At 68.6% G+C, this 115343-nt stretch carries 97 protein-coding genes (1 of these 97 running past the window's edge); 44 read left to right on the forward strand and 53 right to left on the reverse strand.

Translation table 11 applies throughout. From position 1 onward, the window contains the following. A protein-coding gene (gene lpdA / locus R2APBS1_RS16775) for a dihydrolipoyl dehydrogenase (RefSeq protein ID WP_015448830.1) crosses the window boundary here: on the reverse strand, positions 1-1348 show its 5' portion. 503 nt of this gene lie to the left of the window's left edge; 1348 of the gene's 1851 nt are visible here — the first part of the coding sequence; its start codon is at positions 1346-1348; its stop codon lies beyond the left edge, outside the window. Positions 1349-1362: 14 nt separating this feature from the next. Then, positions 1363-2745: a dihydrolipoyllysine-residue acetyltransferase gene (gene aceF / locus R2APBS1_RS16780; protein ID WP_015448831.1), complete on the reverse strand. Its 1383-nt coding sequence runs from the start codon at positions 2743-2745 to the stop codon at positions 1363-1365. 227 nt (positions 2746-2972) lie between these two features. On the opposite strand from aceF, the gene R2APBS1_RS16785 reads away from it, so the two are divergent. Both R2APBS1_RS16785 and R2APBS1_RS16790 read left to right on the forward strand, forming a co-directional pair. Further along, positions 2973-3857: an ABC transporter ATP-binding protein gene (locus R2APBS1_RS16785; RefSeq protein WP_007509711.1), complete on the forward strand. Its 885-nt coding sequence runs from the start codon at positions 2973-2975 to the stop codon at positions 3855-3857. A 32-nt stretch (positions 3858-3889) separates the two neighbouring features. Further along, on the forward strand, positions 3890-7492 hold the full coding sequence (locus R2APBS1_RS16790) for an ABC transporter permease/M1 family aminopeptidase (RefSeq protein ID WP_007509713.1): 3603 nt from the start codon (positions 3890-3892) through the stop codon (positions 7490-7492). A gap of 316 nt (positions 7493-7808) precedes the next feature. Here the strand turns inward: R2APBS1_RS16790 and R2APBS1_RS20310 are convergent, their stop codons facing one another. The 4 genes from R2APBS1_RS20310 to R2APBS1_RS20315 form a co-directional block, all read right to left on the reverse strand. Further along, on the reverse strand, positions 7809-8594 hold the full coding sequence (locus R2APBS1_RS20310) for a hypothetical protein (RefSeq protein ID WP_015448832.1): 786 nt from the start codon (positions 8592-8594) through the stop codon (positions 7809-7811). Positions 8595-8641: 47 nt separating this feature from the next. Beyond that, positions 8642-9184, reverse strand: a complete 543-nt coding sequence (locus R2APBS1_RS16795; protein WP_015448833.1) for a hypothetical protein — start codon at positions 9182-9184, stop codon at positions 8642-8644. A 40-nt stretch (positions 9185-9224) separates the two neighbouring features. After that, positions 9225-10280, reverse strand: a complete 1056-nt coding sequence (locus R2APBS1_RS16800) for a patatin-like phospholipase family protein (RefSeq protein WP_235644146.1) — start codon at positions 10278-10280, stop codon at positions 9225-9227. Positions 10281-10421: 141 nt separating this feature from the next. Then, positions 10422-11525 (reverse strand): hypothetical protein, encoded by a 1104-nt coding sequence (locus R2APBS1_RS20315; RefSeq protein ID WP_015448834.1) that lies wholly within the window; start codon positions 11523-11525, stop codon positions 10422-10424. Positions 11526-11681: 156 nt separating this feature from the next. Here R2APBS1_RS20315 and R2APBS1_RS16810 point away from each other — a divergent pair, with 156 nt between their 5' ends. After that, positions 11682-12797, forward strand: coding sequence for a helix-turn-helix transcriptional regulator (locus R2APBS1_RS16810; RefSeq protein ID WP_015448835.1), 1116 nt, complete (start codon positions 11682-11684; stop codon positions 12795-12797). On the opposite strand, the gene R2APBS1_RS16815 is transcribed toward R2APBS1_RS16810, so the two are convergent. From R2APBS1_RS16815 to R2APBS1_RS16855, 9 genes are all read right to left on the reverse strand, one after another. Beyond that, on the reverse strand, positions 12788-13672 hold the full coding sequence (locus R2APBS1_RS16815; protein WP_007509723.1) for a mechanosensitive ion channel family protein: 885 nt from the start codon (positions 13670-13672) through the stop codon (positions 12788-12790). The two genes, R2APBS1_RS16810 and R2APBS1_RS16815, sit on opposite strands and share 10 nt — an antisense overlap. An 89-nt stretch (positions 13673-13761) precedes the next feature. Next, positions 13762-14070, reverse strand: a complete 309-nt coding sequence (locus tag R2APBS1_RS16820; RefSeq protein WP_007509725.1) for a DUF2845 domain-containing protein — start codon at positions 14068-14070, stop codon at positions 13762-13764. Positions 14071-14132: 62 nt separating this feature from the next. Then, positions 14133-14405, reverse strand: a complete 273-nt coding sequence (locus tag R2APBS1_RS16825; protein ID WP_015448836.1) for a DUF2845 domain-containing protein — start codon at positions 14403-14405, stop codon at positions 14133-14135. 26 nt (positions 14406-14431) lie between these two features. Then, on the reverse strand, positions 14432-15007 hold the full coding sequence (locus R2APBS1_RS16830; RefSeq protein WP_015448837.1) for a DUF924 family protein: 576 nt from the start codon (positions 15005-15007) through the stop codon (positions 14432-14434). 11 nt (positions 15008-15018) lie between these two features. Further along, positions 15019-15459, reverse strand: a complete 441-nt coding sequence (locus R2APBS1_RS16835) for a DUF2383 domain-containing protein (RefSeq protein WP_015448838.1) — start codon at positions 15457-15459, stop codon at positions 15019-15021. Between the two features lie 108 nt (positions 15460-15567). Then, complete coding sequence (locus R2APBS1_RS16840) at positions 15568-16320, reverse strand: DUF2884 family protein (RefSeq protein ID WP_015448839.1); 753 nt, start codon at positions 16318-16320, stop codon at positions 15568-15570. A gap of 127 nt (positions 16321-16447) precedes the next feature. Continuing rightward, positions 16448-17302 (reverse strand): energy transducer TonB, encoded by an 855-nt coding sequence (locus R2APBS1_RS16845; RefSeq protein WP_015448840.1) that lies wholly within the window; start codon positions 17300-17302, stop codon positions 16448-16450. Positions 17303-17348: 46 nt separating this feature from the next. Further along, positions 17349-17831, reverse strand: a complete 483-nt coding sequence (locus tag R2APBS1_RS16850; protein WP_007509737.1) for a hypothetical protein — start codon at positions 17829-17831, stop codon at positions 17349-17351. A 177-nt stretch (positions 17832-18008) separates the two neighbouring features. Beyond that, positions 18009-18467 (reverse strand): hypothetical protein, encoded by a 459-nt coding sequence (locus R2APBS1_RS16855; RefSeq protein WP_007509739.1) that lies wholly within the window; start codon positions 18465-18467, stop codon positions 18009-18011. 279 nt (positions 18468-18746) lie between these two features. Between R2APBS1_RS16855 and R2APBS1_RS16860 the strand changes: the two genes are divergently transcribed. Further along, entirely contained in the window at positions 18747-19163 is a 417-nt protein-coding gene (locus R2APBS1_RS16860; RefSeq protein ID WP_007509741.1) for a universal stress protein, read from the forward strand. 112 nt (positions 19164-19275) lie between these two features. Beyond that, positions 19276-20097 (forward strand): ferritin-like domain-containing protein, encoded by an 822-nt coding sequence (locus R2APBS1_RS16865; protein WP_007509744.1) that lies wholly within the window; start codon positions 19276-19278, stop codon positions 20095-20097. A gap of 33 nt (positions 20098-20130) precedes the next feature. Here the strand turns inward: R2APBS1_RS16865 and R2APBS1_RS16870 are convergent, their stop codons facing one another. The 3 genes from R2APBS1_RS16870 to R2APBS1_RS16880 all read right to left on the reverse strand — a co-directional run bounded on the left by R2APBS1_RS16870 (position 20131) and on the right by R2APBS1_RS16880 (position 22335). Then, positions 20131-20589 carry a DUF6491 family protein gene (locus tag R2APBS1_RS16870; RefSeq protein ID WP_007509746.1) on the reverse strand — a complete coding sequence of 153 codons (459 nt, stop codon included), beginning with the start codon at positions 20587-20589 and terminating at the stop codon, positions 20131-20133. A 77-nt stretch (positions 20590-20666) separates the two neighbouring features. Then, positions 20667-21401 carry a hypothetical protein gene (locus R2APBS1_RS16875; RefSeq protein WP_007509747.1) on the reverse strand — a complete coding sequence of 245 codons (735 nt, stop codon included), beginning with the start codon at positions 21399-21401 and terminating at the stop codon, positions 20667-20669. 70 nt (positions 21402-21471) lie between these two features. Then, positions 21472-22335 (reverse strand): LytTR family DNA-binding domain-containing protein, encoded by an 864-nt coding sequence (locus R2APBS1_RS16880; protein WP_015448842.1) that lies wholly within the window; start codon positions 22333-22335, stop codon positions 21472-21474. A gap of 148 nt (positions 22336-22483) precedes the next feature. Here R2APBS1_RS16880 and R2APBS1_RS16885 point away from each other — a divergent pair, with 148 nt between their 5' ends. Continuing rightward, positions 22484-23683, forward strand: coding sequence for an acyltransferase family protein (locus R2APBS1_RS16885; protein WP_007509753.1), 1200 nt, complete (start codon positions 22484-22486; stop codon positions 23681-23683). A gap of 88 nt (positions 23684-23771) precedes the next feature. Here the strand turns inward: R2APBS1_RS16885 and R2APBS1_RS16890 are convergent, their stop codons facing one another. Continuing rightward, positions 23772-24074 carry a DUF3247 family protein gene (locus R2APBS1_RS16890; protein ID WP_015448843.1) on the reverse strand — a complete coding sequence of 101 codons (303 nt, stop codon included), beginning with the start codon at positions 24072-24074 and terminating at the stop codon, positions 23772-23774. 224 nt (positions 24075-24298) lie between these two features. Here R2APBS1_RS16890 and R2APBS1_RS16895 point away from each other — a divergent pair, with 224 nt between their 5' ends. From R2APBS1_RS16895 to R2APBS1_RS16910, 4 genes are all read left to right on the forward strand, one after another. Then, positions 24299-25216 carry an arginine deiminase-related protein gene (locus R2APBS1_RS16895; protein ID WP_041676819.1) on the forward strand — a complete coding sequence of 306 codons (918 nt, stop codon included), beginning with the start codon at positions 24299-24301 and terminating at the stop codon, positions 25214-25216. Between the two features lie 89 nt (positions 25217-25305). Beyond that, a complete protein-coding gene (locus R2APBS1_RS16900; RefSeq protein ID WP_007509760.1) occupies positions 25306-25974 on the forward strand; it encodes a glutathione S-transferase family protein in 669 nt (222 codons plus the stop codon). Between the two features lie 88 nt (positions 25975-26062). Further along, entirely contained in the window at positions 26063-26395 is a 333-nt protein-coding gene (locus tag R2APBS1_RS16905) for a hypothetical protein (RefSeq protein ID WP_015448845.1), read from the forward strand. Between the two features lie 140 nt (positions 26396-26535). Next, positions 26536-28140 carry an MFS transporter gene (locus R2APBS1_RS16910; RefSeq protein WP_007509765.1) on the forward strand — a complete coding sequence of 535 codons (1605 nt, stop codon included), beginning with the start codon at positions 26536-26538 and terminating at the stop codon, positions 28138-28140. Between the two features lie 61 nt (positions 28141-28201). On the opposite strand, the gene aceE is transcribed toward R2APBS1_RS16910, so the two are convergent. The 4 genes from aceE to rsgA form a co-directional block, all read right to left on the reverse strand. Continuing rightward, positions 28202-30916, reverse strand: a complete 2715-nt coding sequence (gene aceE, locus R2APBS1_RS16915) for a pyruvate dehydrogenase (acetyl-transferring), homodimeric type (protein WP_007509767.1) — start codon at positions 30914-30916, stop codon at positions 28202-28204. Between the two features lie 178 nt (positions 30917-31094). Next, a complete protein-coding gene (locus R2APBS1_RS16920; protein WP_015448846.1) occupies positions 31095-33386 on the reverse strand; it encodes an NADP-dependent malic enzyme in 2292 nt (763 codons plus the stop codon). A gap of 99 nt (positions 33387-33485) precedes the next feature. Beyond that, the gene (locus R2APBS1_RS16925; protein ID WP_015448847.1) at positions 33486-34769 is read right to left on the reverse strand and encodes a peptidase MATCAP family protein; all 1284 of its coding nucleotides are present in this window, start codon (positions 34767-34769) and stop codon (positions 33486-33488) included. A 143-nt stretch (positions 34770-34912) separates the two neighbouring features. Next, positions 34913-35968, reverse strand: coding sequence for a ribosome small subunit-dependent GTPase A (gene rsgA, locus R2APBS1_RS16930; RefSeq protein ID WP_015448848.1), 1056 nt, complete (start codon positions 35966-35968; stop codon positions 34913-34915). Between the two features lie 166 nt (positions 35969-36134). Between rsgA and R2APBS1_RS16935 the strand changes: the two genes are divergently transcribed. From R2APBS1_RS16935 to grxD, 4 genes are all read left to right on the forward strand, one after another. Continuing rightward, positions 36135-37382 carry an aminotransferase class I/II-fold pyridoxal phosphate-dependent enzyme gene (locus tag R2APBS1_RS16935; RefSeq protein WP_007509775.1) on the forward strand — a complete coding sequence of 416 codons (1248 nt, stop codon included), beginning with the start codon at positions 36135-36137 and terminating at the stop codon, positions 37380-37382. Between the two features lie 4 nt (positions 37383-37386). Beyond that, positions 37387-37986, forward strand: coding sequence for an SGNH/GDSL hydrolase family protein (locus tag R2APBS1_RS16940; protein ID WP_015448849.1), 600 nt, complete (start codon positions 37387-37389; stop codon positions 37984-37986). A gap of 87 nt (positions 37987-38073) precedes the next feature. Next, positions 38074-38931: a UDP-2,3-diacylglucosamine diphosphatase gene (locus tag R2APBS1_RS16945; RefSeq protein WP_015448850.1), complete on the forward strand. Its 858-nt coding sequence runs from the start codon at positions 38074-38076 to the stop codon at positions 38929-38931. A gap of 82 nt (positions 38932-39013) precedes the next feature. Continuing rightward, positions 39014-39937 (forward strand): Grx4 family monothiol glutaredoxin, encoded by a 924-nt coding sequence (gene grxD / locus R2APBS1_RS16950; protein ID WP_015448851.1) that lies wholly within the window; start codon positions 39014-39016, stop codon positions 39935-39937. A 74-nt stretch (positions 39938-40011) separates the two neighbouring features. Here the strand turns inward: grxD and R2APBS1_RS16955 are convergent, their stop codons facing one another. Continuing rightward, a complete protein-coding gene (locus R2APBS1_RS16955; protein ID WP_015448852.1) occupies positions 40012-41337 on the reverse strand; it encodes an aspartyl/asparaginyl beta-hydroxylase domain-containing protein in 1326 nt (441 codons plus the stop codon). Positions 41338-41455: 118 nt separating this feature from the next. Here R2APBS1_RS16955 and R2APBS1_RS16960 point away from each other — a divergent pair, with 118 nt between their 5' ends. Next, complete coding sequence (locus tag R2APBS1_RS16960; protein ID WP_015448853.1) at positions 41456-43033, forward strand: tetratricopeptide repeat-containing sulfotransferase family protein; 1578 nt, start codon at positions 41456-41458, stop codon at positions 43031-43033. 31 nt (positions 43034-43064) lie between these two features. After that, positions 43065-44600 (forward strand): tetratricopeptide repeat-containing sulfotransferase family protein, encoded by a 1536-nt coding sequence (locus R2APBS1_RS16965; protein ID WP_236126970.1) that lies wholly within the window; start codon positions 43065-43067, stop codon positions 44598-44600. A 3-nt stretch (positions 44601-44603) separates the two neighbouring features. Here the strand turns inward: R2APBS1_RS16965 and R2APBS1_RS16970 are convergent, their stop codons facing one another. From R2APBS1_RS16970 to R2APBS1_RS16980, 3 genes are all read right to left on the reverse strand, one after another. Next, positions 44604-46433 carry a tetratricopeptide repeat-containing sulfotransferase family protein gene (locus tag R2APBS1_RS16970; protein ID WP_015448855.1) on the reverse strand — a complete coding sequence of 610 codons (1830 nt, stop codon included), beginning with the start codon at positions 46431-46433 and terminating at the stop codon, positions 44604-44606. Between the two features lie 85 nt (positions 46434-46518). Further along, on the reverse strand, positions 46519-49461 hold the full coding sequence (locus R2APBS1_RS16975) for a TonB-dependent receptor plug domain-containing protein (RefSeq protein ID WP_007509791.1): 2943 nt from the start codon (positions 49459-49461) through the stop codon (positions 46519-46521). 522 nt (positions 49462-49983) lie between these two features. Beyond that, positions 49984-50775, reverse strand: a complete 792-nt coding sequence (locus R2APBS1_RS16980) for an AMP nucleosidase (protein WP_007509793.1) — start codon at positions 50773-50775, stop codon at positions 49984-49986. A gap of 240 nt (positions 50776-51015) precedes the next feature. On the opposite strand from R2APBS1_RS16980, the gene R2APBS1_RS16985 reads away from it, so the two are divergent. Continuing rightward, positions 51016-51960 (forward strand): DegV family protein, encoded by a 945-nt coding sequence (locus R2APBS1_RS16985; RefSeq protein ID WP_015448856.1) that lies wholly within the window; start codon positions 51016-51018, stop codon positions 51958-51960. Between the two features lie 9 nt (positions 51961-51969). Here the strand turns inward: R2APBS1_RS16985 and R2APBS1_RS16990 are convergent, their stop codons facing one another. Next, positions 51970-52752, reverse strand: a complete 783-nt coding sequence (locus R2APBS1_RS16990) for an SDR family oxidoreductase (protein ID WP_007509797.1) — start codon at positions 52750-52752, stop codon at positions 51970-51972. A gap of 88 nt (positions 52753-52840) precedes the next feature. Here R2APBS1_RS16990 and R2APBS1_RS16995 point away from each other — a divergent pair, with 88 nt between their 5' ends. Then, positions 52841-53050 (forward strand): hypothetical protein, encoded by a 210-nt coding sequence (locus R2APBS1_RS16995; protein WP_007509799.1) that lies wholly within the window; start codon positions 52841-52843, stop codon positions 53048-53050. An 11-nt stretch (positions 53051-53061) separates the two neighbouring features. Here the strand turns inward: R2APBS1_RS16995 and sppA are convergent, their stop codons facing one another. Next, on the reverse strand, positions 53062-54942 hold the full coding sequence (gene sppA / locus R2APBS1_RS17000) for a signal peptide peptidase SppA (RefSeq protein ID WP_015448857.1): 1881 nt from the start codon (positions 54940-54942) through the stop codon (positions 53062-53064). A gap of 37 nt (positions 54943-54979) precedes the next feature. Further along, the gene (locus R2APBS1_RS17005; RefSeq protein ID WP_015448858.1) at positions 54980-56365 is read right to left on the reverse strand and encodes an MATE family efflux transporter; all 1386 of its coding nucleotides are present in this window, start codon (positions 56363-56365) and stop codon (positions 54980-54982) included. A gap of 106 nt (positions 56366-56471) precedes the next feature. Here R2APBS1_RS17005 and R2APBS1_RS17010 point away from each other — a divergent pair, with 106 nt between their 5' ends. After that, on the forward strand, positions 56472-57674 hold the full coding sequence (locus R2APBS1_RS17010; RefSeq protein WP_015448859.1) for a DUF3667 domain-containing protein: 1203 nt from the start codon (positions 56472-56474) through the stop codon (positions 57672-57674). A 401-nt stretch (positions 57675-58075) separates the two neighbouring features. Beyond that, positions 58076-60250 carry a primosomal protein N' gene (locus R2APBS1_RS17015; protein ID WP_007509807.1) on the forward strand — a complete coding sequence of 725 codons (2175 nt, stop codon included), beginning with the start codon at positions 58076-58078 and terminating at the stop codon, positions 60248-60250. Between the two features lie 21 nt (positions 60251-60271). Here R2APBS1_RS17015 and tatC read toward each other — a convergent pair whose 3' ends face one another. From tatC to R2APBS1_RS17035, 4 genes are all read right to left on the reverse strand, one after another. Beyond that, on the reverse strand, positions 60272-61030 hold the full coding sequence (gene tatC / locus R2APBS1_RS17020; protein WP_015448860.1) for a twin-arginine translocase subunit TatC: 759 nt from the start codon (positions 61028-61030) through the stop codon (positions 60272-60274). Then, entirely contained in the window at positions 61017-61460 is a 444-nt protein-coding gene (tatB, locus tag R2APBS1_RS17025) for a Sec-independent protein translocase protein TatB (RefSeq protein WP_015448861.1), read from the reverse strand. The genes tatC and tatB overlap by 14 nt, the downstream gene beginning before the upstream one ends. Before the next feature lie 27 nt (positions 61461-61487). Next, the gene (tatA, locus tag R2APBS1_RS17030; RefSeq protein WP_015448862.1) at positions 61488-61724 is read right to left on the reverse strand and encodes a twin-arginine translocase TatA/TatE family subunit; all 237 of its coding nucleotides are present in this window, start codon (positions 61722-61724) and stop codon (positions 61488-61490) included. Positions 61725-61787: 63 nt separating this feature from the next. Continuing rightward, positions 61788-62477 carry a lipid-binding SYLF domain-containing protein gene (locus tag R2APBS1_RS17035; RefSeq protein ID WP_015448863.1) on the reverse strand — a complete coding sequence of 230 codons (690 nt, stop codon included), beginning with the start codon at positions 62475-62477 and terminating at the stop codon, positions 61788-61790. 97 nt (positions 62478-62574) lie between these two features. On the opposite strand from R2APBS1_RS17035, the gene hemH reads away from it, so the two are divergent. Next, positions 62575-63630 (forward strand): ferrochelatase, encoded by a 1056-nt coding sequence (gene hemH / locus R2APBS1_RS17040; RefSeq protein ID WP_015448864.1) that lies wholly within the window; start codon positions 62575-62577, stop codon positions 63628-63630. Further along, complete coding sequence (locus R2APBS1_RS17045; protein ID WP_015448865.1) at positions 63627-64472, forward strand: alpha/beta fold hydrolase; 846 nt, start codon at positions 63627-63629, stop codon at positions 64470-64472. Before hemH ends, R2APBS1_RS17045 begins: the two co-directional genes overlap by 4 nt. A gap of 10 nt (positions 64473-64482) precedes the next feature. Here R2APBS1_RS17045 and R2APBS1_RS17050 read toward each other — a convergent pair whose 3' ends face one another. After that, a complete protein-coding gene (locus R2APBS1_RS17050) occupies positions 64483-66213 on the reverse strand; it encodes a dipeptidyl-peptidase 3 family protein (RefSeq protein ID WP_015448866.1) in 1731 nt (576 codons plus the stop codon). A 183-nt stretch (positions 66214-66396) separates the two neighbouring features. Between R2APBS1_RS17050 and R2APBS1_RS17055 the strand changes: the two genes are divergently transcribed. The 5 genes from R2APBS1_RS17055 to R2APBS1_RS17075 all read left to right on the forward strand — a co-directional run bounded on the left by R2APBS1_RS17055 (position 66397) and on the right by R2APBS1_RS17075 (position 71122). Then, positions 66397-67683: a TCR/Tet family MFS transporter gene (locus tag R2APBS1_RS17055; protein WP_015448867.1), complete on the forward strand. Its 1287-nt coding sequence runs from the start codon at positions 66397-66399 to the stop codon at positions 67681-67683. Further along, positions 67680-68186 (forward strand): DUF1993 domain-containing protein, encoded by a 507-nt coding sequence (locus R2APBS1_RS17060; protein WP_015448868.1) that lies wholly within the window; start codon positions 67680-67682, stop codon positions 68184-68186. The genes R2APBS1_RS17055 and R2APBS1_RS17060 overlap by 4 nt, the downstream gene beginning before the upstream one ends. A gap of 155 nt (positions 68187-68341) precedes the next feature. Beyond that, positions 68342-68563 carry a hypothetical protein gene (locus tag R2APBS1_RS17065; RefSeq protein ID WP_007508709.1) on the forward strand — a complete coding sequence of 74 codons (222 nt, stop codon included), beginning with the start codon at positions 68342-68344 and terminating at the stop codon, positions 68561-68563. Positions 68564-68731: 168 nt separating this feature from the next. Continuing rightward, positions 68732-70378 (forward strand): NAD(P)/FAD-dependent oxidoreductase, encoded by a 1647-nt coding sequence (locus tag R2APBS1_RS17070; protein WP_015448869.1) that lies wholly within the window; start codon positions 68732-68734, stop codon positions 70376-70378. 90 nt (positions 70379-70468) lie between these two features. Then, a complete protein-coding gene (locus R2APBS1_RS17075; RefSeq protein WP_015448870.1) occupies positions 70469-71122 on the forward strand; it encodes a DsbA family oxidoreductase in 654 nt (217 codons plus the stop codon). 33 nt (positions 71123-71155) lie between these two features. Here the strand turns inward: R2APBS1_RS17075 and R2APBS1_RS17080 are convergent, their stop codons facing one another. Continuing rightward, a complete protein-coding gene (locus tag R2APBS1_RS17080; RefSeq protein ID WP_015448871.1) occupies positions 71156-74107 on the reverse strand; it encodes a bifunctional diguanylate cyclase/phosphodiesterase in 2952 nt (983 codons plus the stop codon). A gap of 205 nt (positions 74108-74312) precedes the next feature. On the opposite strand from R2APBS1_RS17080, the gene dinG reads away from it, so the two are divergent. The 6 genes from dinG to R2APBS1_RS17110 all read left to right on the forward strand — a co-directional run bounded on the left by dinG (position 74313) and on the right by R2APBS1_RS17110 (position 78985). Beyond that, on the forward strand, positions 74313-76430 hold the full coding sequence (dinG, locus tag R2APBS1_RS17085; protein ID WP_015448872.1) for an ATP-dependent DNA helicase DinG: 2118 nt from the start codon (positions 74313-74315) through the stop codon (positions 76428-76430). After that, on the forward strand, positions 76427-76978 hold the full coding sequence (locus R2APBS1_RS17090; RefSeq protein WP_015448873.1) for a HutD/Ves family protein: 552 nt from the start codon (positions 76427-76429) through the stop codon (positions 76976-76978). The genes dinG and R2APBS1_RS17090 overlap by 4 nt, the downstream gene beginning before the upstream one ends. Positions 76979-77047: 69 nt before the next feature. Then, positions 77048-77626: an NnrU family protein gene (locus R2APBS1_RS17095; protein ID WP_015448874.1), complete on the forward strand. Its 579-nt coding sequence runs from the start codon at positions 77048-77050 to the stop codon at positions 77624-77626. A 93-nt stretch (positions 77627-77719) separates the two neighbouring features. Continuing rightward, positions 77720-77917 (forward strand): hypothetical protein, encoded by a 198-nt coding sequence (locus R2APBS1_RS17100; protein ID WP_015448875.1) that lies wholly within the window; start codon positions 77720-77722, stop codon positions 77915-77917. A 13-nt stretch (positions 77918-77930) separates the two neighbouring features. Further along, complete coding sequence (locus R2APBS1_RS17105; RefSeq protein ID WP_015448876.1) at positions 77931-78527, forward strand: DUF938 domain-containing protein; 597 nt, start codon at positions 77931-77933, stop codon at positions 78525-78527. Positions 78528-78583: 56 nt separating this feature from the next. Continuing rightward, entirely contained in the window at positions 78584-78985 is a 402-nt protein-coding gene (locus R2APBS1_RS17110; RefSeq protein WP_007508729.1) for a YchJ family protein, read from the forward strand. A 3-nt stretch (positions 78986-78988) separates the two neighbouring features. Here the strand turns inward: R2APBS1_RS17110 and ligB are convergent, their stop codons facing one another. The 4 genes from ligB to gltB form a co-directional block, all read right to left on the reverse strand. Beyond that, on the reverse strand, positions 78989-80674 hold the full coding sequence (gene ligB / locus R2APBS1_RS17115) for an NAD-dependent DNA ligase LigB (RefSeq protein WP_015448877.1): 1686 nt from the start codon (positions 80672-80674) through the stop codon (positions 78989-78991). A gap of 97 nt (positions 80675-80771) precedes the next feature. Then, positions 80772-81551 carry an NRDE family protein gene (locus R2APBS1_RS17120; protein WP_007508732.1) on the reverse strand — a complete coding sequence of 260 codons (780 nt, stop codon included), beginning with the start codon at positions 81549-81551 and terminating at the stop codon, positions 80772-80774. Between the two features lie 9 nt (positions 81552-81560). Then, entirely contained in the window at positions 81561-83000 is a 1440-nt protein-coding gene (locus tag R2APBS1_RS17125; protein ID WP_015448878.1) for an FAD-dependent oxidoreductase, read from the reverse strand. Next, positions 82997-87451: a glutamate synthase large subunit gene (gene gltB / locus R2APBS1_RS17130; protein ID WP_015448879.1), complete on the reverse strand. Its 4455-nt coding sequence runs from the start codon at positions 87449-87451 to the stop codon at positions 82997-82999. Before gltB ends, R2APBS1_RS17125 begins: the two co-directional genes overlap by 4 nt. A gap of 301 nt (positions 87452-87752) precedes the next feature. On the opposite strand from gltB, the gene R2APBS1_RS17135 reads away from it, so the two are divergent. Together R2APBS1_RS17135 and R2APBS1_RS17140 are read left to right on the forward strand one after the other, a co-directional pair. Further along, positions 87753-88973, forward strand: a complete 1221-nt coding sequence (locus R2APBS1_RS17135) for a murein hydrolase activator EnvC family protein (RefSeq protein ID WP_015448880.1) — start codon at positions 87753-87755, stop codon at positions 88971-88973. A gap of 131 nt (positions 88974-89104) precedes the next feature. After that, positions 89105-90508, forward strand: a complete 1404-nt coding sequence (locus tag R2APBS1_RS17140; RefSeq protein ID WP_015448881.1) for a S41 family peptidase — start codon at positions 89105-89107, stop codon at positions 90506-90508. A gap of 75 nt (positions 90509-90583) precedes the next feature. Here the strand turns inward: R2APBS1_RS17140 and rpoH are convergent, their stop codons facing one another. From rpoH to R2APBS1_RS17170, 6 genes are all read right to left on the reverse strand, one after another. Beyond that, positions 90584-91450, reverse strand: coding sequence for an RNA polymerase sigma factor RpoH (rpoH, locus tag R2APBS1_RS17145; protein ID WP_007508743.1), 867 nt, complete (start codon positions 91448-91450; stop codon positions 90584-90586). Positions 91451-91606: 156 nt separating this feature from the next. Continuing rightward, positions 91607-92329 (reverse strand): uracil-DNA glycosylase, encoded by a 723-nt coding sequence (ung, locus tag R2APBS1_RS17150; protein ID WP_015448882.1) that lies wholly within the window; start codon positions 92327-92329, stop codon positions 91607-91609. Next, a complete protein-coding gene (locus R2APBS1_RS17155) occupies positions 92326-93168 on the reverse strand; it encodes a response regulator (protein WP_007508747.1) in 843 nt (280 codons plus the stop codon). The genes ung and R2APBS1_RS17155 overlap by 4 nt, the downstream gene beginning before the upstream one ends. A gap of 140 nt (positions 93169-93308) precedes the next feature. After that, entirely contained in the window at positions 93309-94289 is a 981-nt protein-coding gene (gene ftsX, locus R2APBS1_RS17160) for a permease-like cell division protein FtsX (RefSeq protein WP_015448883.1), read from the reverse strand. Then, the gene (gene ftsE, locus R2APBS1_RS17165; RefSeq protein ID WP_015448884.1) at positions 94286-94963 is read right to left on the reverse strand and encodes a cell division ATP-binding protein FtsE; all 678 of its coding nucleotides are present in this window, start codon (positions 94961-94963) and stop codon (positions 94286-94288) included. The genes ftsX and ftsE overlap by 4 nt, the downstream gene beginning before the upstream one ends. 111 nt (positions 94964-95074) lie before the next feature. Then, on the reverse strand, positions 95075-96823 hold the full coding sequence (locus tag R2APBS1_RS17170) for a DEAD/DEAH box helicase (protein ID WP_027485233.1): 1749 nt from the start codon (positions 96821-96823) through the stop codon (positions 95075-95077). A gap of 382 nt (positions 96824-97205) precedes the next feature. On the opposite strand from R2APBS1_RS17170, the gene trxA reads away from it, so the two are divergent. From trxA to R2APBS1_RS17185, 3 genes are all read left to right on the forward strand, one after another. Next, positions 97206-97532 (forward strand): thioredoxin TrxA, encoded by a 327-nt coding sequence (gene trxA / locus R2APBS1_RS17175; protein ID WP_007515050.1) that lies wholly within the window; start codon positions 97206-97208, stop codon positions 97530-97532. 187 nt (positions 97533-97719) lie between these two features. Continuing rightward, positions 97720-99519, forward strand: coding sequence for a transcription termination factor Rho (gene rho / locus R2APBS1_RS17180; RefSeq protein WP_015448886.1), 1800 nt, complete (start codon positions 97720-97722; stop codon positions 99517-99519). 218 nt (positions 99520-99737) lie between these two features. After that, positions 99738-101105, forward strand: coding sequence for a glutamate--cysteine ligase (locus R2APBS1_RS17185; protein WP_015448887.1), 1368 nt, complete (start codon positions 99738-99740; stop codon positions 101103-101105). Between the two features lie 6 nt (positions 101106-101111). On the opposite strand, the gene pyrC is transcribed toward R2APBS1_RS17185, so the two are convergent. The 3 genes from pyrC to hemB all read right to left on the reverse strand — a co-directional run bounded on the left by pyrC (position 101112) and on the right by hemB (position 104760). Continuing rightward, positions 101112-102164 (reverse strand): dihydroorotase, encoded by a 1053-nt coding sequence (pyrC, locus tag R2APBS1_RS17190; RefSeq protein WP_015448888.1) that lies wholly within the window; start codon positions 102162-102164, stop codon positions 101112-101114. Between the two features lie 749 nt (positions 102165-102913). Then, complete coding sequence (locus R2APBS1_RS20320) at positions 102914-103576, reverse strand: hypothetical protein (RefSeq protein ID WP_155950252.1); 663 nt, start codon at positions 103574-103576, stop codon at positions 102914-102916. A gap of 188 nt (positions 103577-103764) precedes the next feature. Then, positions 103765-104760, reverse strand: coding sequence for a porphobilinogen synthase (gene hemB / locus R2APBS1_RS17195; RefSeq protein WP_015448890.1), 996 nt, complete (start codon positions 104758-104760; stop codon positions 103765-103767). A gap of 114 nt (positions 104761-104874) precedes the next feature. Here hemB and glk point away from each other — a divergent pair, with 114 nt between their 5' ends. The 4 genes from glk (at position 104875) to R2APBS1_RS17215 (ending at position 108277) form a co-directional block, all read left to right on the forward strand. Then, positions 104875-105891, forward strand: a complete 1017-nt coding sequence (gene glk / locus R2APBS1_RS17200) for a glucokinase (RefSeq protein ID WP_015448891.1) — start codon at positions 104875-104877, stop codon at positions 105889-105891. 46 nt (positions 105892-105937) lie between these two features. Beyond that, entirely contained in the window at positions 105938-107164 is a 1227-nt protein-coding gene (locus R2APBS1_RS17205) for a hypothetical protein (protein WP_015448892.1), read from the forward strand. A 19-nt stretch (positions 107165-107183) separates the two neighbouring features. Further along, a complete protein-coding gene (locus R2APBS1_RS17210) occupies positions 107184-107867 on the forward strand; it encodes an HAD family hydrolase (protein ID WP_015448893.1) in 684 nt (227 codons plus the stop codon). 98 nt (positions 107868-107965) lie between these two features. Next, positions 107966-108277, forward strand: coding sequence for a hypothetical protein (locus R2APBS1_RS17215; RefSeq protein WP_015448894.1), 312 nt, complete (start codon positions 107966-107968; stop codon positions 108275-108277). A gap of 7 nt (positions 108278-108284) precedes the next feature. On the opposite strand, the gene R2APBS1_RS17220 is transcribed toward R2APBS1_RS17215, so the two are convergent. The 3 genes from R2APBS1_RS17220 to secB all read right to left on the reverse strand — a co-directional run bounded on the left by R2APBS1_RS17220 (position 108285) and on the right by secB (position 112934). Beyond that, entirely contained in the window at positions 108285-111302 is a 3018-nt protein-coding gene (locus R2APBS1_RS17220) for a DEAD/DEAH box helicase (protein WP_015448895.1), read from the reverse strand. A 93-nt stretch (positions 111303-111395) separates the two neighbouring features. Further along, the gene (locus tag R2APBS1_RS17225) at positions 111396-112421 is read right to left on the reverse strand and encodes an NAD(P)H-dependent glycerol-3-phosphate dehydrogenase (RefSeq protein WP_015448896.1); all 1026 of its coding nucleotides are present in this window, start codon (positions 112419-112421) and stop codon (positions 111396-111398) included. Positions 112422-112430: 9 nt separating this feature from the next. Beyond that, positions 112431-112934 (reverse strand): protein-export chaperone SecB, encoded by a 504-nt coding sequence (gene secB / locus R2APBS1_RS17230; protein WP_007513767.1) that lies wholly within the window; start codon positions 112932-112934, stop codon positions 112431-112433. Between the two features lie 296 nt (positions 112935-113230). Here secB and rpmB point away from each other — a divergent pair, with 296 nt between their 5' ends. Both rpmB and rpmG read left to right on the forward strand, forming a co-directional pair. Further along, positions 113231-113467, forward strand: a complete 237-nt coding sequence (rpmB, locus tag R2APBS1_RS17235) for a 50S ribosomal protein L28 (protein ID WP_007513766.1) — start codon at positions 113231-113233, stop codon at positions 113465-113467. 10 nt (positions 113468-113477) lie between these two features. Beyond that, positions 113478-113645, forward strand: a complete 168-nt coding sequence (rpmG, locus tag R2APBS1_RS17240; RefSeq protein ID WP_007513765.1) for a 50S ribosomal protein L33 — start codon at positions 113478-113480, stop codon at positions 113643-113645. 365 nt (positions 113646-114010) lie between these two features. Here the strand turns inward: rpmG and R2APBS1_RS17245 are convergent, their stop codons facing one another. Then, entirely contained in the window at positions 114011-115204 is a 1194-nt protein-coding gene (locus R2APBS1_RS17245) for a DesA family fatty acid desaturase (RefSeq protein ID WP_015448897.1), read from the reverse strand. Positions 115205-115343: the final 139 nt, after the last annotated feature.

Consider the following 115343-nt stretch of genomic DNA (forward strand, 5'->3'; position numbering starts at 1 on the left):
GCACGTTGGTGCGCATCTGCGTGTCGACGTTGATGAAGCCGCGCTCGGTCACCGCCACGCCGGCCTTGTCCGCGCCGATCTTGTTGCCGTTCGGCGAGCGGCCCACCGCGACCAGCACGCGGTCGAACAGCGTGGTCTCGGGGATGCTGTCGCCTTCGTAGCCGACCTCGATGCCCTTCTTGGTGGCCTTGGCGCTGACCACCTTGGTCTTCAGGTGCACGCCCTTGAGCTTGTTGCCCAGACGCTTGGCCAGTGGCCTGATCAGGTCGGTGTCGGCGCCGGGGATCAGCTGGTCCATGAACTCGACCACGGTCACCGCACTGCCCAGCGCCGAGTACACCGTGGCCATTTCCAGGCCGATGATGCCGCCACCGACGACCAGCAGGTTCTTCGGCACGTCCTTCAGTTCCAGCGCGCCGGTGGAATCCATCACGCGCTCGTCGTCCCAGGGGAACGCCGGCAGCTTCACCGACTGCGAACCGGCAGCAATGATCGCGTGCTCGAAGCGCAGCAGCTTCACGCCATCGGCCGTCTGGACTTCCATCTCATGCGGCGACACGAACATGCCGTTGCCCATCAGCGTGCGCACCTTGCGCTGCTTCGCCATCGTGGCGAGGCCGCCGGTGAGCTGGCCGACCACCTTGCTCTTGAAGCTGCGCAGCTTGTCGAGGTCGATTTTCGGTGCGCCGAATGCGACACCGTGCGCGGCCATCGCTGCGGCTTCGTCGATCACCGCAGCAGCATGCAGCAGCGCCTTGGACGGGATGCAGCCCACGTTGAGGCAGACGCCGCCGAGCGTGCCGTAGCGCTCCACCAGCACGGTGTCGACGCCGAGGTCGGCGGCGCGGAACGCGGCCGAGTAACCGCCGGGGCCGGAGCCGAGCACCACCAGCTGGCATTCGATGTCGGGCTTCTTCCCAGATGAAGCTGCCGCTTGCGGCACCTTCGCCTCCTCTCCCCCCCGGGGAGAGGATTGAGGTGAGGGGACGGGGCTTGCGGGGGGCTGGTTGCTCTTGGTCGCTTCTTCGTTGGAGCTGCCCGGTGACCCCGCACCCTCACCCCTGCCCTCTCCCGGAATGGGAGAGGGGGACGATGAGTCGGCTGTGCCGACGGTTTCCAATACGGCGATCACCGCGCCTTCGGACACTTCATCGCCCACCTTGAGCTTCAGCTCCCTGATCACGCCGGCGGCGCTGGAGGGAATCTCCATGGTCGCCTTGTCCGACTCCAGCGTGATCAGGCTTTGTTCCTTCGCCACCGTGTCGCCGGCTTTCACCAGCACTTCGATCACCGGCACGTTGTCGTGGCCGCCGATGTCGGGAACCTTGATCTCGATCGTGTTCGCCATGGTCATCGCCTCCGTCAGAGCAGCAGCCGGCGGATGTCGCCGAGCTGGTTGGCGAGGAAGCTGGCGAAGCGCGCGGCGAGCGCGCCGTCGATCACCCGATGGTCATAGCTGAGCGACAGGGGAAGCAGCAGCCGCGGCGCGAATTCCTTGCCGTTCCACACGGGCTTCATCACCGACTTGGAGACGCCGAGGATGGCGACTTCCGGCGCGTTGACGATCGGCGTGAAGTAGGTGCCGCCGATGCCGCCGAGCGAGCTGATCGAGAAGCAGCCGCCGGACATCTCGGCCGGGCCGAGCTTCTTGTCGCGCGCCTTCTTCGAGATCTCGGCCAGGTCGCGCGCCAGGTCGAGCAGGCCTTTCTTGTCGCAGTCGCGGATCACCGGCACCACCAGGCCATCGGGCGTGTCCACCGCGATGCCGATGTGGAAGTACTTCTTCAGGATCAGCTTCTCGCCCGACTCGTCGAGCGAGGCATTGAATTGCGGGAACTGCTTCAGCGCGGCCACCACCGCCTTGATCTGGAACACCAGCGGGCTGATCTTCAGGTCCCCGCCCTTATCGGACTTTTGCTCGGCGCCGAGCTGCTTGCGGAACGCCTCCATCTCGGTGATGTCGGCGTCCTCGTGCTGGGTGACGTGCGGGATCATCGCCCAGTTGCGCGCCAGGTTCGCGCCGGAGATCTTCTGGATGCGCGACAGCGGCCTCTCCTCGATCTCGCCGAACTTGGCGAAGTCGACCTTCGGCCACGGCAGCAGGTTCAGGCCGCCCACCGAGGCGGCGGCGCCGACCACCGGGCGCGCGCCGGAAGCGAGCGCGTGCTTGACGTAGGCACTGACGTCCTCGCGCTGGATGCGACCGCCGCGGCCGCTGCCCTTCACCTGCTGGATGTCTACGCCCAGCTCGCGCGCGAAGGCGCGCACCGCCGGACTCGCGTACGGCGCGTCGCCGGGCATCACGATGTTGGCGTCGAACGGCGGGCGCGCCTGCGGCGGCACGTCGCCCTCGGGTGCGTTGTGCACGCCCTGGCCGGCGATCGGCGCGGGCTTCGGCTCGGCCGACGCGGGCGCCGTTGCGGGAGGCGCGGGTACAGGCGCCGGGGCGGGAGCTGCCGGCGCCGGCGCCGCCGCGGGCTTGGCCGCGGCCGGCTCGGCGGCGGCGCCGTCGGTTTCGATGATGGCGATCACCGCGCCCTCGGAAACCTCGTCACCCACCTTCAGCCTCACTTCCTTCACCGTGCCGGCGAACGGCGCGGGTACTTCCATGGTCGCCTTGTCCGACTCCAGCGTGATCAGGCTCTGCTCCTTCTCCACCCGGTCGCCGGCCTTGACCAGCACTTCGATGACGGGAACGTCCGCGTGGCCGATATCGGGAACGCGGGCTTCTTTGAGGTCGGCCATGGTGACTCCTGCTGGCGATGGCGTGCCGCTCGGGGATGGCGGTCGCATACAAGACCTCAATCATAACGAAGGCACGCCCATTCCGTATGCCCGGATCAAGCGATTCCGCCGATTTTCCGGCCACCATGCGCAAGCGTATGCATGACCTTGAGCGCACGCGCGCCCCCGGCCCTTACCGTAGTCTGAGCCGCATGACCATGCCGCGCGCGCGGCGCCGGAAGACACCCATGCTGACGATACGCGACCTGTCGAAAACCTATGCCAACGGCGTCAAGGCGCTGCGCAGCGTGTCGCTGGACATCCCCAACGGCATGTTCGGCCTGCTCGGCCCGAACGGCGCGGGCAAGTCATCGCTGATGCGCACCATCGCCACGCTGCAGGACCCGGACGAGGGCACGATCCGGCTGGACGGGATGGACCTGCTGGCCGACAAGCAGGCCACCCGCCGCCTGCTCGGCTACCTGCCGCAGGAGTTCGGCGTGTACCCGAAGGTGTCGGCCGAGGCGATGCTTGAGCACTTCGCGATCCTCAAGGGCGTCACCGTGAAAGGCGAGCGGCGCGAACTGGTCGAGTCGCTGCTGCGCCAGGTGAATCTGTGGGACGTGCGCAAGCGCAAGCTCGGCACCTATTCCGGCGGCATGCGCCAGCGTTTCGGCATTGCGCAGGCGCTGATCGGCGACCCGCGGCTGGTGATCGTCGACGAGCCCACCGCCGGGCTCGACCCGGAAGAGCGCAACCGCTTCCTCAACCTGCTGGCCGAAATCGGCGAACGCGTGGTGGTGATCCTGTCCACCCACATCGTGGCGGACGTCACCGACCTGTGCTCGCACATGGCGATCATCGGCCAGGGCCAGGTGCTGCTCAGCGGCGAGCCGGCCGAGGCGATCCGCTCGCTGGAAGGCCGCGTGTGGCGGCGCACGATCGACAAGGCCGCACTGGACGGCTACCGCGCCCGCATGAACATCCTGTCCACCCGACTCGCCGGCGGCCGCACCCTGCTGCACGTGCTGGCCGATGCGCAGCCAGAAGACGGCTTCGAACCCGTCGTGCCCGACCTGGAAGACGTCTACTTCGGCCGCCTGCGCGCGCAGGCCACCGCCCGCGCCGCCTGACACCAGCTGCCGACACCCGGACGGGAATACCGATGTTCTTCGAGATACTTCGCTTCGAACTGCGCCAGCAACTGAAGGCGCCGCTGTTCTGGATCGTCGCGGCGGTATTCGGCGCGCTGGCGTTCGCGCTGGCCAGCACCGACGCGGTGATCGTCGGCGGCGCCAGCGGCAACGTGTTGCGCAACGCGCCGCTGGTGATCGCGCGGCTGCTCGGCGTGCTCACCGTGCTCAGCATCTTCCTGGTGACGGTGTTCGTGGCCGGCGCGGCGCTGCGTGATTTCGACAATCGCACCGCGGAGCTGTTCTTCACCACGCCGCTGAGCCGCGGCGCCTACCTCGGCGGCCGCTTCGCCGCCGGCTATCTCGCCGCGCTGGCGGTCATGCTGGCCTGCGCGCTGGGCGTCGCCGTCGGCGGCCTGATGCCGTGGATCGATGCGACGCGGCTGGGTCCGGCCAGCTGGCATGGCTACGCATGGGCGTTCGGCGTGATGGTGGTGCCGGACCTGCTGTTCATCGCCGCGCTGCTGTTCCTGCTCGCCACCACCACGCGTTCGCTGCTGGCCACTTACATCGGCCTGATCGTCTACTTCGTGCTGAACTCCGTCGTCGGCCTGCTGACCCGCGACGTCAACAATCATTTCATCGCCGCCATGCTCGATCCGTTCGGCGGTCGCACCCTGGCCCTGGTTACCCGCTACTGGTCGGCGGACCAGGCCAACCACGAGCTGCCCGCGCTGACGGGCGTGCTGCTGTTCAACCGGGTGCTGTGGAGCGCGGTCGGCGCGGTCATGCTGGGCGCCGCCGTGGCGCTGTTCCGCCCGAATCGCGAAGGCCTGCAGCTGCCGCGGCGCAGGAAGCGGGCGGAGCCGCCGCTGCTGCGCCCGCAGGCCGGCGCCGCCACGCTGGCCCTGCCGAAGGTGCGCCTGGCCGACGACCTGCGCGCGCACCTGCTGCAACTGCGCACGCAGTTCGTGTTCGACGCCCTGGGCGTGCTGCGCGGCGTGCCGTTCCTGATCATGCTGGCGCTCGGGCTGTTCAACCTGATCTTCGCGCTCGCTCTGTCCAGCCAGATCTACGGCACCGCCACCTGGCCGGTGACGCACCAGGTGCTGGAAAACGTGCGCGGCGGCTTCCAGTGGCTGCTCTACATCATCGTCACGTTCTACGCCGGCGAGCTGGTGTGGCGCGAACGCAGCCAGCGCTCGGCCGAGGTCAGCGACGCGTTCCCGGTACCGGACTGGGTGCCGCTGACCGCCAAGCTGGGTGCCTTGCTGGCGGTGATCGCGAGCTTCCTGCTGATCGGCGCGATCGTGGGCCTCGGCTGGCAGCTGGGCCACGGCTATACGCACCTGGAGCCCGGGCTGTACCTGGCCACGCTGGCATTGAATGCGCTCCCGTTCGTGCTGCTGGCAGTGCTGGCGCTGTTCCTGCAGGTGCTGTCGAACAACAAGTTCCTCGGTTACCTGCTGACCATCGTGTGGCTGGTGCTGAGCACGATCGGCTTCGACCTGCTGCACTGGGAACAGAACCTGTACAACTATGGCAACGCGCCGGAGCTGCCGTATTCGGACATGAACGGCTTCGGGCATTTCCTCCGAGCCGTGCTGTGGTTCGACTTCTACTGGGCCTGCGCCGCGGTGGCGCTGCTGGTGCTGGCGGCGTTGTTCTGGGTACGCGGCACCGAGCCGTCATGGCGCGAGCGCCTGCGCGAGGCGCGCGCGCGGCTGCACGCGCCGGCGAAGCTCGCGTTGGCGGCGGCGCTGTTCGCGTTCGTCGGCAGCGGCGCGTGGATCTACTACAACACCAACGTGCTGAACCACTACCAGAGCAGCACCACGAAGACGATCCAGCGCGCCGACTACGAGAAGAAATACGCGAAGTACAAGAACCTGCCGCAGCCGCGCATCACCGCGGTGAAGGCTGACGTGGACATCTTCCCGTACCGGCGCCGGCTGGAGATCCGCGGCCACTACACCCTGGTGAACAAGCACACGGCGCCGATCAGCGAGCTGCACGTGAACTTCAACGACAAGTTCGCCGTGAAGTCGCTGGACTTCGCGCCGCACGATACGGTCAGCGCAGACAAGGAGCTCGGCTACACCATCTACCGGCTGAAGACGCCGCTGGCGCCGGGCGCGTCGATGGCATTCGATTTCGACCTGGCATACGCGCCGAAGGGTTTCGCCAACAGACCGGAAGGCGAGTTCCTCGTGCACAACGGCACGTTCTTCAACAACAGCGTGATGCCGCAGTTCGGCTACCAGACCCAGACGCAGCTCACCGACCGCAACGACCGGCGCAAGTACGGGCTTTCCGCCGAGGTGCCGCGGATGCCGAAGCTGGGCGACGAGAAAGCGCGCGCGAACACCTACATCAGCAACGACGCGGACTGGATCAGCTTCGACACCACCGTGTCCACCGCGCCCGACCAGATCGCCATCGCGCCGGGCACGCTGCAGAAGGAATGGACCGCCAATGGCAGGCGCTATTTCCACTACACCATGACGCAGGACGGGATGGAGCAGCCGATGCTGCCGTTCTTCTCGTACCTGTCGGCGCGCTACGCGGTGAAGCACGAGACCTGGAAGGGCGTGGACATCGCGGTGTACTACAACCCGGTGCATGCGTGGAACGTGGACCGCATGATCCAGGGCGCGAAGGATGCGCTGGACTACTACGACGCGAACTTCACGCCCTACCAGTTCAAGCAGCTGCGCATCCTGGAATTCCCGAACTACGCCAGCTTCGCGCAGTCGTTCGCCAACACCATCCCGTACTCCGAGTCGATCGGTTTCATCGCCGACCTGCGCGACAAGACAAAGATCGACTACGTCTACTACGTCACCGCGCACGAAGTGGCGCACCAGTGGTGGGCGCACCGGGTGATCGGCGCGAACATGCAGGGCTCGACCATGCTCAGCGAATCGCTGGCGCAGTACTCCGCGCTGATGGTGATGAAGCAGAAGTACGGCGCCGACCAGATGCACAAGTTCCTGAAGTACGAACTGGACGGCTATCTGGCGGGGCGTGCCACCGAGAAGCTGGCCGAGGAACCGCTGGCGAAGGTGGAGAACCAGCAATACATCCACTACAAGAAAGGCTCGCTGGTGTTCTACGCATTGCAGGACTACGTCGGCGAGGGCACGCTGAACGCGGTGCTGAAGCAGTTCCTGCTCGACAAGGGTTTCCAGCAGCCGCCGTACACCACCTCGCAGGAATTCATGGACGCGCTGGGCAAGGCGCTCGACCCGAAGTGGCAGCCGCTGCTGGACGACTTCTTCTGGAAGATCACCCTGTTCGACAACCGCCTCACCGACGCCACCGCGAAGAAGCTGCCGAACGGCAAGTACGAAGTGACCCTGCAGGTGCACGCCGGCAAGGTCCACGTCGACGGCACCGGCAAGGAAACCGCGGCGAAGCCGGACATCCCGATCGAGGTGGGCGTGTTTGCCGCATCAAAGGGCGACGGCATGGACGGCAAGCCGCTGTACCTGGAAAAGCGTCTGCTGCCCGACGGCGACAGCACGGTTACCGTGATCGTCGACGGCAAGCCCGCGCTGGCCGGCATCGACCCGTACAACGAGCTGATCGATCGCGTCTCCAGTGACAACCGGCGGCCGGTGACGCTGCAATGAACTTTGAATCCGCAGTCTTTCCAGACCTTTTTTAGCCCATATTTGGGCCAGTAAGAAGTTGTCGATGTGTATCCAACGGATATGTTATATCGGCCAATTCGGTGTAGCTCATATGCCTTTTGCAGTCATACAAAACGGCCATTTCGGCTGCATCGACCTGAGTATTCTGTGGATGTTCTGATTTAATGAGTCTTAATCGGACGCCTATACGGCTGCATGTAGACGCCGGTAGCTCCATAAAAATGGGATGGCTTGATAGCCAAGTAAAATTTGAATTTCCCTAACTCAACGACTATGTCAGCCGGTTATCCATCCGCTATGTGCACTTCACGTGCCACCCATTGGCAATAGCTGCACCAGACCCCACACACGCCGAAAAGTGCACCGTACCAACTGAATTGGAACTTTTTAGCGGTAGAGCAGCAATCGTTCCACCAGCTGGAATATCTGATTCCATGTCAAGACCGCGATCACAATCGCTGTAGTCGCCTTGCACGCACAAAACCACCGAAATGGTTTTCCCACAACTATTATGGATACCGTTACTACCTTCCTTTTGGACGTATTTTGTCGCGTCTTCTGGGTGAGATGCTGATGACGTCAAGTGAGTAACTGAGGGGCGATGCACGACACCAAGTTGACTTTTATTACCTTGGCTTATCGTATTCGAATGATCAACGACTCGACTTTTTTGGGTTTTCGATTCAATTTCACCGCCAACGCAGTGAACATTCCACCCTCTACCGGCGATCGAGTTATCACCCTTGCAAGCGATATATGTCAACAATTGGTGACTTACGTCGCCGAACGGAACCCACGCAAATGCTGCACCGGATGGTAGAACCCGTATCAGATTAACACCTTCCCCGCAGCTATTTTCGTCCGTTACATCATGAGCACACCATGCGACCGTATATGTGGTTCCGCAGTTGTTTTGAAAGCTGTTCTCCGACTCAACAAAACAATTGCCAAAAAGATCTTTAGGCAATGTACGCCCAGGTATTCCAGATGCTACTTGAGAGTGCGCAGCAATAGATATGCACATTGTCACCACGACAAATGCTAAAATGACCGCTGGTTTTGCATCGTCAAATCTATGCATTTCCGCCACCATTTTTCGTCAGCAAGTTAAGTCACGCGAAGAATTCATCACCCTACCTTGATACACCAAACATCAAAATTTTTCAAAAAATCCAAAACCAAAGGATAATCATACTCAACCATGAACCGATGAAATATCGAAACATTTCTTTCATGCGACAAGCATTTGACATAGAAAAGAAACCAACCGTGAACATCTTCAAGGCGAATGGCCTTTATTTTCATTGCTTGCTGCAATATGGAAATCTGACTGAACAATTCGTCAAAGACGTCACGTACAAAAATCTCATCCTCAGTGAAATCTTTTTCATCACCCTCAATCCGCAAAGCCTCATTCCTGAACTCGAAGCTTATGGACCCGGTAACCCTCTCGTCGCATCTGTAGGTCCGTCCATCCCAGTCAAGCATCTGTAATGCGGCATGAGCGCGAGGATTCCCCCATATGTCACTGATGGCTTTCTGCGCCGAGACAGCTTGCTGCCAGCGCACGCCAACCGTCAAATCGTGAAATTTCTGCCATATTTCAAAATAACTACTGATATGACTCGCCAATGCACCGACTGACGCGCTAAGAATTATTTCCAAGATCATTGCGGCACCATGAAAACAACGAAGCCTATACTGACGGGTATCACCAATTACGAATAAGCTCGATTGCGTTATCAATATTTACGCGTCCACCCTTTTTCAAAAGAGTTCCGATCATGGAAGGGTCATCCAAGGAAATCCCCTTTCCTAAGGGAACTGTCAGGCGGACGTATTTCTGACTGCCAAGAAGCTGCCTTACCTGGAAATCTGCAACTTCAAGCACTCCATCCGTCAGCAAATCCACGAGGTGCACAGACCATTCTGCTAACCCCCAATTGGCATCGTCATCAAAATGGGTTTGGGTATAGCCTGTGCCCAATGACAGCATTTTTATAGACGCAATGTCGTTTATATTGGCAAGGCGGTAATCCAGCGCCTGTGCCAGTGCGCACATGGCCGGATTGTTGGCAAAGACGCCACCATCCACAAAGCCGTCGTAGGAACAGAAATACGTCGGTGCGGCAGAGGTGCGCATGGCTACTCTGTGCGCGTATTCGGAGGCGTCATTTTCACCCATGGCCACGGGAATGTTGTGGAATATCTTGGCCTTCCAGTTCCGGATTTCTGGACTGACGTCTCCCTGATCCTTCAAGTCGAACGAGGTAATACACACATGGCCTTTTGTATTGTTCTCCCTGAGGTAATCTTTAAGCTGGTTATTACCCAGCACCTCAAGAAAAACCGCTTCGCGATTCGTGCTGTCATACTTGGGACCGACGAGATCGCCAAGATTGGCCACTTCGTGCCATAAGCTACGTTCGAAAATGGTTTTCCCTTTGTTGACGTAAACGTCCATCAACTGACGTGGCGACATTCCCTTGGCCAAACCCAGGGCGACGAGGCCGCCCGTCGAAGTGCCGGCAAACATGTTGATGTCGTCACGCCAACCCGGCTTGGCCTCGTCCAACCTGTCCAGAATGACCAGTGGGATCAAGCCACGCAAGCCACCACCATCGACGGAAAGGATTCGGTAGGGCTGTTCGGGGGGCGGCGCGACAGCACCTTCGAAAAGGACACCCTTTTGTTCACGCAGAGATCTTTTTTCATCAGACGAGATTGGCATAACACCCTCGCTTTCAAAATCCAGAGCAATCAGCAAAATGTCTTGCCACCAAGACGAAACAGGCTCGCCAGTGCGAAGGCGCTGGATTCGCGCCGACGCGAAAATGACGGATGGCTGGAATGCGAACGCGTGAACATTTCTATAGACGGCCCAAAGTGTTGGGCATCGCCAGGAACCTTATCTGCACCTTGCCTGCATGCCATACGCTACCGCCGTGAGCGAGCCGGCTTCCGGCGAGTCGGTGCAGGCAATCCAATGAACACTGACCTGCTTGCCTCGGGTCCCAAGAGGCTCTACAGGCGTCGAATTACCGGGAGCCAGCTTGGCCTCGCTGCTCAAGCCGCGATTGCAATTGTCGTAATCACCCTCGGAGCACCAGACCACCGAGACGTACTCGTTGCAGACATTGACCAACTTGGAACTTTGGGCGTCCGAGCCTTGCAAGCTGATGCACTGGGTCGCTTCCTGCGAATGAAATTGCTGAGAAGCCGACTGCGAATAGCTTGAATTCTGTCGAGTTTGTGCCGCTTGTTGCGCCTGCAAGGTTGTCTGTTGCTGTGCCAGCGCCAATGCGGCTGCACTGGCTCTCGCCTGCTGATTTGCGGCAGCTTGGTAGGTACGCTGCGACGAAGCCACGTCCTTCATGCCGCGGGCTTGGATGGCCGTGTTCAAAATGGCACCAAAAACCTGCAAACCAGCGTTTGAATCGGCTGTTGAATCATCGGACTCATCCGCCTGATCCGCGTCTGCACTTTGAACAGGTCGTCTCGGGGCACCTGAGCCCGTCTTCTGTACCGTCACGTTTCCACCCGCATTCGTGACTGAATAGGTCGATTCCAAGTGGCCGTTCTCATAGTCGATAATCGTCGATTCACCCACCGGTTTCCCCGCCTCTGCGTAACCAGTGGACTCGGTGCGATAGACAACGCCTCGGGATGTAAATGTGCTGATGCTGCTGATCGGACCGTTCTGTAGGCCGTTTGCCATCGTTGCAACGGTTTGTGCGGAGCCGGGTGATCCGCCGACGCTAAACGTTTGTGTAAGCGTACCGGGACCACTCGCATAGCCGTTTGCGTCGCAGCCACCGGTCCACGTGAGGCTAGTGATCGCGGCCTTGTGTTTCACAGGCCATCGGACCTTGCAACCAGATTGCGTAGCGATGTAGCTGTCAAAGGACAGATCTTCCTGAGGCATGGTGCTAGGTGCATAAGGGTCCAATGCACACGCAGAGAGGATGATCGCTGTAACGTTCAAAGCTACAAATTTCTGAATGCCAATCATGTTTTGTCCTCAAAACCTGTCAACTTTTCTCAGCAATGCGTAATCGCGAGTGACCTTGTACTCAAACGCTCTCACCTTGCATCATCCAAACGGATGAAACCCGCCCCGTTCCGCGCTAGAGTGCCGCCACCAGCTTGGGGCGTGCTCGGGGGAGCCATGCACCAGTCCGTGGTGGAACAGCTATTGGGCCGACTCTATGGGAGCGACCTGGGCGAACAAGGATTCGCACCCTTTTTCAACGAGATCGGGCGAGTCATGCGTTCGCATGTTGTCAGCCTGCAGGGGCATGACCTGGAGCATCAGTGTGGCCGCATTGATGTGGGGGTTGGCCTTACACCGGAATGGCTGGATCTCTTCGAACGGTCGGTGGCCGAGCACCCGTGGTTTCAGCGCGGCGGAGACCTGTTGCTCGCCCACGGCATCGCCGATGACGAGGGACTGACCACCGACAGAGAGCTGCGGGGGATGCGTTTTTACGCTGACCTCCTGCAGCCGGTCGACATCAGCCATGGCATGGCGCTCTGCCTCAACACCGGCCCACAGGGCCAGATCTCTGTATTGACGATCAACCGTAACCAACATCACGGCTATTTCAAGCCGGACGAACGGCGCTTGGCTCAGATGCTGCTACCACATCTGCGCAACGTCTACGCACTGCACCAGCGCCTGAGCTGGCTGCAGACGGAGGCGCAGAGCTTCCGCGCCGCGCTGGATCATCTGGATGAGGGCGTGCTGCTGCTGACTGGCAACGGCACCGTGCTGTTCGCCAACGAACAGGCGCAGACCATCGAAGCCGATGGCGTATTCATGCGATGCCGACATAATACGATCTTCGCCGTGTGGCGCGCCGACGAAGCTCCGTTGCATGAGGCACTGTCACGCGCACTGTCGCTGCCAGTCGCTGAAAAGGTATCGCTGGGCTTGCACGACCACCAAGGTCGGCTCGCTGGCTCGATCACACTGTGCCCTACACATCGAATGAGCAGCAATCTGTGGTCGGAATCTCGCATGGCGGTAATGGCCTTCGTGCGCCAGCTGGCACCGCGCGCCACGCCGGACATGGCAGCCTTGCGCACCATCCTGCATTTGACCGCGGCGGAGATACGGCTCACGTCCGCGCTGATGCAGGGAGCCTCGCTGGACGAAGCCGCCGCCCGGCTGGGCGTCACCCGCAACACGGTCCGCACCCAATTGCGCAGCCTGTTCGCCAAGACTGACACGCATCGCCAGAGCGAACTGCTGCGCGCATTGCTGTCACTGGCTCACGTATGATGCGCTGATTCGTCTTTATTTCCGACGATACCGCCGAGTGCCGAACCCGGCACCAGGGTAATCTCGGTCGGCCCCACCGGGACGCTGATCTGGCGCGCATCGATCCGCCGCTTGATCGCGTGCAGCAGATCGGTCTGCGCGTCCCAACCGTCGCTGACGAAGGTCCAGCCGCGCAGCACCAGGTTCACCGTCTGCACGCTCAGGCCCTCGATCCACACGCCGGGCGCCGGGTCCTTCAGGATGCGTGGATCCGCCGCCATCAGCTGCATGATGGTGGCCATCACCCGCTCGGCGTCATCACGGTAGGCGATGCCGAGCTTCAGCTCAAAGCGCCGCGTGCCACGGCGATTGAAATTGACGATGGCGTCGCCGCCGATCTTCGCGTTCGGCAGGATCGCCTCGCGGTTGTCCGGCAGGATCAGCTGGGTATGCATCAGGTTGATGCTCTGCACGGTGCCCTCGGTACCGCCGGCACTGACGTAGTCGCCGACCCGGAACGGCCGGAACAGCACCAGCAGCACACCCCACGCCAGGTTGCTGAGCGAGCCCTGCAGGGCCAGCCCGATCGCCAGCCCGGCGGTGCCGAGCGCGGCCACCAGCGGCGCCGACGGCACCCCCAGCACGCCCAGTGCGGTCACCACCAGCAGGACCACCAGCACGCCGTAGATCAGGTTGCGCAGGAAACCGCTGAGCGTGGAATCCAGATTGGCCCGGCCCAGCGCCGCCTGGGCGAAACCGGCCAGCCGGCGCGCCATCCACATGCCGAGCAGCAGCACCAGCAGCGCGCCAAGCAGGCGCAAACCGAGCTGCACCGCCTGGTCGGAGTAAGTGGACACCGCGCGGGCTGCCGCCGGCACAACCGAGACATCGAACATGGCCTGCCTTCCGCGAAAAACCGCAGGCAAGCCTAGCAGGAGAGTCGCGGCAACCGCGCCGCCGGCGGCGCGGGCGCCATCGCGAACGGCTAGAGCCGGCGGTCCTCGATCTCGCTGACCCGGCCGTCGACGATCGTCACCACGGTGACATGATCGCCGCGGCGGTAGCGCCACTGTTCGCCACCCTGATTCTTGTCCACCGCACGGGCGCCGCCGCGACGACTGCCGTGACTGTGCGGCTTGCGTGTGTGCGATTTCGAAGTGGGTTTGCCCAGCAGCTCGACTACCCGCTCGCGGCTGTCGCCGGCGGTGAGCACCTGGCTGCCCACGCGCAAGGTGCTGGACGCCTGCACGGCGGCACTGAACGCGAACAATGCAACGACGAGACGAATGCGCATGACCTGCTCCCTGGCCGGGTTGGAATTCCGGAATCTCTGGCTGCTTCGCGGCGGAAGCCGCCTCAATGCTGGCGGTCGTCGATGTCGGCGACCTTGCCGCCAATGATCGTCACGACGACGACATGGCCATTCTCGCGGGTGTATTGCCAGCGTTCGCCGAGATACGCGCCGAACGTGTTTTCCACCGGCTCCTTGAGGGCCGGCACGCCCAGCAGGGCGACCGCATGCGCCGCGGTATCGCCTACCGTCAGCACCTGCTGGCCGATGCGCAGGGTCTGCCCGGCCTGGGCGGTCAGGCTGAACGCCAGCAACGAAATCAACCATGGATGACGCATGACATGCTCCCTTGCGGCGAGTCGCCTCAGAAACCGGCACCGGGCTGCGCCAGGTAGAGTACTTCCTCCGGCGTGCTGGAACGTCCGAGTGCAGCGTTGCGGTGAGGGAAGCGGCCGAAGCGCGCGATCACCTCACGGTGGCGCCGAGCATAGTCCAGATAATTTTCGAACTGCCGGTGCTGTTCCGGTGCAGCATCCGCCAGCAAAGCCTCGAACAACGCCACCGAACGCTGCTGCAGCGCGATGTTCTCGGCATGTTCCAGCGGCAGGTAGGCAAACACGCGCTGCACGGCGGGCAGTTGCCGGTCATCACTGCGGGCAAGGCCCGACAAGGCCACACGCTGTGCGCTGGCGTCCGCCGCCCAGGCGCGCGGATCGTCGCGATACAGATTGCGCGGAAACTGGTCGAGCAGGATCAGCAACGCCAGCCAGCCCGGCGGGGTCGCCGCCCAGTCGTCCAGCCGACCGCCGGCGGCAGCCCTCGCGGCTTCGCCGAAACGCTCGCGGATCTGCGCATCGAACCCGATGTCGGCGGCAAACCAGTGTGCGGCGCTCGCCCCGGCGAACCAGAAGTCGAGGACATCCTGTGCAGTCGCGCGCATCGGCCCCCCGTTCAATAGCGTGCTGTACCGCCCAGACTGTGCATGTCCAGATGGATGCCGCGCAAGCGCGGCAATTGCCGGCGCAGGACCAGCACCGCCTCGGCGGGGGCCGCGGCAATGGCCTGCTCGAAGCGGTTCAGCAGCCCGCTCTCGTCGTGCGCCAGCACGTGGATCCAGGCGCTGTCGCGGCGTGCGGCGGTACGCACCAGCCAGCCGGCAAGATGGCGGCGCACGGTTCCGCGCCAGCTGCCGTGCCGGCACGGCCTGCCGCCGCGGTCGCGCAACTGCGCCTGCAGGTCGGCGATCAGCAGGTCCAGCGTGTGCACGTTGTCGTTCAGCACCATGCGCAAGCCCGGCTCGCACGCCGTCGCGGCATGCCGATACAGCTGGCGCAGGTCGATGCTGCGCCGGATCAGGGCATTGCAGGCGGAGACGGGCAGGTACTGCGGCATGCGGGATCGGCGATCGGGGGCGGTGCGCCATCCTCGCGCCAGCCCACTTAGCCGGAGATTAACCCCGCGCGACGCCCCACCCGGCGGTCAGCTGGCGGCCAGCCTCGTTCACGGCCCGACCTGCAACAGGTCCAGCGGCTGCCCACTGCCGCCGCGCACACCCTGCTGCAAGGCCGCCAGCCGCTGGATCGACGGGCACAGCGCCTCGACCTGCGGGCGCAGCACCTGCAGCCGCGACTGCAAGCGCGGACGCAACGCGGTGGTGAGGTCGGCGGCGCGGTCGCGCAGGCTGGCGGCGGCCTGCAGGTCGCCGGCCAGCGCGGCGTTGATCGCCTGCTGACCGAGGTCGGCCGCCAGCAGCGGCAGCAGGTCGCCGGCGATCTGGTTCATCGCCTGGTTGGCGGCGTCGCCCTGCCAGTCGTGCGTGCTCTGGCTGACCGAGATGCGCCGCTTCAGTTCGGCCGCATGCGCGTCCAGCCGGCGGTTGAATTCGGTACGTGTATCGGCGCCCAGGCCCATGCCGCCGGCCTCCGCGCGCAGCGCCTGCGCGGCGATGTCCACGCCGTTGCGTGCCACCGTGCGCACCCGCGGCGCCAGCGCGCGCAGGTCGCGCTCGAACAGGGCCAGTCGGTCCTCATCTTCCGCATTCAGCTTCACCGCGGCGCCGTCGGTGCGCAGCGTGCCCTGCTGCAGCTCGACGTGGAACGGCGCGGGCGCCGGCCGATCGAACAGCAGGCTGCCGGGTTTCAGGGTGACGTCATAGCTGCTGCTGGCGTGGCAGGTCGCCGCCAGATCCTGTGCATGCACCGACCACGCGGCGAACAGGGACAACAGCAGAACGGGCAAACGGAGCACGTGCATGGACAGGATTCCCGAAGACAGTGTGCCCAGCGATAACCGCCCACTGGCCAACCCATGCTGAACGTGGCTCTCGCTCCGAAACGCGAACGCGCAGCAAAACGGGGCGCTCGCGGCAACACGGGACGGCTCAGGCGCCGCCCGGTGGCGTGATCAGTCGCAGGCCACCCGTTTCGAGTGGATGGATGCCTCCGTCCGGAAGCGCATCCGCGCTGCCGGACAGCAGCCGTGAGTCGTCAATCCAGGGCACCAGTTGCCTTGGGCCGGGCACATAGGGCCGCCACTCGCCGTAATCGTCGCCCCGGATCTCGCCGAGCCTCCTCAGGTTGTACGTCACGGGCACCCGTGCCACCCAGTACTGGTCACCCACGTGCCTGCCGGACGTCGGCAAGTTGAAGGTCCACTCGCGCGCCGCCGCCAGGGCGGAGTTGGCGAGCACCTTGCGCCACCGCTCCATTTCGTGGTCGCTGGCCACCATCACCAGGTTGACCTGTTCGGCCTCGGCCTTTTGCACCCGCCCCTGCCGCCCCACGCGCAGCACCAGATAGACCGTGCCGGATACGTGGGCCCGCACCGCCTGGGGCGGATACGTCGGCCGCACCTGATCCTTGTAAGTGATGGATTCACCCGGCACCTGCTGCCCGAACTGGGTACCGCTGATGCCGACCGAGTAATCGTCGTCACCCACTGGCTTGGCGACGAGGCGCAGGCTCATCGTCGCCTTGGCCGCCACCGGCTTGCCGTCGAGCAGGGTGGGCTCGAACTTCCAGTTCGGAATGTTCTTGGCAAGCAGCCCGGTCACCACGGACGGCAGCTTCTCCACCTTGTCGATGACATAGCTGCGGACGCTGCCGTCCGGTGCCACCACGATCGTTCCGGTAAGCAGCATGCTTGCCTGTACTCGCTTGCGCACCGCGGCGGGCCCGGCAGCCAGCGCGGCGCCCGACAGCAATACGCAGAACAAACCGATCGGCCAATGCTTCATCCCTGTCCCCTCAGCGTGAGCCTCTCGCGCAGTCTAGCGCCAGCAGCTACAACCGTCCGCGACGCCGCGGACGGAATTGCGCGCGTACCGTCGACCGGCCCAGTTGCCAGGCTAGCCACAACAACAACGGGATCGCGGCGGCCTTGAGCGCCAGGCCGACCTGCCAGGTGCGTTCGGCCCGTGCGATCATCCACAGCGCGACCTCGCCCAGTTGCGGCTGCGCCAGCGCATGCTGCCTGGCGGTATCGAAATCGCCCGCTTGCTGCAGCATCAGCGCCGCCGTCACCAGCGCCCACGCGGCCAGCAGCACGGCCAGCAGCTGCAGCACCGGGCGCGCCCACGCCTGGCGCAGGATGCAGCCGGCGCAGGCCACGATGACCAGCAGGGCGGCCGCCAGGTAGAGGTATTCGGCATGCCGCAGGTACTGCACGAAGCCCAGCGCGGCAAACAGCAGCAGTACCCACGGGCCGACCGCCCACGCCGCGAAACGCCGCGCCGGCGCGGGATCGTTGCGCACCGCCGGCGACATCAGGCGGCCGCCTTCGGGCTGGCCGGAACGCGCGGCAGGGGCGGGGCAAACAAACGGCAAAGACGACGCATCGCGGATGCTCCACTCGGGCAAGAGGCACGGCTGCAGGCTGCGAAGTTTACGCGCGTCCATGAAGAAGAGCGCCGTGCGGCGCCCTTCTTCGTCACCCCGGTGCGATCAGCGTTTGCTGATGGTGAACTTGCCGATCGAGACGCCCAGGTTCACGCCTTCGCCGGTGCCGGACAACGCCAGCGAGGTGGTGCCCTTGGTCAGCACCTGCGCGCTGCCGCTCTTCACCACGCCGGCCTCGGCGCCGGCCTGCGCGTAGTCACCGTAGACGTCGGCGATGTCGTGCACCTTGCTGATCTCGCCCTTGCCGTTGTCGATGTGGTACTTGCCGGCGGTGAGGCCGCCACCGACCACGGCGATCTTCACGTTCGCGCGCTGGCCGTTGTCGCAGGTGATGGTGCCGCTGCCCTCGGCGTGCTTGTAGATCAGCGACCAACCGGACAGGTTGTACACCAGATCGCACTTCACCGAGGCCTCGGCGGCCCTTGCGCTGCCGGCCGGCAGGGCGGTTGCGGCGCCCGCGCAGGCGATTACCAGGGCAGCCATTCCAAACGTACGCTTGATCATCGTCGTCTCCTTCGCTTTCTGCGGGTGGGGTTCGTCATGCGCTGCGGCTGCGAGGTGGGGCGGCAGCCGCGGCGGGGTGAGCGCAGATTGTGCAGGGCGGCGTGACAGCCGCGTGCAGAAGCATGACTGTCCGTTCAGGCTTTCGCCGCTGAGGCGGCGGTAGCGGCGCGTCGCGCAGACCGGCACCCGGCGCACCGGGAGCGGCCCCGCGGTTGTGGCGCGGCGGACGCCCCGCATAGACTCGGCACGACGCTGCGGCCGACGAGGCGAGGGAGCACCATGGTCAAGTATTCGCTGGTCGGTTACGACGGCTCGGATGCCTCCCGCCGCGCGTTCGAGTTCGCGGTCGAGCTGGCCCGCTGCAGCCACGGCCGGGTGCGCGTGGTGTCGGTACTGCAGGTCACCGAAGGCGGCGCCGACGCCTGCGCCCTGATGATGGCCGACAACGGCACCGAACGCGCGCAGGAACTGCTTGAGGAGCTGACCGCGATCGTGCCGGAGGCGGCCGACCTGATCGACGTCGAACTGACCCTGGGCAGCCCCGGCGACGTGCTGCTGAGCCAGATCGAACAGCACGGCGTGGACCACATCGTGATCGGCCATACCGAGCGCGGCGCGCTGGCGCGCTGGCTGCTCGGCTCGGTGTCCGGCAACGTGCTGGCGCGCGCGCACGTGCCGGTGACGGTGGTGCGCTAAGTCGGCCGACGTTAATCCGCCACTGCGGCCAGGCCGTATCCTGTGTCATCTTGCCGTCATCTGCGGACAGGCCACCAGCCGCCGCAGCCATCGCCGCACGGGGACATTCGCCTTGAATCCATCCACCGCCCTGCCCTGGACCCTGGAAAGCATCGACCTCGAGCGCATCGAGCTCGCCCGCGTGCGCCACGACGAGGATCTGTTCTTCCTGCTGTGCAGCTCGTCCTTCGTCGAAAGCGGCTCGGACCTCTACGCGCGCAACCTGGTCGACCATTTCGCCGGCGACGAGGAACTGGGCGCCTGGCTCAGCCAGCACTGGGAGCACGAGGAGCTGCAGCATGGCCGCGCGCTGGCCGCCTACGTCAGGAAGGTCTGGCCGGAGTTCGACTGGGACAAGGGCTTCGCCGCGTTCTGGAACGCGTACGCCGCGGTGTGCACCGCCGAGCAGCTGGAACCCTGCCGCGGGCTGGAGCTGGCCGCGCGCTGCGTGGTGGAAACTGGCACCGCCAGCCTGTACCGCGCGCTCAACGACATCACCGACGAACCGGTACTGAAGCAGCTGACCAACCACATCAAGAGCGACGAGGTTCGCCACTTCAAATATTTCTACCAGCACTACCGACGCTACCGCGAGCGCGAAGGCTTCGGCCGCTACCAGGTGTTCCGCGCGCTGCTGCGCCGGGTCAACGAGATCAAGAGCGAGGACAGCGACATCGCGCTGCGCCACGTGTTCAACCAGTGCTACCCGCAGCACCAGGGCAACGAGGCCGAATTCCGCCGCCTCAGCGACCGCGCGCAGGGCCGGCTGCGCCGGAACATCCCGGCCGCGATGACGGTGAAGATGCTGCTCAAGCCACTGGACCTGCCGCCGCGCCTGCAGAGTGCGCTGGAAAAGCCGCTGGCGAAGATCACCGAGAAGCTGTTCCTGCACTGACCGACGCCGGCATGGCCAGCGTCGGCGCGTGACTCAGTGCGCCGCGGCGGGCGGCTGCCCTTCGCGCGCCGCGCTCTCGATCTGCCGCTGCTGCTGTTGCGCGAGCTTCAGGCTTTTCACCTCGACCGGGCGGATCTGCGTGATGGTGCAGGGAAAGTTGTGCCGCCCGGTGAGCACCTTGTCGAAGCCCACCATCACCTGGTTGAGGTTGGAGGTGAGCCCGATGCTGTTGACGAAGCGCAGCTCCTGGCAGCCGCCGAGGTCCAGCAACCAGGCCTTGTTCGGCTGCGTGTAGACGGCCAGTTGGGTGTCGCCGAGCGGCTCCCACGAGTACAGGCTGAAGAAGCGGAAGCTGCGCACCGGCGCGCCGGCCGCCGCCGCATAGGCGGCCTGGCGCTCGCTCATGCGCTGGGCGTAGGGCACGCTGGAGCAACCGGCGCACAACAGACCAAGCAGCAGTGCGCCGGCAGGGATCAGGGGTGACTGGGACATGAGGCGGCCCTCGATGGAGACTTTCCTGTCCAGACGCACGGACACCGTTTCGGTTGACGCCGCCCGGCGCGGACAGGCTACTTCTTGCTGCCCTTGCCCACGGCGACCCACTTTGCCGGGTCGAAACCGCCCACCTCGTAGACCAGGGTCTGCTTCTTCTCGCCGTCGACCAGGGTGACGCCCATGCCGATCTTCTTCGCCTTGCGCAGCATCGCGATGAACGCGTTGTCGTCGCGGATCATCAGCGCCGGCTCGCCGGTGGACGGCGCGAACGCCTTGATCCGCACCGGTTTGCCGTCGACCGTGGCGGCGAGGGTGCAGTTGCCGCGGCAGACGAAGCCGGGCTTGCTGCCGTACAGGAACACGCTCTGGCCCCACGCGGTGTGCCGGCGCAGCACCAGCCGCACGCGCTCGCCGTCGGCCGGCTGGCTGTTCTCGATGGTGGCGGTGGACTGCGTGCCGCCGGCCATCGGCGCCACCTGGTACAGCCACAATGCGGCCAGCCGGCTCTTCTCGCTGGCCGCGGTGTAGCGCTGCTCGATCGCCGGCAGGGTCTTGTGCACTTCCTTCGCGGCGTCGCTGTCGGGGTAGCGCTTGAGGATGTCCTTGCCCATCGACACCGCCATCTCGTCGTTGCCGATGCGCAGCAGCTGGCGGTAGGTGTCGAGGTTGCGCGCCGCGTCGGCCGCCTGCGCCTGAGCCTGCTGCTGCTCCGCGGTCGGCGCCGGCGCGCCGCCCTGCGGCGAGCAGCCGGCGAGCAACCAGGCGGCGCAGAGAGCCAGCGGGGCAAGGCGGGGAAAAGCGCGGTTCATCGGCGGCATACCTGACGGGAACAGGCCGCTAGCTTGGAACGATCCGCGGTCGCCACGCAACCGCACCAGCTCAATCCGCCTGGCCGAAACGCTCGCGCAGCGCGGCGCGGTAGCGCCGGCTGCAGGGGATCTTCGCGCCATCGCGCATCTGCAAGCGTGCGTCGCCGCTTTCCAGCGGTTCGATCTCGACGAGGTAATCGAGGTTGACGAAATGGCTGCGGTGCACCCGCACGAAGCGCGCCGGGTCCAGCCGCTCCTCGATCCCGGCCATGGTGGCGCGCAGCGGATAGTCGCGCCCGCGCACGTGCAGGTTCACGTAGTTGCCCGAGGCCTGCAGCCACTCGATCTCGCTGGCGTTGAGCAGGAACTCCTTGCCCAGCTTGCGCACCAGGAAACGCTCTGGCCGCTCCACCGGCTCCACCGGCGCGCCCTCGTCCGGCGCGGCCAGCAGTTTCGCCTCGCCCTGCTGGCGCAGCCACCACAGCCGGTACAGCACCAGTGTGCCGACGATCAGGAAGTAGGTGCGGATGTCCTTGAGGTATTCGTAGCCGAAGTTGAACCACCACGCGCCGAAATCGTAGTGCGCCCCGGCCATGGCATAGGCCAGCGTGCGCAACGCGATCATGCCGCCGACGTGGATCAGGCTGAACGGCAGGCTGGCCAGCAGGTGCAGCGGCAGGTGGCGCCGCCAGGTATCGAAGCGGATCGGCCAGCGCCGCTCCACGGCGATCACCGCCGGCAGCAGCGCCAGCAGCACCAGCGCACTGCTCCACTCCCACACCCACGGCTCCCAGCCGGCCACCCGGCCGGCGTGGTCGATGCGCGAGTCGATGCTGTTGAAGGTGGCGTTCAGCGCGACGAACAGCAGCCAGGCCGTCACTTCGAGCGGCCGCCGCCAGCGCTGGTAGAAGGTGTGGCCGCGGGTCGTGGTCATGCGGCGGATTCTACGCAACTCGTCCCCGCGGCTCGCCCCTGCCCGCCGCGATTCGTCACAGCGGCCCGGCCAACGGTCACTTGCGCCACGACGGGGGAGCGCTCGCCACGGCAGTCTGGCGGTCACTTTCCCCACCTGTGGAGTCGCCATGAACCGCCGCCACGACATCGACGCGCTGCGCGTGCTCGCCTTCGGCCTGCTGATCCTGTACCACGCCGCGATGCTGTACGTGGCCGGGGCCGGCTGGGATTTCCATCTCAAGAGCAGCCACACCACCGAATGGCTGCAATACCCGATGCTGTTCCTCAACCGCTGGCGGATGGAGCTGCTGTTCCTGGTCTCCGGGCTGGCGGTGAACTTCATGCGTCGGCGTGGCAGCCTCGGCCGGCTGGCCGGCAAGCGCAGCCTGCGCCTGCTGCTGCCGCTGGTCTTCGGCATGCTGGTGGTGATCCCGATCCAGCCGTACGTGCAGGGGCTGGCCAATCATCTGGTCGCGCCGGGCTTCGGCCATTTCCTGCTGCGCTACTGGAGCGGCGGCCCGTGGCCGGCCGGCGCGTTCACCGGCTGGCAGTACGGCTTCACCTGGAACCACCTGTGGTACCTGCCCTATCTGTGGGTCTACACGATGCTGTTGCTGGCCCTGCTGCCGCTGCTGGAATCGCGCCCGGGCCAGCGCCTGCGCGGGGCCTGCCTGAAGTTGCGCGGCGCGCGCCTGCTGCTGTTGCCCGCGCTGCCGTTGCTGCTGTGGGCTTCGTTGCTGGCCAGCCGCTATCCGGTGACCGGGGCGCTGTGGGGCGACTGGTACGCGCATGCGATCTACGCCACGGTGTTCCTGTACGGCTACCTGCTCGGCACCGACGCCGGCCTCTGGGCGGAACTGGCACGGCTGCGCCGGGCGTCGCTGCTGACGGCGCTCGGCTGTTTCGCGGGCTACCTGCTCGGCATCCAGACTCTGCCGGACGATGCCGCGCTGCCGCTGGTGCTGACGGTGCGTGCGCTGCACTACCTCTACCTGTGGAGCGCGATCGTCGCCGTGCTCGGCTGGGGTCATGCGTATCTGGATCGTCCGTTCCGCTGGTTGCCGTATGCGCGCGAGGCGGTCTACCCGTGGTACGTGCTGCACCAGAGCCTGCTGTTGCTGTTCGCCTGGCAGCTGATGCCGCTGCGGCTGGGGCCGGTGGCCGAGCCCGCGCTGATCCTGCTCGCCACCGTCGGCGGCTGCGCGCTGCTGCACGAGTTCGTGATACGCCGGGTGCGCTGGCTGCGGCCATGCTTCGGCCTCGATCCGGCACCGGCGCGGGCTCCTGCGCCGGCCATGCCGCCACGACTGGCCGACGACCTGGCCTGAACCCGGAGCCCGCGGAACAATCCGGCGGTTGTCCGCGGCCGCGAGTCCGGCGCATGCCGGACTCGCGGCCGCCGGACGTTTCGCCCGCTCAGTTTTCGCTCGCCATGATCGAATCGACGTGTTCGACCCGCGCGATCTGATCGAGCCAGACCTGCCGACTCCACGCCGGCACGTCGGGGCGTTCCAGTTTCACCGTGGCATTGATCCCTTCGCGCTCATCGGCATCACGAAAAAGCTGCACGTTCGGTCGCGTGACGACCACGCCGTCGCAGCTGCTGCCGTCCTTGAGCAGCAGCACGACGTGGCCATTGGCCGGCAATTCCCCGATCAGCGATTCGAGCCGCCGAATGCTGGCCGGGTCGGTATAGACACGTTCCGCCGCTCTGCCCATGGGGTTCGCCTCGCGTGATGGGAGCGGCCGCCAGCTTGGTCGACAAGGCGGCAAGCGCGCGTCAATTCACCCGTCCGCCAGCTGAACGGAGGCACCGGGCCGCCACGAGGTCCGCCGCCTGCCGCCATCGGCAACGTCACCGGGAAGCTGCTGCGCGGGCCGCACCGGCAGCGGCTATGCTGCGAGGGCGTCTTTCGATGTCCGCCAGCGCAGGGAGCCGCCGCGTGATCACCACCTCACCCACCGAATTCCTCGACGCCTGCGCCGCCCTGGCGCCGCTGCCGGAGGCCGCCGCGACCGCGCGGGCGGCGTTCCTGGTCGCGCCGGCCGGATTCGCGCTGGCGCAGGAATCGGCGCGCGACAACCGCTACATGGACCTGAGCCGCACGGTCGACCCGCTGCGGGCGCTGGCCCAGCACGGTGCGCTGGCGCAGGCGCTGCGCGCGGACGTGCCGGTGATCACCTTTCCCGGCGACCCGGCGACGCCCGACGCGGTGTTCCCGAACAACGTGTTCGCCACCGCGCCGGGGCGGCTGATCGTCGGCCGCATGCGCCACCCGGTGCGCCAGCGCGAAGCCGCGCGCGCCGACATCCGCGCATTCTTCGGCGACCTGCTCGGCTACGACGAGATCGACCTGTCCGGCTGCAGCGGCCTGGTCGCCGAGCTGACCGGTTCGCTGGTCATCGACCGCGTCCGCGGCATCGGCTACTGCGGCATCGGCGAACGCTGCAACCTGGCCGGTGCCGAGGCGATGCACCAGGCGTTCGGCCTGCGCCTCACCTACTGCTTCGAGCTGGCCGCGTCCGAGTACCACACCAACGTGGTGCTGGCGCTGCTGGCCAGTCGCGCCGCGATCATCGCCGCCGACGGCTTTCGCGACCCGGCCGCGGCGCAGGCGATCGCGCAGGCTTGCGGCGGTCGCGCGATCTGGCTGAGCCCGGCGCAGAAGCAGGCCTTCGCCGGCAACGCGATCACCCTGTCCGACGAACGCGTGTGGATGAGCGCCGGCGCCGCCGCCGCGTTGACCGACGCGCAGCGCGAGGCGCTGGCCGGCTACGGCTTCGCGCTCGATGCGGTGGCACTGGACGAGATCGAGAAAGCCGGCGGCAGCCTGCGCTGCTGCGTCGGCGAGATCTACTGAATCGCCGATCCCGGCGAGAGTCCGCGGGATTCGCCACGGCGCATCGCCGGCCGACATCCTTGTGCAAACGAAACCCGATGGAACAGCCCATGATCGTCGTCCACCACCTCGACAACTCGCGCTCGCAGCGCATCCTGTGGCTGCTGGAAGAGCTTGGCGTGCCGTACGAGCTCAAGCGTTACCGGCGCGACCCGAAAACCATGCTGGCGCCGACGGAATTGCGCGCCATGCATCCGCTGGGCAAGTCGCCGGTGATCACCGATGGCGAACTCACCCTGGCCGAATCCGGCGCGATCGTCGAATACCTCGCCGACCGCTACGGCGCCGACAGCCTGATCCCCGCGCACGGCACGCCCGAGCGGCTGCGCTGCAACTACTGGCTGCATTACGCCGAGGGCTCGGCGATGCCGCCACTGTTGCTGAAGCTGGTGTTCCGGCGGGTGGAAAGCGCACCCGCGCCGTTCTTCGTGAAGCCGGTCGCCAGAAGCATCGCGCGCAAGGTGCAACGCAGCTTCGTCGACCCGCAACTGAAGCTGCACCTGGACTACCTCGAAGGCGAGCTGGGCAAGCACGCGTGGTTCGGCGGCGACGCGTTCAGCGTCGCCGACATCCAGCTCAGTTTCCCGCTGGAGGCGTTCGCCGCGCGCGGCGGGCTGGACGAGCGCCACCCGCGGCTGTGCGCGTTCCTGCGGCAGATCCACGCCCGCCCGGCGTACCAGCGTGCGCTGCAGCAGGGCGGGGAATACCGGCTCGGCTGAACGGTTCGCGCCAGCGGGCGGCGCTGTTTACGCCTCGCTCACGACGGCGCTGGCACGCTGTGCCACCGGGCCGTCGAGGAGAACACCGATGCGCAAGCACGATATCGAACGCCAGCTTCGCGACGCCGGCGAACGCGCAGGCGAACAGGTGCACCGCTACGCCGACGGCGCCAGCGAGCGGGCGCACACCCTGTACGACCGCGCGCGCGACCTGCGCGCACGCTGGGGCCAGCGCGGCGATGCCTACGGCCGCCGGCTGTCGCATACCGCCGAGGATCTTGCCGACGAGGCGAACTACCACTATCGCCGGCTGCGCCGCCAGGTGAACCGCCACCCGCTGGCCACTGCGGCCATCGTCGCCGGCACCCTCGGCGCCTTCCTGCTGCTGCGCCGCGCCTTCCGCAGCGACGACGACGAGTGACCGCCGGCGCCGCGCGAAGCGCCGCGCGCGGCGCTTCGCCGGCAACCCGCAGGCACCCGCCGCCGACGGGTTGCCGCCTGGCCGTCTGCCGGGCGTGCCGCCGCTGCTAAGCTGGATCACCGCCCGCAGCCGGCCGATCCATGCGCTCGAAAGACCTCTCCTTCCACCACCCGGTGGCGTTCTGGCTCGGCTGCACCGCGGTGATCGCCGGCGTGCTGGCACACCTGCCGATGCTGGCGATGGCCGCGCCGATGCACTTCCGCCTCGCCGGCATGCCGATGGACAACCTGATGCTGGTCGGCATGGCGCTGGTGCCGCTCGGCGTGCTGCTCGCCGGCTATGGCCTGATGCCGCGGCTGCAGCAGATGCGGCGCACGCTGCACCCCGATCGCGAGCCATTGCCGTTCCACGCCGCCGACCACGTGCCGCTCAACCGCGAACACTGGAAGCTGGTCGGCGTGCTGACCGTCGCGCTGGCGGTGGACGTGATGAAGCCGGCCACGATCGGTTTCGTGATGCCGGGCCTGTCGGCCGAATACGGCATCAGCGGCGCGACCGCCGGCTGGCTGGCGCTGTCGGCGCTGACTGGCACCGTGGTCGGCTCGATCGTGTGGGGCCGGCTCGGCGACCTGTTCGGCCGCCGCGCGACGATCCTGCTGTCGGCGCTGATGTTCATGGGCACCGCGATCTGCGGCGCGATGCCGGCGTTCGGCTGGAATCTGGTGATGTGCTTCATGATGGGCGCCGCCGCCGGCGGCATGCTGCCGATCACCTTCACCCTGATGGCCGAGACCATCCCGACCCGCCATCGCGGCTGGCTGCTGGTGGCGCTGGGCGGCGTCGGCAGCTCGGTCGGCTACCTGCTGGCCTCCGGTGCCGCCGCGCTGTTCGAGCCGGCGTGGAGCTGGCGCGCGCTGTGGTTGCTCAACCTGCCCACCGGCGCGCTGATCATCCTGCTCAACCGCTACATCCCCGAGTCGCCGCGCTTCCTCGCCCTGGCCGGGCTGGAGGAGCAGGCGCGCGCGGTGCTGCAGCGCTTCTCCGGCGGCGCGGCGGCGGTGGCCGTCGCGTCTGCCGGCGACGCCGCCCGCGCGCGGTCGCCGGCGGCCGCGCGCATCGGCCTGCGCCAGTTGCTGCGCGGCCGGCATGCGGCGATCAGCTGGGGTCTGATGGTGTGCGCGGTGGCTTGGGGCCTGGCCAACTTCGGCTTCCTGCTGTGGCTGCCGGCGAACCTGGTGGCGCTGGGCATCGACGCACAGGCCAGCGCCGCGCTGCTGGCACGCTCGGCGATCATCGCCCTGCCCGGCATCGCCCTGGTGGTATGGGCCTACCAACGCTGGAGCAGCATCCGCAGCCTGGTGCTGTTCATCGCGCTGACCGCGCTGTCGCTGCTGTTCTTCTTCGCCATCGCGCTGGCCGACCTGCGCTCGACGACGCTGACCATCGTCGGCACGGTGGCGTTGCTGCTGAGCATCAGCGGGGTGATCGCCACGCTGATCCCGTACGCGGCGGAGATCTATCCGGTGCACCTGCGCAGCACCGGCGCAGGGCTGATCGCCGGGGGCTCGAAGTTCGGCGGCATCCTCGGCGCACTGGTCGGCGTGGCCGGCCTGTTCGAACACTTCATGCTGTCCGCGCTGATGCTCGCGCTGCCGATGATCGCCGCCGCCTGGCTGCTGGCGCGCAGCGGCATCGAGACGCGCGGCCATGGGCTGGAAGCGATCCAGCACGCGCTGTCGGAATAGCCGCAAAGGAAAGCCGCCTCGCGGCGGCTTTCCCTGACCTTGGCGCCGGGCACCCGATCGCTCACACCGTCAGCGGGTTCGGCTTGTCCGGGTCGAGCTTGTACTCGCGGATCGCGCGCGCCACGTCCTTGGCGTTGACCTTGCCTTCCTTCGCCAGCGCGGCCAGCGCGGCATGGGCGATCCAGTAGCGGCTCAGCTCGAAGAACTCGCGCAGGTGCTCGCGGGTGTCCGAGCGGCCGTAGCCGTCGGCGCCCAGCGCGGTGAAGGAGCGGCCCTCGGGCACGAACGCGCGCACCTGGTCCACCACGCCGCGCACGTACTCGCTGGCGGCGATCACCGGGCCGTCGCGGTCGGCCAGGCACTGCGTGACGTGCGGCACGCGCGGCGCCTTGGCTTCCGGGTGCAGGCGGTTCCAGCGCTCGCAGTCGAAGCCGTCACGCGACAGCTCGCTGAAGCTGGGGCAGGACCACACGTCGGCCTTGACGCCGAAGTCGGCCTCCAGCAGCTCGGCCGCGGCGACGGCCTCGCGCACGGAACCACCGGCCGCCATCAGCTGCACGCGCGGCGCACCGTTCTTGCCCTTGCCCTTGGCGGCGCCGGCTCCCGAATCCCGGAACAGGTACATGCCCTTGACGATGCCGTCGTAGCAGCCCTCGGGCATGTCCGGGTGGGTGTAGTTCTCGTTGGTGGTGGTGATGTAGTAGAAGACGTCCTGCTGCTCCTCGTACATCTCCTGCACGCCGCGATGCAGCAGCACCGCCACCTCGTAGGAGAAGGTCGGGTCGTAGGCGCGGCAGTTGGGCACGGTGCCGGCCATCAGCTGCGAGGCGCAGTCGGAGTGCTGCAGGCCCTCGCCGGGGAAGCTGGCGCCGGCGGTGGCGCCGATCAGGAAGCCGCGCGCGCGCTGGTCGCCGGCGGCCCAGATCAGGTCGCCGACGCGGCGGAAGCCGAAGAACGAGTAGTAGATGAAGAACGGCAGCATCGGCTGGTTGGACACCGAGTAGCTGGTGGCCGCGGCGATCCACGCCGACACGCCGCCGGCCTCGGAGATGCCCTCCTGCAGCACCTGGCCGTCCTGCGCCTCGCGGTAGTACAACAGCTGGTCGGCGTCCTGCGGGCGGTACTTCTGGCCGAACGGCGCGTAGATGCCGATCTGGCGGAACATGCCTTCCATGCCGAAGGTGCGCGCCTCGTCGGCCACGATCGGCACCACCCGCGGGCCGAGCTGCTTGTCGCGCAGCAACAGGTTCATGCCGCGCACCAGCGCCATGGTGTTGGAGATCTCGCGCTCGCCGGTGCCGGTGGTGATCTGCGCGTAGGCGGACAGCTCCGGCGCCTTGCACGGCACGTCGGTGCGGCGGCGGCGCTGCGGCAGGAAGCCGCCCAGCGCGCGGCGGCGCTCCAGCATGTATTCCACCTCGGCCGAGTTCGCGCCGGGGTGGTAGTAGGGCACGCTGTCGAGCTTGTCGTCGGCAATCGGGATCTGGAAGCGGTCGCGGAAGTGCCGCACCGCGTCGCCGGTCATCTTCTTCTGCTGGTGGGTGGGGTTCTCCGCCTCGCCCGAACCGATGCCCATGCCGTAGCCCTTCACCGTCTTGGCCAGGATCACCGTGGGCATGCCCTGGGTGTTCACCGCCGCGTGGTAGGCGGCGTAGACCTTGTGCGGGTCGTGGCCGCCGCGGTTGAGCCGCCAGATGTCGTCGTCGCTGAGGTTGGCGACCATCTCGCGGGTCTGCGGGTACTTGCCGAAGAAGTGCTCGCGCGTGTACGCACCGCCGAACGCCTTGCACGCCTGGTACTCGCCGTCGACGGTTTCCATCATCAGCTTGCGCAGGATGCCGTCGTTGTCGCGCGCCAGCAGCGGATCCCAGTAGGAACCCCAGATCACCTTGATCGCGTTCCAGCCGGCGCCGCGGAATACGCCTTCGAGTTCCTGGATGATCTTGCCGTTGCCGCGCACCGGGCCGTCCAGGCGCTGCAGGTTGCAGTTGATCACGAAGATCAGGTTGTCCAGCCCCTCGCGGCCGGCCAACGCGATGGCGCCGAGCGACTCGGGCTCGTCCACCTCGCCGTCGCCGAGGAAGCACCACACCTTGCGGTCGGACTTGGGCACCAGGCCGCGGTTTTCCAGGTAGCGGAAGAACTGCGCCTGGTAGATCGCCTGGATCGGGCCCAGCCCCATCGACACCGTGGGCATCTGCCAATAGTCGGGCATCAGCCACGGGTGCGGGTAGGAGGTCAGCGAGCGGCCATGGCCGACCACGTCGGCGCGGAACAGGTCGAGCTGATCCTCGCTGATGCGGCCTTCGATGAAGGAGCGCGCGTAGATGCCGGGGCTGATGTGGCCCTGGTAGCCGATCAGGTCGCCGGGATGCTCGGCGCCGGGTGCGCGCCAGAAATGGTTGAAGCCCACGTCGTACAGCGTGGCCGAGGAGGCGAAGCTGGCGATGTGGCCGCCCAGCGAGCCGGGCTTGCGGTTGGTGCGCACCACCATCGCCATCGCGTTCCAGCGGATCAGCGAGCGGATGCGCCATTCCATGGCCGCGTCGCCCGGGCTCTTCGCCTCGTTCGCCGGCGCGATGGTGTTGACGTAAGCGGTGGTCGGGTCGAACGGCAGGTGGCCACCCGAACGGCGGGTGGTGTCGACCATCTTCTCCAGCAGGAAATGCGCACGCTCGGTGCCGTCGTGATGGATCACCGCGTCGAGCGAGTCGATCCACTCGCGGGTTTCGGTGGGGTCGATGTCCTGGTTGAGGATATCGTCGAGCTGATCCATGAAGATTCTCCGCGGCACCGTTGCAGCGCCCATGCTTGAAGGGGGACATCCCGCCGCCGGGGACCTCGGCGGAATCGACGTCCAAGTCTAGCGGCTGGACCCGGGAGCCGCCAATTCGGCGTCCATGCGCTGACGGATGGCGATCGCGACCACGCCGGGCCGACCCGCGCCGGCCGGCTCAGCCGGTGTGGCGATTCGCCGCGCGGATCTGCGCCTCGACGCAGGCCACCGCGCTCATGTTCACCACCCGGCGCACGGTCGACTGCGGCATCAGGATGTGCGCCGGCTTGGCCACGCCCATCAGGATCGGCCCGATCACCACGCCGTCGGAGAGCATGCGGGTCATGTTGTAGGCGATGTTGGCCGCATCCAGGTTGGGGAACACGAACACGTTCGCCTTGCCTTCCAGCCGCGAGTGCGGGAACAGCTTCTCGCGCAGCGCGGGCACCAGCGCCGCGTCGGCCTGCATCTCGCCTTCCACCTCCAGCCGCGGCGCGCGGGCGCGGATCAGCTCCAGCGCCTTGCGCATCTTCTTCGCGCCGCAGGTGTCGCGGCTGCCGAAGTTGCCGCCGGACAGCAGCGCGATCTTCGGCACAATGCCGAACAGCTTCAGCCGGATCGACGCCTGCAGGGTTGCCTCGGCGATCTGCTCGGGACAGGGGTCGTCCTGCACGTGGGTGTCGAGGTAGAAGAAGGTGCCCTTGTCGGTGGACACCGCGGCCATCGCCGACGGTTCGACCACGCCGGCATCCAGGCCGATGATGTCGCGGATGTAGCGCAGCTTGCCCTGGTACTGGCCGACCAGGCCGCAGATCATCGCGTCGGCCTCGCCGCGCTCGACCATCAGCGCGGCGATCGCGGTGGGCCGCGAGCGCACCACCGCCTTGGCCATCGACGGGGTCACCCCGCGGCGCTCCATCAGCCGATGGTAGTGCCGCCAGTAGTCGTCGAAACGCGGATCGAAGTTGATGTTGCAGATCTCGATGTCCACGCCCGGGCGGATGCGCAGGCCGGCGCGATGGATGCGCTTCTCGATCACTTCCGGGCGGCCGATCAGAATGGGCCGCGCCAGGCCTTCGTCGACCACCACCTGCACCGCGCGCAGCACGGTCTCTTCCTCGCCCTCGGCGTAGACCAGCCGGCACGGCGCGGACTTGGCCCGCTCGAACACCGGCTTCATCAGCAACCCGGTGCGGAACACGAAACTGGTCAGCTGGTCGTTGTACGCGGCGAAATCCGCGATCGGCCGCGTCGCCACGCCCGACTCCATCGCCGCCCGCGCCACCGCCGGTGGCAGCTGGATCAGCAAGCGCGGGTCGAACGGCTGCGGGATCAGGTAGTCCGCGCCGAAGCTCGGCGGCTTGCCGCCGTAGGCGCGCGCGCTGACGTCCGACGACTCGCGCCGCGCCAGCGCCGCGATCGCCTTCACGCAGGCGATCTTCATCGCCTCGTTGATCACCGTGGCGCCCACGTCCAGCGCGCCGCGGAACAGGTAGGGGAAGCACAGCGCGTTGTTGACCTGGTTCGGGTAATCCGAACGGCCGGTGGCCATGATGCAGTCCGGCCGCACCGCCTTGGCGTCTTCCGGGGTGATCTCCGGGTTCGGGTTGGCCAGCGCGAAGATGACCGGCCGCGCAGCCATGGTGGCGACCATCTCCGGCTTCAGGATGCCGCCGGCCGACAGGCCGAGGAACACGTCTGCGCCCTCGACGATCTCGGCCAGCGTGCGCGCCCCGGTGTCGCGCGCGTAGCGCTGCTTGTCCGGGTCGAGGTCGGTGCGCTCGGTGTGGATCACGCCATGGCGATCGAACGCCAGGATGTGTTCGGGTTTCACGCCCAGCGCCACCAGCATGTCGAGACAGGCAATGCCCGCGGCGCCGGCGCCGGTGGTGGCCACGCGGATGTCCTCGATCTTCTTGCCGACCACCACCAGCGCATTGATCACCGCAGCACCGACGATGATCGAGGTGCCGTGCTGGTCGTCGTGGAACACCGGGATCTTCATCCGCTCGCGCAGCTTGCGCTCGACGATGAAGCATTCCGGCGCCTTGATGTCTTCCAGGTTGATGCCGCCGAAGGTGGGCTCCAGGCTGGCGATGATGTCGACCAGCTTGTCCGGGTCGTTCTCGTCGATCTCGATGTCGAACACGTCGATGCCGGCGAACTTCTGGAACAGCACGCCCTTGCCTTCCATCACCGGCTTGGCCGCCAGCGGCCCGATGTTGCCCAGGCCGAGCACGGCGGTGCCGTTGCTGATCACCGCCACCAGGTTCGAGCGCGCGGTGTACTCGGCCGCCGAGGTCGGATCCTCGACGATCGCATCGCAGGCCGCGGCCACGCCGGGCGAGTAGGCCAGCGACAGGTCGCGCTGGGTCAGCAGCGAGGTGGTCGGGGTGACCTTGATCTTGCCGGGGCGCGGCAGGCGATGGTATTCGAGGGCAGCAAGGCGCAGTTCTTCGGGGAGGCTCATGAGGTGCATTTGGTCGATGAAGGGAAGTCGCCGGCCGCGGCGGACGACTTTTCGTGATGTTAGCACCGGGGCGGCCTGCGCCGGCCCGGAACGGCGGTCCTAGACGCTCGCCAGCAGCTCGTCGCCATGCACCCGGTTCAGCTGGATGCCGTTGATGAAGACCGAGAACGCCAGCTTGCCGGCCAGCCCGTGCACGTGCTGCATCCACGGCGGCAGCCAGCGCGGCGGCAGGATCGCGCCGGATTCGAAGTGCGGCTGCAGCGCAATCACGTCGTGCAGGGTCAGCTTGCCGGCGAACAGGTGGCGCAGCAGGTCCATCCGCCGCTGTTTCAACGCCAGGCGGAAGAACGTGTGCACGGTGAGCAGGCCGGACAGGTAGACGTTGTCCTTGGCGAACGCCGCGCCGCCGCCCAGCGGCACGCCGCGGAACACGCGCTGGGCCGAATGGAAGCTGTCCGCCGCGCTCTGGCCGCAGGCGCTGAAATATTTGTAGACCTCGACGAAGTCGGCGCCGCCCAGCGCCATGTCGATCGCCAGGATGCGCAGGCTGATGCGCTTGAGCCGGGTGATGTCGATCGCGCCGGACATCAGCTCGGCGAACACGGCCAGCCCTTCCTGGGTGGCGGTGACCCGCGGCGAGGTGCGCGCCAGCGAGGCCAGCAGCGGTTGCCGGCGGCCGTTCAACGCGGTCAGCGAATGCACGAACGCCTCGTGCGCCAGCAGCTGGTGGCGGTCGTAGGCGCTGAAGCTGGCGCCGCCGCGCAGGCGGATGCGGGTGGCGCCGGCGGCCGCCTTGGCGGTCAGCTCGGGGTCGACCTCGACGTTGATCGTGCCGGCACCGAAGAACTCGTCCAGGGTGGCGGCCAGGTCGCCGCGCAGCACGTCGGCCGGCACGTTCACGCAACTGTCGTCGGCCAGCAGGTCCGCGCCCAGCTCGTCGGACAGCTCGACGAAGTAGCGCGCCGCGTCCAGGTTGCTGCGCTGGCTGCCGGGGATGACGTCGTCCGGCCGTCCATACAGCGCGATCGACGGCGCAGTGACGCCGGCCGTGCCGACCGACTCCAGCATCTCGGCGGCAATCCGCCAGGATTCGGCAGTGCGGCGCAGGTAATCGCCCAGCGGGTCGACCTGCGCGCCCTCGGCCGCGGCCAGCTCGATCGCCGCCAGCTCGGCGCGCGCCGCGGACAGGTCCGGCCGCGCGTAGCTCACCTGCGGCAGGGCGAAGCGGCCGCTGGCGTAGTCCGCGATCATGCGGTCCTCCAGCGACGCCGGCCACGCCACCGTGGGCAGGATGCGGATGCCGCGCACCGCCGCCAGCAGGCGCTGGTCGAGCGCGGCGTAACGCCGCAGCTCGGGTGCGACGGTGCCGTCCGCCGCGCTCATCGCGCGGCTCCATGCGACGCGCCGGAACGACCGCGCGACCCGGAACCTGACGACGACAACCGGCGCATGCCTGCCCTCCGCTGCAACGATGCCGCGATACTAGATGCTTTGGCGCGCGGCGTCCGCACGCGGGAGCGCCGCTCTTACTCCCGCTCGCGCTGCCCGCGATGGCCGTGCGGACGTTCGATCGGCCGGCCGCCGCGCTGGCGACGCAGGCGCGCCTCCAGGGTGGCCGCCTGCTCCTCGCGCTCGTCGTGCAGCTTGAGGAAATTGCGCCAGCGCCCGGGCGTCAACTCACCGCTGGCCAGCGCGGCCTGCACTGCGCAGCCCGGCTCGCTGCCGTGGCCGCAGTCGGCAAAGCGGCATTGCCCGGCCAGCGCCTCGATGTCGGCGAACAGGTCGAGGTTTTCCTCGCCGGTCAGCTTCAGCTCGCGCATCCCGGGCGTGTCGATCAGGCAGCCGCCTGAGGGCAGTTGCAGCAGGGCGCGGTGGGTGGTGGTGTGGCGGCCGCGGCTGTCGTGGCTGCGCACCGCGGCGGTGGCCATGCGCGCCGTGCCGAGCAGGGTGTTGGTGAGGGTCGACTTGCCGGCGCCGGAGGAACCCACCAGCACCGCGCTGTCGCCCGGCTGCAGGTACGCGGCCAGTTGCGCCACGCTGGCCGGGTCCTTGCTGTTCAGCGCATGCACCGGCGTGCCGGCGGGCAGCCGTGCGCGCAACGCGTCGATCTGCGCGGCGGCGTCCTCGCGCGTATCCAGCTTGCTCAGCAGCACCACCGGCTGCGCGCCGGAGCCCTCGGTCAGCGACAGGTAGCGCTCGATCCGCGCCGGGTTGAAGTCGCCGTCCAGTCCGGTCAGCACCAGCACGTAGTCGATGTTGGTGGCAATCAGCTGCCGTTCGTAGCGTTCGCCGGCCGCCGCGCGCGATAGCACGGTGCGCCGCGCCAGCACCTTGACGATGTGCGGCGGCCGACCGGGCGCAAGCTCGACGAAATCGCCGACCACCGGCCGCGCCGCCGGGTCGAGGCCACGCTTGAGGAAGTGCCCGTCCGGCTGCGCACTGAACAGGGTCTCGCCGTCATGCAGCTCGTAGCCGGCGCGATGCTGGGCCACCACCCGCGCCAGTCGCAGGCCGGCGCCGGGCAGCGCATCGCCGCGCCAGCCGATCCGGCGCAGGCGTTCGATCGGTTCGGGTTCGCTCATCGGGAGGGTCGGTCGGCACGGTCCGCCGATTATGCCTTGCCTGAAGATTGCCCGACGATGAACCGGGAACCGGCCCAAACGGCGCTCGCGCTGCACTGCACCACGCTGCTAGCATCAAGCTGCCTGTCGACACCGACCTCCCATCCTCATGCAAAGGACACCAGCGTTGGCCCCGATCACACCCAGCGCGCACCTGGCGGACGTGCGCTACGAAATCCGTGGCGCGCTGACCCGGCGCGCACGCGAGCTGGAGGCTGCCGGCCTCGACATCATCAAGCTCAACATCGGCAACCCCGGCCGCTATGGCTTCGCCACGCCCGCGCATCTGCGCGAGGCCATCGCCGGCCACCTGCACGACAGCGAGGCCTACGGCCACGAACAAGGCCTGGAGCCGGCCCGCGAGGCGATCGCCGCGCAGCAGCGTGCACGCGGCGCCCAGGGCGTCGAGCCCGAACGCATCTTCATCGGCAACGGCGTCAGCGAACTGATCGACCTCTCCCTGCGCGCGCTGCTGCAGGACGGCGACGAGGTGTTGCTACCCAGCCCCGATTACCCGCTGTGGAGCGCCGCCACCATCCTCAACGGCGGCCAGCCACGCTACTACCGCTGTCTCGCCCGCGACGGCCACCTGCCCGATCCGGACGAGATCGAGGCGCTGATCACCCCGCGCACCCGCGCGCTGGTGCTGATCAATCCGAACAACCCGACCGGCGCGGTCTATCCGCGCGCGCTGCTGCAACGGCTGGTGACGATCGCGGCGCGGCACCGCCTGCTGCTGCTGTCCGACGAGATCTACGACGAGATCCTGTACGACGACGCCGTATTCCAGCCGCTGGCTGCGGTGGCCGGCGAGGTGCCCTGCCTCAGCTTCGGCGGCCTGTCCAAGGTGCATCGCGCCTGCGGCTACCGGGTCGGCTGGATGAGCCTGTCCGGCGACTCCGCGGGCAGCGCGTCCTATCGCGATGCGCTGCAGTTGCTGGCCGCGCTGCGCCTGTGCGCGAACGTCACCGCGCAATGGGCGGTGCTGCCGGCGCTGCAGGACGCGCCGACGATCGGCGCGCTGACCACGCCCGGCGGGCGCCTGCACGAGGCTCGCCGGATCGTGCTGGAAGGCGTCGCCGCCAGCGACTACCTGGAACTGGTGGCCCCGGACGGTGCGCTGTACGCGTTCCCGCAGGTGCGCGCCGACCGCCTCGCCAGCTTCGACGACGAGGCCTTCGCGCTGCGCCTGCTGGAGGAGGAATCGGTGCTGGTGGTGCCCGGCAGCAGCTTCAACGTGCCGGGCAGCCGTCACTTCCGGCTGACCCTGCTGCCGCCGCCGGCGCAGTTGCGCGAGGTGTTCGTGCGCATCGAGCGGGTGCTCTCGCGGATGGCGCACGAGCAGTCGCCCAGCCCCGCCGTCGCGATGGCCTGATCGCATGCCGACCTGGCTCGCCCTCGGCGACTCCTACACCATCGGCGAGGCGGTGGCCGCGCACGAGCGCTGGCCGGCCGTGCTGGCGCAGCGCCTGCGCCAGGCCGGCGTGCCGCTCGACGCGCCGCAGCTCGTCGCCGTCACCGGCTGGACCACCGACGAGCTGGTGCAGGGCATGGACGCCGCCACGCTGGCACCGCGCTACGAGTTGGTGACGCTGCAGATCGGCGTGAACAACCAGTACCGCGGGCGCCCGGCCGAGGATTACCGCGGCGAGTTCGCCGGCCTGCTGGCGCGCGCGATCGCGCTGGCCGGCGGGCGCGCCGCACGCGTGGTGGTGGCGTCGATCCCCGACTGGGGCGTCACCCGCTTCGCCGCCGAGCAGGGCCGCGACCGCGCGCGCATCGCCGAGGAACTGGACGCCTACAACGCGATCGCCGGCGACACCTGCCGGCGCGCCGGGGTGCGGTTCGTCGACGTCACCGCCATCTCGCGCCGGCACCCCGAACTGCTCGCCGACGACGGCCTGCACCCTTCCGCCGCGCAGTACGCGCTGTGGGCGGCGGCGATCGAGCCGGCGGCGCGCGCGGCACTTCGTTCCTAGTCGCAACGGCGCTGCAACCTTTTAGCCATCGCACGGTGACGTGGCGATCGCACACTGGCGCCCCGGGCCACCACCGGGGACCGTGCCATGAACAGCTTCCATTGCCGCAGCGCCTTCATCTCCGATGTGCACCTGGGCACGCCGGACTGCAAGGCCGCCTACCTGCTCGACTTCCTGCGCCGGCTGCGTTGCGAGAAGCTCTACCTGGTCGGCGACATCATCGACCTGGAGGCGCTGTCCCGGCGCCACTGGTGGCATGCCGAGCACAGCGCGGTGATCGCCGAGGTATTGGTGCTGGCGCGTCGCGGGGTCGAGGTGGTCTACATCCCCGGCAACCACGACGCGCCCATGCGCGGCCTGCACGGACAGCACTTCGCAGGCGTGCGGATCGAGCTGGACGCCGTGCACGTCGGTGCCGACGGCCGCCGCTACCGGGTCAGCCACGGCGACGAGTTCGACCCCGAGCGGATCGGCCGCCGCTGGATGCTGCAGTTCGGCGAGGCGATGCACCGGCTGATCTGCTGGAGCAATCGCCTGCTGCATGCGCTGCGGCGGCGGCTGCAGCTGCCGTACCTGCCGCTGTCGATCATCGTCAAATCGCACGTGGGCAGGGCGCTGGCGTATATCCGCGCCTACGAGCAGCGCGTCGCCGCCGATGCGCGCGAGCGCGGTTTCGACGGCCACATCTGCGGGCACATCCACTTCGGCCACGTGCGCGAGCTGGGCGGCGTGCTCTATCTCAACGACGGCGACTGGGTCGAGCACTGCACGGCGCTGGTCGAGGACCATACCGGCGCGATGGAGCTGATCCACTGGAGCGAGCAGGCCACCGCGCTGGGCCGGGCCAGCCGCGAACTGGTCTGGCCCTCACCCGCCGCCGTGCTGGCGCTGGCGCCGCTGGCCGCCCGCCGGCACGACCTGGGCGAACTGCACCGGGCCGCTTGAACGGACCGCCTTGAAGGCCGGCGGGAACTCCGCCTGTCGGGGGCGGCGTATCATAGTCGCCTTCCCTGCCGGAGTTATTCCCATGTCCCTCGACAGCGCCACCCGCGAACGTATCGAAACCCTGCTCAAGGACCACCGCGTGGTGCTGTTCATGAAGGGCAACCGCAGCCAGCCGATGTGCGGTTTCTCCGCCGCGGCCACCAACACGCTGAACGAGCTGCTGCCCGAATACCACACGGTCAACGTGCTGGACGACCCGGAGATCCGCGAAGGCATCAAGGCCTACGGCGAGTGGCCAACCATCCCGCAGCTGTACGTGGAAGGCGAGCTGGTCGGCGGCGCCGACATCATCCGCCAGATGTACGGCAGCGGCGAGCTGCACCAGCTGTTCGGTCTGGCTGCGCCGGACCGCACCCCGCCGGACATCACCATCACCGATGCCGCCGCCGAAGCGATCCGCCAGGGCACCGCGAACGCGCCGGGCATGGCGCTGCATCTGGAGATCGGCCCCGACCACAGCGCCGGCTTCCAGCTGGCAGCGGCCGGCGAGCACGACATCGTGGCCACGGCGAATGGGCTGCAGATCCACTTCGATCCGGCCAGCGCCCAGCGCGCCAAGGGCATCGTGATCGACTGGGTCTCCACCGTGCAGGGCGAAGGCCTCAGCCTGAAGTTTCCCGGCGCCGTCGAGATCAAGCCGCTCAGCGTGCAGCAGCTCCAGCAGCGGCTGGCCGCCAACGACATCACCCTGATCGACGTGCGCCCCGCCGCCGGCCGCGCCATGGCCGCCCCGCTGGCGCAGGCCCGGGTGCTGGAAGAGGAAGGCTACGAGAGCTTGGCTGGCCTGCCGAAGGACACCGCGCTGGCCTTCATCTGCCACCACGGCATGTCCAGCCGCGACATGGCCGAACGCTTCGCCGCGCACGGTTTCAGCAACCTGCACAACGTGGAAGGCGGCATGGACGCGTGGGCCGGCGAGATCGACCCGGGCGTGCCGCGCTACTGAGCGCCATCGCACCCGGCTGACACAGGAAAACGGCGCCTTGGGGCGCCGTTTTCGTGGAGCGGATGCGGCGCCGATCAGGCAGGGTCGGCGGTCACCGCGCACGACGCGTTGAAGTCGCCGATGGCTTCGACCAGGTCGGTGACCGCGGCCTGCTCCGCCTCGCTCAGGTCGGGGTTCCAGCTGTCCAGGATCAGCACCACGCGGGTGAACTGGCTGCGGTTCCAGGCCTCGTGCTCGAAGGTGTCGTCGAACGTGACGCAGCTCCCCTCGCGCCAGGAATGGATCTGCCCGCCCACACGCAGCGCACAGTCGGACGGCACGATCAGCGGCAGGTGGGTAACCAGGCGGGTGTTGGTCACGCCGCGGTGCGGCAGGATATGCGTGCCCGGGCGCAGCACCGAAAACAGCGCTTCCGGCGCATGGTCGCGGATGCGCACCAGCGGCACCGCATCCAGCACGGCGCTGGTGCGCGGGCAGGCGGCGCAATGGTCCTCGTAGCGGTCGCCGTGGCGATGGAAGAAGTAGGCATCCCATGCGGCGGCGTGGCCATCCGACCCGCGCAGCATCGACTGCGCCTGCGTGGGGTCGTCCACGCCGAGGAAGGATTCCAGCACCTGCTCGCCGGCCAGCACGGCCAGCAGCTCTTCGCGCACCGCCGCGGCAGCCGCCTCCAGCGTCTCATGCCAGGGAAAGCGCTCGCGCGGGTAGAACGGCTGGCTGGGTATGTCGGGAAAATAGAGGAACAACGGACGCTGGCGCGGATCGATCGACGGCATCGGCTCCAGCCCGAGATGGATCGCCAGCGCGCGATCCACCCGGCGCAGCTCGGAGCGACCGTAGCGTTCGCGCAGCGGCTCCAGTGCCGCGTCGAACAGCCGCTGGCGCCCGGCGTTGGCATAGTTCATCGCATACTTCACCAGCTCGCGCAGGCCCGGCGCGGTGGTGGCGTCGCTGAGCCAGCGGCCCTGCTCCTGCGCACTGCGCACGGCCATGAAGTAGGCCGTCAGCGCCTGCTCCGCCCGCCCCAGCTGCTCCAGCGCGATGCCCAGTCGCAACCGCGCCAGGAACATGCTCGGCGCCGCCGCCAGCGCCCGCTGAAGGTGGCTGGCGGCGGCCTCGAAGTCGCCGCTGGCAAGATGCACGCTGCCCAGTTGGTGAGCCACGCCGGGATGATCGGGATGCGCCCGCTCGGCCCGGCTCAGCAGCAGTATCGCCTGCGGCGCGTTGCGCCGGGCCAGCTCGCGGTCGGCCAGGAAGACCAGCGCGTCGACGTCATCGGGCTCGTGCTCGAGCAATTGCCGATAAGAGGATTCCGCCGCCGCCATCTGTCCGCCCTGCAACTGCGCGCGAACGGTCTCCCGCAATGACGACACGGGGTCGGGCGTAGGGGAAACGCTCATCGATGGTGCTCCGCGGGTTGTGCCATGCCACTGCCGCCCGCACCAAGCGGACCGTGGTCGAACAGGCATAATAGCCGTTCGCGGCGCCGCCGCACCCACCATGCCTCACGGAGCCCGGATGTCGGCACGATTGCACGGCCTCACCCCTGACCTGACGCGGGCCGTGTCCGCCGTCGCGCGCGCGCTCGACGAAGGTCGTCTCGATGCCGCGATCGCACACATCGGCCCCTTGCTCGCCAGCCAGCCCGACCACTCCGAGGTACAGCGCCTGCATGCTGGCATCCTGGGCATGCGTGGGCACCATCAGGAAGCCATCGCCCTGATGCGGGCGGCGCTCGCCCAGCACCCGGACGACGCGACCTATCTGAACACGCTGGCCACCCTGCTCGGCCAGGCCGGCGAATACGACGGCGCCATCGATGCCCTGCAGACCGCCTGCCGCCTGCAGCCGGACATGGCACTGGCCTGGTACAACCTCGGCGTCATGCTGACCCGCAGCGTACGCAACGATGAAGCCGAGGCTGCCTTGCGCCGCGCCGTGGATCTCGATCCGGGCGCCACCGACGCGCGCGCCTTGCGGGCGGACCTGCTGCGCATGCGCGGGCAACCATCCGGGGCCGCCATCGAATACCGCCGCGTGCTGGCCGAACGGCCGTGGGCCGGCATGGCATGGTGGGGGCTGGCCGACCTCAAGACCATGCGCATGGACCAGGCCGACATTGCCGCCATGCGAGCTGCACTGCGGGAACCGCGCGCCTCCGAGGACGATCGTATCGCGATCGGCTTCGCGCTGGCGCGCGCGCTGGACGACCAGGGTCGATACGCCGAATCGCTGCAGGCGATCGCCGCGGCGAACGCCATCGCGCGGCGGCGCCAGCAGTGGAACGCCGCCGGCTACTCGGCCGCGATCGACGCCCTGGCGACGGCCTTCGATCCGCCGCCGGCCGGCGCGGACGAGCCCGGCCTGGGCCACGAGGTGATCTTCATCGTCGGCTTGCCGCGATCCGGCTCCACGCTTACCGAGCAGATCCTCGCCTCGCATCCGCAGGTGGAAGGCACCGGCGAGCTGCCGGACCTGCCGCAGGTACTGGCCGAGGAGTCGCGCCGGCGCGGGCAGCCGTTCCCGCGCTGGGTGCCGCAGATGCAGCCTGCCGACTGGTCGCGACTTGGCCACCGCTACCTCGAACGCACGGCCCACTGGCGCAAGCAGCGTCCGCGCTTCACCGACAAGCTGCCGAGCAACTGGATCTACGCCGACGCCATCCGCGCCATGCTGCCGGGGGCGCGCATCATCGGCTGCCGTCGCGACGCGCTGGAGACGTGTTTTTCCTGCTACCGCCAGCGCCTGGACAACAACGAATACAGCCGCGATTTCGGCGACCTGGCCAGCTTCTGGCGCGACTGCGACCGCAGCCTGCAACGGCTCGTCCAGCGCCATCCCCAGGCGATGCTGGTGCACGACCATGAAGCGCTGCTGGCCGAGCCGGAAGCCCGCATCCGCGCCCTGCTGGCCTTCTGCAACCTGCCGTTCGACCCCGCCTGCCTGCGTTTCCACGAGAACGCGCGCGAGGTGCGTTCGCCCAGCGCCGGCCAGGTACGCCAGCCACTGCGCAGCGACACCGCACACAGCACGCGCTACGGCGCCCTGCTCGATCCGTTGCGCACGGCGCTCGGGCTGCCGCCCTGGCAAGACTGAACGCACGCGCGGACGCAAGATGACGCCGACCATGCCTGCACTTCCGGATGAACAGCTGACGCTGCAAGCGGCGCAGGCGCAGGTCCTGCGCGGCGATGTGGCCGCCGCGGCGGGCACGCTGGAAGCGGCCATCGCTGCGCATCCCGCATCCGACGAGCTGGCGCTGGCGCTCGCCGGCCTGGCGATGCAGCGTGGCGATCGACCCGGCGCCGAGCGGCGTCTGCGGGGCATCCTGCAGCGCACGCCGGGCCACTTGCCCGCCGCTTTCATGCTGACGCGCCTGCTGCGCGAGCAGGGCCGGATGGTCGCCGCCGGCGAGGTCCTGACCGGTGCCTGCACGGCCGGCGCGACCGGCATGGAGCAGCGGATCGCCGCGGTGGAACTGCTCGACGACTGCGGCCGCCAGGCGGAAGCGCTGCGGCTGTGCACGGACGCGTTCGCCCACGGCCTCGACGATCCCCGCCTGCGCGCGCACGCCGGCGCGCTGGCCTCGCAACTGGGACGTTTCGACGAAGCCCGCCGGCACCAGCAGGCGGCGCTGGCCGGCAGCCCGCTGGCGCTGGAATGGCACGTCCCGCTCGGCCTGGCCGGGCTGCAGCGGTACCGCGATCGGCAACACCCGGACCTCGCGCTGTTCGAACGCGGCCTGGCCCGCGGCGACCTGAGCCCGCACGCGCGCAGCGGCCTGCTGTTCGCGTTGGGCAAGGCCTGCGACGACCTCGACGAGCATGCCCGTGCCGTTGCCGCCTGGGCCGAGGCCAACCGCATCGTGCGCCAGCATCACCCATGGAATCGCAAGTCATGGCGGCGCAGCGTGGAAATGCGGCTGGCGCGGCCAACGCCACCCGTCCAGTCCGGCGAAGATCGCGCCTGGACGCCTGTCTTCATCGTGGGCATGCCACGATCCGGCAGCACGCTGCTGGCCGAACGGCTCGCCTGCCACCCGGCGGTACGGCATCGCGGGGAGCTGCCCTGGCTGCCGACCCTGGCGGCGCGCCTGGACGCCATCGCTGCGGAGCGCGAGCGCGCCGCGCAGATGCCGCTGGCCGCCGCGGCCTACGCCGCCCAGTTGGTGCAGGACGATGCCCCCGCCCGCTGGTACATCGACAAGCAGCCGCACAACGACATGCACGTGGACCTGATCCTCGCGCTGTTTCCGCAGGCGCGGATCATCCACTGCCGCCGCAACGCCCGGGACACCGCGCTCTCGCTGTGGATGCAGTCGTTCCATCCCGGCACGCAGGACTTCGCCAGCGATTTCGCCGACATCGCGGCGGTCATCCATGGCTCGCGGCGGCTGATGGCGCACTGGCAGCGGCGCTACCCGGCCGCCGTGCGCGAAGTGCGCTACGAGGAACTGGTCGACGATCCGGATGGCTGCATCGGCGCATTGGCCGACTGGCTTGGACTGCCCGCTGCCATCGCGCCCGCGGCACCCGACCGGGAACGCGCCATCAGCACGGCCAGCCTGTGGCAGGCCCGGCAACCCGTGCACACCCGCTCGGTGCAGCGCTGGCGCGCCTACGCCACGCTGCTGCCGGAGCTTGCACGGATGGCAGGCGACTGAGGATCAGCCGGCGCCGGCTTCGTCGGCATCTGCGACCGAATAGCCCCAGTGCCGCAGCATCGGATCGAGGATCGGCAACGCCGGGGCCAGCGCCTCGCGGTAGCGTTTCCAGCGATCGAGCCCCTTGCGGTTCACCGGCTGGGTAACCTGCGCATAGCTCGGCGTGGCGATGAAGCCCTTGTCGCGCGCGTGGCGATCGAAATGCAGCAGCGGCGCGGCGTCCTCCAGGCCGAGGAAATCGGCGATGCGCCGCGTCTGCGCAACCGGGTCGGCCACCAGGTCCTCATAGCGGGAAACGAACACGTTCGGCTGGAACAGTGCCACGTCGTGCAGCCAGCATTCCATCGCGGTCACGTAGGCAGTGGCCAGTTTCTCCATCGAAGCGCACGCCACCGCCAGCACGGCGGCACGGAAGTTCTGCATGTAATTGCTGACCAGCACGTCGCACGGATGGCGCAAGGCGAGGATGAATTTCGCCTCGGGAAACAGGCGATAGATCAGCGGCAGCCACAGCATGTTCAGCGGATTCTTGTCGACCAGCTGCGCGCTCCAGCGCCGCCGGACCTTGGAGCAGACCAGGCTCACGTAGCCCTTGCGCAATTCATCGCACGCATGCTGGTCGAGCTTGTACAGATCCTGCGGCACCACGATGCCGTGGTCGGCCAGCTGGTCGGAAAGAATCGTGAAGAACGGCCGCTCGTCCATCGACTGCAGCGCCGGATGAGCGTCGAGCATCAACTCCAGCAGGGTCGTACCCGAGCGCGGGAAGCCCACGATGAACACGGGCGAGTTCGCGCTGTCGGGTCCCTGCAGCACCGGCCAGCGGCGGAACTCCTCGACGCCGATGCGTTCCACCGCGGCCGGAAGTACCGGCGCACCGGGATCGAAGCGACGCGGCGCGTTGTGCTTCAGCTCCTCGATCTGACGCGCATGCGCCTCGTGCAGCGCGACGATCGCGCCCGGGTAATCGCGCAGCTTGTCGCAGGCCTCGGCCAGGGAGAAGAAATGCGCGTAGTCGTCGGGCGTGCGCGGTCCGGCCTGCTGGAGCAGCCGCCGCGCCTGTTCGGTCTGTCCGCGTCGCAACGCAAGTTTCGCGCGCTGGTGGACGATCTCCAGCTGCGCCTCGGCATCCAGCGCCGGATGATCCCGCTCCAGCTGGTCGAGCAGGGCCGCGCTGCCGTCGAGGTCGTTGACGCGTTCGTAAACCGCGGCCAGCAACAGACGCGCCGGCAGATGGCCGGGCGTGCGCGCCAGCAGTTCCTCCAGCAGCACGCGGGCGATGTTCGCCTCGCCGAGTACCAGTTGCAGGTCGGCGAGTTCCAGTTGCAGCGGATCGTCCAGCGCGGTCCAGTCGCGCCAGGGACGCAGCAGCTCCTCCGCGCGCGAGTCGCGGCAGGCCGAACAGGCGCGCGCAGCATGAATGCGTACGGCTGGCGCTGCCGGGTCCAGCGCGTGGGCGCGCAGCAAGGTGTCGCGGGCAGCCTGGTAATCCTTCCGCTCGAGCTGCAACAGGCCCAGGTTGATCAGCTGCTCCCCGTTGTCCGGCGCCAGCGCGATCGAGCGCAGGTAAGCCTGCTCGGCCTCCTGCACGCGCCCCGCCTCACGCAGCGCGGTCGCGTAATTGCCCCAGTGCAGCGAGTCGTCGGGATGGTTTTGCGCCAGCGCCGCATAAACCTCCAGTGCCTCGGCCAGCCGGCCCTGCTGCTGCAGGCCGATCGCGAGGAACAGAGCGAGGTCGGGGTCGTCCGGACGCTCGCTCAGGGCGGCCCTGGAAAGGCGCTCCACTTCGGTCGGCCGGCCGCCTTGCAGGGCGCTGAGAATGTCGTTGATCACGTGAGAGGCAACTTTCCAAAAAAAAGAGCCGCGCGGGTTGCCCGCGCGGCTCGTCAGCTTCAGCTACTCAGTGCTGTCCAGTCAATCAGAACGACACCGTCACGCGAGCCCAGTAGTAGCGGCCCTGCAGGTCGAAGTCGCTCGGATCGGTGTTGGCGTTGAGCGTGTTGTTGGCGTACAGGAACGGCGGCTGCTTGTCGAACAGGTTGTTCACGCCGACGTCGATACGGGTGTTGAGCGGCTCGAAGTTGTAGCCGAGCGACACGTCGTTGTAGATCGTCGCACCGTACTTGAGCACCACGCCCGGCAGGCCCTGCACCGGGTTCGTGTCCTGCGACGGGCTCTTCGAGCCGTTGCGGAACGCGCCGATGTAGCGCATGCGCCAGGAAGCACTCCAGTCGCCCAGGTTCCAGTTCACGAAGCCGTTGCCGCGCCAGCGCGGGAACAGGCACACGCCGCCACCGCTGGGGCAGGTCGACGCCTGGCTGGAGCCGAACGGCATGAAGTGGCCGGCGTCGTGGAACACCGTGTTGGCATTGGTGCCCGGCGCGGTCTGCTGGTCATAACGCGACATGTAGGTCGCATCCAGGCCGACCACGAACTTGCCGAACGAGAACTCCGGCAGGCTGTAGCGACCGGAGAAGTCGACACCCGCCACGTCCGTGCGGCCCAGGTTGCCGGTCGGCTCGACGATCTGCGCGATCTGGCCGGGGTTGGCACTGCTGGCCGGGAAGCGGGTGATCAGCGGGCAGTACTGGGTGGCGCCGTTGTAGCAGAGGTCGAGCACGGTCTGCGCGCCGATCGAGGAGATCGTGTCGTTCAGGTACAGGTGCCACGCGTCGGCACTGAGCGACAGCCCAGGCACGTAGCTCGGCGAGTAGACGAAGCCGAGGTCGAACGACTTGCCCTTCTCCGGCCCGAGCGGGAAGCCGGCGTACTGCGAGCCGGAGGAAATGCCCTTGATCTGCTGGCCGAGCGCCACGTCCTGGTTGACGAAGCTGCCGTTGGTCGGCACGCCCACGCAGGCCGGATTGGCGGCGGTGATGCCGTCGCAGGGGTCGCTGCTGAGCTTCGGTGCGTCGCTGATCGGCGCGCCGAAGACGTTGCCGATGGTCGGCGCGCGGAACACCTCGGACATCGTGCCGCGCAGCAGCAGGTCGGTGATCGGGCGGTATTCCACCGCGAACTTGGTGTTGTTGGTGCTGCCGAAGGTGCTGTACTTCGAGTAGCGGTCACCGATGGTGACGTTCAGCATCTGCGCGAACGGCAGGTCCGACAGGATCGGCACGAATACCTCGGCGTAGGCCTCCTTCACGTTGTAGCCGCCACGCAGCGGCGAGCTGCACTGGCTGCCCAGGGTGCAGTTGCCGGTGGCCGGGTCGATCAGCAGCAGCGGATCGATTTCCGAACGGGTGTATTCCTTGCGGTAGGAAGCGCCCGCGGCCAGCTGCACGGTGCCGGCCGGCAGGTCGAACAGGCCGCCGTTGACGTCGGCCGAGTAGACGCGCTCGATCGCGAAGTTGTTGCTGATCGCCGGCACCGCGGCGGCCTGCAGGGCCGCCACCGAGTTCGGGTCGAACAGGTTGAACGGGTTGAACGGCATGCAGCCGGCCGCGCCCGAATCGCACACCACCTTGCCGGTAGCAGGATCCAGGTGCGACGGACCCAGGTCCGCGTTGATCTTCTCCTGGTTGGGCAGGCCGCGGGTGATGGTCTGCTGCGAGAAGTGGCCGTAGCTCATGCCCACGTCCCAGTTCCAGTCGTGGTTCAGCAGGTTGAAGTCACCCTTGAAACCGGTGTGGATCTGGTCGGTGGTGGTGCCGAAGTTGGCCGAGCGGTTGCCGGCGGAGACCAGGCGCGCGCGGTAGTCCAGACCGGCCCCCGAATACTCCTGGCCGAACGGGTTGTAGTACGCATCCTTGGAGATCACCGCACCGTAGATCGAGCCCAGCAGCGCCGGGGCCAGCTGGAAGCCGGAGCTGGTCTTGTTGTGGTACGCGTCCATGTAGGTCTGGACGTGGTCACCGAGGTTGTAGGTACCCTTCAGCCACAGACTGGTGCGCTCCTGCGGGGTCTGGATCAGGTTGACCGTCGCGTAGTTGTACTTGTCGGCGTTGGTGAAGCAGTGGTAGTCGGTGGCGATGTTCTGGCCGCTGGCACCCGGGTTCAGTGCCACGTTCTTGCAGTTGTACTGCCCCGGGCCGGTGCCCCGATACTGGCTCGGCAACTGGACGCGGCCGTAGGCCGGGAAGCTGGAACCGCCGACGTAGCTGTAGATCGGGGTCTGGCTGCTGCCGTAGATCGACACCGCGTTCTTGGAGAAGTCGCGGTTCTTGGCCAGCACGGCTTCGGTCTTGTTGTAGTCGACGCCGCCCATGATGCTGCCCTTGTCGGACGTCTGGCCGAACGTGAAGGTGTAACCCTTCGAGCGACCGTCCGCATGGCCGGACTGACCGTAGTTCACCGTGAACTGGGCGCCCTGGTAGTCCTTCTTCAGGATGAAGTTGACCACGCCGCCGATCGCGTCGGAGCCGTACACCGAGGAGGCGCCATCGGTCAGCACTTCGATGCGCTCGATCATGTCGGCCGGGATCGAGTTCGGATCGCCGTTGATGATGCGCTTGCCGTCGATCAGGATCAGGGTGCGCTGGGCGCCGAGGCCACGCAGGCCGATCGAGGAGCCGCCGGTGCCGCCGCTGTTGTTGACCTGCGGGTTGATGTTGCCGCCGGTCACCGCCGGCAGCTGCTGCACGATGTCGCCCAGCGTCAGTTTGCCGGTGGCCTTGATCTGCGCGGCATCGATGGTCACGACCGGGTTGGACGTTTCCAGGTCCACGCGGCGGATGTGCGAGCCGGTGACCACCACCGTCTGCAGTGTCTGCGCCTTCTCCTGGCTGGGTTTGGTGGTCGTGTCCTGACTGCCCGTGTCCTGGGCGAAGACCGTGCCCGAGGCACCGACCGCGATGACAGCACCCAGCGAAAGCGCGAGGCGGACTGCCGAAGAAAGTTTTGTGACCCCAAGTTTCATTTAAGACACCCTCCAGTTAATTATTGTCATGGGTCAGAACCCGACTTGAATTCTGCCCAGAAGCACAATCCAGCCTGTTGTCAGACCCGTGGACTTCAGACTCACGAACCCCAAACCGGGCCGATACTAACAGGCAGATAACACTTGTGTGAACCCATATCAAACGCACACCCTACCCGGGTGGCCCAATGACTGTTCTGCGCGTCCTGCGGTTTGGTCGATCATTCGCCCACGCTGCCGGCCCTCCGACGGCTACTTTATTACTTTGCGTTTACGTATTGTCAACATTCTCAATACGAAACTTTTTGCACTTCGGCACGCAACCACCCCTCCGACGCCCACCACCGCCAGCGACGGCTGTCCGTGGCAAGGGGCCGCCGAGGGTGGTGTCCGAAGCTGGTCGGTTGCCCTGACGGCAGAATCCGACACGGCAGCCCCCGACAACCGTCCCTGATGGCACAACAACCCCGCAGCGTGATGCCGAGTTCGGGCCGAGCGCCCCCGTTGCCGCACCTGCGAGGCTCAGTCCGTCTCGACATCCGCCTCGAAGCGCAGGTGTTTCACGCTGCGCCCGTTGCGGCGCACCAGCTTGAGCGCCTCGATGCCGATCTTGATGTGCGCCTCGACGAACCGCGAGGTGATGGTGCGGTCGCTCGCTTCGGTCTTCACGCCTTCCGGGATCATCGGCTGGTCGGACACCAGCAGCAGGGCGCCGCACGGGATCCGGTTGGCGAAGCCGGCGGCGAAGATGGTCGCGGTTTCCATGTCCACCGCCATGCAGCGGGTGCGCCGCAGGTAGGCCTTGAAGGTGTCGTCGTGTTCCCACACACGCCGGTTGGTGGTGTACACGGTGCCGGTCCAGTAGTCGTGGCCGAGGTCGCGGATCATGGTGGAAACCGCGCGCTGCAGCTGGAACGCCGGCAGCGCCGGCACTTCCGGCGGCAGGTAGTCGTTGCTGGTGCCCTCGCCGCGGATCGCGGCGATCGGCAGCACCAGGTCGCCCAGCTGGTTCTTCTTCTTCACGCCGCCGCACTTGCCCAGGAACAGCGCGGCCTTCGGCGCGATCGCGCCGAGCAGATCCATCATGGTGGCCGCGTTGGGGCTGCCCATGCCGAAGTTGATCAGGGTGATGCCGTCGGCGGTGGCGTTCGGCATCGGCCGGTCGCGGCCCTGCACGTCCACCCCGTGCCACTGCGCGAACAGCTCCACGTAATGACCGAAGTTGGTCAGCAGAATGTGTTCGCCGAATTGCTCCAGCGCCGTGCCGGTGTAGCGCGGCAGCCAGTTCGAGACGATTTCCTGTTTGCTTTTCATCAGAGCTCTTGCCCGAATCGCGTTGCCGGCGACGCCACGCCGGCGGGATGCCAGATCAGTGGCGCCATCTTAGGGCCTGTTCGTCCACGCCCGGCGATCATGCCGACGCGCCGGCTTGCCGCCGTGCGGATGCCTCGTCGCCCCCGGCTTGCGGCCGCCGCCGTGCGACCATCGGACAAATGCCCGATCACGGCCAGCATGCTATGTTCCTCCTGCCATTGATGATCGGGGGGTCACGTGATGAGGATGGGCCTGGCAATCGATGCATCCTGCGATCTGTCGCAGGAGTTTCTGCAGAAGCACCGTATCGCGATCATGCCGATCACCGTGCGGGTGGACAGCGAGGTCTTCATGGACGACCGCAAGCCGGCCGAGATCCAGCGCTTCATCGATCGCCGCCTGGGCAGCCGCAGCCACTCGGCGGAAACCGAGCCTTGCCCGGTGGAAGAGGTGCAGAAGCTGTTCCTCGAGAAGCTGGTACTGGAACAGGACTGCGTGTTCTGCCTGACCATCACCGCCACCCGCAGCCCGATCAACGAGCACGTCAACAAGGCCAGCTTCGCGATCCTGAAGAACTACCGCCAGGTGCGCGAGAAGGCCGGCGTACCCGGACCGTTCATGATGCGCGTGGTGGACACCGGCAACGTCTTCACCGGCGCCGCCCCGGCCGTTTACGAAGCGGCCCGACTGATCGCCGCCAACGAGTCGCCGTCGACGATCCGCGAACGCCTGGTGCACATCGCCAGCCACAGCTACGGCTACATGCTGCCGCGCGACCTGATCCACCTGCGCAACCGCATCAAGAAGCGCGGCGACCGCAGCGTCAGCCTGCTCAGCGCGGTGGTCGGCACCGCGCTGGACATCAAGCCCATCCTGCGCTGCTTCCGCGGCGAGACCAGCCCGGTCGGCAAGGTGCGCGGTTTCGACCAGGGCGCGGAGGCGCTGTTCGGCTACGTGACGCGGCGGGTGCGCGCCGGCCTGATGGTGCCGGTGGTCTGCGTCAGCTACGGCGGCGACCTGGAGGTGCTGCCCCACTTGCCGGGCTACATCGAGCTGCGCCAGGCCTGTGCGGAATGCGGCGTCGAGCTGATGGAGGCGCCGATGAGCATCACCGGCATGGTCAACGTGGGCGAAGGCGCGGTGACCGTCGGCTTCGCCGCCGAGGAACACGAGGCGGAGTTCTGAGGCCGCCGCTCAGAAGCCGTAGTTCAGGAACCCGCCGTCCACCGCCAGCACCTGGCCGGTGACGTAGCTGGCCGCCGGCAGGCACAGGAAGGCGATCGCGGCGGCCACCTCCTCCGGCTCGCCGATGCGCTTCAGCGGCGTGCGCTCGAGCACCTCGTCCAGATAGTCGGCGTCGGCCAGCGCCGGGTCGGTGCGCTGGGTGCGGATGTACCACGGCGCCACCGCGTTGACGCGGATGCCGTCCACCGCCCACTCGGCGGCCAGGTTGCGGGTGAGCTGGTGCAGCGCCGCCTTGCTCATGCCGTAGGGCGCACCGGTGCGCACGTGGGTGATGCCGGAGACCGAGCCCACGTTGACGATCGCCGCATTCGCGTGCTGCACCAGCTGAGGGTGCGCCAACCGGCACATCTCGAAGGCGGAGAACAGGTTCTGCTCGAAGATCGCGCGGTAGTCGTCCTCGCGATAGTCCAGCGTGGCGCCGGGCTGGTTGCCGCCGGCGTTGTTGACCAGCAGCGACACCGGCGCGCCGAGGTCGGCGATCCAGTCGAACACCGCCAGGCGTTCCTCCGCCTCGGCCAGGTCCGCGCCGAACGCCAGCACCTCGACGTCGGCGAATTCGTCGGCCAGCTCCACCCGCACCTGCTCGAGGTAATCCTCGTCGCGCGCCACCAGCAGCAAGTCGGCACCAAGCCCGGCCAGCTCGCGCGCGGTGGCGTAGCCGATGCCCTTGCTGGCGCCGGTGACCAGGGCGGTGTGGCCGTGCAGTTGCCAGGCGTCGAGGCGGCTGTTCATGGCCACAGCTTAAAGCGCCCGGGCAATGCCTTGCCAGCGGCCGGGCGCGGCGGGACACTCGGCGCATCGACCACGCGCGAGAACCGCCATGAAGCCGCTGCCGCTCCTGCTCTGCGTCCTTGCCCTCGGCGCCTGTTCCAGCAAGCCGCCGGAACCCCAGGCCAAGCCGGCGGCGGCCGACACCGCCACGCCGTTCGACGCGCTGAAGGCGGACGAGCAGCGCGCCAAGGACGTGCAGAAGACGGTCGACAAGCAGGCCGAGGAACAGCGCAAGCAGATCGAGGCGCAGGAGCAGTAGGGGCTACCGCCTCAGCGCGGGCTGCACAGGCAGTCCGCGTAGATGTTAGGCGTGCCGGCCTTCGCGTTGCGCAACAGCTGCAGCTCCGGCGCCAGCGCGGGCAGCTGGGCGAACCAGGCCGGCAGGCGCACGCCCCACGACTGCAGCAGGTGCACGCCGGCGCCCTGGTTGAGGCCGATCAGGAAACGCTCGAAGCCGCCCAGCGGCGCCTCCACGTAACGCACCGGATAGCCCTTGCCCAGTCTGGCCACGCTGGCCGCCTCGGCGACGGCAGCCTGCAGCCCGCCGAGCTGGTCGACCAGGCCGCGCTCGAGCGCCTGCTGGCCGGTCCACACGCGGCCCTGCGCGATCGCGTCGATCGCCTCGTAGCTCTTGCCGCGCGCCTTCGCCACGTTGCCGACGAAGTCGCGATAACCCTTGTCGATGATCGCCTGGATCACCGTGCCGACCTTCGGATCGAGCGGACGGCTGATGTCGAACGCGCCGGCCATCGGCCCGGTGCCGACGCCGTCGCTCTGAACTCCGAGCTTGGCCAGCGTGTTCGGCACCGTGTAGTACATGCCGAAGATGCCGATCGAGCCGGTGATGGTGTTCGGTTCGGCGTAGATGCGGTTCGCATTCATCGCGATCCAGTAGCCGCCGCTGGCCGCCACGTCGCCCATCGACACCACTACCGGGATGCCCGCGCTGCGGGTCAGCTCGATCTCGCGGCGGATCTGCTCGGCCGCATACACTTCGCCGCCGGGCGAGTTCACCCGCAGCACCAGCGCCTTGGTCTTGCGGTCCTCGCGTGCGCTGCGGATCAGCGCCGCGGTGGATTCGCCGCCGACCGAACCGGCCGCGCGCTTGCCGCCGGCGATCTCGCCCTCGGCCACCACGATCGCCACGCCGGGCGCGAACGCATTGACGGCATGCGGCACGCCGGCCGCGTAACGGGCGAACTCGACCTGGCGGAAACTGTGGCCTTTGCGGTCGGCCGGGATGCCTTCCTTGCGCATCATCGCGATCAGCTCGGCGCGGGTGGCCAGGCCGTCGACCAGGTGCTGGTCCAGTGCCAGCCGGGCCAGGTTGCCCTGGGTGCTGGCGATGTGCTGCGGCAGGTTGTCGATGTCGTCGCGCAGCGTCGCCGGGTCCAGCTTGCGCATGGCCGCCACCTCGACGAGGTAGCCGTCCCACAGGCCGCCCATCCAGTAGCTGTCGGCCTGCTTGGCCTCGGCCGAGGCGTGATCGAGGATGTACGGCTCGGCCGCGCTCTTGAACTCGCCGACGCGGAACAGGTGCACGTCGACGCCGAGCTTGTCCAGCAGATCCTTGTAGAACAGCCGGTAGTTGGCCAGCCCGGTGATCATCACGCCACCCTGCGGATCGACCAGCAAGCGGTCGGCATGCGCGGCCAGGTAGTACTGGCCCTGGTCCAGGTTCACCGCCCACGCCACCACCGGCTTGCCCGCCGCGCGGAAGCGGTCCAGCGCCGCGCCGACCTCGCGCAGCGCGGCAAAGCCGCCGCCCTGCAGCTCGTCCGGCAGCAGCAGGATGCGGCTGATCCGGTGGTCCGTCGCCGCCGCGTCGATCGCGCCGACCAGGTCGCGCAGCTGCACCTGCTTGGGCTGCTCGCCGGACAGGCCGGCCAGCGCGCGCTGCAGCGGATCGATGCTGTACTGCTCGACCAGCTGCCCCTGCGGCCGGATCACCAGCACGCTGTCGTCCTGCACCGCGCGTTCCATCCGGCTGCCGGCCACGCCGGCGGTCACCAGCAACAGCAACACGAACAGCACGCCGAAGAACACCAGGTTGATGATCACCAGCCGCAGCAGGTTGATGCCGCGCCCGAGCGTGCGCAGGAAGGCCCAGAAACCGTGGCGGCGGGGCGGTGGCGGCGGTGGCAGCGTCATGTGGGTATCCGGATATCGTCGGGGCAAGCGTAGCCGGTCAGGCCGGCGCGGTCATTGGCAGGTGACGGCGCCAGCGCTGTTTCCACGCGCTGCGCCAGAAGCGGGTGAACAGCATCGCGGCGGCCACCGACAGGCCGGCGATCAGGCCGATCCACATGCCGCGCGCACCCATGCCGTGGTGGAAGGCCAGCCACCAGCCCGTCGGCATGCCAACGATCCAGTACGCGAACAGGGTAATCGCCATCGGCACGCGGGTGTCCTTGAGGCCGCGCAACGCCCCGTTGGCGGCGACCTGGACGCCGTCGGAAAACTGGAACAGCCCGGCCAGCATGATCAGCTGCGCGGCCAGCGCGATCACCTTCGGCTCGTGCGTGTACAACGACGCGATGAAGTGCGGCAGGCCCAGCATCAGGCCGGCCGAGAAGATTTGCGTGACCAGGGTCAGGCCGATCCCGCAGAAGCCGGCGTAGCGCACGCCGCGCTCGTCGCCGCGGCCCACCGCGTTGCCCACGCGCACGGTGATCGCCATCGCCAGGCCGAGCGGGATCATGAAGAACAGCGAGGCGATGTTGATCGCCACCTGGTGGCTGGCGATCACGTCCTCGCCCAGCGTGGCGATGATCAGTGCGGTGGCCACGAACAGCCCGGCCTCGGCCAGCAGGGTCACTGCCATCGGCAGGCCGATATGCACCAGCTGGCCGATCCGGCGCAGGTCCGGCCACTGGAAACGATCGAACAGGCCCAGCCCGCGATAGTTGCGCCGCAAGATCACGTAGACGCCGAACGCCAGCAGCTCCAGCCACAGCACGATCGCGGTGGCCACGCCGCAGCCGTGCGCGCCCTGCGGCGGGATGCCCAGCTTGCCGAACATCAGCACGTAGCCCAGCGGCACCAGCAAGACCAGCCCGCCGAGGCTGAAGTACATCGACGGCCGGGTCAGCGACAGGCCTTCGGACAGGCCGCGCAGCGCGAAGTAGCAGGTCAGTGCCGGCGCCCCCCAGCTGATCGCCAGCAGGAAGCGCTGCACGTCGTGGCGCAGGCTCGCGGTCACCCCGATCAGCTCGATCAGCGGCCCGGCGTGGCGCACCGCGAACCACAGCAGCGCGCCCATGCCCAGCGCCAGCCACAGCGCCTGCTGGAACACCGTGCCGACCTCGCCGCGGCGCCCGGCGCCGTCCAGCTGCGCCACCGACGGCGGCACCGCCATCATCATGCCGATGCCGCAGACGATCGCCAGCGACCAGATGCTGGCGCCCACCGCCACCGCGCCGAGCACGTGCGCGCTGACGTGGCCGGCCAGCACCGCGTCGATCACGTTGCTGCCGACCGCGGCCAGCTGCGCGGCGATCAGCGGCAGCGCGAGGCGCACGGTGGCGCGCACCTCGTGCAGCAGATGGGCGCGTTCGGGACGCAAAGATTTCATGGGCACAGCGGACTCCAGGGCCGGCCATTCTACCTGAGCCATTCGTCACGCCCGCCGAGCCGCCGCCGTGTGCGAAGATCGCCCGCTGCACCGGACGGGAACCGCGATGAAGCAGCTGACCAGCTACGAAGGCCTGCACTGCGCCAACTGCGGCGCGACCATGCAAGGCGAGTTCTGCCACCAGTGCGGCCAGTCGATCCACAGCGTGCTAAAGCCGATGCACCACATGGTCGAGGAAACCGTCGAGACGGTGCTGCACATCGATGGCCGCATCGTGCACACGCTGCCGCCGCTGCTGCTGAAGCCCGGCTTCCTCACCCTGGAATACTTCGCCGGCCGGCGGGTGCGCTACATCGCGCCGTTCCGGCTGATGTTCGTGCTGTGCCTGCTGTCGTTTTTCGTATTCCACCTGGCGATCGACCAGGTCGCCGACAAGATCCCCGCGAACGGCCATCCCCTGGTGAGCGTGGACAGCCGGGCGATCGAGACCGCGGCCAGCCCCGCCGAGGTGCGCAAGGCGCTGCAGGACGAACTGGATGGTCTGCAGCGCGCCCGGGACACCGGCGTGCTGCCGCCGAACGTGCTGGAGCAGGCGCGCGTCGGCGAGCAGGAACTGCGTCAGGCAGCCAATCGGCGCCTTGCCGCACTCGGCGCGGCGCCCATGCCGGTAGCCTCGCTTGCCTCGCCGCCAGCATCCACGGTGGTGAAGGCCAGCAGCGACACCAAGCCGCGCGACGCTGCACGCAAGGCGTTCGAGAATGAATCGAAATCGGTCCGGATCGCCTGGCTGCCGGACGTGGCCAACGCGCGCCTGACCGCGCTGGGCCGCCAGTTCCAAAAGAACTGGCACGCCTTCAAGCATGGCGATCCGGCGGCCAGCGCCGAAGCGAAGCAGCGCATGATCAACGGCGTCTTCGGCGCACTGCCGCCGACCATGTTCGTGCTGATCCCGGCCTTTGCCATCCTGCTGAAACTGTTCTACGTATTCCGCCGGCGGCTGTACATGGAGCACCTGATCGTGGCCCTGCACAGCCACGCTTTCATGTTCCTCAGCCTGTTGCTGATCACTCTCGTCGGCATGCTGTCGACCTGGCTGCGACCGCATGCGGCGTGGACCGGCTACGCGCTGGGCTGGCTGCAGGCCGCGCTGATCCTGTGGATTCCCGCTTATCTGCTGATCATGCAGAAGCGGATCTACCGCCAGGGCTGGCCGATGACCTTGCTGAAATTCTGGTTCGTCGGCTGGTGCTACGTCTGGCTGCTGATGTTTGCCCTATTGGTCGCTTTAGTGCTTGGTGTGGCCCACTGAGGCCGTTTCGCGGCTCCTGGCGCAGCGGGTTTTGCACAGCGTCACGGGCCTGTCAAGGCAGCCGGGGACGGTGCGTCAATTGTGTGAACCGTGACTGATCGGCATTTGCAGACCATTGACTGACAAGGACATTTTTACGTGACCAAAACCTCGTCAGAGTGTCAGAAAAGGCTTCACGGTGCGCTTTGAAGCACCCCTTCCCCGCTGCATCCACAGACTTATCCACAGCTATTGTGGATAAGCACAAAAACTCCCCGGGGATAGTCACTTACCCATGACTCCTCGATAACCGGGCAGCAAGTTCGCGCAACTTGGCCGATCTGATCCACCTGCCATCGCAGCCATCAAAAACGCGGCCCGCGTGGAGGCGGCCGTTACACTGGCCTGCCACGAGGTAACCCATGCCTGCCGTTCTTCGCGTCGCCCTGCCGGTCCCTCTGCCAGGCCTGTTCGACTACCTGCCGCCGACGGTGGGCGCGGCCTGCGTGGGCAGCCGGGTGCTGGTGCCGTTCGGTCGCCACAAGCTGGTCGGCATGGTGGTGGCGATCGACGCCGAGGCGGCAGTCGGCAGCAGCCGGCTGAAGCAGGTACTGCGCCTGCTCGACGACGGCGCGCTGCTCGACCCCGAGCTGATGCAGACCCTGGCCTGGGCCGCCGACTACTGGCTGGGTGCGCCGGGCGAGGCCTACGCCAATGCCTTGCCGCTGGCCCTGCGCGAGGCGAAGCCGCTGCCGCCGATCGGCGACGAATACTGGTCGCTCAGCGGCGCCGGCCGCAGCGCGCACGATGCCGGTAGCCGCCGCGGCGGCAGCAAGGCCTTGCTGGGTTTGCTGGCTGCCGGCGCATTGAGCGCGCAGGAGTTGAGCGAGCGCCAGCCGGGCTGGCGCGACGCCGCGCGCCGGCTGGCCGCAGCCGGCCTGCTCGAACGCAGCGAACGGCCGCCGCCCGATCGTCCGCTGCCGCCCTCGCTGGCGCCGCAACTCAGCGACGAACAGCAGCAGGCAGTCGCCGCCGTGGACGCCAGCCTCGGCCGCTACCAGCCGTTCCTGCTCGATGGCGTCACCGGCAGCGGCAAGACCGAGGTCTACCTGGCACTGATCGAACAGGTGCTGGCGCAAGGCAGGCAGGCGCTGCTGCTGGTGCCGGAGATCGGGCTTGCCCCGCAGACCGTGCGGCGCCTGCGCGAGCGGCTCGGAGTGATCGTCGAGGTGCTGCACTCGAACCTGTCCGAAGGCGATCGCGCGCGCGCCTGGCTGCGCGCCCGCGCCGGCAGCGCGCGGGTGATCCTGGGCACCCGCTCGGCGGTGTTCACGCCGCTGCCGCAAGCCGGCCTGATCATCGTCGACGAGGAACACGACAGCGCCTACAAACAGCAGGAAGGCTTCCGCTACCACGCCCGCGACCTGGCCCTGGTGCGCGCCCGCGCGCTCGGCGTGCCGGTGCTGCTGGGCTCGGGCACGCCGTCGCTGGAATCGCTGGCGAATGCCGAGGCCGGCCGCTACCGCACCCTGCATCTGCGCGCGCGCCCCGGCGCGATCCGGCCACCGCAGGTGCAGATCATCGACATGCGCGCACAGCGGCTGGAGCACGGCATGTCGCCGGCGCTGCTCGGCGCGGTGGCCGATACGGTGGCACGCGGCGAACAGGCGCTGGTGTTCCGCAACCGCCGCGGCTACGCGCCGGTGCTGCTGTGCCATGCCTGCGGCTGGCATGCCGGCTGCCCGCGCTGCGACCGGCCGCTGACCCTGCACGCGGGTCGGCGCCAGCTGATCTGCCATCACTGCGACTATCGCCAGCGCGTTCCCGCCGCCTGCCCGACTTGCGGCGCCGGCGACCTGAAGCCGCAGGGCCAGGGCACCGAGCGGCTGGAGGAAGCGCTGCTCGCGCAGTTCCCGCAGGTGCCGGTGCTGCGCGTCGATCGCGAAACCACCCGCCGCCGCGACGCGTTCGAACAACTGCTGGCCACGCTCAAGGACGACCAGCCGGCGATCCTGGTCGGCACGCAGATGCTGGCCAAGGGCCACGACCTGCCCAACCTCACCCTGGTCGCCATCGTCGGCGTGGACGAAGGCCTGCACAGCATCGACTTCCGCGCCGGTGAACGGCTGGCGCAACTGGTGGTGCAGGTGGCCGGCCGCGCCGGCCGCGCGCGCAAGCCAGGCCGCGTGGTACTGCAGACGCACCAGCCGGAACATCCGCTGCTGCGCAGCCTGCTGGCGCACGGTTATGCCGCCGCAGCGCGCGAGCTGCTGGCCGAGCGCCGACTGATCCAGCTGCCGCCGTACAGCTACCAGGTGCTGCTGCGTGCCGAGGCACCGCAGCGCGAACAGGTCGATGCGTTCCTCGCCGCGGCACACGCCGCGCTGCCGGTCAACGCGCAGTTGCAGATCGCCGGGCCGATGTCCGCGCCGATGCCGTTGCGTGCGGGCCGGCATCGCGGCCAGCTGCTGCTGGAGGCGGCCAGCCGTCGCACCCTGCACGGCAGGCTGCGCTCGTGGCAGCTGGCGCTGATCGCGCTGCCGTCGGCACGGAAGGTACGCTGGTCGCTGGATGTCGATCCGATCGATCTGTACTGAACTGGCTTGACAGGAGCGCGCTCAGCCCGCGTCCGGTTTCAGCGAACCCGGCTTGACCAGCCAGCGCACCGCCAGCATGCCCAATTCGTAGAGCAGGCACATCGGCACCGCCAGCATGATCATCGAGGTGATGTCCGGCGGGGTGATGAAGGCGGCGATCGCGAACGCGCCGACGATGGCATAGCGCCGGCTGCTGCGCAGCTTGTCCAGGTCGACGACGCCCACCGCGGCGAGGATCACCACCGCCACCGGCACCTCGAAGCACAGCCCGAACGCGAAGAACATCAGCATCACGAAATCGAGGTAGTGGGTGATGTCGGTCATCATCTCCACCCCCTGCGGCGTGATCGCGGTGAGGAAGCGGAACGCCGCCGGCAGCACCAGGAAATAGGCGAACGCGCAGCCCAGGTAGAACAGCACCAGTGCCGCGGCGAGCAGCGGCCGCGCCAGGCGTTTCTCGTGCTTGTACAGGCCGGGGCTGACGAAGGCCCACAGCTGGTACAGGATCATCGGCATGCTGATGAACAGCGCCGCGTAGAAGGCCAGCTTCAGCGGGGTGACGAACGGGCTGGCCACCTCGGTGGCGATCAGGTGCGCACCCTGGGGCAGCCGCGCCACCAGCGGCGCGGCCAGTTCCGTGTACAGGCGGTTGGCGAACGGCACCAGCGCCAGCAGCACCACCAGCACGGTGGCGCTGGCCTTGAGCAGGCGCGAGCGCAGTTCCAGCAGGTGGGAGAACAGGCCCTGTTGCAGGTCGACCTCGGGTTCAGGCGTGGCCATGTGGCGACTCCCGGGGCCCCGGCGCCGCCACGGCGGTATCGGCGAACAGGTCGCCGGTGGCGCGGTCCGGTTCCGCTGCCGCGGTCGCCGCCGGCGCGGCGGCGGAACCGGCGATCGCGGCGGACGGCTCGCCTGTCGCCGCCGCGTCAACCGGTGACGCGGCGTTCTGCAGGTCGCGCACCTGGGCCAGCGTGGCGTCCAGTTCGCCTTGCGCCGCTTCCGCCTTCGCCGCGGCCTCGCGCGCAGCGCGCTTGATTTCCTCGATCTGCAGCTCGCGCTCCACCTCGGCGCGCACGTCGTCCCAGCCGCTGCGCATGCGCCGCAGCAGGGCGCCGGCGGTGCGCGCGGCGCCCGGCAGCTTCTCCGGGCCGAGCACGATCAGCGCGATGAGCGCGAGCAGCACCAGCTTGCCGAAGCTGATCTCCATCATCGCCGCAACCTGCCCGTCGCCCGCGGCTTACTTCGCGTCGCTGGAGTCGCGCTGACTCTGCGTCGTGGTGTCGGTAGGGCTCGCCGGCGGATCGGCGCGCAGACGCTCCGCTTCCTTGCGCTTGGCCTCGTCCTCGTCGCCATTGAGGCCCTTCTTGAAATCCCGCATGGCGTTGCCGAGGTCGGAGCCGATGTTGCGCAGCTTGCCGGTGCCGAAGATCACCACCACCACCACCAGCAGGATTATCAGATGCCAGATGCTCATGAATTACCTCGAAAACGGACGAAGCCGGAAACCCGTCGCGCCGCGCGCGCCGGCCTTTCCGTATCAGCGTGAAGTGTACTCTTCGAGCCGGTCGCGAAAGTCGACCACCGGCGTCGGCACGTTGCTGACGCCACCCTCGAAGATGCGCCGCGGCGTGATGCCGGCGCCGTACACCGCAGCGTTCGCATCATAGTCGATGCGCAGGACCGATCCATCCAGCGCCACGCCGGCGAACAGGCCGCGGCTGCGCGAGTAGGAATAGATCTCGGCCTTCATCTGCGCGTCGGTGGAGGCACTGGCGGTGCGCCCGACCGGGCCGGCCGCGGCGGAGGCGTCGGCGCCGAGGGTGAACTTGCCGTTGACGATCGAATCCACGCCGCGCTGGGTGCGGAACACCAGGATCACGTCAGTCGAGGACACGCCGGCCTGGAAGCCCACGCTGCCGCCGGTCATGGTGATGAAACTGGGATTGGACCAGGTGCCGTTCGGGCTCTTCACCGAGATCAGGCCCTCGCCGCGACGGCCGCCGAAGATGAAGCCGGCCTTGATCATGTCCGGGATCACCGCGATCGCGCGGGCGTTCTGCAGCAGGTCCTTCGGGATCGCCTTGTCCGGCGCCTGCATGATGTCGTTCATCACGCGCACGGCGTTGGTGGCGCGCACCAGCGGCGGATCCTCGGCATGCACGGCCATCGCCGGCAACAGCAGGGCCAGGCTGGTCAGCAGCAGACGTTGCAGCGATGTCTTCAACATGGGGCAGCTCCACTCGGGTTCGGGGGATAGGCGCGGCGCCACGCGGTGCGCCGGGCTTGTGGCAGACTGCACGGTTCCAGCAGCCACGACTGTCACGATGCCACGCAGCAACCACTATACCGGCGTTGCCGACGATTCCGACGCGCCGGCCGTTCAGCCCGTTCAGGCTGGCGTGCTGCTGGTCAACCTGGGCACGCCGACCGCGCCGACCGCGCAAGCGGTGCGCCCGTACCTGGCCGAGTTCCTCGGCGATCCGCGGGTGATCGACTACCCGCGCTGGCTGTGGTGGCTGATCCTGCATGGGGTGATTCTGCGTGTGCGGCCGAAACGTTCCGCGCACGCCTACGCGCGCATCTGGGACGAACGCGGCTCGCCGCTGCGCTACGGCAGCGAGGCGCTGGCCGCGGCGCTGCAGGCCGAGTTCGACCGCCGGCGCCCCGGCACGCTGCGGGTGGCGCTGGCGATGCGCTACGGCGAGCCGTCGGTGGCACAGACGATCGAACGGCTGCAGCGCGAGGGCGTGCGCCGGCTGCTGGTGCTGCCGCTGTACCCGCAGTATTCGGCCACCTCGACCGGCTCGGTGATCGACGCGGTGGCCGATGCCTGCAAGCAACGGCGCTGGCCGCCCGAGCTGCGCTTCGTCAACGACTACCACGACGAGCCCGGCCACATCGAGGCGCTGGCCGCCGGCATCGAACGCTGGTGGGCGGCGCACGGCCGCGGCGAGAAACTGCTGCTGTCGTTCCACGGCATCCCCGAGCGCTACGTGCGACTCGGCGATCCCTACGCGGAACAATGCCGGCGCACCGCGCAACTGCTGCACGAGCGGCTGCGGCTGGGCGAGAGCGAGCTGATCGTCAGCTTCCAGTCGCGGGTGGGCCGCGAGCGCTGGCTGCAGCCATACACCGACGCCACCGTGCGCCGGCTGGCCGCCGACGGCGTGAAGAGGCTCGACGTGGCCTGCCCCGGCTTCGCGGTGGACTGCCTGGAGACGCTGGAGGAGATCGCGATGCAGAACCGCGACTTCTTCACCGCCGCCGGCGGCGAGTCGCTGCGCTACATCCCCGCGCTGAACGACAGCGCCGAACAGGTGGCCAGCCTCGCCGCGCTGGTGCGCCGGCACCTCGGCGGCTGGCCGGAAGCCGCCGCGTGAGCGCATCGGTCGAGCGCCGCATCGCGCTGCCCCACCTGACGCTGGCCGCGCAAATCTGGGGCGAAGACAGCCTGCCGCCACTGCTGGCGCTGCACGGCTGGCTCGACAACGCCGGCAGCTTCGCGCAGCTGGCGCCGCGGCTGGCCGCACGCTGGCAGGTGATCGCGCTGGACCTGCCCGGCCACGGCCATGCCGGCCATCTCGCCGCCGGCGCCGGCTACCACTACGTCGACCACGTGCAGGCCGTGCTGGCCGCCGCCGACGCACTCGGGCTGGAGCGCTACACCCTGCTCGGCCACTCGCTGGGCGCCGGCATCGCCAGCCTGGTCGCCACGGCGCGGCCCGAACGGATCGAGTGCCTGCTGCTGATCGAGGGCCTCGGCCCGCTCGGCGACGACGGCGCGCACACGCTGCAGCGCTTCCGCGACGCGCTGGCGCCGCGCGAGGGCAACGGCAAGCCGCTGCGCATCTTCCGCGATGTTGCCCACGCAGCCGCCGCACGCAGCATGGCCAGCGGCCTGCCCGCCGAACTGGCGCGGCCGATCGTCGAGCGTGGCCTGCTCGAAGCCGATGGCGGCTGGCGCTGGCGCAGCGACCCGCGGCTGACCCGCCCCAGCGCCGTGCGCCTGGCCGAAACGCAGGTGCACGCCCTGCTACGCGGCATCACGGCCCCCACCGCGATGCTGCTGGCGCGGCCCGCCACGGCTTACCTGCCCACGCCGATGATGCACTCGCGCGCTGCCTGCGTGGCGGACATCACCGTCAGCCACATGGAAGGCGGCCACCACCTGCATCTCGAACATCCGGCCGACGTCGCCGCGTGGATCGACGCGGCGACGTGACGCATGCGCCTCAGGGCTGCTTCAACCCCAGCACGTCGAGCCCCTGCTCGAAGCGGATGTCGACCGGGATATGCGCCTGGTCGAGCCGCTTCAGGTCGCCGGCCAGTTCGGCGTCGACGGCGCCCATGCGGTCGGTGAGCTGCCGGGCGGCGTCATAGTCGCCGTCGCCCTGGATGGTCAGCAGCTTGGCCGACAGCGCGTTCATCGCCGCGGTCATCTTGTCGAAGTCGACGCGGTAGCGGCCGGTCTTCTCATCGCGGCTGAACGCGCCCTGCTGCTTGAAGAAATTGAAGCGCACCATGTTCGCCTTGGCGTGCGCGTCGGACGCGCCGAAACGTACCGAGCGCAGGATGCCGGCGAGGAAGGTGACGTAGTTGTCCATCAGCTTCGACTTGTCCAGCTCGCCCTTGTCGGCCAGCTTCGTCACCATGTACAGGCCGAGGATGTCCGCCTTGCCTTCCTCGAAGCTGGAGGCTTGGTCCTTCAACGCCTTGCGCACGGTGCCCTTGCCGTCGAGTGTTTCCTTGATGCCGAGGCCGTGCGCCACCTCGTGGAACATGGTGTTCTGGAAGAACGCATCAAAGGTCAGGTTCTTCTGCTGGTCGTCGGCGATCAGTTCCTTCGCGATCGGCAGCATGATCTGGTCGAACTTCGCCTGCATCACGTTTTCCAGCTGCAGGCGGCGGGTGCCCTTCTTCAGCTGCACCTGCTCGTCGTTGGGCAGGTTGATCGCGATGGTCTTGGCGCCGACGTTGGCGTCGCCGCCGTAGTACACCGCGAAGTAGGCGTTGAGGTCGGCGTCGGAACCGGGCTTTTCCGCCTTGTACTTGTCGGCCACCGGCAGCTCGCGCTGCAGCTCGGGCAGGTATTTCGCGAAGCGCGCCAGCTTCTTGCTCCAGGCCTGGTCCTTGATCAGCACGTAGGATTCGTAGCTGGCCTTGTAGCCGTAGAGCTGGTCTTCATAGGTCTCGATCGGGCCGATCACGAGGTCGACCGGGTTGGTCTTCATGTCCATCCAGGCGAAATCGCTGGCCTGGTAGTCGTCGCTCTGCAGCGCGTCGGCGCGCAGCATGAGGTACTTGCGGAAGCCGGCATCCTTCGCCAGCTTCGCGGCGTGGCGCAGCAATCCGGCGGCCTTCGCCAGCTCGGGCTTGTACGCCTCGTGGTAGGGCACGCTGATCAGCTGGCCCTGCGCGTCGCGACGCAGCAGGGTGTACAGCGCGGTCTTGTCCTTGAGGGTGGACTTCTCGAACTCGGCCTTGCTCATGTCGGCCGGGTAGAACTGCGCGCCGGCCGGGCGCACGCCGATGCCGTCGACGAACGGCTTGTCGTTGTCCAGCCGGTCCCACGGGCCGTAGTTGATCCCGGCGAACTCGCGCGTGGCGGGGTCGGCGATCTTCGCCAGCAATGCATCCTTGTCGCCCCACGCCTGCTTCCAGTACAGCGCGTTCATGCTGTCGGCCGCCTCGACCAGCAGCGCGATCATCTTCTTCTGCCGCGCATCGAACTTCGACAGGTCGGCACTGAGTTTCACCGTGGCGTAGTCGGCCAGGCGCTGCTGCACGACGGCGCTGGTGCCGGCGTCGGCGGCCGACGTGGCGGGCGACGCGACGGCGGCGCTGGCGGTCGGCGCCGGCGCCAGCTCCTCCTTTGACACCGGCGCCGTGGCGGTGCTCCCCTGGTTCGAGGAACAGGCGGCCAGCGCCAACAGCAGGCACACGGGAAGCAGACGTCGGAGCATGGCGGTTCCTCGGCGAAGGGATCGCCCATGGTATCGCGCCGCACGTGCCGGCGGCGGTCGCGCCACGGATCGGGTGCGCCACGCCGCGGTGGCCGCGCTGGCCGGCGGACGCCGCCGAGCCAATGCACATGGCGCGCGGTCGCCATTCGGCTATCGTGCCCCTCCCCTTGCCTCGCCACGCCCATGGTCCCGTCGCCACCTCCCTCCGTACCACGCCACCGGGCCGCACTGGCCTTCATCTACGTCACCGTGCTGCTGGACATGCTGGCGTTCGGCATCATCATCCCGGTGCTGCCGCACCTGATCGAGCAACTGGCCGGCGGCGGCATCGCGAAGGCGGCGTGGTGGGTGGGCATCTTCAGCACGGTGTTCGCCATCGTGCAGTTCGGGTTCTCGCCGGTGCAGGGCGCGCTGTCGGACCGCTACGGCCGGCGGCCGGTGATCCTGATTTCCAACCTGGGCCTGGCGGTGGATTTCGTGGTGCTGGCGTTGGCGCCCACGCTGTGGCTGCTGTTCGCCGCGCGCATCCTGCTCGGCATGACCGCAGCCAGCTTCAGCACCGCCAATGCCTACGTCGCCGACGTGATCCCGAAGGAAAAGCGCGCCGCCGCATTCGGCATCCTCGGCAGCGCGTTCGGGCTGGGCTTCATCATCGGCCCCGGCGTGGGCGGCTTCCTCGGCGGCATCGCGCTGCGGCTGCCGTTCTGGGTGGCCGCCGGCCTGGCGCTGTGCAACTTCCTGTACGGCTGCTTCATCCTGCCCGAGTCGCTGCCGAAGGAGCGCCGCACGGCCCGGCTCGAACTGCACAGCGCGCACCCGTTCGGCTCCCTGAAACTGCTGCGCCGCTACCCGCAGGTGCTCGGCCTGGCGGTAGTGCTGTTCCTGGTCTACCTGGCGCACTACGTGCTGCAGACGGTGTTCGTGCTGTACGCGGATTACCGCTATGGCTGGGGCCCGCAGGCGGTCGGCTACGTGCTGATGCTGGTCGGCGCCTGCGACGGCTTCGTGCAGGCGGTGCTCACCGGCAGGCTCGCGCCGCGCTTCGGCGAACGCCGCGTGCTGCTGGCGGGCATGCTGTTCGGCGTGGGCGCGTTCCTGGTGATGGGCGTAGCCGACGTGGGCTGGGCGTTCCTGTTCGGGATTCCGTTGCTGGCGCTGTGGGGGCTGGCGATGCCGCCGATCCAGTCGATCATGACCCAGCAGGTCGATCCTTCCGAGCAGGGTCGGCTGCAGGGTGCGATCGGCAGCCTGGGCAGTTTCGCCGGCATCTTCGGGCCGTATCTGTTCGCCCAGGTGTTCGCGTTGTCGATCGCGCCGTCTTCGTCGGTGCACCTGCCCGGTGTAGCCTTCGTGCTTTCCGCCGCGCTGATGCTGGTCGGCATGCTGATCGCGGTTCGGGTGACGCGGCGGCCGCCGGTCGTCGTCCCTCCCGCCGAACCCACTCACCCACCACAGGAAGATCGTCCATGAGCATTTCGATGTACCAGGTCGCCGTTCCCGTCTGCGTCCGCGCCCTGGGCAATCTCGCCCACGTGCTGAAGAAGGGCGAGCAGCACGCCAGGTCGAAGAATGTCAGCGACGAGGTGCTGCTGCAGACCCGGCTGATCCCGGACATGCTGCCGCTGATCAAGCAGATCCAGATCGCCTGCGACATGGCGACCCGCGGCACCGCCCGCCTGGCCGGCGTGGAGTCGCAGAGCTTCGAGGACAACGAGACCACGCTGGAGCAGGCCTACAGCCGCATCGAGCGCTCGATCGCGTACATCAAGAGCTTCACGCCGGAACAGATCGACGGCAGCGAAACCCGTGCGATCCACCTGAAGATGCGCAACGGCGAGATGCACTTCGAAGGCCAGGCCTATCTGCTGCACTTCACCCTGCCGAACCTGTTCTTCCACTGCACCACCGCCTACGACATCCTGCGCGAGGCCGGCACCGACATCGGCAAAACCGATTTCATCGGCAACGCCTGACAAAGCGGCACGATGGCGGCCCGTGGGGGGCCGCCATCGTGCCGGAATTGCCAAAGTGTGATGCACACCACATTCGACCGCCGCCCCGTGGCCTGCCTTCTGCTTGCAGGGAAGTGACACCTCCACCGTCCCCTCCCCCATTCCGAGCAAGCGTCATGGAACAGATCAAATGCATCATCGTCGGCGGCCCGCAGCATGGCCTGGTGCTCCGCCGCCCGTGGGACCGGCGCCGCCCGGCCCGGCTGTGCGTCATTGCCGCCGACGGTGAGCCGTGCATCGCCGCCGCCCGCCGGCACGACCGCAGCATGCGCCCGCACTACCTGCTGCTGCACCCGCGTGCCACCGGCGAACAGATCCTGACCATGCTGGCGGCCTGAACTGACGCATCGTGTCACCCCGGGGCCGCGCCGCGCAGGCGCCGGTGCCCGCCGGAAACCGGACACGATGTCGCAGGCCGGGCGCGCTTGTCGGCTGCGCACCGTCGCATCGACAATAGTCGGCCGGGCCCACGCCCACTCCAGCCGACCGACCGTTCCGGGCCTCCCATGCTGCGATTGACCGACCTCAGGCTGCCGCTCGACCACGGCGAGGCCGCGCTCACCGCCGCGATCCTCCGCCGGCTGGACATCGACGCCGCCGCCCTCACCGGCTGCACCATCGCCCGCCGCGGCTACGATGCGCGCAAGCGCGGCGCGATCATGCTGATCTACGCGCTGGACATCGACACCCCGCGCGAAGCCGAACTGCTCAAGCGTTTTGCCGACGACGCGCACGTGCAGCCCACGCCAGACACCAGCTACCACTTCGTGGCCAAGGCGCCGCCGCGGATCGAACACCGCCCGCTGGTGATCGGTTTCGGCCCGTGCGGCCTGTTCGCCGGCCTGATCCTGGCGCAGATGGGCTTTCGCCCGATCATTCTCGACCGCGGCAAGGCCGTGCGCGAGCGCACCAAGGACACCTGGGACCTGTGGCGCAAGCGCGAACTGCACCCGGAGTCGAACGTGCAGTTCGGCGAGGGCGGCGCCGGCACGTTCTCCGACGGCAAGCTGCACAGCCAGATCCGCGATCCGCAGCACCATGGCCGCAAGGTGCTGACCGAATTCGTCAAGGCCGGCGCGCCGGAGGAAATCCTCTACGTCAGCAAGCCGCATATCGGCACCTTCCGGCTGGTCTCGATGGTGGAGAACATGCGCGCCACGATCGAAGCGCTGGGCGGCGAGATCCGCTTCAGCCAGCGCGTGGACGACCTGCTGATCGACACCGACGCCGCCGGCGAACGCCACATCCGCGGCGTGACCCTGGCCAGCGGCGAACAGCTGCGCGCCGACCACGTGGTGCTGGCGCTCGGCCACAGCGCGCGCGACACCTTCGAGATGCTGCACGCGCGCGGCGTGTACCTGGAAGCCAAACCGTTCTCGATCGGCTTTCGCATCGAGCACCCGCAGTCGGTGATCGACCGCGCCCGTTTCGGCCCGCAGGCCGGCCACCCGATGCTGGGCGCGGCCGACTACAAGCTGGTGCACCACGGCAAGGGAAATCAGGGCGGACGCGGGCGCTCGGTGTACAGCTTCTGCATGTGCCCCGGCGGCACCGTGGTGGCCGCCACCAGCGAACCCGGCCGCGTGGTCACCAACGGCATGAGCCAGTATTCGCGCAACGAGCGCAACGCGAACGCGGCGGTGGTGGTCGGCATCGAGCCGTCCGACTTCGCCGCCTACGATGACAGTGGCAGCCCGCTCGCCGGCATCGCCCTGCAGCGTGCGCTGGAAAGCCACGCCTACGTGCTCGGCGGCGAAAACTACAACGCCCCGGCGCAACGGGTCGGCGATTTCCTCGCCGGCCGTCCCTCGCGCGACTGCGGCGAGGTGCTGCCGTCGTACCAGCCGGGCGTGACCTTCGGCAGCCTCGACAGCGCGCTGCCCGACTATGCGATCGCCGCGATCCGCGAGGCGCTACCCGCGTTCGAGCGGCAGCTGCGCGGCTACGCCATGCCCGACGCCATCCTCACCGGCGTGGAGACGCGAACCTCCTCGCCCGTCCGCATCCAGCGCGACGTCAGCCTGCAAAGCCTCAACACCCGCGGCCTGTACCCCGCCGGCGAAGGCGCCGGCTACGCCGGCGGGATCCTCTCCGCCGCCGTGGACGGCATCAAGGTGGCCGAGGCGGTGGCGCTGAGCATCGCCGGAAACTGAGACTCCGGCCGGCAATTGATTCGCCGCGTTGCGGCCATATTTCAAGCAGGTCCGCGCAGCCACGCTGTCCGCCTCACGAAAGGTATCCCGATGTCCACGCCCGTTCCGCTTCGCATCGACTTCGTCTCCGACGTGTCCTGCCCGTGGTGCGCGATCGGGCTGGCGTCCTTGCAGCAGGCGCTGGCGAAGCTGGAAGGCGAGGTCAGTGCGCAGATCCATTTCCAGCCGTTCGAGCTGAACCCGCAGATGGCGCTCGAGGGCGAGGATGCGACCGAACACCTGGTGCACAAGTACGGCAGCAGCGCCGAACAGATCGACGCGAACCGCGCGGCGATCCGCGAGCGCGGTGCGGCGCTCGGCTTCGCCTTCAACATGGGCCGACGCAGCCGCGTCTACAACACCTTCGACGCGCACCGGCTGCTGCACTGGGCCGGGCTGGAAGGGCGCCAGCTGGCGCTGAAGCGGATCCTGCTGCGCGCGTATTTCACCGACGGCGAGGACGTGAGTTCGCACGACACGCTGGCGCGGCTGGCCGTTGAAGCGGGGCTGGACGGCGAGCGGGCGCGGCAGTTGCTCGAAGGCAGCGAGTTTGCCGACGAGGTGCGCGCGCAGGAGCAGTTCTTCACCTCGCGCGGCATCCACTCGGTGCCGGCCACCATCGTCAATGGCCAGCACCTGATCTCCGGCGGGCAGCCGCCGGAGGCGTTCGAGCAGGCGTTGCGGCAGATCGTCGCCGCCGGCTAGGCAGGCTCGGCCGCGCCGCGACTGCGGCCCGGCTCATGCGTCGACCGCGCGCGACTCCCGCCAATGCGCGATCGGTGCCGGGCGGCCGAGCAGGTAGCCCTGGCCCATCTCGCAGCCCATCGCCATCAGCGCATCGCGCTGGGCCGGCGTCTCGATGCCCTCGGCGATCACCTGGATGTTCAGCGCGCGGGCCAGGGCCAGGATCGCCGCCACCACGGTGGTGCTGGAGGTGTTGGCGCCCTTGTCCAGCTCCTGCACGAAGGCGCGGTCGATCTTCAGGATGCGCAGCGGCAGCGAGTGCAGGTAGCTGAGCGAGGAATAGCCGGTACCGAAATCGTCCAGCGCCGCGCCGATGCCGATCGCGCGCAGGCGCTCCAGCGTGGCGCGCACGTGTTCGGGGTTGTCCAGCAGCGCGCCCTCGGTGACCTCCACCACCAGCCGCGACGGCGGCAGCCCGATGTGTTCCAGCAACTGGATCAGGCGGCGGTCGAAATGCGCGTGGCGCAGGTGCAGCGCCGACACGTTCACCGTCATGAAACTGTCGTTGCGTTCGTGCTGCAGCAGCAGCCGGCAGCTGAGCTCGAACAGGTGCCAGTCGATCGTCTCGATCAGCCCGCTGTCCTCGGCGAGCTTCAGGAAATCGCCCGGCCGCAACACGCCGCGTTGCGGGTGGTTCCAGCGCAGCAGCGCCTCGTAGCCGAGCGTGCGGTGGCTGCCGTCGAGCGCGCAGATCGGCTGGAAGTACGGCTCGAACTGGCCATGCAGCAACGCCTGGCGCAGCTCGCCTTCCAGCGCGAGCACGTCGACCACGGTCTGCGCCAGCCGCTCGTCGAACAGCTCGTAGCGCTTGCGCCCCAGTTCCTTGGCCCGGTACAGCGCGATGTCGGCGTCGCGCAACAGCTCGTCGGCCGCCGCGTAGTGGCCGTCGCCGATCGCGATACCCACGCTGGCGGTCACCTGCAGTTCCTTGCCGGCGACCGGCATCGGCGCGTCCAGCGCGTCCAGCACGCGCTGCGCCACGGCGGTGGCCGCCGACGGCAGGTCGTCCTGTTCCAGCAGGATCGCGAACTCGTCGCCGGACAGCCGCGCCACCAGGTCCGGGTGGCGCACGCAGCTGGACAACCGCTTCGCCACCTCCTTCAGCACCTCGTCGCCGGCCAGGTGGCCGAGGCTGTCGTTGATGATCTTGAACCGGTCCACGTCCAGGTACAGCAGCGCGCATTGCTGCTGCGGCTCGCGCCGCATCGCGGCCAGCACGCGCTCGATGCGGTCGCGCAGGTAGCCGCGATTCGGCAGCCCGGTCAGCGCGTCGTGCATGACCTGATGGCGCAGCTGGTCCTGCATGCGCTCGCGTTCGCCGATTTCCTTGCGCAAAGCCTGCGTGCGCTCCTCCACCCGCTGTTCCAGCTGTTCATAGGCGCGCTTGAGCGACTCGGCGGAGCGGCGCCGGGTGAGGCTGTTGGCTACCTGCGAGGCGACGAAGCTGAGCAGTTCCTGGTCGGCCGCGCCGTACACCACGTCGGCACGGTAGCTCTGCACGGCGACCAGGCCGATCACCTCGTCGGCCACGATCAGCGGCACGCCGAGCCAGTACATCGCTGGGGAATTCATGCGCCCCGGCGCGATCTCGCCGCGCCGCTCCAGTTCCTCGATGTCCGCGTTGTCCACCCGCAGCGCCCGGCCCAGGCGCAGCACGTATTCGCTCAGGCCGCGCGCCAGCACGCGTTCGGCCGGCGGCGCCAGCACCGCGTCCACCGAATAGGGGAAGCTCAGCTTGCGGCCGTCGTCGGAGAGCAGCCCGATGAAGAAATTCTGCGCGTTCAGCAGTTCGCCCACCACCGCGTGCACGCGCCGGTAGAACGCGCCCTGGTCGATGTCCGCGGTAGCCAGTTCGGCGATCTGGAACAGCGCGGCCTGCAGGTGTTCGGCGCGCTGCCGCTCGACGATCTCCTGCTGCAGCCCGCGGTTCGCCTCGGCCAGCTGCAGCGTGCGCAGCTGCACCCGCTGCTCCAGTTCATCCTTGCCCTGCTTGCGCTCCAGCGCGGTGAGGATGTGGCTGCCGACGAACTGCAGCAGGGCGAGGTCCTCGTCGGTGAAGCCGATGCCCGGGCGATAACTCTGCACCACCAGCACGCCACACGGCTGGCTGCCGCGCAGCATCGGCACACCGAGCCAGTCGTGGCTGTCCGGACCGATCAGGGTCACCGGCCCGGCCACCTGGCTGCGCAGTTCCTCGGCGTCGCCCATGCGGGCCTTGCCATCGCTGATCACGTGCCAGGTCAGCGTGTGCTCGATCGCGCTCAATGGCAGGTCACGGCCGACCTCGAACAGGGGTGGCGACTCGACATCGACGAAATACAGGAAACGGATCGTGCTACGCGCGACATCGTGCAGCACGATGAAGAAATTCTCCGCGTACATCAGCGTGCTGACGATCGCGTGGATACCGCGCAGCATGTCTGGCATGTCGCGCTCGGAACCGGCCAGGTCGGAAATCGCGAACAACGCGCGCTGGAGCGCCTCGGAACGTTCGAGTTGCTCGTGCGAATCCTGCAGCTCGGCCCATTCCAGGGCGCGCCGCAGGTGCTGGCCGGCAAGCCGCAGCGGCGCCTCCAGATCGTCGAAAAAACCGCCGGCCGCCGGTTCGTCCAGTTGCAGCAGCAGCAAGGCCGGCTGCGGCTGCACGCACAGGCGGACCGCCACGCGCGATCCGTCCGGGTGCCGGTGCGGGGCGGTCGCGCGAACGGCATCGGCCAGCCATGCCTCATCCACCGCGGCCGGCAACGGCGGCATGCTGCGCCAGGTTGCGCCATCGTCCAGCCCCCACACCACGCAGGCGGCGGAACAGCCCGGCAAGGCCCGCGCCAGCTCGGCGATCGCGCCGGCCACCTCGTCCGGCGCATGCGCGGCGGTCAGCCGGGCCAGCCAGCCCAGCTGCAACGATCCCTCGTACGACATCGACCCGACGGCACCGGCATGCTTCATCGATGAGCTTCCCCCTTGCCCGGGCGTCCCCTCGCCGATCGGTCGAACCGCTCCTGCCGACCACATGGCGATGCCGGGCTGCCGCCAGCCTGCCTGCATGCGGGCGAACGCGCAATACCGATAAACTGCCGCCTGCCAGCCGGCGCCACGCTCGCCGCCGCCTTGCCCCTCGCGTCATCCGCGCCACAGGTTCCCGATCCACCGCATGCTCGCCGACACCACCAAGGACGCCATCCGCGCCGCCTACACGCGCCTGAAGGACGGCCTGCCGGATTTCCGTGCGCGCGCCTCGCAGGGACGCATGATCGCCGAGGTGGCCAAGGCGCTGGCCACCGAGGGCGGCGTGGCAGTGATCGAGGCGCCCACCGGCACCGGCAAGTCGATGGCCTACCTGATCGCCGGGGTGGCGGTGGCGCGCTTCCAGAAGAAGAAGCTGCTGATCGCCACCGCCACCGTGGCGCTGCAGGAACAGCTGGTGCAGCGGGATATCCCGCTCTACCTCGGGCTCAACGGCATCGAGGCGAAGGTGGCGCTGGCCAAGGGCCGCGGCCGCTACCTGTGCCCGCGCAACCTGCTGATGGCGGCCAACAGCATCCACGACGCGCAGCTGGGCCTGGCCGGTTTCGAGGCGGACCTGATGCTGTGGAGCAAGCCGCCGCAGCCGCGCGACAAGCAGGCGCTGGCGAAGCTGCGCGACGCGTTCGACCGCCGCGAGTGGGACGGCGACATGGACAGCACGCCGGAGCCAGTCAGCGAGCTGCTGCGGCCGATGATCACCACCAGCGCCGGCGGCTGCACCAACCGCAAGTGCGGCCAGTTCATGGCCTGCCCGTTCTTCGCCGCGCGCCGCGCGGTGGACGATGCCGAGATCATCGTGGCGAACCAGGACCTGGTGCTGGCCGACCTCACCATGCCGGGCGAGGGCGATGGCGGTGTCGACCCGGCCTGGGGCGGGGTGATCCTGCCGCGCCCGGACGATACGCTGTACGTGTTCGACGAAGCCCACCACTTGCCCGGCAAGGCGCTCGATCGCGGCGCGGCTGAGGTCTACATGAGCGCCAGCGTGCGCCAGCTGAACCGGCTCGGCCGCCAGGTGCACGCGGCCTACTCGCTGACCGACAAGGAGACCCTGGGCCGGCTCGCGCTGGACGCCGGCGACGCGAAGCTGCAGGAGCTCAGCGACGTGCTGGAGGAACTGGAAAAGGCCATCCGCCTGGGCTGGCTGCCCGACCCGGCCGAGACCGAACCGATGTACCGCGGTTCGCTGGGCCAGCTGCCCGAGCCGTGGGTGGAGCATGCGCGGGTGCTCGGCCTGCTCACCGGCGAGGTGCAGCGCTGGCTGGGCGCGGTGCGCCGCGCGGTGGTGGAGATGACCGACGGCGGGCCGACTCAGGAGGCGCTGTCGCGCGAGCTGGGCATCGCGCTGGAACGCATCGGCCGGCAGGCGGCCTGCTGGCGCGCCTGGTCAGCCGACGATCCGGATGACGCGCCGCCGTTGGCGCGCTGGGTCACCCTGGGCGCCGACCAGCAACTGGTCTGCCACGCCTCGGCGGTGTCCGCCGCCGGCCTGCTGCGCGAGGTGCTGTGGGGCAACGCCAGCGGCGTGCTGCTGACCTCGGCCACGCTGAGCGCCGGCGGCAATTTCCGCGGCTTCGCCGATGCGGTGGGCCTGCCCGACGACGCGGTGACGCTGAGCCTGCCCTCGCCGTTCGACCTCGCCGCGCAGGCGCGGCTGGAAGTGCCCACGATGCGCACGCTGCCCGACGCGCGCGAGGCGCACGCCGAGGAGATCAGCGAGTGGCTGGCCGACCACCTCGACTGGGGCGCCGGCAACCTGGTGCTGTTCACCTCGCGCGCCAAGCTCGACCGCGTGCTGCAGAAACTGCCGATCGCGCAGGTGCGCAAGGTGCGCGCGCAAGGTTCGCTGGGCAAGTCGCAGCTGGTGGCCGAGCATTGCGCCGACGTCGAGGCGGGCAAGGGCAGCACGCTGTTCGGGCTGGCCTCGTTCGGCGAAGGCCTGGACCTGCCCGGCAAGCTGTGCGAGACGGTGGTGATCACCCAGCTGCCGTTCGCGGTGCCGACCGACCCGGTCGGCGCCACCTACGCCGAGTGGCTGGAATCGCGCGGGCGCAACCCGTTCATCGAGGTCAGCGTTCCCGAGGCCACGCGCCTGCTCACCCAGTACTGCGGCCGCCTGATCCGCAACGAAAGCGACTGCGGCCGCATCGTGCTGCTGGACCGCCGCGTGGTCACCAAGCGCTATGGCGCCGGCATGCTGAAGGCGCTGCCGCCGTTCCGGCGCGTCATCGAGAGAAGCGCATGATCCTCCGTCTGGCCGACTGTCCCCCGCAGCCGTGGAAGAACGGCCTGGGCCGCACCCGCGAAATCGCCATCGAACCGGCGGGCGCGGGCATGGACGATTTCCTGTGGCGGGTCAGCGTGGCCGAGGTGGACAGCTCCGCACCATTCTCCGCGTTCCCCGGCATCGACCGGCAGATCGTGCTGCTGGACGGCGCCGGCTTCACGATGACGCTGGACGACGGCCGCACGCATGCGCTGACCACGCCGTGCGCGCCGTTCGCGTTCCCCGGCGAAGCGCGGGTAGAGGTGGCGCTGGCCGGCGGGCCCACCCGCGACTTCAACCTGATGCTGCGCCGCGGCTGCGTGCGCGGCGGTATCGAGGTGTGGCGCGAAGCCGGGCCATACCCGACCGACGCCGCCACCGTGCTGGTGTACTGCGCCCGCGGCACGATCGATGGCGCCGACGGCACGCTGCAGGCAGGCGACGCCTGGCAGCGGTGCTCGCCCGCGGTGCTAACCTTGCGGCCGGGTGCGCTGGCGCTGGCCGTGCGGGTCGAGGCCGTCGCCTGACGGCTGTCACTAGGACGGCGGACGCCACGCCCGTACGCTTGTCACTCACCGTCCCCCGGAGTTTCGACCATGCCCGTGCTGATCCTCGGTCTCGTGTTGTTCCTCGGCGTGCATTCGCTGCGCATCTTCGCCGACGGCTGGCGCAGCCGGCAGCGCGCGCGACTGGGCGAGCTGCGCTGGAAAGGCCTGTACGCGCTGGTCTCGCTGGTCGGCTTTGCGCTGATCTGCTGGGGCTTCGGCCTGGCGCGCCAGCATGCCGTGCTGCTGTACGTGCCGCCGCTGGCCTTGCGTCACGCCAACGCACTGTTCACCCTGATCGCTTTCGTGCTGGTGGCTGCCGCCTACGTTCCGCGCAACCATCTCAAGGCGGCCTTCGGCCACCCGATGCTGCTCGGCGTAATGGTGTGGGCGTTCGGTCATCTGCTGGCCACCGGCATGCTGCACGACGTGCTGCTGTTCGGCGCGTTCCTGCTGTGGGCGGTGGCGCTGTTCGTCGCCTCGCGCCGCCGCGACCGCCGCGAGGGCACGCGGTATCCGGCCGGCACGCTGCGCGGCAGCGCGCTCACGCTGGTGATCGGCGTGGTGGCCTGGGCGGTGTTCGCGCGCTGGCTGCACCTGTGGCTGATCGGCATGAGCCCGATGGGCTGAACAGCGGCCGCCGGGGGTGTCGGGAGTCACCCGCGCGGCGGCGCCGGCCTGCGCTACAGTGGGCGCCGTCCAACCCTTCGCGAGGATCACCGCATGGCCGCCTTCCTGCTCTGGCTGTTGCTGCTGGTGTTCTGCTGGCCGCTCGCGCTGCTGGCGCTGGTGCTGTACCCGATCGTGTGGCTGCTGTTGCTGCCGCTGCGCCTGGTCGGCATCACGGTGAGCGCCGTGTTCGCCTTCCTCGGCACACTGCTGATGCTGCCCGCGCGCGTGCTGCGCGGGCGCCCGGTCTGAGCCGCGCCGACACGTGGAAAAACCGCACTCGCCCGCGTGCGAGCGCAACCGCGAACCGATCCTCGGCGTGCTGCGCGCGCATTTCGCCGACCGTCGGCGCGTGCTGGAGATCGGCAGCGGCAGCGGCCAGCACGCGGTGCACTTCGCCGCCGCGCTGCCGCAGCTGAACTGGCAAAGCTCCGATCGCGCGGAATACCTGCCCAGCATCCGCGCCTGGCTGGACGAGGCGGCGCTGCCGAACACACCGCCGCCGCTGGCACTGGACGTCGGCGGTGCCTGGCCGAGCGGCCCGTTCGACGCGGTGTTCAGCGCCAACACCCTGCACATCATGGCCTGGCCCAAGCTGCAGCAGCTGTTCGCGCGCCTGCCTGCGGTCACCACCGGCGATGCCGTGCTGGTGATCTACGGCCCGTTCAACGAGCACGGCCGCTACAGCAGCGACAGCAACGCCGCCTTCGACCAATCGCTGAAGGCCCGCGGCGCGCACATGGGCATCCGCGACGCCGAAGCCGTCGACGCGCTGGCCGCGGCGGCGGGCTTCGCGCTGGTCGACGACGCGGCGATGCCGGCCAACAACCGCTGCCGCGTGTGGCGCCGCGTGCACGGCTGAATCGCCGCCAGCACGGTACGCCTGCACAACCGCGCCGAACCGGGTACAAAGGCGGCATGAAGGCCATCGACACGTTGACCCCCTGTCCCTGCGGCAACCCGGCCGGTTACAGCCAGTGCTGCGGACCGCTGCACGACGGCGCACCCGCTGCCAGCGCCGAACAGCTGATGCGCTCGCGCTACAGCGCCTACGTGCTCAAGCGCGAGGACTACCTGCTGACCAGCTGGCATGCCGACACCCGCCCGGCCTCGCTGCGGCTGGCCGCGCAGCAACCGCCGCCGACCTGGCTGGGGCTGGAGGTGCGCCGCCAGCAGGCCCTCGACGACGACCACGCCACGGTGGAATTCGTTGCCCGCTACCGCCTCGGCGGCGGCCGCGCGCAGCGCCAGCACGAGACCGGCCGCTTCGTGCGCGAAGGCGGCCGCTGGTACTACCACGACGGCGAACTGAAGAGCTGAGCCTCAGAAACCCTGCACGCCGGCCGCGTGCAGGCGGGCGGCTTGCGCGCGAACCGCGGGGCAGTCGAAAAACGCCACCAGCTGGTTCGCGCGGCCGGCGCCGATGCCTTCCATTGCCTGCCAGTCGCCGGCCGCGCGCGCGCTCAGGGCGGCCCAGTCGGGCAGTCCGGCCGCCACGCCGGAGGGCGCGCCCAGCGCCTGCAACCAGCGCGCGAACGGGCGATCGCGCGCCGCGGCAAAGCTGCGCGCCAGCGCCGTCGCACGGCTGGTGCCCAGGCCGGGCACGCCCGCCAGCTGTGCCGGCGTGAGCTCCATCCAGTCCAGCAGGCCATGCACCAGCCCGGCGTCGATCAAGGCCTGCCACGTCTCCGCGCCCAGCCCCTCCAGCTGCAGGCCCTGCCGGCCACCCAGCCACACCAGCCGCGCGCGGAACTGCTGCTCGCAGCCGGGCGTGGCCTGCCAGCAACTCAACGGGCCGTGCGCCTGCGGGTCGGGCGGCGTCACCGCAACGCGCTGCTGCGCGCGCCATACCACCGATTGCAGGCGCGGGATGGTCAGCCCGGCGAGCACCACCTCGACCTGGTCGCCGGGGCGGATGTCGAGCTGTTGCCAGCGCTTGAGCGAACCCACGCTGACTCGCTGCACGCGATGGTCGTCCAGCTGCACCGGCGCCAGTTCCAGCACCGGCGTGATGCGGCCGCTGCGCCCCACCGTGAAATCCACCGCGCGCACCTCGGCCAGCGCCGACGCGGCCGGATATTTCCACGCCACCGCCCAGTCCGGCGGTGCCGCCGGCCAGCTCGCGGCCGGCGGCCGATGGCCCTGGCGCAGCACCGCGCCGTCGGCGGCGAACGGCATGGGATGGCGATACCACCGCTCGCGCCAGCGCTTCACCTCCTCCAGCGTGGCCACCGGCTGCGTGTACGCCACGCTGTCGGCCAGCCCCATCGCCGCCAGCCCGGCCAGCCGCGCCGGCATGTCGGCCGGGCCGCCGGGCCAGTCCCACACGAACAGGCCGATCTGCGCGGCGCTGTCGGCATCCAGCGCCTCGCGCGCCAGCGCACCGGCCACCGCCGCGCGCGCGTTGGCGCCGCCGTCGTCGGCCTGCACGTGGCCGGGCAGGCGCCAGTACAGCTCGCCCTGCAACACCAAGCGTGCCGGCGCCTGCGGCAGCCGCTTCGGTATCGCGTCGATCAGTTGGGCCAGCGCCATCCAGTCCGAGCCGTGCAAGCCATCGCCGCGACTGGTCGCCTGGCGCAAGCGGCCGTCCACATACAGCAAGGTAACCGCCACGCCATCGGCCTTCGGCTGCACCCACAGGTCGCGGTCGCCGTGCGCGTGCATCCAGGCGCCGATCGCGGCGGCATCCGGCAACTTGGCCAGGCCGGTCTGCGCCACCGGTGCACGCACCCGGCCGCCGGCGTCGGCCAGCGGCGCCAGCGGCGCCGGCGCCTGCGCGGGGAAGCAGCGCCGCCACGCGGCAAGGCGCTGGCTGGCCTGGTCGTAGACCGCATCGCTCACTGGCGACTGGCCCTCGACGCGGTACCCATGGTTCCAGCCGTCCAGCCGCTCATGCAGCGCGGCGAGTTCCTGCCGCGCCCGCGCCGGCGGCCAGTCCGGGCAACCCGCCGCGTGCGCTGCACCGGCCATCGAGGCGAGCAGGATCAGCAACAGGCAAGTCGTTCGCATGCGACGCTCCGTTCCGTGGATGGCGTCGGCGAGGCTAGCGGCGAGGCCGCGCGACGGTCAGGCGGCGACGAGCGCGGCGGCACGTAGGCGCGAGGCGTCAGCCGATGGCGGTCGACCGCTCGCCGAAGCGCAGCAGCGTCTGGCCGTGGTAGCGGCCGTTCGGCCCGAAGCGGCGCTCCGCGATCACGCCGCAACCGTCGCGGTCGATCGCCACCACGGTGCTGGCGCGGGTGCCGTACTGTTCGCCGCGGATGAACGCCGACGACAGCAGACGCTCGCGTTCCAGCCCCACCCCGGTGTCGGGCAATTGCGTATCCGGCGCCTGCCGTTCATCGGCAAGCGCCTCGAACAACGGCGCGAAATCCGTGTCGTCGCCGGCGTCGATCCATTGCTGCAGCCGCTGCATCAGCGTACGGGTCTTCGGCCACGGCGTGTTGAAGTCGGCGTTGGACAGGCCGTGCACGCCCGGCGTCACTGCCTGCGCGCGCGGGTTGGGGCGGTTGCCGAGATAGAACGCCGCGCGCGCGTCGAAGGTGAGCAGGTTGAACGGCCGGTAGTCGGCAGCCGCGCGCAACAGCTGCTCCGCATGCGCCGCCGCATCGGCCTCGCCGCGCAGGTAGTCGCTGGCCAGCAGGCCGCGCGAGGCGCCGAGTTGCGGATCACGCGGGTCGCGCACGTTGGTCACCACGCAGCAGCGCCCGCCGTCGGCAACGCCCAGCCAGGTGCCGCCGGCCTCGAGATCGCGGCCGCCGACGATCGGCGCGTCGTCCCAGCGCGCCAGTGCCGCGCTGGGCCGCGCGTGGAACTCGTCACGGTTGCCCGCCAGCAGCAGGCGCCAGCGCGGATGCGACTCCCAGGCGAACGCGATCAGGCACATGCGCGAAACTTACGCCACGCAGGCCACCGCTTCCAGCGGAAGCTCGGCGAGCATTCGTGCGATCGAGCCGGCTGCCTCGCGCCCGTCGTGCACCGCGCGCACCACCAGGTCGGCGCCGCGCATGTTGTCGCCGCCGGCGAAGATCTTCGGGTGGCCGGTCTGGAACGGCAGCGCACCCGCGTCGCCGGCCAGGATGCGGCCGCCGGCGTCCAGAGCGATGCCATGTGTGGCGCACCACGCGGGCGGACTGGGACGGAAGCCGAACGCCTGGATCACCACGTCGGCACGCAGCTCGGTCTCGCTGCCCTCGACGTGCTGCAGCCGCGCGCGGCCGTCCGCATCGCGTCCCACCTCGGTACGCACCAGGCGCACGCCGCGCACCCGGCCTTGCTCGCCGAGCAGGGCCAGCGGCTGGTGATGGAACAGGAAACCCACGCCCTCCTCGCGGCTGTAGGCGATCTCGCGGCGCGAGCCGGGCATGCTGGCCTCGCCGCGTCGGTACACGCAGGTGACCGAGGCGGCACCCAGGCGCACCGAGGTGCGATTGCAGTCCATGCCGGTGTCGCCGCCGCCGAGTACCACCACGTGCTTGCCGTTGAGGTCGAGCGCCGGCGGCACCGGCTGGTCGTCGAGCAGGCGGTTCGCGTTGGCGATCAGGAACGGCAGCGCGTCGTGCACGCCATCGAGCTCGCGCCCGGGCAGCTCGCCGTCGACGAAGGTGTAGGCGCCGGTGCCGAGGAACACCGCATCGTAGTCGGCCAGCAGCCGCTCGAACGCGAGGTCGCGGCCGATCTCCACGTTGAGGTGGAAACGCACGCCCATGCCTTCGAGCACCGCGCGGCGGGTGTGGATCACCGTCTTGTCCAGCTTGAACGGCGGGATGCCGAAGGTGAGCAGACCGCCGATCTCGCGCTGGCGGTCGAACACGTCCACCGCGATGCCGGCGCGGCGCAACCGGTCCGCGCACGACAGCCCGGCCGGGCCGGCGCCGACCACCGCCACGCGGCGGCCGCTTTCCACCACGCCGGACAGGTCCGGCCGCCAGCCCTGGCGGAACGCCTCGTCGGTGATCGAGCGCTCGATGCTGCCGATGGTCACCGCGCCGAAGCCGCCCTGCTCCAGCGTGCAGGCGCCTTCGCACAGGCGATCGTGCGGGCATACGCGGCCGCAGATTTCCGGCAGCGGGTTGGTCTCGTGCATCAGCGTGGCGGCCTCGAACAGGCGCCCGTCCTGCACCAGCTTCAGCCAGCCCGGGATGTAGTTGTGCACCGGGCAGGCGTGCTCGCAGTACGGGTTGCCGCAGTCGAGGCAGCGCTCGGCCTGGCCCACCGCCGCAGCCGGTGCGAAGTCGCCGCTGATCTCGCCGTAGCCGAGCACGCGGATCGCCACCGGCACCGCCTTGGGTGGCTGGCGGGGGAGATTGAGGAACTGGAACAGTTTGTCGCTCATGCCGCCCTCCGCAATTCGTCGGCCAGCGCGGCGAGGCTGGCCGCCTTCGGCTTGACCAGCCAGAAGCGCTGCAGCAGGCCGCGGAAATCCCCGAGCAAATGCCGCGCCCACGCGCTGCCGGTGAGCTCGGCGTGGCGCGCGATCAGGCTGCGCAGGTGCTGCATGTGGTGTTCCATGCCTTCGGGCGTGATGCGCACGATGTCGACCAGCTCGTGGTTGTAGCAATCGACGAAGTTGCGCTCGAGGTCGAGCACGTAGGCGAAGCCGCCGGTCATGCCGGCGCCGAAGTTGAGGCCGCAGGCGCCGAGCACGGCGACCACGCCGCCGGTCATGTACTCGCAGCAGTGGTCGCCGGCGCCCTCGATCACCGCCAGCGCGCCGGAGTTGCGCACACCGAAGCGCTCGCCGGCGCGGCCGGCGGCGAACAGCTCGCCGCCGGTGGCGCCGTACAGGCAGGTGTTGCCGAGGATCGCCGCGTCCTGGCTGGCGAACGGCGACTCGGCCGGCGGCCGCACCAGGATGCGCCCGCCGGCCATGCCCTTGCCGACGCCGTCGTTCGCCTCGCCGGTGAGCTCGATCTGCACGCCGCCGGCATTCCACGCGCCGAGGCTCTGCCCGGCACTGCCTTCCAGTTGCAGGGTGATCGGTTCGGGCATGCCGTGGTCGCCCCAGCGCCGCGCCACCGCGCCGGACAGCCGCGCGCCGATCGCACGGTCGGTGTTGGCGATGGCGTAGCGGAAGGTGCCGCCTGCGCCCAGTTCCACCAGCGGCGCGGCATCGTGGGCGATGCGCGTGGCCAGCGCCGCTTCGTCGCGCATCGGGTTGCGCGCCATCGTGCAGCCGCTGTCGACCGCGGTGCCGAGACCGTCGGCGTCGATCAGCCGCGACAGGTCGAGCTGCCGCTGCACCGGCGTGCTGCCCTCGGCCTGGCGCAGCAGGTCGCTGCGGCCGACCAGCTCGCCGAGGCTGCGCACGCCGAGCTGCGCCAGGTGCTCGCGCACGTCCTCGGCGAGCAGGCGGAAGTAATTCATCACCATCTCGGGCAGGCCGGTGAAGTGCTCCTGACGCAGCGTCTCGTTCTGCGTGGCGATGCCGGTGGCGCAGTTGTTGAGGTGGCAGATGCGCAGGTACCTGCAGCCCAGCGCGGCCATCGGGCCGGTGCCGAAGCCGAAGCTCTCGGCGCCGAGCAGCGCGGCCTTGATCACGTCCAGCCCGGTCTTCAGGCCGCCGTCGGTCTGCAGCCGCACGCGCCCACGCAGGCCGTTGCGGCGCAGCGTCTGCTGCGCCTCGGCCACGCCCAGTTCCCACGGCGTGCCGGCGTACTTGATCGAGGTGAGCGGGCTGGCGCCGGTGCCGCCGTCGTGACCGGAGATGGTGATCAGGTCCGCGCCGGCCTTGACCACGCCGGCGGCGACCGTGCCGACGCCGGCGTGCGAGACCAGCTTCACCGAGATCAGTGCGGTCGGGTTCACTTCCTTCAGGTCGTGGATCAGCTGCGCCAGGTCCTCGATCGAATAGATGTCGTGGTGCGGCGGCGGCGAGATCAGGCCGATGCCGGGCTTGGCGTAGCGCAGCCGCGCGATCAGCTCGTTGACCTTGTGCCCGGGCAGCTGGCCGCCCTCGCCGGGCTTGGCGCCCTGCGCGATCTTGATCTGCAGCACCTCGGCGTTGACCAGGTACTCGGCGGTGACGCCGAAGCGACCGGAGGACACCTGCTTGATCTTCGAACTCTTCTCGGTGCCGTAGCGTGCCGGATCCTCGCCGCCTTCGCCGGAATTGCTGCGCGCGCCAAGACGATTCATCGCGATCGCCAGCGCCTCGTGCGCCTCCGGCGACAGCGCGCCGAGCGACATGCCGGCGGAGTCGAAACGCTTGAGGATCGCCTCGACCGGCTCGACTTCGTCGAGCGGCACCGGCTGGCCCGCCGCCTGCGGCAGCAGCAGGTCGCGCAAGGCAGACGGCGGGCGCGTGTCCACCTGTTGCGCGTAGCGCCGGTAGTCGGCCATCGCGCCGCTGCGCACGGCGACCTGCAGCGTGTCGATCACGTCGGGGTTGTACATGTGGTACTCGCCGCCGTGCACGTACTTGTAGATGCCGCCGGCGCGCAGCGGCTGCGCCTCGTTCCAGGCCTCGGCGGCGAGCAGGCGCGCGTCGTGCTCGAGTTCGGCGAAGCCGGCGCCGCCGATGCGCGACGGCGTGCCGGCGAAGCACAGCGCCACCACTTCGGGCGCCAGGCCGACGATCTCGAACAGCTGCGCGCCGCGGTAGCCGGCGATGGTGGAGATGCCCATCTTCGACAGGATCTTCAGCAGGCCCTTGCGGATGCCGCGGCGGTAGCTGCGGCCGATCTCGCGCGCCGTGCCGTCGCCGCGCTTGATGTGGCCGTCGCGGCCCAGCTCGAACAGGCTCTGGTAGGCCAGCCACGGGTAGATCGCGGTGGCGCCGAAGCCGATCAGGCAGGCGAACTGGTGCGCGTCGCGCGCGGTGGCGGTTTCCACCAGCAGGTTGCACTGGCAGCGCAGGCCGGTCTCGATCAGGTGCGCGTGGATCGCGCCCACCGCCAGCAGCGCGTGCGCCGGCAGCGTGTCCCGGTTCGGATAACGGTCGGTGATGAAGACCATGCCGGCGCCGCCGCGCACGCCCTGCTCCGCTTCGCGGCAGAAGCGGCGCAGCGCCGCTTCCAGCCCTTCCTCGGGCCGGTAGCACAGGTCGATCTGCACGGTGGCGTCGACGAACTGCGGCAGCGCCAGCAGCTGGCGCAGCTTGCGCTGCGAGCAGATCGGCGAGTTCAGCAGGATCTGCTTCGCGTTGTCCGCCGACAGCTCGAACAAATTGCCTTCGCGGCCGAACTGGGTGACCAGCGACATCACCAGCCGCTCGCGCAGCGGATCGATCGGCGGGTTGGTGACCTGGGCGAAGCCCTCGCGGAAGCGGTCGAACAGCGGCCGCACCTGGCGCGACATCGCCGCCATCGGCGTGTCGTCGCCCATCGCGCCGGTGGCCTCAGCCTCGGTCTCGGCCAGCACCTTGAGCACGCTCTCGCGCTCTTCGCGGCTGAGGCCGTACAGCTTCTGGTAGCGGCGCAGCACTGGCGCCGGCAGTGGCTCGGCGGCGAGGCTGGGATCGATCAGGTCCGATTCGAGATAGCTGACACCGGCGCGCAACCAGTCGCGAAACGGCGCGCGGCTCTTGTTGATCGCATCGATGTCGGCGTCGTGCAGCAGGCGCCTGCCGGCGAAATCCACCGCCAGCATCTGGCCCGGGCCGAGCCGGCCCTTGGCCACCACGCGCGCGGCCGGCACATCCCACAGGCCGGCCTCGGAGGCGACGATCAGCAGGTTGTCGTCGGACAGTGCCCAGCGCGCCGGGCGCAGGCCGTTGCGGTCGAGCGTACACGCCGCGTAATGGCCGTCGCACATGACCAGCCCGGCCGGGCCGTCCCACGGCTCGCTGTGCAGCGCGTAGTACTCGTAGAAGCCGCTGAGGTCCTCGTCCAGATCCTCGCGCGCCGCGTACGCCGGCGGCACCAGCACGCGCATCGCGGTGAGCATGTCGAGGCCGCCGGCCAGCAGCACCTCCAGCGCGTTGTCCAGGCTTTCCGAATCCGAGCCGTCCTGGCGCACCAGCGGGCCGAGGTCGGTGAGGTCGACCCGCGGCGAACGCAGCACCGCCTCACGCGCCTGCATCCAGCGCCGGTTGCCGCGGATGGTGTTGATCTCGCCGTTGTGCGCGAGCAGGCGGAACGGCTGCGCCAGCCGCCATTGCGGCGTGGTATTGGTGGAGAAGCGCTGGTGGAACACCACCGCATCGCTGGCCAGCGCCGGATGGTGCAGGTCGGCGAACACGTCGCGCAGCCGGCCGGGCGCCGCCATCGCCTTGTAGCCGATCGCGTGCACCGACAGGCTCACCACGTAGAACTGCGGGTCATCCGCCAGTGCCGCCTCGGCGCGGCGGCGCGCGCGGAACAGCGCGCGCTCGAACGCATCGTCGTCCATCCCGGGCGCGGCATTCACGAACACCTGGCGCACGCGCGGGCAGGTGGCGTACGCCAGCGGGCCGCAGGCTTCGGCATGGATCGTCACCTCGCGCCAGCCGGCCAGCGCCAGCCCGGCCTCGGCCAGCTGCCGCTCGAACGCGATCGCGGCCGCCTCGCCGCCAGTCGGGTCGAGGAACACCAGCCCGGCCGCGAAACGCTCGCCCGGCACGATACCGTCCGTCGCGGCCAGCGCGCGCAGCCAGTCCGCCGGGCGATGGATCAGCACGCCGCAACCGTCACCGCTGATGCCGTCGGCGTTGACGCCGCCGCGGTGGGAGAGTTTCGCCAGCGCCGCGAACGCGGTGTCGACCAGCGCGGCGCCGGCGCGCCCGTCGATCTGCGCCACCAGGCCGAAGCCGCAGCTGTCGTGCTCGAAAGCCGGGTCGTACAACGTCGCCGTGCCGCTTGCCGCCATCTCACCCCTCCGGGCTGCGCAGGCTGCCGCGATGCCGATGGCACCGTCGTTTTGCGCAGGAGCGGTTCCGACTAGAGCACAATTGTTGCGGCGCGTCAAAACATTTGTTTGGACGGCTAGACTTCCATCCACCGGTCATCGCCGGATGCTGCCGTGGCGGGATCGGCGCATCGAACGGCGCGCCCCGCCGCAACCCTCGCCGTGGCCGGCGGCGGATCCGCGGCGAACCCGCGCCCGGCGTGCGGCACCGCCCGACACGCCCGTCTCGCTCCATCCGCTCCGCTCGGGGATAATCGGCTGCATGCCCAAACCCATCCGCTTCGCTGCCCACCCCGTCCGCTGCCTGATCTTTGCCGCAGTGCTGGGCTGTCTGGCCGTCACTCCGCTGCAAGCGCGCCAGGACGGCACGAGCCGCAGCGAACAGGCCGAGGCGAAGCAGAAACTGGCCGAGCTGCGCCACAAAATGGAGGCGCTGGCCAGGGAGCAGGCCGACACGGCGGCCCGCCGCGACAGCGTCAACGCGGAACTGGCCAGGCAGGCCAACGCACTGGCCGGCGCGGCGCGCGCGGTGCGCCAGACCGATGCCGAGCTGGCGGCCAAGCAGCAGCAGCTGGACCAGCTGCAACAGCAGCGCGGCGCGCTGAAGCAGACGCTGGACAGCCAGCGCGCCGCTATCGCCGACCTGCTGCGCGCCACCTACGCGCTCGGCCACGGCTCGGACCTGCGCCTGTTGCTGGGCGACGAGGACGTGGCGCGCATCGCCCGTGCGCTGGTGTACTCGAAATACTTCCAGCAGGACCGCGTGCAACGCGTGCAGCGGCTGATGGCCGACCTGGCCAAGCTGCAGGAGCTGGAGGACGCGATCACCGCCGAGCAGCAGGCGCTGCAGGCGACCCGCGCCCAGCGTGAGCAGCAGGCCGCCGTGCTGGCCCGGCAACGCGCCGCGCAACAGCAGCTGGCCGCCGAGACCGACGCCCGCTACAAAGACCAGGCGCAGCGGCTGGCCGCGCTGAAGCAGAACGCGCAATCGCTCAACAACCTGCTCGACAAGCTGCAGAAGGCGATCGACGAAGCCGCCGCGCGCGCCGCCGCCGAACGCGCCGCGACGGTCAGGAAACATCCCGGCCACCGGCCGCCGCCGGTCGCGGTCGGCGGCGCCGGCGCCAACATCCGCGGCAACCTGCCGTGGCCGGCCAGCGGCGTGGTCAACAGCTACGGCAACGGTGTGCTGATCAAGGCCGGCGGCGGCAGCGAGATCCATGCCGTGGCACGCGGGCGGGTGATCTACGCCGGCTTCCTGCGCGGTTACGGCATGCTGCTGATCCTCAACCACGGCAACGGCTGGATGAGCATGTACGGCAACAACGAGAGCCTGCTGCGCGAGGTGGGCGACCAGGTCGAGGCCGGCCAGGCGATCGGCACCGCCAGTCCGCCCACCGGCGTCAATACCGGGGTCTATTTCGAGCTGCGCAAGGCCGGCAAGCCGGTCGACCCGCGCAGCTGGCTGAGCCAGCGCCGTTGACGCGACCGCCGCCGCATCGCAGGCTAGCAACGAGTTAACGCTGAATTACCCCGGCATCTGGTTGTCTCATGCCTGACCACTTTTTCCGTCGCGCTCCGGCGCGGCGTTGCCTGCTGCACGGAGTCACACGCATGCGTCTTTCCCCTTCTAGCCCGCCGATCGGCATGGCGGTCCTGCTGCTGGCCGTTCCGTTCCTGCTCGCCGCGCCGGATGCCCGCGCGCAGAGCGCACCGGCGGCTGCCGCCAGCGTGGCGGCGCCGCCGGTCGACCTGCCGGCCACCACCAGCAGCGCCGACGCGCCTGCCGGCGCCCGTTCCGCCAACCAGGTGGATCTTGACGACATCCGCAACTTCAGCCGCGTCTACGAGGTGGTGCGCCAGGCCTATGTGGAGAAGGTTGACGACAAGACCCTGATGAAGGCCGCCATCACCGGCATGCTCAGCGGCCTGGATCCGCACAGCGAATACCTGGACAAGGACGGCCTGACCCAGCTCAGCGAGGACACCACCGGCGAGTACAGCGGCCTCGGCATCGAGGTGCTGCAGGTCGACGGCGGCCTGCGCATCGTCTCGCCGATCGACGACACCCCGGCGGCGCGCGCCGGCATCAAGCCGGGCGACAGCATCGTCAAGATCAACGGCAGCGTGGTCGACGCGCAGAACGTGGACGAGATGTTCAAGCAGCTGCGCGGCAAGCCGGGCAGCAAGATCGACCTGACCATCGTGCACCCGAACAGCGACAAGCTGATCGACCTGCACCTGGTGCGCGAGAACATCTCGGTCAGCAGCGTCAAGGTGCGCGAGCTGGAGCCGGGCTACGCCTACGTGCGGATCAGCCAGTTCCAGGAGGACACTGCCGGCGACCTGGAGAAGAAGCTGGGCCAGCTGATCGCCGAGCACGGGGCGCCGAAGGGCGCCGTGCTCGACCTGCGCAACAATCCGGGCGGCCTGCTCACCGCGGCGGTGGGCGTCAGCGACGACTTCCTCGATGCCGGCACCATCGTCACCACCCGTGGCCGGCTGCAGGACGCGAACATGAGCTTCAAGGCCCACCCCGGCGACCAGCTCGGCGGCGCGCCGATGATCGTGCTGACCAACAACGGCACCGCCTCGGCCGCCGAGATCGTCTCCGGCGCGTTGAAGGACAACCACCGTGCGCTGACCATGGGCCAGCGCACGTTCGGCAAGGGCGTGGTGCAGACCGTGCTGCCGCTGGACGCCGACCACGCGGTGAAGATCACCACCGCGCGCTACTACACGCCGAACGGCACCTCGATCCAGGCCGAAGGGATCAAGCCCGACATCGCGCTGGCCGACCTCACCGTGAACGAATCCGACCGCGGGCCGGTGCTGATCAGCTCGGAGGCCGACCTGCCGAACCACCTGGCCAACGAGAACGCCAAGGCCGGCGCCGACATCAACAACGACGGCAGCGCCGACGACGCCAAGCTGGCCACCAGCGACTACGCGCTGTCGCAGGCGCTGAACGTGCTCAAGGGCATGGCGCTGCGCCAGCCTGCCGCCGTGCGGCGCTGAACCGACGCCTCACCCCGTGCAGACACGAAAACGGCCCCGTGCGGGGCCGTTTTCGGTCGAGCCGTGATGCGCTGTTCAGGCCACCGCGGCGAACAGACCGCGCATCTTCTTCATCGCGTTCGCCTCGATCTGGCGAATCCGCTCGGCGGACACACCGTACTCGTCGGCCAGGTCCTGCAGCGTGGCCTTGCTGGCATCATCCAGCCAGCGGCGCTGGATGATGTCGCGCGAGCGCGGATCCAGATGGCCGAGCGCATCGCTCAGCGTCTCCATCTGGTTGTCGGCGTAGTCCTCGTCGGCCGCGTTCTCGTACGGGTCGGCGCCATCGTCCACCAGGAACGCCGCCGGGGCCGGCTTGGCGTCGTCGTCGGCATCGGCCGGGGCCTCGAAACCGATGTCGCGGCCGGACAGGCGCGATTCCATCTCGCGCACGGTCGCCTCGGGCACGCCCAGATCCTTCGCCACGGTACTCACCTCGGCCGCGTTCATCCAGCCCAGGCGCTTCTTGCTCTTGCGCAGGTTGAAGAACAGCTTGCGCTGCGCCTTGGTGGTGGCGACCTTGACGATGCGCCAGTTCTTCAGGATGAACTCGTGCATCTCGGCACGGATCCAGTGCACCGCGAAGCTGACCAGGCGCACGCCCTGGTCGGGGTCGAAGCGCTTGACCGCCTTCATCAGGCCGATGTTGCCTTCCTGGATCAGGTCGGCCAGCTGCAGGCCGTAGCCGCTGTAACCGCGCGCCACGTGCACCACGAAGCGCAGGTGCGACATCACCAGCTTCTTTGCCGCCGACAGGTCTTCCTTTTCGTTGTAGCGGCGCGACAGTTCCTGCTCCTCGTCCTGGCTCAGCACCGGGATGCGATGCACGGCCGAGATATAGGCGTCCAGGCTGCCGACGACGCTGGGCAGGTTGCTGGGGGTGATCGCCAAGGCTTGGGACATGGGTGGAACCTCCTGAACGACGTCAAAGTTTAGCACTCGGATGGTTTGAGTGCTAAAGCGCGAGTTGGTTCCGCGCTTTTGTAAACTGAATGGTACAGATATTTGTCACCCTTGTCCAGCGCCCCACCCCGCCGGCAAAGACTACCGACACGGCCTTCAAGCGGGCGTGAAACCGTCCCCCAGCGCGGCGCGAGGCGGCAGCGACCAGTCGATCGGCGCCTGGCCGTGCGCTTCCAGATAGCGGTTCGCCGCGGAAAAATGTCCGCAGCCGAGGAAGCCGCGGTGCGCCGACAGTGGCGAGGGGTGCACGCTCTTCAGCACACAGTGCTTGCGAGTGTCGATCAGTTGCCCCTTGCGCTGGGCGTAGCTGCCCCACAGCAGGAACACGAGGCCTTCGTGCTCGCGGCCCAGCGCGTCGATCGCCGCGTCGGTGAAGCCTTCCCAGCCCTTGCCCTGGTGCGAGCCGGCGCGGCCTTCCTCCACCGTCAGCACGCTGTTGAGCAAGAGCACGCCGCGGTCGGCCCACGGCGTGAGGCAGCCGTGGTCGGGGCGCGCAATGTCGAGGTCGCGCTGGATTTCCTTGAAGATGTTTTCCAGCGACGGCGGCACCCGCACGCCGGGGCGCACCGAGAAGCACAGGCCGTGCGCCTGGCCGGGGCCGTGGTACGGATCCTGGCCCAGGATCACCACCCGCACCGCGTCGAACGGGGTGTGCGCGAACGCGGCGAAGATCTCCGGACCGGGCGGATAGATCCGCTTGCCGGCCTGCTTCTCCGCGCGCAGGAACGCCGCCAGCGCCTGCATCTCCGGGCGCACGAGGTAGTCGCCGATGCGCGCCTTCCACGACGGTTCCAGCCGGATCTGCGCCGCGTCGCTCATGCCCCGGCGGCGTGTTCGCGCAGGTGCCTGGCCACGCGCAGCTGGAACAGCAGCTTGGTCACCAGCAGTTTTTCCTCGACCGGCTTCTCGACCAGGTCGTTGGCGCCGGCCTTGATCAGCGCAGCCTGGTTGGCCGGGTTCTCGTCGCCGGTCATCACCAGCACCGGCAGCCGGCCCTTGCCGTAGCCGAACTCGCCGCGGACGTGCTTGAGCAGGTCGCCGCCAGTGAGCTCGCCCTTCAGGCTGACGTCGGTGAGCACCACGTCGGCGCCCACCTCGCCTTGCGCCCGCGAGGTTTCCAGCAGGGCCAGCGCATCTTCCACGCTGACCACGTGGCGCACGGTGAGACCGATCTTCTCCAGCATGCGGCGCGTCGCCAGCGCCACCACGCGGCTGTCCTCGACGTACAGCACCACGCCCTCGGCGGTGGCGTCCGGCCGCACGTAGCCGCGAATGAATTCGGCCAGCGCCTGGAAGCCGAGCGCCTTGTCGAAGTAGTCGGTGACGTGCTCGCCCAGCGAGCGGCTGTGCAGGCGCCCCTCGACGTCGCCGGACACCACCACGATCGGCACGTACGCCTGCGGCGCCGACTCGCGCACGAAGCGCGCCAGCTCCAGCCCGTCCATGTCCGGCAGGCGCAGCGCGACGGTGATGAAGTCGAACACGCCCTCGCCGAGCACCTGCTGCGCCTCCGCACCGCTGCCGCAGCCGACCACCTCGACCCCGGGCAGCTCGGCCTGCAGCACGCGGGTGATCAACTGGCGCACCACGCGCGAGCCGTCGACCACCAGCACCCGCGGTGCATCGGTCAGCAGACGGCCGCTGATATTCGTACTCATGGCTTAACTTACCCACCCGACTCGTGGCCGTCCTTCGCCGATGGACCTGCGGGTGCGTCCCCTGCACCCGTCGCAAATGGGGATAGTGCACCGGAGCGGGCACCGACGGCTGCGATTCACGTCACCCCGGCGCAAGGCCGTCATGCCGCCCGGCGCAATTGCCACGCGCTGACCAACCGCGCGCCGAGCCAGCCCAGCGCCGCGGCGACCAGCGGCACCGCCAGCAGCAGCCACAACGGCAGGCCGCCGATGTGGAGCTTGCCGTCATAGGCCTGGCTCAGCTGCGCCACCGGCGCGGCCAGCGCCAGCTCGATCGCCACCGCCAGCAACGCGGCCAGGACGCCGCTGAACAAGCCATACCAGATCCCCGCGTACAGGTAGGGCCGGCGCACGAACGCGCCACTGGCGCCGACCAGCAGCAGCACGCCGATCTCCTCGCTGCGGCTGGCGATGTCCACCCGGATCGTGTTGCCGACCACCAGCAGCGCCGCCAGCGCCAGCAGCGAAGCCAGCACCAGCACCACGCGGTTGCCCACGCCGAGCAAGGCATCCAGCCGCTGCCGCCAGCTGCCGCTGTCCTGCACCAGTTCGACGCTGCGCAACGTGCGCACGTCGGCCACCAGCTGCTCCAGCGCGTGCGCATCCACGCCGGCGCGCGGCTGCAGCTGCAGCACGTACGGCAACGGGTTGGCGTCCAGCGTCTGCAGCGCACCGGAGAAGCCCTGCATCTGCGCCAGCTCGTCCATGCCCTGCTGCGGCGTCTTCACCGTCACCGCGGCCACTTCGGGGCGGTCGCCCAGTTGTCTGGCAAGCAGTTGCGCCTGTGGCGCGGTCTGGCCCGGCTGCAGGAACACGCTGATCGCCTGGCTCTGGCCCAGCGCGTTGCCGAGCTGCTGCACGTTGCCCAGCAGCAGGTAGAACGCCAGCGGCAAGGCCAGCGCCAGGCCCATCACCGCGATGGTGAGCAGGCTGCCGAACGGACGCGCGGCGAGCCGGCGCAGGCTCGACCCCGCGCTCCAGCGGTGGTGTTCCTGCCAGCTGGCGAAGCGGTTGCCGCGGCTGTGGACGTTGCGCGGCGGCGCATCCGCCGGCACGTGCAGGGTCTCGGTCGACGTGTTCACAGCACCTCCTGCGCGGCCAGGTCGGCCACCAGGCGGCCGTGATCCAGCACGATCACGCGCTTCTTCATGCGCTTGATCAGCGGCAGGTCGTGGCTGGCGATCAGCACGGTGGTGCCGACCTGCTGGAACTCGCCGAACAGGCCCATGATCTCCACCGCCAGCTGCGGGTCGAGGTTGCCGGTGGGCTCGTCGGCGATCAGCAGCGCGGGGCGCGCCACGATCGCGCGGGCGATGCCGACGCGCTGCTGCTCGCCGGTGGACAGGGTGGCCGGCAACTGCCGCTCGTAGGCGAGCAGGCCGACTTTCTCCAACGCCGCGCGTACGCGCCGGGCACGCTCGGCGCGGGCGATGCCGCCGATCACCAGCGGCAGCTCGACGTTGGCGAACACGCTGCGATCCAGCAGCAGGCGATGGTCCTGGAACACCATGCCGAGATGCCGACGCCACTTCGGGATGCCGCTGTGGCGGATCTTCGCCAGACTCTTGCCGTCCACGCTGATGGTGCCGTGCGAGGGCCGCTCGATCAGCCCCAGCAGCTTGAGCAGGGTGCTCTTGCCGGCGCCGGAATGGCCGGTGACGAAGGCCATCTCGCCGGTCGGCACCTCGAACGAAAGCTGCGAGAGCGCCTCATGGCCGCCTTCGTAGCGCTTGCTGACTTGGTCGAAATGGATCACCGCGCGTCCCCGAGCCTGCGTTTCGTCGTATCCGCGCAAGGATAAGGGAAGCCGGCCGCAAGATGCGGACTTCCCTGACCGCCGCGGGCCAACCCGCGGCGGTCGCGGCACTCAGCGGCCGGTGAACAGCCGGGTCAGGCGACGGAACAGGCTCGGCTTCTTCGGATGGGCGTGCTCGCTGGGCTTGCCCGAAGTCACCGCGACCTGCCGCGACGGCCGGCTGTGGCCGCTGCCCGCGGACTCGGCCGCGTTGCGCTCGCGGGGCGGGCGACGCTCGCCGCGCGGTGCGCGATTGCCTTCGGCGACCGCGGGCTGGTGGCCGGTCGTCTCGACGCCATCGGTCGGCGCGCCTTCACGGCGACGATTGCGGCCGCCGCGACGGCGCCGCGGCTTGCGCGTCCCTTCGGCGGCCGGACCGGCATCTGCCCGCGGTGCCGCCTCGGTCTTGTGCACGCCCTCGACGGCCGGCTGTTCGGCGGCGGTGACACGGCCGTCGGCCAGCTCCGGCTTGCGCTCGCGCGGCGGACGCGCGGCGCCGCGGCTGCTTCCGCTGCGCTCGCCGCTGCGACCCGGGGCGCCGCTGCGGCGCGGCTTCTCGCCCGGCCGCGGCGCCACCACGTCGCCAAACGCGGCGCTGTCGGCGGCGGCGTTGGCGGCGAACTCGGGGTCGATCGCGTGCGGCTTCGGCATCACCAGCAGCTCCGGCTCCATCGCGCCGACCGGGATGCTCTGGCCGATGTAGGTCTCGATGTCCGGCAGGCTCATCGCGTACAGGTCGCAGGCGAAGCTGATCGCGTCGCCCTCGGCGCCGAGCCGCGCGGTGCGGCCGATGCGATGCACGTAGTCCTCGGCTTCGTGCGGCAGGTCGTAGTTGAAGACGTGGCTGACCGCCGGGATGTGCAGGCCGCGCGCGGCCACGTCGGTGGCCACCAGGATGTCGAGCTGGCCGTCCTGGAAGCGCTGCAGCAGCTTCTGCCGCTTCAGCTGCGGCACGTCGCCGGAGATCGCGCCGACCCGGCAGCCATGGCGCTTGACCCGCTCGGTGACGCGCTCGGCGGCAGCCTTGGTGTTGACGAAGATGATGCTGCGCGACGGCTTGTGCCGGTCGATCAGGTTCAGCAGCAGCGGCATCTTCTCTTCCTTGGCCGGGAAGTAGACGACCTGGCGCACCTTGTCGGCAGTGACGTGGTCGCTCTCCACCACCAGCTTCTCGGCCTCGTGCATGTGCTCGTAGGCCAGCTCCAGCACGCGGTGGCTCAAGGTGGCGGAGAACAGCAGCACTTGGCGCTGCTCGCGCGGCGGCAGCTTGCGGAAAATGAAGCGCACGTCCTTGATGAAGCCGAGGTCGAACATGCGGTCGGCCTCGTCGATCACCATCACCTCGACGCTGTTGAGGCTGAACACGCCCTGCTTGTGGTAGTCGAGCAGTCGGCCCGGGGTGGCGATGATGATGTCGCAGCCGTCCTTCAGCTGCTGGCGCTGCTTGTCGTAGTCGACGCCGCCGTAGATCAGCGCGCTGCGCAGGCCGGTGTGGCGGCCGATCGCCTTGGCGTCCTTCTCGATCTGGATGGCCAGCTCGCGGGTGGGCGCGATCACCAGCGCGCGCGGGTCGCTGTCCTTGCGCTCGGCCACCGCCGGGGTGGTCAGCAGGTGGTTCATCAGCGCGACCAGGAAGGCGCAGGTCTTGCCGGTGCCGGTCTGCGCCTGGCCGGCAACGTCGCGCCCGGCCAGCGCTAGCGGCAGAGTCATTTCCTGGATCGGCGTGCAGCGGGTGAAACCGCTGTCGTCCAGACCCTGCTGCAGCAGCGGATGAAGATCGAAGTTGGCGAAGAAGGTGTCGGTGAGTACGGTTTGTGACATATGCGGATGGTTGACCTTGCCTGACGGCGGCGTGATGCGCTGCACCCGTTTCAGCGGCCGGGGTTCGGCGCGAAACGGTGCAGGACGGGGTGCGCGTGGCGCAGCGAAGCGTTCAATCCCGGGGTCGGCAAGGTCGCGCCGCGGCGTGCGACGCCGGATTTGACGGCGGTCCGACGGGCGGCTTGAACGGCCGCCCTTGAATCGTGCCCGGAGTTGCGCTGGAATGAGAACTCGCCGCCCTCTTCCTGCCCAACCCGCGCTTCGTGGGCGCCTGAGTGTAGCCGATGACGGGCCCGCCCGTCGTCACTCCTTGTTTTTCGGCCCCGGCCACCCCATTGTTTTCCACCTGCCAGTTCTGGCCCCCCAGCCACGGAGATCCCCGGTGAGCGACCTGATTACCCATGTGAACGACGACGCCTTCGACGAGCAGGTGCTCAAATCCGAAACCCCGGTGCTGCTGGATTTCTGGGCGGAATGGTGCGGCCCGTGCAAGGCCATCGCGCCGATGCTGGACGAGCTGGCACAGCAGTATCAGGGCAAGCTGCGCGTGGTGAAGGTGAACATCGACCAGAACCAGCAGACCCCGCGCGCCTATGGCGTGCGCGGCATCCCGACCCTGATGGTGTTCAAGAACGGCAAGGTCGAGGCGACCCAGATCGGTGCCGTCAGCAAGGGCCAGCTGACCCAGATGATCGACAAGGCCATCTGACCCCTTCGTTGCACACCCGCTGCCCGCCGCCTGCCCGGCCCCGTCCGGCAGGTTGGCGAGGCTTTACGCCGGCACGCGGCGGGTGCTAGATTCATCGCGTCCGTCGGGACAGTCCTGTCCCCTTGCGCCTGCCGCGCGACGCACACCCTCCCTCCTGCAATTCAACGGCGCCCCGCGAGGATTGCCCGTGTCCGATACCGAAAACAGAACCCCGAACGACGCCCCGGGCGCCGACGCCCGCGCCGTGGCCGAAAACAAGCCCGAGCCGCGCCCCCGCGCGCCGCGCCGCACGGCCGCCGCGACCGCGGCGGCGAACGCCGAGAAGGCCGCCGTGGCCGACAGGCCGGTCGCACCGACGCCCGCCCCGGCGACGCCGGCAGCCGTGCCGGTGCAGGCCAGCCTGCCGGCCATGCCGGCGGAACCGGCCACCACGCGCCCTGCGCCGGAGCCGCGCGACTTCACCGCTCAGACCGGGCAGAACCAGAACCAGGACTCGCCGGCCGGCCAGAACCCCGGCCAGCCGCAGAATCCGAACCAGGGCCAGAACCCGAACGGCAGCCAGAACAACGGCGGCCGCGAAGGTCGCGAGGGTCGCGGCCGCCGCCGGCGCAACGAACGCGGCGGCAACCCGAACCAGCAGCAGGGGCGCCCGCAGCATCCGCGGCCGAACCCGAACGGCCTGCCGGTGGACGACGACAACGCCGACCCGGGCAGCAACGATCGGGTGATCAACCTCACCGAGTTGAAGCGCATGAAGGCGCCGCAGCTGCTGGAATTCGCCGAGTCGCTGGGCGTGTACGAAGGTGTCGCCCGCGCGCGCAAGCAGGACGTGATCTTCAACGTGCTCAAGGCGCATGCCCGCTCCGGCGGCGGCATCTGGGCCGAGGGCGTGCTGGAAATCCTGCAGGACGGCTTCGGCTTCCTGCGCTCGGCCGACGAGTCCTACCTGGCCGGCCCCGACGACATCTACGTCAGCCCCAGCCAGATCCGCCGCTTCAACCTGCGCACCGGCGACTACATCACCGGCCGCGTGCGCCACCCGAAGGAAGGCGAGCGCTACTTCGCCATGCTGCGCGTCGACGACATCAACGGCGATCCGCCGGAGGCGTCGAAGAACAAGATGCTGTTCGAGAACCTCACCCCGCTGTTCCCGCGCAAGGCGTACAAGCTGGAGCGCGGCAACGGGTCGAGCGAGGACATCACCGGCCGCATCCTCGATTTGATCGCGCCGATCGGCAAGGGCCAGCGCGGCCTGATCGTCTCGCAGCCGAAGTCCGGCAAGACGATGATGCTGCAGAACATCGCGCAGGCCATCCAGTACAACCATCCCGAAGCGCACCTGATCATGCTGTTGATCGACGAGCGCCCGGAGGAAGTCACTGAGATCGCCCGCACCGTGCGCGCCGAAGTCATTTCATCGACCTTCGACGAACCGGCCGTGCGCCACGTGCAGGTCGCCGAGATGGTGATCGAGCGCGCCAAGCGCCTGGTCGAGCACAAGAAGGACGTGATCATCCTGCTCGACTCGATCACCCGCCTGGCGCGTGCTTACAACACCGTGATCCCGAGCTCCGGCAAGGTGCTCACCGGTGGTGTCGACGCGAACGCGCTGCAGCGCCCGAAGCGCTTCTTCGGCGCCGCCCGCAACGTGGAAGAAGGCGGTTCGCTGACCATCATCGCCACCGCGCTGACCGAAACCGGCAGCAAGATGGACGAGGTGATCTACGAGGAGTTCAAGGGCACCGGCAACATGGAAGTGCACCTGAGCCGCCGCATCTCCGAGAAGCGCGTGTATCCGGCGATCGACATCAACCGCTCCGGCACCCGCCGCGAGGACCTCTTGATCGACCCGGACATGCTGGCCAAGATCTGGATCCTGCGCAAACTGCTGCACCCGATGGACGAGCTGGCCGCGATGGAGTTCATGCTCGACAAGATGAAGAACACCAAGTCCAACGACGAGTTCTTCAATTCGATGAAGCGCTGACAGGCGGGAATCGGGAATCGCGGGATGCGGCGATTCCGCCCGGTACTGGAACGGCGGCCACAGGCCGCCGTTTTCCCTCCTGTGCCCGTCTGATCCAGCTCAAGGCGGCACCCGGGCGATGCTGCTCCAATGCAGCTCCGACCCCGCATCCCACGACACCCCTTTTCGTCGCCTTGCGCCGCCCCCATAGTGTCGGCTCCCCCAGCGAGGCTTCGCCCGTGTCCATACCCAGTGCCGTCAAGAGCACCCCGATCCAGGGCCGCCAGCAACTTGCCGATTACCTCGCCGCCGGCGAGAAGCCGCGCGAGGCCTGGCGCATCGGCACCGAGCACGAGAAGTTCGGCTTCCGCACCGACGACCTGATGCCGCCGCCATTCGAGGGTGAGCGCGGCATCCGCGCCCTGCTCGAAGGCATCGCCACGCGCTACGGCTGGGACATTGCCCGCGAGGGCGAGACCCCGGTGGCGCTATCCCGCGACAAGGCCAACATCACGCTGGAGCCAGCCGGCCAGCTGGAACTGTCCGGCGCGCCGCTGGAAACCATCCACCAGACCTGCTGCGAGGTGAACTCGCACCTGGAGGAAGTGCGCTCGGTCGCCGACGGCATGGGGCTGGGCTTCCTCGGCATGGGCTTCCAGCCGAAGTGGCGCCGCGACGAGATGCCATGGATGCCGAAAGGCCGCTACAAGATCATGCGCGAGTACATGCCCAAGGTCGGCTCGCTCGGCCTGGACATGATGACGCGCACCTGCACCGTGCAGGTGAATCTGGATTTCTCCTCCGAAGCGGACATGGTGAAGAAGTTCCGCACCAGCCTCGCGCTGCAGCCGATCGCCACCGCGTTGTTCGCCGACTCGCCGTTCACCGAGGGACGTCCGAACGGCTATTTGTCCTACCGCTCGCAGATCTGGACCGACACCGACCGGGACCGCACCGGCATGCTCGACTTCGTGTTCGCCGACGGCTTCGGCTACGAGCGCTACGTCGACTACATCCTCGACGTGCCGATGTACTTCAGCTATCAGGACGGCCGCTACATCGACCTGGCCGGACAGGACTTCAAGCGCTTCCTCGCCGGCGAGCTGCCCACGCTGCCGGGCGTGCACGCGACCATGAAGGACTTCGCCGACCACCTCACCACCGCCTTCCCCGAGGTGCGCCTGAAACAGTACCTGGAGATGCGCGGCGCCGATGGCGGCCCGTGGAACCGGCTGTGCGCGCTGCCCGCGTTCTGGGTCGGCCTGCTCTACGACCAGCAGGCACTGGACGCGGCATGGGACCTGGTCAAGGACTTCAGCCGCGAGGAACGCCACGCGCTGCGCGACGGCGTGCCGAAGCACGCGCTGAAGCTGCCGTTCCGCGGCGGCAGCGTGCGCGATCTCGCCGAGGAAGCGCTGAAGATCGCCGGCCATGGCCTGAAACGCCGCGCCCGCCTCAACCGCCACGGCGCCGACGAGAGCGTCTTCCTCGAACCGCTGGTCGAGATCGTGCAGGCCAACCAGACCCCGGCCGAACGCAAGCTGGAGCTGTTCCACGGCCCGTGGCACGGCAGCGTCGATCCGGTGTTCCGCGAGTTCGCCTACTGAGGACGGTCAGGGCGTGGTCGTTTCCACCAACGACCACGCTACCGACTCGCCGGCGCGCATCGGCGTGCAGGTGGACCCGGCCAGCGGGTATAGGTCCGGCACCATCCATGGCGTGCGCTCGAGCGCGATGCGTTCCCGGTTCCGTGGCAACCGGTAGAAGTCGGCGCCATGGAAACTGGCGAACGCTTCCAGCCGATCCAGTCGGCCCGCCTGCTCGAACGCCTCGGCGTACAGCTCGAGCGCCGCATGCGCGGTATACAGCCCCGCGCAGCCACACGCCGTCTCCTTCGCTTCGCGCGGATGCGGCGCGCTGTCCGTGCCGAGGAAGAAGTGCGCGTCGCCGCTGGTGGCTGCCTGCAGCAACGCAACGCGGTGCGTCTCGCGCTTGAGGATCGGCGCGCAGTAGTTGTGCGGGCGGATGCCACCAGCGAACAACGCGTTGCGGTTGAGCAGCAGGTGATGCGCGGTGATCGTGGCCGCCACGTTGGCCGGGGCGCCGCGGACGAACTCCACCGCGTCGCGCGTGGTGATGTGCTCCAGCACCATGCGCAAGGCCGGGAACCGCGCCTGCAGCGGCAGCAGGTAGCGTTCGATGAAGACGCGTTCGCGATCGAAGATGTCGACATCCGGATCGGTGACCTCACCGTGCAGGAGCAGCGGCAGTTCGTGCTTCTGCATCGCTTCGAGCACCGCATGCACGCGCGACAGCTCGCGCACGCCCGAGTCGGAATTGGTGGTGGCGCCGGCCGGGTAGTACTTCACCGCAAACACGCTGTCGCTTGCCTTGGCGCGGGCGATTTCCTCGACCGGCGTGTTCTCGGTGAGATACAGCGTCATCAGCGGCCGGAAGCGTGCGCCCGCCGGCAGGCTCGCCAGAATCCTCCGGCGATAGTCCTCGGCCTGCGCCACCGTCGTCACCGGCGGCTTCAGGTTCGGCATCACGATGGCGCGCGCAAAACGCTGCGCGGTGTGGGCGATCACCGAGGCCAGCGCATCGCCGTCGCGAAGGTGCAGGTGCCAGTCGTCGGGGCGGGTGATTTCAAGACGCGTGGGTGTCATGGATTCCGGGCTCGGGTTGCGGTCGGAGATGACAATGGTATCGCGCCAGCGCGAAAGCTTGAGAGCAGAGCGGTCGATCGCCTTCGGCGACCGAGTCACTTTTCTCTTGCGTGGCCAAGAGAAAAGTAACCAAAAGAGAAGGCCACCCCGCTTGCGCGCCTTGCGGGCCTCCTGCCCGCAAGGTTCGCGGTCGTGTTACGGGGTTTGTCGACAGGGCATCCTGCCCTGACGCCAAACTGGTTCGCATCCATGCGAACCACCCTGCGGGCTTTTCCTCCACCCGCCCGCCGCTTCAGAGGGGACCCGGGTAGAGCAGCGGGCCATCGTGGCCCGCACTTTTTAGAAGAGCCAGATCAAGAGCAAGGCAATAGCAGAGCGATGCGTTGCTGTTGCTTTTCAGCTTTCCACCGAGTGCGGGCCACGATGGCCCGCTGCTCTACCGGGGTCCCTTGTGCGGCGGTGAGTCGGGGTCGACAGGCCGCGCAGCGGGCATCGGCAGGGATGCCGATGCCTTTTCGCACGGGCAGGATGCCCGTTCGATAAGCCTGGCCCCGGCTCACGGACTTGCCGGGCAGGAGCCCGGCAAGCGCCAAGCGGGGCGCTCTTTCTCTTTGGTTACTTTCTCTTTGAGCACGCAAAGAGGAAGTGACTCGGCCTCCGCAGGAGGACGAGAGCTTTTGCCTCTACAACGTACATTGGCTTACCGCAGAAACTGAGCCTGACCTCGATATCACTCCACATTCAAGTATTCAGTTTCTTACCACGAGTGAGCGAAGCCAGACGGGAATTTCATTGGTGAGCCACTCCGCTTCCTCTGGCACATCCCCTTTTGCAAATATCTTTACAACAAAGAGTTGTCCCCTAATGCGAATGTATGCAACACCAAGGCTCATGGGCGGTAACTTTGAGTTTCCATCGATCTCGTATCTCCCCCTCGTCACAATGGCAAAGCAGTTGGTCTCGTCCACCAAGATGCGATCGCCGTTTGTATCAACCAATTTACTGTCTTCCCCCTTGGCCTTCATATAGGCATTGGCGTGCCATATTTCCGCAGGGCCGAAGAAGCTCTTGCGCATGTCTCCCACCAAGGCTGCAAATGTGTCGGGACTAGCGAAACGAAGTTTGTCATCTGTGGGTTGAAGAACAACGGCATAGTGGCGCTTCTCTGGTCGCTCCCCTTTCTCTATCTTGTTGATATCGGAGAGTGCCAGGTAAGCATCCACAAATCGAAGGGCATGGTTACTTGCGGCATTCGAAAAACTGGCCGTTGCGGCAGGACTTTTTGCCACTGACACAAGACCCCGCGGAGGAGAAATTGTCGTGCCTTGCGCCGCCGACGAAGTATCCGACGCCTGCACCGAGTTGAAGGCGACCGAGGTCGCAAGTAGAAGAAGACAATAGATGAGATTCATAGCGCGCATGACACGTCCCCTGCGTATCGATTGGTAGTAGCAACGGTGCGGATAAGTCAAACCGCGATAACTGAATGCGAAGCCTTGCTAGCTAGTTTTCAAATTGTATCGATCAACTCTGTCTGACCCCAGCGTTGGCTGGCTGGAAAGGTTCGCCATCGAAAGCAGACATTGCAAACTGGCCACACCTACTTCCCGTCGCGCAACCACCGCGCCGCGTCAATCGCGTAGTAGGTAAGAATCGCATCCGCCCCCGCCCGCTTCATCGCGGTGAGCGCCTCCAGCACTACCGCCTTCTCGTCCAGCCAGCCGTTCTGCGACGCGGCCTTCAGCATCGCGTATTCACCCGACACCTGGTACACGAAGGTCGGCGCGCCGAAGGTGTCCTTCACCCGGCGCAGCACGTCGAGATACGGCAGGCCGGGTTTCACCATCACCGCGTCGGCGCCTTCGAGCAGGTCCAGCTCGACTTCGCGCAGCGCCTCGTCACTGTTGCCCACGTCCATCTGGTAGGTGTGCTTGTTGCCCTTGCCGAGGTTCACCGACGAACCGACCGCGTCGCGGAACGGGCCGTAGAACGCGGAGGCGTATTTCGCCGAGTAGGCGAGGATGCGGGTGTGGATGAGGCCGGCTTCTTCCAGCGCTTCGCGGATCGCGCCGATGCGGCCGTCCATCATGTCCGACGGCGCCACGAAATCCATGCCCGCCTCGGCCTGGGCCAGCGACATCCTGATCAGTGCCTCGACGGTGGGCTCGTTCATCACGTAGCCGTGCTCGTCGATCAGGCCGTCTTGGCCGTGGGTGGTGTACGGGTCGAGCGCCACGTCGCCGATCAGGCCCAGCTCCGGGTACTTCGCCTTCAACGCGCGGGTGGCGCGATGCATCAGGTTGTCCGGGTTCCACGCCTCGCTGGCGTCGAGCGACTTCACGTCGGCGCCGGGCGAGGGGAACAGCGCCAGCGCGGGGATGCCCAGCCGCACGCATTCGCCAGCCAGCGCCAGCAAGCCGTCGATGGACAGCCGCTCCACCCCCGGCATCGACGGCACCGCCTCGCGCCGGCCCTCGCCCTCGATCACGAACGCGACCATGATCAGGTCACTCGGCAGCAGGGTGTGCTCGCGCATCAGCGCGCGGGAGAAGGCGTCGCGGCGCATGCGCCGCATGCGGGTGGCGGGGAAGCTCATGGCGGGGTCTCGCGGAACGGTCTGCGGGGGATTTTACGCCGTGCGGCCGGCAAAACACTGGACTAACTGCCGTGACGCCGGCAGGCTTGGCGCTTCACGCCGCCAGGAAGTTCCATGAGCCAGCCCAGCCACGTCCCCACCCTGCTCGTCGATCTCGGCGGCACCAACGTCCGCTTCGGGGTGGCCGATCCTTCGCGCGACCAGCCTTTGCTGGCCGACAGCATCCGGCGCTACCGCGTGGCCGAGCACGATTCGCTGGTGGCGACCGCGCAGCAGTACCTGGCCGACACCGGCCTCAAGGTAAGCCGCGCCATCGTGGCCGCCGCCGGGCGCATCGTCGACGGCGAGACGGTGAAGGTCACCAACAATCCGTGGGCGATCTCGGCGCAGCAGACCGCCGCCGCGCTGGACCTGGAGTACGTGCACCTGGTCAACGACTTCGCCGCGCAGAGCATGGCGGTGACCTTGCTGCAGGGCGACGACCTGGTCGACGTGGGCACGGTGCCGCGCCCGGTGGTGGGCGCCGAGGCGGAGCAGACCTTCGCCGTGGTCGGTCCGGGCACCGGCCTGGGCGTGGGTGGCCTGCTGGTGCGCGGCGGCCACTGCAGCGTGCTGCAGACCGAAGGCGGCCACGCCGGCTTCGCCGCGCACACGCCGGAGGACATCGCCATCCTCGACTACCTCAACCACAAGTACGGCCGCGTCTCCAACGAGCGGCTGATCTGCGGCCAGGGCCTGGTGAACCTGTACGACGCGATCTGCCACATGGTCGGCGCGACGCCCGAGGCGCTCAAGCCCGAGGACATCACCGCCCGCGCGAAGGACGGTAGCTGCGCGCTGTGCACGCGCACGGTGGAAACCTTCGCCGGCATCTTCGGCAGCGTCGCCGGCGACCTGGTGCTCACGCTGGGCGCGTGGAACGGCGTCTACCTCACCGGCGGGCTGATCCCGATCCTGCTGCCGTGGCTGGAACGCGGCCGCTTCCGCGAGCGCTTCGAGGCCAAGGGCCGCTTCCGCGACATCATGGAAAAGGTGCCGACCCAGGCGATCATGAACCCGGAGCCGGGCCTGCTCGGCGCGGCGGCGCTGGCGGTGCTGGAGTCGGGGCGCACGCTGCTGCCGCCGCGTTAGCCCGCGGGTCGGCGCGTATCCTGCCGAGGCCATGCGAGGAATGCGTATGCCCTGCGCCACCGTCGCCCGCCTGCTGTGGCTGCCGGGCCTGCTGGCGCTGCCGCTCGCCGCGCCGGCGCAGGATACCGGCGTCACCCGCAACGCGGCACTGGCCATCCCGGCCACGCCGATCACCTCGCGCACGGCGCTGGATGCCTATGTGCGCGATACGCCGCCTGAAAACTCGCCGCTGAACTGGCTGACGCCCGGCGCCCGGCGCCGCTTCCTCGACACCCTGGTGTACCGCGAGCACGGCCTGGGCGGCATGCGTCTCGCCGACCTGCGCTACGAACTCACCCGCGGGCAGGCCTATACCCTGCTGCGCCTGTTCGGCGCGCAAGACTACGCCATCGACCTGGATGCGCTGAGCGCGCCGCGCGCGGCCACGCACGACGACGCGGCAGGCACGCTGGAAGCCGCCTACGACCGCCTGCTGGCCGCCGCGGAGCACGCCGCCGCACCGGCGCAGGCCATCGCGCGCAGCTACGCCGCGGATTTCGCGCCGGCACAGACCGACGCGCAACGGCCCGCGCTCGGCGACCGCGACGCGGAGCTCCTGTTCCGCGCGGCGGCGCTGGCCTTCCAGACCACCGGCCGACCGGACTACCTCGCCGACCTGCGCCGCGATTTCGCCGAACTGGAGCGCCGCCGGCGTGTCGACCGTCCGCACGCCAGCGATCTCTACGACGCGTTGCTCGTCGCGCACCGCGACGACGAGGCGCGCACGCTGCTGGCCGCCCACCCCGACATCCAGCGCAGCCCGCCGCCGTCGATGCACACGTTCAGCCGCATCCGCAACGGCCAGCCCAGCCTGTGGGTGGTCACGCCGGGCACACGCACGCGCGAACTGGTGCGCTTCCGCTTCAACCTCCGCGCGCCGGCACAGGTGATCGTGCTGGCCTCGACCGGCTGCCACTTCTCCGCCAACGCCGCGCGCGACATCGAGGCCGACCCGCTGCTGCGCGAGCTGTTCCGCGACCACGGGCAATGGGTGGCGCCGCCCGAGGAGGTCACCGCCTTCGACGCCGTGCGCGACTGGAACGAGGCGCACCCCGCGCTGCGGCTCGGCATCGCCTACGACGACGCCAGCCTGCCGATGGTCGAGCGCGTCGAGACTCCGGTGTTCTACTTCCTCGACCACGGCACCGTCGTCGACACCGTGGTCGGCTGGCCGGCCGGCGGCAACCTCGACGCGATCCGGCGCGGCCTGCGCAAGATCGACCTGCTGCGCTGACCTGCCCACGGAGAAACCCATGCCCCGCCATGAGACCGCCTTCCTGTTCGACCTCGACGGCACCCTGATCGACAGCGTCTACCAGCACGTGCTGGCGTGGAAGGAGGCGCTCGATCGCGAAGGCGTGGAGCTGTCGGTGTGGCGCATCCACCGCAAGATCGGCATGAGTGGCGGCCTGTTCGCCAACATCCTGCTGCGCGAGACCGGACTGGAAATCACCGCCGAGCGCCTCGACCGCCTGCGCCAGTGGCATGCCGAGGCGTTCAACCGCCAGCACGCGCAGGGCTCGGTGCGGCCGCTGCCCGGCGCGCGCGCGTTGCTGGACTACCTCACCGAACAGCAGATTCCATGGGCGATCGCCACCAGCGGACGGATGGAGACCGCCGCGCCCAACCTGCAGGCGCTCGGCGTCGACCCGTCGAAGGTGCCGGTGGTGACGCGCGACCAGGTGCGCCACGCCAAGCCCGACCCGGACCTGTTCCTTGCCGCCGCCGCACGGCTCGGCGTGGACATCCAGCAGTCGCTGGTGATCGGCGACAGCGTGTGGGACATGCTCGCCGCGCAGCGCGCCCGCGCGCTCGGCGTGGGCCTGCTCTCGGGAGGCTACGGCCACGCCGAGCTGCAGCAGTCCGGCGCGTTCCGCGTGTACGGCGATCCGGCCGATCTGCTGCGGCACATCGACGAGGTCGCCGCACGCGATTGAGCGGCCGCGTTGAACAATGCCGCCAGGCGTCATGAAAAATTAATCACCCGCGCACGAGCCCGCGGTAGGCTCGGCGGCAGTCGATCAAGGAGCCACCCATGCGCCGCCTCGTCGCCAGCCTGCCGCTTGCCCTGCTGCTCGCCGCGTGCGCGCCCTCGCCGGCGCCGCCATCGGACGGCAGCCGGCCCGCATCGACAAACGCCGTGCTCGGCTCGGCCGAATGGTACGCATGGGTCGATCAGTCGCTGCACATCGACGACGGCCACGGCCCGGCCCGCGGCTCGGACGCATGGAACCAGGCGGTACAGGACAAGCTGGGCCAGGAAGCGCCGCAGTCCAAGCCCGGCTCGCCGGAATGGCAGCAATCGGTGGACGCGCTGCTGCGCACGCGGTTGCCGCCGTCGTCGTGACGCGAGATCAGCCCGGCGCCAGCAGGGTGTCCAGGTCGCCTTCGTCGAAACTGAGCTTCTCGCGGCTGCCGCCGCCTTCGAGCACGGCGGCGGCCAGTTCGGCCTTGCGCTCCTTCAGCTGCTCGATGCGCTCTTCCACCGTGCCCGAGGTGATCAGGCGGAACACGAACACCGGCTTGTCCTGGCCGATGCGGTGCGCGCGGTCGCTGGCCTGTGCCTCGGCGGCGGGGTTCCACCACGGGTCGTAGTGGATCACGGTGTCGGCGGCGGTGAGGTTGAGGCCCACGCCGCCGGCTTTCAGCGAGAGCAGGAACAGCGGCACCTCGCCGTTCTGGAAACGCTGCACCGGCTCGGCGCGGTCGCGGGTGTCGCCGGTCAGGGTGACGTAGCGGATGCGCCGGCGGTCGAGCTCGGCGGCGATCAGTTTCAGCATGCCGGTGAACTGCGAGAACAGCAGCACCCTGCGGCCCTCGTCGAGCAGCGCCGGCAGCATGTCCATCAGCAACTCGAACTTGGCCGACTCGTGCACGCCGCGCGCGGCTTCGAGTTTCACCAGCCGCGGGTCGCAGCAGACCTGGCGCAGCTTGAGCAACGCGTCCAGCACCACGATGCCGGAGTGCGCGATGCCGCGCTGCGCGATCACCTCGCGCAGTTCCTCCGCCAGCGACAGGCGCAGGCCTTCGTAGAGATCGCGCTGCCGCCCTTCCAGCACCACGCGGCGGGTGATCTCGGTCTTCGGCGGCAGCTCCTTCGCCACCTGCGCCTTGCTCCGGCGCAGAATGAACGGCGCGATGCGCAGGTTCAGCCGCTGCTGGCATTCCTCGTCGTGCTGCTTCTCGATCGGGATGCGGTAGAAGCGGCGGAACGCGCTCTCGTCGCCGAGCAGGCCGGGCACCGCCAGATCGACCTGCGACCACAGCTCGCCAAGGTGATTCTCCAGCGGCGTGCCGGTGAGGCAGACGTAGCGCGGCGTGCGCAGGCTGAGCAGGGCGCGGCGCGCCTGCGTGCGCGGGTTCTTCACCTGCTGCGCCTCATCCAGCACGATCAGCGCGAACGGCTGCTTGCGCAGCGCGACCACGTCGCGCGGCAACAGCGCGTAGCTGGTCAGCACGATGTCCTGCGCGCCGAGCTGGGCAAACTCCTCGGCGCGCTGCGGCCCGTGCAGGGTCAAGACGTGCAGCATCGGCGCGAAGCGGGCGATCTCGGACTGCCAGTTCGGGATCAGGCTGGTCGGCACCACGATCAGCGCAGGCTGGGTCAGCGCGCCGCCCTGTTTCAGCGACAGCAGATGGGTGATCAGCTGCAGCGTCTTGCCCAGGCCCATGTCGTCGGCGAGCACGCCGCCGACGCCGGCCTCGGCCAACGCGTTCAGCCAGCGCAGGCCCTCGCGCTGGTACGGCCGCAGCTCCACGGTGAGCCCGTCGGGCACCGCGTCGCTGGCACGCTCGGCGGCGTCGCGCAGGCGCGCAGCGAAACCGAGCAGCGGTTCGGCCGCCTCCAGCGTGCTGCCGCCGGGCATCGCCGCGACGAGTTCTTCCAGCCGGCCGGCCTGGACCCGCGGCAGATGCAGCTTCTGGCGCGGCTTCTCCAGGTACTCGGCCAGCGGCGCCAGCAGCCCGCGCAGTTCCTTCAGGCGCACCGGCACGCGCCGGCGCGCATCGACCGGCGCGTACCACACGGCGTCTTCCGGCTCGTTCGGTGCCGGACGCAGGTTCAACTGGTGCTCGGCCAGCGCCTGCGCCACGGCGGGCAGCAGGTTGTGCCGCTCGCCATCCAGCTCGATGCCGATCTCCAGGTCGAAGGCATGGTCGTCGGCATCTTCCACCGCCTGGCCGTACCAGTGCACCGGGCCTTCCAGCACTTCGAACGGGAAGCTCGGCGCGTACTCGACCTGGAAATTCTCCGCCTCGAGTTTCGGCCGCAGCGCCAGCCAGCGTGCCGGCGTGTTGACCTCCAGCGCGCCGGCGTAGCCGGTGCCGGGAAACAGCCAGGCGTCGTCGGGCAGGGTTTCGGCCACATCCCACGGCAGGCCTTCGGTATCCACGCCGGGGGTGAGTCCGGCGCGCTCGAGCTGCTCCATCGCGCTGAGTTCCTCGGCGCGGCGGCGGGTGATCTCGACCAGTTGCCCGTTGCGCACGCGCCGCACCAGCGGCTCGCCGCCACGGGCGGGCAGGCGTTCGCCGGCGTAGTCGAAGGCCAGCCGCGCATAGCCCAGCGGCGGCGTGCCGGCGGCCAGCCGCACGTGGCGGGTCAGTGCGTGCAGGGTCAGCACCGGTTTGGGCGCCAGCGCCGAGCGACGCACTTCATCGAACACCAGCGGCAACGGCACCCGCGTGGCCAGCCGACTGCCGGCCAGGCGGTTGCGCAGGCGGCGGCCGTGCTCGTGCTTCAGCGGCGGCAACTCCAGCCAGCGTGTTTCCTCGACCGCCGCGTCGAAGCGGCCCACCGTGGCGCGCTCGGCATCGAGGCACCACAGCCCGTCGATGCGCAGCAGGCGCTGGCTGTGCGGCAGCACCGGCAGCAGGCGCTGGCTGCCGTCCGGTTCCAGTTGCCAGTGCCAGTTGAGCGGGTGCGACTTGCCGCGCGACAGCCGTAGCCCGGCCAGGCCGCCGAGGAAACATGGCGCGGTGTCCAGGATCTCGGCCAGCAGGGTGTCGCCGACGTGGCCACCGAGGCGCGCGTAGCTGCGGCCCTTGCGCACGCTCTGCGGCAGACCCAGCATGGTCGCGGCCAGGCGCTGCTCGTGCGGCGGCAGCGGCGACTGCGCCAGGTGCCGGCTGTCCAGCGGCACCGGCCGCGCGTAGCGGCCGTGCTCGGCCACCGCCAGCAGCACCGGCGCCACGTCCAGCCGGGCGAAGGCGGCGCCTTCCTCCGGCATCACTTCCAGGAAGAAACCGAGCACGCCGTGCTCGTCGGCCACTGCCGGCTTCGGCGCCGCCAGCAAGCGCCGCCATGCCTGCGGCAGGGCCTCGTCCTCGCCGGAAGGCGTGGCGGCGGCGTGCTGTTTCCCGTCCGGTTGCTGCATGCGCATGCGGTCCGTGGCGACGACCAAAACATTGAGCTTAGCAGCGCAGGGGCACGATGCGACCGCCGAAGGCGCGGGCGGCGCGCCGCCGGATCAGTCGGTGCCGAACAGGCCGTGCGGGTATTCCGGTTTCTGCTCGCGCGCCATCAGCGCCTTGAGCCCGTCCACCGGGGTGACCTCGCCGTGCAGCACCGCGCGCACGCCGGCGCTGATCGGCAGGTCCAGGCCGTGCTTGTCGGCCAGCCGCGCCACTTCGTCGGCAGTCAGGATGCTTTCCACCACCTGGCCGATCCGGCGCACCGCCTCGTCGATCGCCACGCCCTGGCCCAGCGCCAGGCCGAGCCGGCGGTTGCGCGAGAGGTCGCCGGTGCAGGTCAGCACCAGGTCGCCCAGGCCGGACAGGCCGATCAGCGTTTCCGGCCGCGCGCCCAGCGCCACGCCCAAGCGCAGCATCTCGTTCATGCCGCGGGTGATCAGGCCGGCACGGGCGTTCAGGCCAAGCTGCATGCCGTCGGCGATACCGGTGGCGACCGCCAGCACGTTCTTCATCGCCCCGCCGAGTTCGGCGCCGAGCACGTCGCCGCCGGAATATGCGCGCAGGTTCGGCGCGTGCAGCAAGCCGGCCAGTTGCTGCGCGAACGCCGCGTCATCCGAATGCACGGTGACCGCGCTGGGCAGGCCGGCGGCAACTTCCCTGGCGAACGACGGGCCGGTGACCACCGCCGCGGCGCGACCGGGCAGCCGCTCGGCGACCAGCTCGTGCAGGAAGCGACCGGTGCCCGGTTCGAAGCCCTTGGTCGCCCACGCGATCGCGGTGCCGGCGTCGAGCAGCGGCGCGATCTCGTCGAGCATCGCGGCGAACGCGTGGCTGGGCACCACGATCAGCACGATGCCGGCGCCGCGCACGGCCGTGGCCAGCTCGGCCTCGTAGGCCAGCTCGGCCGGCAGCTCGATGTCCGGCAGGTAGCGCTGGTTGCGACGGCTGGCCGCCATCGCCGCCAGCGCCGCGCGGTCGCGCCCCCACAACGTGGTCGACACGCCGTTGCGCGCGGTCAGCGCCGCCAGCGCGGTGCCCCAGGAGCCGGCCCCGAGGATGGTCAGCTTCGGGTTTTCAGCCATGGGCACGGCTCAGCTGTTGAGCGTGGCCGGGGCGTCGTCGCCACCCATCATGCGACGCTGCTGCTCGGCGAACAGCGCGTCGAAGTTGATTGGCTGCAGCAGGAACGGCGGGAAGCCGCCCTCCAGCACCAGCGAGGAGATCACCTGGCGCGCATACGGGAACAGCAGGTTCGGGCAGTAGCTGCCGATGATGCCGGCATGATCCGTCTCGCTGAAACCGGCGATGCCGAACAGGCCGGCCTGTTCCACCTCGGCCAGGTAGGCGGTGCGCTGGCCGATGGTGCAGGTCAGGGTGAGGCTGAGCACCACTTCGTACAGGTCGTTGCCGAGGTCGGTGGCCTTCTGGCCCAGGTTCAGCTGTACCTGCGGCTGCTCGCTGTCGCCGATCTCCTGGAAGATCTGCGGCGCGTTCGGCGCCTCGAAGGAGACGTCCTTCACGTAGATCTTCTGCATCACCAGCTGCGGCTGACTGGCCTGGCCGTTGGCCTGGTCGTTGGTGATCTCTTGTGCCATCGGGGGTTCCTCGGGTCTGGGTCGTGTGTACAAAAGAGACTGATTGTTCCATACATCCCCGCAGCGCGCACGCCGGCAGACGCCGACGCGAGCCCGGAAGATTGCGCACGACCTTGTTTTTCTGCGAGAATACGCGGCTCGCCTCTGTCGACCCGGTGTTTCCGGGCGGTCCGCCACGCGGTACGGACCTCACGATCACGCGTTGCGACAACTCCAGCATCGCGTGGCGCATGGCGCCGCTGGGCCGATCACACCCTGGCCAACGGGTGTCAGTAAACCAAATTACGGAGGTCGTCATGGCCCGTGTATGTCAAGTCACCGGCAAGGGTGTGCAGAGCGGCAACAATGTCTCGCACGCCAACAACCGGACTCGTCGCCGCTGGTTGCCCAACCTGCATGAGCGTCGTTTCTGGGTGCCCAGCGAGAACCGCTGGATCAAGCTGCGCGTTTCCAACAACGCCCTGCGCACGATCGACAAGAATGGCATCGAGGCCGTGATTGCCGAGATGCGCGCCCGCGGCGAAAAGGTCTGAGGATTGAGCCATGGCTAACAAATCGCAAGACAAGATCCGCATGATCTCCTCGGCCGGCACCGGCCACTTCTACACCACGCAGAAGAACAAGAAGAACACGCCGGAAAAGTTCGAGTTCAAGAAGTACGATCCGGTCGTGCGCAAGCACGTGATCTACAAGGAAGGCAAGATCAAGTGACGTTCTGACCCGCCCGCGCTGCGCGCGAGCGGCTCTGTCAGAACGTCATCCCTGCGAAGGCAGGGATCGCTCTTGCTCTTGCCACTGCATCCGCAACAGCGATACTGATGCCTCCAGGAAAACCCGCCCTCGTGGCGGGTTTTCTTTTGCTCGGATGGATGGCGCGGCCGACGCGCCGCGGCAAACCCGTCGTCCATGTGGCCTTGCGCAAGGCCCGATGGATGACCAGCTTCGCTGTTGAAAAGCTCCTCCGGCCTTCGCCGGAATGACGAAGTTCGGAGATTATTCGAGCCTCCCCGCAGACCCAAATAAACAAAACCCGCCACGAAGGCGGGTTTTGTCGAACCGTTGTGCCGCCGGACGAATCAGGCTGTCGCGACGCTGTAGCCCTTGAGCCGCTGCGCGAACTCCTGCAGCGCGCGGATGCCGCTCTGCTCGGCCTCGACGATCCACTGCTGCAGGCCCTTCAGCGCCTGCTCGGCGCCGCGCTGCTCCATCAAGGCGGCGAGGCGGTTGCGGAAATCGCACACGGTCCTCAGCGTCGGGCGCCTAGCCAGCACGGCCTGCATGCGCTCGCGACCCTCGTTGTCCAGCCAGCGTCCGCCGTCGGCCAGCGCACGGCGCATGCGCCGCGGCATCGACTTGAGGCTCTCGCCGGCATGCTGTGCCTCGTCACTGATGGTCGGCAGGATCACGCCGCGGTAGTAGTCGGTCATCGCCTGGAAGCGGTGGGTGAGCACCGCCTTCAGCGTGTCGGCGTCGGGCAGGCGCACGTTCGGACGTACATCGAGCGACGGCGCCACGCGCAGCACCTTGGCCAGGCCCACCGCGCGCAGACCGCAGATCGCCGCCCAGCCGATGTCGAACTCCCACTTGCGCAGCGCGAACTTGGCCGAGCTGGGGAACGCGTGATGGTTGTTGTGCAACTCTTCACCACCGATCCAGAAACCCCACGGGACCAGGTTGGTCGCGGTGTCGGCACTCTCGAAGTTGCGGTAACCCCACCAGTGGCCGATGCCATTGACGAAACCGGCGGCCCAGAACGGGATCCACACCATCTGCACCGCCCACAGCAAGGCACCGATCACGCCGAACAGGGCCAGGTCGATCAGCAGCATCAGGGTCGGCCCCCAATACGGGTGCGCACCGTAGAGCTTGTGCTCGACCCAGTCGTCGGGCGTGCCGCGGCCGTACTGTTCCATGTCCTGTTTCGACGCGCAGGCGTCGCGGTACAGCGAGACGCCGTCCCAGAACACCTTCTTGATGCCGTAGATCATCGGGCTGTGCGGGTCTTCCGCCGTCTCGACCTTGGCGTGGTGCTTGCGATGCACCGCCACCCATTCGCGGGTGACCATGCCGGTGGTCAGCCAGCCCCAGAAACGGAAGAAGTGCGCCAGCGCCGGGTGGAAATCCACGCCGCGATGGGTCTGGCTGCGATGCAGGTACAGCGTCACCGTGAAGATGGTGAGCTGGGTCACGACCAGCATGTAGACCAGCATCTGGCCCCAGCTTGCGCCGGTGAGGCCGTTGATCAGGAAATCGAGTACAGCGTCGAGCATGGAAAGCACCGGGTGAGGGATGGAGACAGTGTAGATTGTGGGTTTCCATACCCGCCAGCACGGCGAACCACGAATCATAGCAGCCGGTCAAGAGCGGAACGCTAAGGTGACGTTATCCGCGTCCGTGGCGCGCGCCTGT

The organism is Rhodanobacter denitrificans, from assembly GCF_000230695.2.
Classification (GTDB): Bacteria; Pseudomonadota; Gammaproteobacteria; order Xanthomonadales; family Rhodanobacteraceae; genus Rhodanobacter; species Rhodanobacter denitrificans.

Bases quoted from the DNA above. Each gene is read 5' to 3' on its own strand.
- R2APBS1_RS20310 (WP_015448832.1), bottom strand. From the start codon at position 8,594: ATGCATAGATTTGACGATGCAAAACCAGCGGTCATTTTAGCATTTGTC.
- R2APBS1_RS16990 (WP_007509797.1), bottom strand. From the start codon at position 52,752: ATGAACAGCCGCCTCGACGCCTGGCAACTGCACGGCCACACCGCCCTG.
- rsgA (WP_015448848.1), bottom strand. From the start codon at position 35,968: ATGAGCGAACCCGAACCGATCGAACGCCTGCGCCGGATCGGCTGGCGC.
- R2APBS1_RS16845 (WP_015448840.1), bottom strand. From the start codon at position 17,302: ATGAAGCATTGGCCGATCGGTTTGTTCTGCGTATTGCTGTCGGGCGCC.
- R2APBS1_RS16795 (WP_015448833.1), bottom strand. From the start codon at position 9,184: ATGATCTTGGAAATAATTCTTAGCGCGTCAGTCGGTGCATTGGCGAGT.
- R2APBS1_RS16960 (WP_015448853.1), top strand. From the start codon at position 41,456: ATGTCGGCACGATTGCACGGCCTCACCCCTGACCTGACGCGGGCCGTG.
- R2APBS1_RS16975 (WP_007509791.1), bottom strand. From the start codon at position 49,461: ATGAAACTTGGGGTCACAAAACTTTCTTCGGCAGTCCGCCTCGCGCTT.
- R2APBS1_RS17050 (WP_015448866.1), bottom strand. From the start codon at position 66,213: ATGCTCCGACGTCTGCTTCCCGTGTGCCTGCTGTTGGCGCTGGCCGCC.
- R2APBS1_RS20315 (WP_015448834.1), bottom strand. From the start codon at position 11,525: ATGATTGGCATTCAGAAATTTGTAGCTTTGAACGTTACAGCGATCATC.
- R2APBS1_RS16945 (WP_015448850.1), top strand. From the start codon at position 38,074: ATGAACAGCTTCCATTGCCGCAGCGCCTTCATCTCCGATGTGCACCTG.
- R2APBS1_RS17090 (WP_015448873.1), top strand. From the start codon at position 76,427: ATGATCCTCCGTCTGGCCGACTGTCCCCCGCAGCCGTGGAAGAACGGC.
- R2APBS1_RS17080 (WP_015448871.1), bottom strand. From the start codon at position 74,107: ATGAAGCATGCCGGTGCCGTCGGGTCGATGTCGTACGAGGGATCGTTG.
- ligB (WP_015448877.1), bottom strand. From the start codon at position 80,674: ATGCGAACGACTTGCCTGTTGCTGATCCTGCTCGCCTCGATGGCCGGT.
- R2APBS1_RS17120 (WP_007508732.1), bottom strand. From the start codon at position 81,551: ATGTGCCTGATCGCGTTCGCCTGGGAGTCGCATCCGCGCTGGCGCCTG.
- R2APBS1_RS16885 (WP_007509753.1), top strand. From the start codon at position 22,484: ATGAACCGCCGCCACGACATCGACGCGCTGCGCGTGCTCGCCTTCGGC.
- R2APBS1_RS16820 (WP_007509725.1), bottom strand. From the start codon at position 14,070: ATGCGCATTCGTCTCGTCGTTGCATTGTTCGCGTTCAGTGCCGCCGTG.
- R2APBS1_RS16810 (WP_015448835.1), top strand. From the start codon at position 11,682: ATGCACCAGTCCGTGGTGGAACAGCTATTGGGCCGACTCTATGGGAGC.
- R2APBS1_RS17225 (WP_015448896.1), bottom strand. From the start codon at position 112,421: ATGGCTGAAAACCCGAAGCTGACCATCCTCGGGGCCGGCTCCTGGGGC.
- rpmB (WP_007513766.1), top strand. From the start codon at position 113,231: ATGGCCCGTGTATGTCAAGTCACCGGCAAGGGTGTGCAGAGCGGCAAC.
- aceE (WP_007509767.1), bottom strand. From the start codon at position 30,916: ATGGATCAGCTCGACGATATCCTCAACCAGGACATCGACCCCACCGAA.
- R2APBS1_RS16995 (WP_007509799.1), top strand. From the start codon at position 52,841: ATGAAGCCGCTGCCGCTCCTGCTCTGCGTCCTTGCCCTCGGCGCCTGT.
- R2APBS1_RS17170 (WP_027485233.1), bottom strand. From the start codon at position 96,823: ATGTCACAAACCGTACTCACCGACACCTTCTTCGCCAACTTCGATCTT.
- R2APBS1_RS16860 (WP_007509741.1), top strand. From the start codon at position 18,747: ATGGTCAAGTATTCGCTGGTCGGTTACGACGGCTCGGATGCCTCCCGC.
- R2APBS1_RS16850 (WP_007509737.1), bottom strand. From the start codon at position 17,831: ATGTCGCCGGCGGTGCGCAACGATCCCGCGCCGGCGCGGCGTTTCGCG.
- R2APBS1_RS17210 (WP_015448893.1), top strand. From the start codon at position 107,184: ATGCCCCGCCATGAGACCGCCTTCCTGTTCGACCTCGACGGCACCCTG.
- R2APBS1_RS16840 (WP_015448839.1), bottom strand. From the start codon at position 16,320: ATGCACGTGCTCCGTTTGCCCGTTCTGCTGTTGTCCCTGTTCGCCGCG.
- R2APBS1_RS16790 (WP_007509713.1), top strand. From the start codon at position 3,890: ATGTTCTTCGAGATACTTCGCTTCGAACTGCGCCAGCAACTGAAGGCG.
- R2APBS1_RS17065 (WP_007508709.1), top strand. From the start codon at position 68,342: ATGGAACAGATCAAATGCATCATCGTCGGCGGCCCGCAGCATGGCCTG.
- R2APBS1_RS17015 (WP_007509807.1), top strand. From the start codon at position 58,076: ATGCCTGCCGTTCTTCGCGTCGCCCTGCCGGTCCCTCTGCCAGGCCTG.
- pyrC (WP_015448888.1), bottom strand. From the start codon at position 102,164: ATGACACCCACGCGTCTTGAAATCACCCGCCCCGACGACTGGCACCTG.
- aceF (WP_015448831.1), bottom strand. From the start codon at position 2,745: ATGGCCGACCTCAAAGAAGCCCGCGTTCCCGATATCGGCCACGCGGAC.
- gltB (WP_015448879.1), bottom strand. From the start codon at position 87,451: ATGGCGGCAAGCGGCACGGCGACGTTGTACGACCCGGCTTTCGAGCAC.
- rpoH (WP_007508743.1), bottom strand. From the start codon at position 91,450: ATGTCCCAAGCCTTGGCGATCACCCCCAGCAACCTGCCCAGCGTCGTC.
- R2APBS1_RS16965 (WP_236126970.1), top strand. From the start codon at position 43,065: ATGCCTGCACTTCCGGATGAACAGCTGACGCTGCAAGCGGCGCAGGCG.
- R2APBS1_RS17075 (WP_015448870.1), top strand. From the start codon at position 70,469: ATGTCCACGCCCGTTCCGCTTCGCATCGACTTCGTCTCCGACGTGTCC.
- R2APBS1_RS16920 (WP_015448846.1), bottom strand. From the start codon at position 33,386: ATGAGCCTCCCCGAAGAACTGCGCCTTGCTGCCCTCGAATACCATCGC.
- secB (WP_007513767.1), bottom strand. From the start codon at position 112,934: ATGGCACAAGAGATCACCAACGACCAGGCCAACGGCCAGGCCAGTCAG.
- tatC (WP_015448860.1), bottom strand. From the start codon at position 61,030: ATGGCCACGCCTGAACCCGAGGTCGACCTGCAACAGGGCCTGTTCTCC.
- R2APBS1_RS16825 (WP_015448836.1), bottom strand. From the start codon at position 14,405: ATGCGTCATCCATGGTTGATTTCGTTGCTGGCGTTCAGCCTGACCGCC.
- ung (WP_015448882.1), bottom strand. From the start codon at position 92,329: ATGAGCGACGCGGCGCAGATCCGGCTGGAACCGTCGTGGAAGGCGCGC.
- R2APBS1_RS16955 (WP_015448852.1), bottom strand. From the start codon at position 41,337: ATGAGCGTTTCCCCTACGCCCGACCCCGTGTCGTCATTGCGGGAGACC.
- sppA (WP_015448857.1), bottom strand. From the start codon at position 54,942: ATGACGCTGCCACCGCCGCCACCGCCCCGCCGCCACGGTTTCTGGGCC.
- R2APBS1_RS16890 (WP_015448843.1), bottom strand. From the start codon at position 24,074: ATGGGCAGAGCGGCGGAACGTGTCTATACCGACCCGGCCAGCATTCGG.
- R2APBS1_RS16925 (WP_015448847.1), bottom strand. From the start codon at position 34,769: ATGAGCGCGGCGGACGGCACCGTCGCACCCGAGCTGCGGCGTTACGCC.
- R2APBS1_RS16785 (WP_007509711.1), top strand. From the start codon at position 2,973: ATGCTGACGATACGCGACCTGTCGAAAACCTATGCCAACGGCGTCAAG.
- R2APBS1_RS17220 (WP_015448895.1), bottom strand. From the start codon at position 111,302: ATGCAGCAACCGGACGGGAAACAGCACGCCGCCGCCACGCCTTCCGGC.
- R2APBS1_RS17245 (WP_015448897.1), bottom strand. From the start codon at position 115,204: ATGCTCGACGCTGTACTCGATTTCCTGATCAACGGCCTCACCGGCGCA.
- R2APBS1_RS16830 (WP_015448837.1), bottom strand. From the start codon at position 15,007: ATGCGCGCGACTGCACAGGATGTCCTCGACTTCTGGTTCGCCGGGGCG.
- R2APBS1_RS16905 (WP_015448845.1), top strand. From the start codon at position 26,063: ATGCGCAAGCACGATATCGAACGCCAGCTTCGCGACGCCGGCGAACGC.
- R2APBS1_RS17070 (WP_015448869.1), top strand. From the start codon at position 68,732: ATGCTGCGATTGACCGACCTCAGGCTGCCGCTCGACCACGGCGAGGCC.
- R2APBS1_RS16855 (WP_007509739.1), bottom strand. From the start codon at position 18,467: ATGATCAAGCGTACGTTTGGAATGGCTGCCCTGGTAATCGCCTGCGCG.
- R2APBS1_RS17215 (WP_015448894.1), top strand. From the start codon at position 107,966: ATGCGCCGCCTCGTCGCCAGCCTGCCGCTTGCCCTGCTGCTCGCCGCG.
- R2APBS1_RS20320 (WP_155950252.1), bottom strand. From the start codon at position 103,576: ATGAATCTCATCTATTGTCTTCTTCTACTTGCGACCTCGGTCGCCTTC.
- R2APBS1_RS17060 (WP_015448868.1), top strand. From the start codon at position 67,680: ATGAGCATTTCGATGTACCAGGTCGCCGTTCCCGTCTGCGTCCGCGCC.
- R2APBS1_RS17135 (WP_015448880.1), top strand. From the start codon at position 87,753: ATGCCCAAACCCATCCGCTTCGCTGCCCACCCCGTCCGCTGCCTGATC.
- R2APBS1_RS17155 (WP_007508747.1), bottom strand. From the start codon at position 93,168: ATGAGTACGAATATCAGCGGCCGTCTGCTGACCGATGCACCGCGGGTG.
- rpmG (WP_007513765.1), top strand. From the start codon at position 113,478: ATGGCTAACAAATCGCAAGACAAGATCCGCATGATCTCCTCGGCCGGC.
- R2APBS1_RS16900 (WP_007509760.1), top strand. From the start codon at position 25,306: ATGATCGTCGTCCACCACCTCGACAACTCGCGCTCGCAGCGCATCCTG.
- dinG (WP_015448872.1), top strand. From the start codon at position 74,313: ATGCTCGCCGACACCACCAAGGACGCCATCCGCGCCGCCTACACGCGC.
- R2APBS1_RS16870 (WP_007509746.1), bottom strand. From the start codon at position 20,589: ATGTCCCAGTCACCCCTGATCCCTGCCGGCGCACTGCTGCTTGGTCTG.
- hemB (WP_015448890.1), bottom strand. From the start codon at position 104,760: ATGAGCTTCCCCGCCACCCGCATGCGGCGCATGCGCCGCGACGCCTTC.
- R2APBS1_RS17125 (WP_015448878.1), bottom strand. From the start codon at position 83,000: ATGAGCGACAAACTGTTCCAGTTCCTCAATCTCCCCCGCCAGCCACCC.
- grxD (WP_015448851.1), top strand. From the start codon at position 39,014: ATGTCCCTCGACAGCGCCACCCGCGAACGTATCGAAACCCTGCTCAAG.
- R2APBS1_RS16880 (WP_015448842.1), bottom strand. From the start codon at position 22,335: ATGACCACGACCCGCGGCCACACCTTCTACCAGCGCTGGCGGCGGCCG.
- R2APBS1_RS17035 (WP_015448863.1), bottom strand. From the start codon at position 62,477: ATGTTGAAGACATCGCTGCAACGTCTGCTGCTGACCAGCCTGGCCCTG.
- R2APBS1_RS16910 (WP_007509765.1), top strand. From the start codon at position 26,536: ATGCGCTCGAAAGACCTCTCCTTCCACCACCCGGTGGCGTTCTGGCTC.
- R2APBS1_RS16940 (WP_015448849.1), top strand. From the start codon at position 37,387: ATGCCGACCTGGCTCGCCCTCGGCGACTCCTACACCATCGGCGAGGCG.
- R2APBS1_RS17005 (WP_015448858.1), bottom strand. From the start codon at position 56,365: ATGAAATCTTTGCGTCCCGAACGCGCCCATCTGCTGCACGAGGTGCGC.
- R2APBS1_RS16835 (WP_015448838.1), bottom strand. From the start codon at position 15,459: ATGCCGCAGTACCTGCCCGTCTCCGCCTGCAATGCCCTGATCCGGCGC.
- R2APBS1_RS17100 (WP_015448875.1), top strand. From the start codon at position 77,720: ATGGCCGCCTTCCTGCTCTGGCTGTTGCTGCTGGTGTTCTGCTGGCCG.
- R2APBS1_RS17055 (WP_015448867.1), top strand. From the start codon at position 66,397: ATGGTCCCGTCGCCACCTCCCTCCGTACCACGCCACCGGGCCGCACTG.
- glk (WP_015448891.1), top strand. From the start codon at position 104,875: ATGAGCCAGCCCAGCCACGTCCCCACCCTGCTCGTCGATCTCGGCGGC.
- R2APBS1_RS17205 (WP_015448892.1), top strand. From the start codon at position 105,938: ATGCCCTGCGCCACCGTCGCCCGCCTGCTGTGGCTGCCGGGCCTGCTG.
- R2APBS1_RS17010 (WP_015448859.1), top strand. From the start codon at position 56,472: ATGAAGCAGCTGACCAGCTACGAAGGCCTGCACTGCGCCAACTGCGGC.
- hemH (WP_015448864.1), top strand. From the start codon at position 62,575: ATGCCACGCAGCAACCACTATACCGGCGTTGCCGACGATTCCGACGCG.
- R2APBS1_RS16875 (WP_007509747.1), bottom strand. From the start codon at position 21,401: ATGAACCGCGCTTTTCCCCGCCTTGCCCCGCTGGCTCTCTGCGCCGCC.
- R2APBS1_RS17110 (WP_007508729.1), top strand. From the start codon at position 78,584: ATGAAGGCCATCGACACGTTGACCCCCTGTCCCTGCGGCAACCCGGCC.
- tatB (WP_015448861.1), bottom strand. From the start codon at position 61,460: ATGATGGAGATCAGCTTCGGCAAGCTGGTGCTGCTCGCGCTCATCGCG.
- R2APBS1_RS17095 (WP_015448874.1), top strand. From the start codon at position 77,048: ATGCCCGTGCTGATCCTCGGTCTCGTGTTGTTCCTCGGCGTGCATTCG.
- R2APBS1_RS17140 (WP_015448881.1), top strand. From the start codon at position 89,105: ATGCGTCTTTCCCCTTCTAGCCCGCCGATCGGCATGGCGGTCCTGCTG.
- R2APBS1_RS16985 (WP_015448856.1), top strand. From the start codon at position 51,016: ATGAGGATGGGCCTGGCAATCGATGCATCCTGCGATCTGTCGCAGGAG.
- R2APBS1_RS16980 (WP_007509793.1), bottom strand. From the start codon at position 50,775: ATGAAAAGCAAACAGGAAATCGTCTCGAACTGGCTGCCGCGCTACACC.
- R2APBS1_RS16815 (WP_007509723.1), bottom strand. From the start codon at position 13,672: ATGTTCGATGTCTCGGTTGTGCCGGCGGCAGCCCGCGCGGTGTCCACT.
- tatA (WP_015448862.1), bottom strand. From the start codon at position 61,724: ATGAGCATCTGGCATCTGATAATCCTGCTGGTGGTGGTGGTGGTGATC.